Raw genomic sequence first — 115,343 nt, forward strand, 5'->3', positions numbered from 1 at the left:
GAAATCAAAAACAAGAAGAAAATTCAGTATCTGAGCATCTTAGCATCTTAGAAACTTAAAAAATCTTTTCTTATTCTAGATTAAGTTGAAGCAATAATGAAAGCAATAAATTTGTAAAGTAAAATCACAAGGTCTGCGAAACTGAAATTCTAAAATAAAAAAACTTAGAATCTTAGCACCTCAGAACCTCAGAAACTAAAAAGAAAATGAAAACACTTGAATTCTTATTACTTGGAAAAAACGAAGCGATTCTGGCCATTTTACTTCGCCTTGTAAATGCTTATGAAGACTGGAATGCAGTCGCATTTAGCAACGAAATAGAAGCTCAGGACTATTTTCAGAATCACAAAATCGACGTTGTGCTATTGAGCTCCGGAATCGAAGACCATGTCGAAAAAGAATTTACTTTATTTTGCTTACAACAACAGCCAGACGTAGAAGTAATTGAACATTTTGGCGGCGGAAGCGGATTATTAAAGTCCGAAATCCTTCATCGATTGCATCTAAAAGGAAAAATTTAGGTACCGCATTTTTCTCTTTTCAAAATTCATTAAAAGCTTAACGAATATCATTTAACGAATATCCAATTTTTAATAACGATATATCGCTAGGATCACTATTGCCTTTTCTGAAAAACCTTTTAAAATCAATACATTACAAACAAGGCATTTATTTTGAATGCAAGACACTGAAAATCAAATACAAAATATTTAAAACCTTTATTTAACAACAAAATCAAATTATCATGAAAAAATTAATTCTTACAGCAGTTTTATCTTTAGTAACATTTATCGGATTCGCTCAAAAACCAAGTCCGTCACTTTTAGACCCTACAAATCACAGTCTAGTTTTAATAGATTACGAAAGCCAGATGGCATTTGCAGTAAGCAACATTCCAATCGACCAATTGCGCAACAACACGGCTCTAGTAGCTGGGGCTTCAAAAATATTCAAAGTACCGACTATCGTTACAACTGTTGCCGAAAAATCTTTTAGCGGACCTGTTTTTAGAGAAATTGAAGAATTCTACCCACAAAAAACTTCAAACTATATTGACCGTACCACAATGAATACTTGGGAAGACGCTCCTGCACGCAAAGCAATCATTGCAACTGGTAAAAAGAAAATCGTATTTGGCGGTTTATGGACAAGTGTTTGTATTGTTGGACCAGTTTTATCAGCTATCAACGAAGGATATGATGTTTATGTAATTACAGATGCAAGTGGTGACGTTTCGAAAGAAGCTCATGAAATGGCTGTAACTCGTATGGTTCAAGCTGGTGCACATCCTATAACTTCATTACAATATTTATTAGAATTACAGCGTGACTGGGCTCGTCAGGAAACTTATGTACCTGTAACCGATTTAGTTAAAAAATACGGCGGAGCTTATGGTGTAGGTGTTCAATATGCGCACGAAATGTTGAAACACTAATAATTTTAGAAATTAAAAAATTGAGAATTAAAAATTAAAAAATCTTCTAGATCCGCTAAACCTGCGTGAAAAACTAAAAGTTTGAATCTCTTTTTTAAAGATATTTTACTTAACCTTTAATTTTTAATTCTCAATTTTTAATTAAATCTACCAAACCAAAAATACCACAATCATGAAACTCTCTTTCAAACTAATAGCTTTTCTTTTAATCATTTCCCTCCCTGTTTTTGGGCAAAATAAAAAAGCTACTCTCATTGTTCATAATGCCATAATTCATACTCTGGACAATAAAAATACAGTTGTTGAAGCCATGGCCGTGGCAGATGGAAAAATCCTAAAAACGGGCAAAAGCAGTGAAATCTTAAAATTAAAAGACAAAAAAACAACAATAATCGATGCCAAAGGAAGAACGATTATTCCTGGCATATTCGATTCTCATATGCATATTATCCGAGGCGGAAGATTTTACAATACAGAATTGCGTTGGGATGGTGTTCGTTCTCTAAAAAGAGCTTTAGCTATGTTAAAAGAACAGGCACAAAGAACGCCAAAAGGACAATGGGTGCGTGTTGTGGGCGGGTGGAATGCTTATCAATTTGAAGAAAAAAGACTTCCAACTTTAGCAGAAATCAATGACGCAACGGGTGAGGTTCCAACATTTATTCTTCATTTATATGGACATGCTTATTTGAACAAAGCAGGTTTAGAAGCTTTGAAAATTGATTCCAACACGCCAAATCCAAATGCAGGATTGATTGAAAAAGATCCAAACGGAAATCCAACAGGATTATTGGTGGCAGAACCAAATGCTTTCATTCTATATTCGACTCTTGCGAAACTTCCCGAATTGACTCAAGAAGAAAAATTCAATTCGACTAAACAATTTATGACCGAAATGAATCGTCTTGGCGTAACTGCAATTATGGATGCCGGAGGCGGATTTCAAAATTTTCCTGATGATTATGGTGTAACCAATGGTTTATGCAAAGACAGCGATTTAACCGTTAGAATGCCTTATTATTTGTTTGCGCAAAAAGCAGGTACAGAATTAAACGATTACACCAAATGGATGCAAACCGTTGAAATTGGCGAAGGCTGTGATGATGATCATCATTCGGATAAAGTAGAATATCACGTTCAGGGTGCTGGAGAAAATTTGGTAATGAGCGCAGGAGATTTTGAAAACTTCGACAAACCAAGACCAGAATTAAATCCAGCGATGGAAGGACAATTAAAAGAAGTGTTATCTTTATTAGTGAAAAATAGATGGCCTTTCAGAATTCACGCTACTTACAATGAAAGCATCACTAGATTTTTAAACGTAATAGAAGACATCAACAAGGAAACACCTTTAAATGGCCTTTTATGGTTCTTTGATCATGCTGAAACGGTATCTACAGAAAATTTAAAACGAATTAAAGCTTTAAATGGCGGAATCGCAATCCAGCATAGGATGGCGTATCAAGGAGAAAGTTTCATTAAAAGATATGGAAAAACAGCTGCTTCAAACACAGTTCCATTAAAGAAAATGTTCGAGCTAGGAATTAAAGTTGGAATGGGAACTGACGGAACACGCGTAGCAAGCTACAATCCTTGGGTTGGTTTATATTGGCTCACAACAGGAAAAACTTTGGGCGGCTTAAAATATATGAATGATGAAAATATTATTGACAGAAACACTGCTTTAAAACTATTCACGTACGGAAGCGCCCAATTAATCAATATTGAAAAAGACCGAGGAATGCTGGCACCTGGAAAATTGGCCGATTTCGCTATTCTTTCTGATGATTACTTCTCGACTTCTGAAGAAAAAATCTTAAATATCGAATCAAAACTTACAGTAGTAAACGGAAAAGTAGTTTACGCTGATAATGACTTTAGAACCTTTGCCAACGAAAAACCAAAAGCAATTCCAGGCTGGAGTCCGGTAAATTACTTTGGAGGTTATCAAAAAAACTAATTCAAATGAAAAACACATTCTTCTTATTGTTGCTTTTGGGAATCATTTTTTCTTCAAATGCACAACAAAAACCAGTTTTCCAAAGGCTGCGATATGAGGATGATTTCACTTATCTAAAAGCAGATTCGACCAAAACTTTATACGAGAGAATCAAATATATTCCGTTAGGAAAAAACGATAAATATTATGCCTCAATTGGCGGTGAAGCAAGACTTCAGTACACTTATACCGTCAATAATAAATGGGGAGACGAAGCTGATGACGATGGCTATTTACTTTCCCGATATCTGTTTCATGCAAATGTTCAATTAGGAGTTTTCAGAACCTTTTTTGAATTGCAAAGCAGTTTAGCAAATGGCAAAACAGATCCCAGTCCAGTTGACGAAAATCAGCTAGACATTCATCAGGCTTTTCTCGATATTGATTTTATTAAAGAAGAAAATGAGCAATTGACATTGCGTTCTGGAAGACAAGAAATGATGTACGGTTCACAGCGTTTAATTGCAGTGCGTGAAGGTCCAAACAGTCGACTTGCTTTTGATGCAGTAAAACTATTTTATAAAAAAAACAACTGGCAATCAGACGCATTTTTCACGCATCCTATTGCCAATAAACAAGGAACTTTTAATGATAGTTTTAATGAAAACGCTAAATTTTGGGGAAGTTATACTGTAATTCACAAAGTGCCTTTCATTCAGAACATCGATCTGTATTATTTAGGTTTATGGAAAAGCCGATCTGTTTTTGATGATGCCATTGGTGAAGAAAACAGACAATCTATTGGAACCCGAATCTGGAAAAATAAAGGAACATGGAAATACGATTTTGAAGGCGTTTACCAATTTGGAAACATCAATCAAAAGACAATTTCAGGCTGGACACTTTCATCTTTTGCCTGTTATACTTTCGAAAACATAAAATATACGCCTGAAATCGGATTGAAAACAGAAATCATTTCTGGCGATAAAAGTTCGGGAGATGCTCACTTACAAACTTTTAATCCGTTATATCCAAGAGGCGCTTATTTTGGATTAGTTGCCTTAATTGGCCCTTCTAATTTAATAGATGTTCATCCTTCAATTAATTTTAGTTTATCGGAAAAATGGACACTTGGAATTGATTACGATATTTTCTGGAGACAAACCTTAAGTGACGGTATATACGCCCCTAACATGCAGCTTTTATATTCTGGAAAAAACACAACGGAACGTTTTATTGGTTCGCAATTAATTTCGAATGTAAACTACGACATGAATAATCATTTAGGATTTACACTAGAAACGGGTTGGTTTAATGCGGGCAGTTTTTTAAAAGAAGTGGGGTCTGGAAAAGATTATTTTTACGCCGCATTGACAGCACAATTTAAATTTTAAATTTGTGTAATTCAAAATCCTAAAAATGGAAAAAACATATTCGGTTGTATTTTATTCAAAAGATTTAGTTGAACCCGTTAAAAAGCTGAAAGATTTTTTAAGAAGCAAAATCGATTGGTACAACAGCTGCAATTCTGAAGCTCATATTACGATTTGTGAATTTACAATCGACGAATCTGAGTTCGATTCAATTAAACAAAAGCTTTCTAAAATTTCAGATACTTTTTTCCCTTTCCCCGTATCATTAAATCATTTTGATGCTTTCCAAAATAGCGGCGCTTTTTTTATAGGTGTAACCGAAGATTCAAAAAATAATCTAGTGCCTATCATGAAAAAGATTCATGAAGCCTTTAAGTTTTTAAAACTCAAAAAAAGTGATAATCCGCACTTGTCAATCGGAAGAAGATTAACACCCGAAAACCTTAAAATAGCTTCTGAGCTTTTTACCACAATTGATCTTGAATTTGAATGCAATGAAATTGTTTTAAGGGAATTCGATCCCAAAGTAAAACAGTTTTTTGTAATTGATGCTTTTCCTTTCGGAAGCAATCCTAAGCCAGAGTTCGTACAGGGGAGTTTGTTTTAACCGCAAAGAGCGCAAAGTTTTTTCGCGAGGTTCGCAAATATTTTACACAAAGCTTTGCGAACTTTGCGTTTTTATAGACTGTCTAAATCAAAAAAAACTTGCACCCTTTGCGGTTAAACTCACAAAGCTTATTTTTTCGTATATTTGAATTTCGCAATTCATCACAATATGAAATCCCTAGATTCATTTTACCACGATATTACCGAAGGTTCTACAGTTGATCCTACTTCATTATTGCCAAACGACATCCAGAAAGAAATCGGACACTTTAATGTCTTTGATATAAAAGAACTTCTCGAACGCATGAAAGGAAAGCCTGGAATGCCTTATGACAGAAGAGCCTACTACAAAATAAGTTTGATAAAAGGCCATAATAGAGCCGAATACGCCGATAAAGTTATCGAAATAGAAAAACAGGGATTGTTATTTGCAACACCAAAAATTCCGTATAACTATTTACCGCAAGACACGAATCAAGGCGGTCATTTTTGTGTTTTTACAAGCGAGTTTTTATCTAAAAGCAAAAGCGGAATCGATCTAGACGAACTTCCGATTTTTGCCTCCGCTGGTTATCCTATTTTTCAGCTTTCAGACAAAGAAGTTTCAGAAGTAGAATTGATTTTCAATAAAATACAAAAAGAAATCAACTCTGATTATATCTACAAATACGATTTAATTCGAAATTATGTTGCAGAGTTAATTCACTTCGGACAAAAACTGCAGCCTATTACCGCGTTATATTCCAAACACAATTCGGCAGCAAGAGTTTCATCTTTATTTGCTGAATTGTTAGAAAGACAATTTCCGATAGAATCTCCAAATCAAAGATTAGAATTGAGAACAGCAAAAGATTTTGCAGAGCGATTATCTGTTCATGTCAATCATTTAAATAAAGTTTTAAAGGAAAGCACCGGAAAAACCACAACAGAATTAATCAGTAACCGATTAACAAACGAAGCCAAAATTCTTTTAAAACAAACCGATTGGAATATTTCTGAAATTGCCTATTCTCTTGGTTTTGAAGAATTAGCGCATTTTTCTAATTTCTTTAAAAAACAAACGTCCTTTACGCCGTTGGCTTTTAGGAGTTAGATATTTTAGATTTTAGATTGCAGATTTTAGATTTTAGATTTTAGATTTTAGATTGTTGCCAATAGTTACCTCAAAGCTTGTCCTCCTGAGCGGAGTCGAAGGACACGCAACGTAGAACGTACTTTATTGATTTAGCATGCGACTCTTAGACTCCGCTCAGGGGGACAAAAAATGCGAACCAGAATTTTTTAATTATCAATTTTTAATTTTTAATTTTTAATTAATCTATCTGATTTGAATTTCGCAAACATCGGTTTGATATTTACAACTACCCAAGTCTACTTCGCTCCTACCTTTGTCTTATCAAATTAAAAGAACGAAAAGATGAATTTATCAGACAACAAAATTTTAATAACTGGCGGTGCAAGCGGTATCGGACTTGGACTTGCCGAACGATTTATTCAGGAAAACAATACCGTAATTATCTGCGGAAGAAGAGCTTCTCTTCTAGAAGAAGTAAAAGCTAAGTTTCCATCGATTATTACTAAAGTATGCGATTTGTCTATAGAAGAGGAACGCATTGCGCTTTATCAATGGATTGCAGCAAATCATCCTGATTTAAATGTTTTAGTCAATAATGCTGGAATTCAAAACTGGATGAACATAACAGATGCTGACTTTTACAATAACATGAAAAATGAGCTTGCCACAAACATCGAAGCTCCTTTGCATTTAACTTCGCTATTTATTCAGTTGTCCTCGCTAAAAACAGTGATGAATGTAACTTCTGGACTGGCATTTTCTCCTTTTGCAAAAGTCCCGGTTTATTCGGCTACAAAAGCATTTTTCAGATCATTTACACTTTCGCTTCGTCATTTATTAAAAGAAAAAAATATTGAAGTGGTAGAAATTATTCCACCTGCATTAAACACAGATTTGGGCGGAATTGGTCTTCACGACGCACATCCAAGCGTAAGCAGTTTTATCGAATCTATTTTCGAACAATTGAAAGAAGGCAGACAAGAACTTACTTTCGGCACCAGCGAAACGAGATTAAATGCAAGCGCAGAAGATTTGAGAAATCATTTTAATGCAATGCATTCTTAATTTTAAATTAAACACATAGAAACATAGATTTTTGTAGTGAATAAAAGGCGTTTCACTTTTAATAAAACACATAGGCTATGTGTTAGAAACTAGTTTCTTTATATAATCTTCTAAAGAAAAACAAAATCTATGTTTCTATGTGTTAAAAAAATAAACACAACTATTTGTCTTCATGAGCGTAGCCAAAGGACATTCTGACTATAAAGGTCTTCGATTCCGCTCAGACTGACAACAAACAACAAACAATAAACATTATATAAGATGGCAGTAAACACAAAAATAGCTCTAGTTACAGGCGGTAGCAGAGGTTTAGGAAAAAATATGGCAATTGCGATTGCAAAAAAAGGATTGGATGTAATTATTACCTACAACAGCAAAAAAGAAGAAGCTGATTTGGTAGTAAAAGAAATCGAAAACTTAGGTCAAAAAGCAGCTGCATTGCAATTAAATGTTGCAGAATCAGGAACTTTTGATGCTTTCTTTGAAGAAGTAAAATCGGTTCTAAAAAGCACTTTCAAAACTGACAAATTTGATTTTTTGGTAAACAATGCGGGAATCGGAATTCATAATTCGTTTATTGGAACAACTGAAGCTGAATTTGATCAATTGACTAATATTCAATTCAAAGGTCCGTTTTTCTTGACTCAAAAAGGATTAAACGTAATGAATGACGGCGGCGGAATCGTAAACATTTCAACTGGTTTGGCAAGATTCTCTTTCCCAGGTTATGCAGCTTATGCTTCTATGAAAGGTGCAATGGAAACTTTAACAAAATATCAGGCAAAAGAATTGGGTTCAAGAAAAATTAGAGCCAATATAGTGGCTCCAGGTGCTATCGAAACTGATTTTGGCGGAGGAGTTGTTCGCGATAATGAGCAAATGAATCAGCAGATTGCATCTGTAACAGCTTTAGGAAGAGTTGGTCTTCCTGATGATATTGGCGGTGTAGTTGCCTTTTTATGCACTGAAGACGCTCGCTGGATAAACGCACAAAGAATCGAAGCTTCTGGCGGAATGATGTTGTAAAAATTTCAAAAATCTAAAGTTGAAATTCCAAATTCTAAGTTTCTGGTTTCAAGTTTAACCGCAAAGAACGCTAAGGTTTACGCAATCACGATAGCTATCGGCAGCAAAGTTTTTCAGATAAAGCTTTGCGAACTTTGCGTTTCTATAACAAAAACCTTGCGTGCTTTGTGGTTAAAATAGACAAAGAATATCAACTTCAAACCTCAAGCCTAAAACTTGAAACAAAAAATAAAAAAAACAAAACCCGATAAGCATTAAAAACTTATCGGGTTTGTCATTTCAAATAATATTTGAATTAGTAAAGCTGTTTAGTTTTTTTCGACAGAGACTTCAAAATCTCCCTCTGCGTCAAAAACAATGTCATAAAATTTAGTGTCTTTTGTTACGCCAACTTCGTAGGTTGTTTTTTTCTTATCGTCTACCACCATTGCAATTTCTTGAATGGCTTTTGCTTTATAATTCTTTTTTAGATAAGACTGCGCTTTTATCGGAAGCTGTTTAAACGGAATTTGAAGTTCATACGCTTTCATGTTTCCCAGATTATCGTAAATCGCCACCGCTTTGGTTCTATCGTCTACATTGTATCGTGCTTCAAATCGAATTTCATCTGCATCATCTCCAATATATTCTTCAGACCAGACTGGCACTTTTCCCGGATATTCTCTCTCAAAAGCAAATCGAACCTTTTCTGGCGGTGTAATTACCTTTTTCATATTGGTTCCCTCTTGAGCTATTAAAAAACTACTGCATAAAAAAGTAAAATATAAAAACACGTTTTTCATAGTTTCATTTTTTAAAATTAAACTTTAATAACGTATTAAAAGTACTACTTTTTTATTAAGATAACATGAAGATTTTAACATTTTTTTCAAGCACAAAAATCGCTCTAAAATCAATGGTTGCAATTACAATTCGAGCTTTTTTAGCCTATCGGTCAACTCTCTTTTGTATGTAATTCCGATTGGAATTCTTTCGTTTTTGATGACTACAAAATCTTTTTCGGTTGCATCGATTTTATCCAACGCCACGATATACGATTTGTGAATGCGCATAAAACTCTTTTCTGGAAGGCATTTCTCAAATTCTGTCGTAGTTATCGAAGCCAGATACGTTCTTTTTGTCGTGTGAAGTTTTACATAATTGCCAAAACTCTGTGCATATAAAAGCTGGCCTAATTCAATATCCATCAGATAGCCATCTACTTTTACGCTAACCGAATTTACCATTTCTTCTGCCTTTTGCCTAACGCTTTCGGTTGCAAAAAATCGGTCAATCGCTTTTAGAAATCTTGGGAAATAAATGGGCTTCAGCAAATAATCAATTACACCGTAATCGTAGCTTTCTAGAGCAAATTCAGAATACGCTGTAGTCAAAATAGTTTTAGGATGTGTCGGAAGAATTTTAAGCAGTTCCATTCCAGAAATCTCAGGCATATTGATATCCAAAAACATTAAATCGACTGGATTCTCTCTGAGATAATTCATCGCTTCAATGCCGTTGTATCCTTGAAAAACCAATTCTAACTGCGGATTCTGTTTGATATAATTGGCCAGAACATAATGCGCAGCAGGTTCATCGTCTACAATAATACATCTTTTCGTTTCTTTCATCCTACAAACTTTTTAAGCTGTATTTCCAAATCTACAATATAAGTCTGTTTATCGTCTGTTATATCTAATTTATAGTCTTTTCCATAAATTAAATTCAGACGTTCAATAGTGTTTTTTAAACCAATTTTGGTAGAAACCACATCATTTTTCTTCGGAATTGAATTGGCAACATGAAGATGCAGCAATCCGTTTTCTACAGAAATGGTAATTGTCACAAAACACTTTTCAATAGCGCAGGTGCCGTGTTTAAAAGCATTTTCAATAAATGCAATTAGAAGCATCGGAGAAATTTTATAGGTGTATTCGTTATCTACTTTATTTTCAAAAGTAATATCACATCTATAGCCAACACGTTCTTTTTCAAGCTGAACGTAGCTGTTTATAAACTCCAATTCATCTTCTAAAGATACACATTGTTTGCTATTGCTCTCCAATTGATAGCGCATCAATTGCGAAACCTTCATAATTAAATCGGGCGTTCTGTCTGGAAACTGAAGGCTGATTCCGTAAAGTGTATTAAAAGTATTAAACAAAAAATGCGGATTTAATTGTCCTTTCAATGAATTTAATTGCATTTGATTGAACAATAAAGCCGCATCAGTTTGTTTTCTGTGAATACGATAAAATTTAAAAACAATAATCGGACTTAGAATGCAGACCAAAGTTCCTAAAACACTTGCCAATTGATAAGCATAACTTCTCTGATGCGAGTTTTGGTACAAATGGCATTTGGCAAACATATCCAACATGGTAATTTCATACAAAACGACCGAGAATACAAAAACACCAAAAAGCGTCAGAATAATATAAGTGAAAGGTTTATTGGCTTTGAATAAAATTGGAAGTAAAAAAAAGCGGTTAAACTGCGCATGCATGTATAAAATGCAATAAAAAAATATCCCCATCAAAATAGAAACGAAGGAGCTAAAAAGCATCCAGTCATTCTTAAGGGTATAAATTGTAAATGAAAAAAGGACAACAGCAACCTCCTGCCACCATTTGTTATCCAATATGTTATCAATCTTTTTGTTCATTCTTAATTGTGAAATAGTTTACAAAGTACGAACAAATATTTAATTATTTTTTTCAAAAAATGACCAATTCAATTCGTCATTTACTAGTGCAGTACATCACTTAACCTGACTTTTATCAGTGTAAGAGAAATAAATTTGTTGCATCAAAAATATTCTATATCACACTTGAGTTTATGTATTTCAAAAAAATTACCTTATTATTTTTATTGATTTTTGCCTCAGCCGGCTACGCTCAAACCCTGTCTTTAAAAGAAGCCATAAAGATAGGACTTGAAAACTACGGTTCTATCCGAGCAAAAAACAATTACACCAATGCATCAAAAGAGACTCTCAAACAATCTCGCCGTGATTATCTGCCCAACTTGAATTTATCGGCACAGCAGGATTACGGAACCGTAAACGGACAAAACGGACCGCTTTATGGTTTTGGAGGTTTAGGAGTTGCTTCATCGGGACTTCCGTTGCCAGAACAAAACTGGAATTCGGCATTTGGTGCGCTTTATTTAGTCAATATGAACTGGGATTTTTTCACTTTTGGAAAAACACAGGAAAAAATCAATTTATCTAAAATTGATGTTCAGGCTAAAGAAAAAGATTTAGAGCAGGAAAAATTCCAGCAGGAAATTAAAATCTCGGCGGCTTATTTAAATTTATTGGCGAGCCAAAGATTACTGATTTCGCAGCAAAAGAATTTAGACCGTGCCGAAATTTTCAAAAAGACTGCCGTTGCGAGAGTTAAAAACGGATTATTAGCTGGAGTTGATTCTACATTGGCTACAGCCGAAGTTTCTAAAGCAAAAATGGCTTTAAACCTAGCTAAAAATTTCGTTAAGGAACAAAACAACAAATTAGTCGATTTAATGGGCGTTGCACCGCAGGATTTTGTTGCCGATACTTTATTTGTAACTCAGATTCCGAAAGAATTGGTAACCAAAGAAACGGCTACAGACAGTCTTCACCCTTTATTACAATTCTATAAAACGAAAATCGATTATAGCAATCAGCAGGTTAAATTGTATAAAAGATTCTATTATCCAACCATGAGTGCTTTTGGCGTTTTGCAAACCAGAGCCTCGGGATTTGATTCTTCTTATGCCACCAATCAAAACGCATTTACGAGAAATTATTGGGATGGCGTAAATCCAGACCGCACGAACTATTTAGTTGGAGTTGGAATTACGTGGAATTTAACCACACCTTTCCGTTCAAGCAAACAAGTAAGCGCTCAGAAATTTGTATCTCAAGCTCTGCAGGAAGAATACAATCAGGCTGATAGAGAATTGAAGTCTCAACTGGCTTTCGCCGAAGATAAAATCAAAATTACTTTGGAAAATTATGCCGAAGCGCCAATTCAGGTTGATGCCGCACAAAGAGCTTACATTCAGAAATCGGCATTATATAAAAATGGTTTAACCGATCTAACCGATTTAACACAAACCATTTACACGCTGAACCGTGCTGAAATCGATCGAGATATTGTCAATAATAATGTGTGGCAGTCGTACTTATTGAAAGTCGCTGCAACAGGAAATTTTGACTTATTTATAAATGAATTTTAATTATAAATCCTAATGAATTTAATACGTTTTGCACTCCGCAAACCCATTTCCATTTTAGTACTGGTTGCGGGTCTATTTTTCTTCGGAATTGGTGCCATCAAAGACATTAAGGTAGATATTTTACCAAAAATGAATTTGCCGGTTATCTATATCGCGCACCCGTTTGGAGGTTATACGCCAGACCAGATGGAAGCTTATTTTGCCAAAAACTACGTAAACGTTTTACCTTTCTCAAACGGTATCAAATCGGTAGAAACTAAAAATATTCAGGGGTTAATGATTATGAAATTAACCTATTATGAAGGAACCAATATGGCGCAGGCAGCTGCCGAGTTAAGTGCGCTTTCAAACAGAATACAAGCGGTTTTCCCTCCAGGAACACAACCTCCGTTTATCATTCGTTTTGATGCTTCTTCACTGCCAATCGGACAATTGGTTTTGAGCAGTAAAATCAGATCCAACAACGAATTGCAGGATTTGGCCAACGTTTATGTTCGTGCTTCTTTTACTTCGATTCCTGGTTTGTTATCTCCAGCACCATTTGGAGGAAGCCCAAGAACTATCGAGATCAACGTAGATCCAGATTTATTGCGTTCGCACAATATGACGCCAGACCAAATCGTAGAAGCGATTCGTTTGAACAACCAGACGGCTCCATCAGGAAACGTTCGTATGGGCGACAAAAACTATATTACGCCAACCAATAATACGATTAAAGAAATTAAAGATTTTGAACAGATTCCGTTATTCAAAGGCGGTGTTCAAAACTTAAAATTAGGCGATGTTGCATCGGTAAAAGACGGTGCCGATATTACAGCGGGTTACGCATTAGTAAACGGAAAACGTTCGGTTTACATTAGTATCGCAAAAGCGGGAGACGCTTCTACTTGGGATGTGGTTCAGAAATTAAAATCAGAATTGCCTAAAATTCAGAGCACGCTTCCTGAAGATGTAAAATTATCTTATGAATTTGACCAGTCCGTTTATGTAATCAACTCGGTTAAAAGTTTGATTACTGAGGGAATCATTGGTGCGGTTTTAACGGGATTAATGGTTTTATTATTCTTAGGTGACCGCCGTGCTGCTTTAATCGTAATTATGACCATTCCGATTTCGGTTATTTCGGGAGTTTTATTCCTTAAATTATTCGGACAGACGATTAACTTAATGTCTCTTTCGGGATTGGCTTTGGCAATTGGTATTTTGGTTGACGAAAGTACCGTAACGATCGAAAACATTCACCAGCATCTCGATATGGGAAAACCAAAAGCACTCGCCATTTGGGACGCCTGTAAAGAAATCGCGTTGCCAAAATTATTGATCCTTCTTTGTATCCTTGCCGTATTTGCTCCAGCATTTACCATGGTGGGTATTCCAGGAGCATTGTTCTTGCCTTTGGCTTTAGCAATTGGTTTCTCAATGGTTATTTCGTTCTTATTATCTCAAACTTTTGTGCCTGTAATGGCCAACTGGATGATGAAAGGACATGAAAAACACCATCACGGACCAGAAATTACAGACGATGAAGCGGAGTTTAACGACTGCGGTTTAACACCAGAATCTGAACAAAATCTGATTACACAGAAAAAAGTATATGTAGAAAGAGAAGATACTAATAACAACGGAAAAATCAGCGCTTTCGAACGCTTCAAGATTCGTTTCATGCGCACATTAGACCGTTTGTTTGTTCACAAAAAAATAACCAGTATTACATATCTGATTTCTGCAACTGCACTAGCTATTGTATTTATTACTTTTATCGGAAAAGACGTTTTCCCAAGAACGAATTCAAGTCAGTTTCAATTAAGAATGCGTGCTGTTGACGGAACGCGTTTGGAAAGAACAGAAGAACAAGCCAGAATTGTTCTGAAAGAATTGGAAAAAATGGTTGGTAAAGATCATATCGGAATTTCATCTGTTTATGTGGGTCAGCACCCTTCTCTATTCTCGATCAACCCGATTTATCTGTTCATGGCAGGTTCTCACGAAGCGGTTTTCCAAGTAAGCTTGAAAGATTATGAGGCAGATATGGATGACTTTAAAGATGAATTTAGAGCAAGACTTAAAAAATTGCTTCCAGATACTAAACTTTCTTTTGAGCCGATCGAATTGACGGATAAGGTTTTAAGTCAAGGTTCTCCTACTCCAATTGAGATTCGAGTTGCAGGAAAAGACAAAAAGAAAAACGAATTGTACGCGACTCAAATTGTAGATAAACTAAAAGCGATTTCGTATTTCAGAGATGTTCAAATTGGTCAGCCAATTCATTATCCAGCAATGAATATTGATATTGACAGAACCCGTGCTGCCGAATTGGGAGTTGATATGAATGATATTTCACGTTCGCTTGTCGCTTCGACCTCATCTTCTCGTTATACAGAGAAAAATAACTGGGTAGACGAAAAAGCAGGATTATCATATTCTGTTCAGGTTCAAGTGCCTTTAAACAAAATGAAAAGCAAAACAGATATTGGAGAAATTCCGGTATTAAAAAATTCGCTTCGTCCGGTATTGAGTGACGTTGCCAAAATTACACCGGGATTTGTAAGCGGAGAAAATGACAATTTAGGGGCCATGCCATACATTACCGTTACAGCAAACATCTATAAAACCGATTTGGGGACGGCTTCAAAAGATGTGAGCAAAACAATTAGTTCATTGGGCGAATTACCTCGTGGTTTGTTTATCACGCCAATCGGACTAAGTACTGTACTGACAGAGACATTAAGCAGCTTGCAAACAGGATTATTGGTCGCTGTGTTTGTAATCTTCTTAATGCTGGCCGCTAATTTCCAATCGTTCAAGGTTTCGCTGGTAATCTTAACAACAGTTCCTGCCGTAGTTTTAGGATCTTTATTAATGCTGACTTTAACTGGTTCAACATTGAATTTACAATCGTATATGGGAATCATCATGTCGGTTGGGGTTTCTATTGCCAATGCCGTACTTTTGGTTACGAATGCCGAACAGCTTCGAAAAATAAACGGAAATGCATTAGAATCGGCTCGTGAAGCAGCAGCATTGCGTCTTCGTCCGATTATCATGACTTCTGTTGCCATGATTATGGGTATGTTGCCAATGGCAATTGGACACGGCGAAGGAGGCGATCAAGTTTCTCCGTTAGGAAGAGCGGTTATCGGTGGATTATTATTTTCTACTTTTGCCGTATTATTGATCCTTCCGCAGATATTTGCGTGGGCACAAGAAAAAACATCGACACAATCTGTTTCTTTAGATCCTGAAGACGAAGAAAGCATCCATTATATCTCATCATTGAGTAAGCCGAAAGTTGGAAAGTCCTAACTCGTTGAGTGTAATTATTTTTTTAACACATAGAAATATAGATTTTAGTTTTAAAAAAAGGTAAAAGAAAAAACTAGTTTTCACACATAGTCCCGATAGCTATCGGGATGCATTTAAAAAAGTGAAACGCCTTTTATGCACAAAGAAAAGCTATGTTTCTATGTGTTAAAATAATTACTCCCAAAGAATTAAAAACATATTCATTATATAAAACCAAAAAATGAACACTAAAATTATAAAATATAGCCCGCTGTTTCTAGCAGCAGTATTTTTCCTGAACAGCTGTAATTCTAAAAAAGAAGAACCTGTTAAAGCAGAAATCGAACCTAAAGTTGAAACTTTCCTTTTAGCGAAAGAAAAACTGACGACAGAATTGCGTTTGCCAGCCGAATTAACTGGTTTCCAACAAGTTGATTTGTATGCAAAAGTGAGCAGTTTCGTAAAAACCTTAAAAGTTGATATTGGTTCTAAAGTAAAAAAAGGACAGCTTTTAATTGTGTTGGAAGCGCCAGAAATCAGTTCGCAATTGGCTGCAGCCGAATCGAGACTGAAATCTATGGAAGCGATTTATGCAACCAGCAAAAGCACTTACAACCGTTTGTACGAAACCAGCAAAGTGGAAGGAACGATTTCTAAAAACGATTTAGAAATGGCAAGCGGCAAAAAGAATTCTGATTACGCACAATATCAGGCAGCAATTGCAGCGCACAAAGAAATCTCGATCATGAGAGGTTATCTTGAAATTCGTGCTCCTTTTGATGGCGTTGTAGCAGCTAGAAATGTGAATTTAGGAACATTTGTTGGTCCGCAAGGAAAAGGTTCTGATTTGCCTTTATTAACGATTCAGGAACAAAGCAAATTACGTTTGGCGGTTTCTGTTCCAGAATTGTACACAGGATATTTGCACCCAGGCGACGAAATGAGTTTTAATGTAAAATCGTTGCCAGAAACTTTTACAGCAAAAATTACCAGAATGTCTGGCGCTTTAGATTTGAAACTGCGTTCTGAAAGAGTCGAAATGGACGTTCACAACACCAAAGGAAATTTATTGCCAGGAATGGTTGCCGAAGTTTTGTTACCGCTTAACGCGAAAGACAGCACATTTGTAGTGCCAAAATCGGCAGTGGTGAATTCTGCTGAAGGTTTATATGTAGTAAAAGTAGTAAACCACAAAGCCACAAGAGTTGACATTAAAAAAGGAAGAGAAATCGAAGATAAAATTGAAATTTTCGGCGATTTGACTCCAAACGATAAACTGGTAAAAATTGCCAGCGAAGAAACTAAGGAAGGCGATGTCATAAACGAATAATACCGATTATGTATTCTATACAGTCTAATAAAAATTAGACTGTTTTCATACTATATCGGCATTGATAACCTGCGTTTTAGTCTTCAATTTAGTGATTACCAAAAACTGTACGCATTCTTAGGAGTGCAAATCTAAAAATTTGCCTAAAAGGGCAGTTCTTCTTTTTGAGGGACTGTCCTTTTTTTATTGTTTAATAAATGGGTAAAAATACGTGGTTGATGAGATTGGTAAATTGATATTTTTGATATTACTATTCTTTTATTCGCATACAACGGTTTTCCGTAAAAAAACTACTAATCAGCATTTTATATTTGAATTAATTTTTAAAATAAAAATATGATAACAAAAATACACCTTAATAACGTAGCCAGTTACAAAAGTCAAACAACTTTAGAAACAGATAAAAAATTTAATCTTATTTATGGATTAAATGGAACTGGTAAAAGTACTTTTTCTAGTTTTCTTCAAAAGTATGATGAACAGAAATACAACAGTTGTGCAATTGAGGGATTAGATGCAGATAATGAAATACTTGTTTACAATCAGATTTTCATACAAGAAAATTTTTTTGAATCTGAAAATTTAAAAGGGATCTTCACTCTTTCAAAAGAAAACAAAGAAGCAGAAATTAAGATAAATAGTGCTCAAAAAGAAATTGAAAAGATTGAAAGTAATTTAATTACAAAAAAAAAGGAACTTGAAATCGAGCATACCAATATCAATCAAAAACTTGAAACAGCTAAAAATGCAATTTGGAAAATAAAATCTGACTACAGTGGTGGCGATAGAGTTTTAGAATTTTGTTTGGAGGGATATAAAGGTTCCAAAGACAGTTTATTTAATCATATAACTTCTTTATCTAAACCCAGTGAAAAACCAGTAAAGACAGTGGATGATCTAAAAACCGATTTACAATCGATTTTTGGAGATAATGCCCAAAAATATTCGGAACTATCACCAATCACTTTCATTATTATCTCTAAAGAAATAGATGAATTATTCAACAAACAAATTGTAGGTAATGAAAACAGCTCAGTTTCTCAATTAATAAAAGTCCTTAATAATTCAGATTGGGTAAAAGAAGGATTAGAATATCTTCCACAAGGTCAGATTGAAAAAAATGAAACTTGTCCATTTTGTCAGGAAAACACAATATCAAACACACTGATAGAAAATATTAAAAATTATTTTGATGCATCTTATGAAGCAGATATAAATGCTCTAAAAGTGTTTCTAAGAGATTATACAGACGCAATTTATACCATTCCAAATAAATCAAGATTCGAAGAAAATCCAAAATTTGAAACTTACAAAAAAGATTTTGAAATTAAATATAATGCTTTTATAAAAGTTGTAGAAGACAATAAAAAACTGATAGATGAAAAGATTAAAACACCAAGTGTTTTAATTTCAATTAATGATTCAACAAAGGAACTTAATGAATTAAATGATGTCATATCTAAAATAAACATGTTGATACAAGATCATAATAGAAATATAGATCAAACCGCAACTGTCAAGGCCAAAGCAAAAATAACTTTTTGGCAAATTATACGTTGGGATTATGACCAAACTATTAATTCAATTAATGCTGACAAATTAACGTCTAAAAACAGAATAGATGATTTAAGTGTTTTTATTAACGATTATAATTTAAAGATTTCCGAGCAAAAAAAGATTATTTCAGAACAACAAAAACAAACAGTTAACATAGAGGAAGCTGTAACCAACATAAACAATGGTCTAATTGATTTAGCTATTTTAGATTTTAAGATTAAAAAACATGCAGAAAATCTCTATAAAATTGTAAGAGGAGATAATGAAGATAAAATTTTTCGCTCTTTGAGTGAAGGTGAAAAAATGATTATTAGTTTTTTATATTTCCTTGAATTATGTAGAGGAAAGAAAGAAGCCACTGAAACAGGCAAAAATAAAATTATTGTTATAGATGACCCTATTTCAAGTTTATCTCATATTTACGTTTTTAATATTGGAAGACTTATAAAAAATGAGTTTTTTGGTAAAAAAGAAAAAAGAAATGGAGTTGAAACTTGGAATTATAAATACGATCAAATTTTTATTTTAACTCACAGTTTATATTTTTTCTACGAAATTACTGAAACAAAACATGACGAAAGAAAAGAGATGCAAAAATTATTCCGTCTCACCAAAAATGAAACAGGAAGTAGTTTCATCTCTATGAGCTATGAGGAAATTCAAAATGATTATCATGCGTATTGGTATATAATAAAAGATGACAAACAGCCTCCCGCATTAATCGCTAATTGCATGAGAAATATTATTGAATATTTTTTCAACTTCGTTGAAAAGAAAGATCTAAATAATTTTTTCTTGCAAGAACCATTAAAAGATAATAGGTTCCAAGCATTTTATAGATATATAAATAGAGAATCTCATTCATTAGGTCAAAATATCTATGATTTTAAGGAATTTAATTATACTGACTTTAAAGATGCTTTTGCTCAATTATTTAAAACTGCCGGTTATGAAGAACATTATAAAAAGATGATTAAATAAAAAAACATTTTAATTCACTAGAAAAGTAAACAAAATATAATAAAAACCTCGACTTTAAAATCGAGGTTTTTCATTTCATAATCTCTACTCCTCACTCAAATAAGGATTTAAAATCTCCGCCAATTCATTGAGCCAATAATAATTGTCTTCAAAATTTGGTAGTCCAATTTGGAGGGTTTCGTGTTGTCGCATTACGCCGAGAGCTAAAATGCAATTTACTTGTCTTAAGATTTTAGCCATATCTTCGGGATCTATAATATGGTTAAAAAAATCAATCAGCCTTGTTTCGGCTTCTTTGGAAAGGGTGTTTGTTTTCATAAAGTGAAGAATTTAAGAAAAAACCCTCATACCTTAGCAGTCTTACGCTTCTTCACGGCGTCAAAGTCCTTTCGGAGCTTTACTACATAGCACGAGGGCAAATTTTATGTTGTCTTAATGTGAAGATTTAAGAACTTCAAATATAAGAAAACTTTTTAAAAAGAAAGATTTTTCTTTCAATTATTATATTCCTTTTATCAAATATAAGAAATCTATATTTTAGCAGGCATTTATCATGGTTTTCTCACTGCGAAGAACGAAGCAATCCCACTAAACATAAGACACAAAGTCTGATTTTGTAAATGTGGTTGCTTCGTTCCTCGCAATGACAAACTGCGCGGAAAAAATGGCAAAGATTTGTCTGGCTTAGCGATGTCGAAGCCCGCAATCTAAATCTACAATCTTTGTAGAGCTACTTGCGAAGATTTCTCGTTCCTCGAAATGACAAAATTGGGGATAAGAAATTAAACTAGCTATTATAAAAAAATGCAAGATCAATTTTGATCTTGCATTTTTTATAATTTGATAAATCTAAAAGAAAACGACTTTTTACGCTCTCTGGCGCTCGTGTATGCCTTCTTTAATTTCTTCCACCATTTTTTTATTAAAAGCGGGTAAATCATTCGGGTTTCGGCTGGTAACTAGTCCGTTGTCTACAACTACTTCTGAGTCTTCCCATTGCGCTCCGGCGTTTTTCAAATCGTTTTTCACAGAAAAGAACGAAGTTACTTTTCGGCCTTCTAAAACATCAGCATCAACCAGAATTTGAGGTCCGTGACAAATTGCAGCTACCGGTTTTTTACTTTCAAAAAAGGAACGTACAAAATGTACTGCAGCTTCTTCTCTTCTTAATAAATCAGGATTTATAACTCCTCCTGGCAGAACCAAAGCATCATAATCGGCTTCATTTGCCTGATCTAATACGACATCAACATTATATTCGTTGCTCCAATTTCCGTCTTTCCAAGCTTTGATAGTTCCAGATTTCAAACTGACGATATCTGCATTCCAGCCTTGCTCTTCCAGATAGGCTTTAGGCGATGCTAATTCAGATTCTTCGAAACCGTTTGTGGCTAATATGGCGATATTCTTTTTCATAATTTCAAATATTTAAACGTTATTAATTTTGATTTACCTAAAATTAGTTATTTGAGAAAGCCAAAGAAAATAGACCGTGTTAAAGCTTTCTTTAATAAAAGTTAATTAATTGGCAATCAAATTTTTATTAAAAAATAAAATGAAATTATGTAAAATTTAGGTCAATTTGGTTTACTATTTTATAAGCATTTATGAATCAATCAAGATTTCATTTCTACAGATTTTTTTTCAGACTTAAAAACTATAACGACATAAAAACTTTTAAAAAAAACCTTATTTTAATACAAAAAAAACTTTTAGGGGTAATATCAATAAAATATGCCGTTTTAAATTTACTGACCTCGAGACAAACCAAATACCACTTCTTATGCCACTTACAAAAAAAATTGCGGAATTAATGTCCAAAAAGTACAATACCAATATTACTATTTTGGGCGATTACGAGGGCAGCAATCATACTTCGATTCTTGATAATGACAACGGAACAATCTTAGTTGTTTCAGATCGGAATCAGTTTTATTTTAAAGATCGGCATCGCAATCTTTGGCTGTCGGTTCTAGATCCGTTTCAAATAGATGGAAAACAGCATTATCCCGAACTGGGAGATTCTTATACCCTCAATCACGGAGTGCAATACAGTTTTACAACACAAGAGGCAATCGTGGAAATGGCTTCTATCTATTTTGCAAAACATGCAGATTAATGGTGCCCTCAATGCTAATTTACTTCGGATTGAAAATGACCAAAATTTCAAAAGACAAGAAAGCAACCTATCTCAAATCCTTTTTAATAACTAAATATTTCAAGTCTGTTTTTCCTGCATTACTGATTCCATGTTCGGCATTTGGCGGACAATAAAAACTCGTATTCGGGCCTGCTGTAACGGTTTTTCCGTCAAGGAAGAATTCGGCGGTTCCCTCTAAAATGTAGAAAAATTCCTCCTCAGGATGATGGTGCGGCGCATGCGTGGATTTTCCAGGTTCAACAATACTCATTTTTAAAGTGTTTTCTTGAGTAAAATCTTTATTGGCAAACCAATATTGGTAACCTACTTTAGTTTTGGTAGCTTTGTTGATATCAAAATGATTGACACAGTTTTCGATGGTGTATTGCGGAGTCTCTTTTTTAGTTTCCTGACAGAAGGTCTTTTGGAAAAATAAAACAGCGATTGTGGTTTTTAGGATAGTTAGCGTTTTCATTTTTTTATTGTAATGTTACGAAAAATGCTTTTGATAAACTGAAATTAAAATAAAATTCTAATTTCATTGCATTTAATATCAGAAATAAAAACTACTTTTAAAACCGCTTCAAAAGCAAGTTTTTAAACCTTTTTATAATGAAACCACTCCAACTTAAAATAAAATCACACTTTTTATTTCTTATTACTTTAACTTTTACAAATTTTATATACGCTCAGTCATTAAAAGAGAAAAGCAATTTGATAATAGCAAAAGGAGCAGTTCTCACAAAGCTATCAGACCAATTCAGTTTTACAGAAGGACCTGCTTCAGATAAAAAAGGAAATATTTATTTTACGGATCAGCCTAATAATAGAATCATGAAATGGTCGGTTAATGGCAAACTTTCTGTTTTTATGGAAAATGCAGGAAGAGCCAACGGTTTGTATTTTGATCACACAGGCAATCTTTTGGCTTGTGCCGATGAAAAAAATGAACTTTGGAAAATAGATGAAAACAAAAATTATACTGTAATAGTAAACAACTTCGAAGGAAAAAGGCTAAATGGCCCTAATGATCTTTGGGTTGACCCAAAAGGTGGCATCTATTTTACAGACCCTTTTTACCGAAGGGATTACTGGAAACATACCTCGAAAGAAATAGAGAAAGAATGCGTTTACTATTTATCTCCTGATAAATCCAAAATTATTAACGTTGAGAATGATCTTGTAAAACCAAATGGCATTATTGGAACTTCAAACGGAAAAACGTTATACGTTGCGGATATAGCAGGAAACAAAACGTACTCTTATACAATCGAAAGTAATGGCTCTTTAAGTAAAAAAACGCTGTTTACCGAATCGGGTTCAGATGGAATGACAATAGACGAGTCAGGAAATATTTACTTATGCGGAAAAGGAGTTACCATATTCAATCCAAAAGGAGAAAAAATAGCTCATATTGATGTTCCTGAACCTTGGACAGCTAATGTTTGTTTTGGAGGAAAAAAATTTAAAACATTATTTATTACTGCCAGCAAAAGTGTTTATAAGATAGAAATGAATGTTCGCGGAATGAAATAATCGATAAATCATCGCTTTTTCAGATTAAAAAAACTTGAAAATCATCTAAATTTTGACTCAAATTTAGTTTGAATTTTGTTTTAAACTAAATTTTACAAAGCACAAAAACTTTCGAAACACCTTATTTTACAAGTGTTTTAACACTCTCTATAATACAATAAGAAAATATTATGATAAAAATATTTTGAAATTCGAAAATCCGCCATACATTTGCCTAACAGTGTTAAACGATTTAATACTTGAATACAATGGCTAGCAAAGATCGAATTTTAAGACAAAAAGAAGAGACAAGAAATAATATTCTTGGCGCTGCTTATGATATCGTAAAAGATGAAGGCTGGAATGGTTTGAGTATGCGTAAAATTGCCGACAGAATCGAATATACTGCTCCTATTATTTATGAATATTTCTCGAATAAAGAAGCAATATTAGAAGAACTGACAGGCAAAGGTTTTATTAAACTGGCTAAAGAGTTGCAGACTGCGAAAGACAAGTTTGAAAAACCAGAAGATCAGTTAGAAGCCATGTGGATGACTTATTGGGATTTTGCTTTTACTAATACTGAAATGTATCAACTTATGTTTGGTGTTCAAATGACTTGCTGCGCACAGCGATGTTCGGCTCAGGAAGCACCTTACAAATTATTTACTGGTGTCATTGCTGAAATTATGAAGGACAGCAATCCTAGTGAAGATATCATAAAACAAAAATATTTTACTTTCTTTTCTGTTATTCATGGTTTAATCGCCATCAACATCATTAATAAAAGTGATATTTTAGAAACCATAAATGCTCAGATTTTGAAGGATGCTATTACTGGTATCATCAAATCTATACAATAAAAAAATTTTTCAATTTTACTTAACAGTGTAAAATGATTTAAACGGGATAACATAAAATCCTTTTTTTTATAACTTTCGCTTAACACTGTTAGAAAATTTAATAAAGGTAATAAAAGCTCTTTTTTTAGACTTTTACTTAACAACGTTAGATAATTTAATACTGATTTAAAATAGAATTGGAAAGGCTTACTGTATGGAAATTTGCGCACATTTACTTAACAACGTTAGATAATTTAATTCAATTAAATATGAATCCCGAGAATGCCAGAATACCAAAGAATTTTATCCGAGAAAATGTTCAACCAATTAAAACCACAATGAAAATGAAAAATGTAATTATAACCAGTTTTATCCTGGCCTTAGTTTTAAGCAGCTGTGCCGACAAAAATCAGGCGCCTACTGCTCCACCCCCACCGGTTTTACCAGTATTGGCTATCACAAGTGCCAACACAACTACTGACTCTGAATATCCTGCTTCAATACAAGGAACTGTTGATGTTGAAATTCGCCCACAAGTGAGCGGAAACCTTGACAGAATTTATGTAGACGAAGGCGCATATGTAAACAAAGGACAAACTTTATTTAAAATCAATGAGCGTCCGTATCGTGAGCAGTTAAACAATGCTTTGGCAAGTCTCCACGCAGCTGAAGCGGCTTTAATAAACGCTAATTTAGAAGTTGACAAATTGACTCCGTTAGTTCAGAACAAAGTAGTTTCTGATTATCAATTAAAAACAGCTAAAGCTTCTCAAAAAATTGCTGCTGCCAATATCGAACAAGCAAAAGCAATGGTAGGTTCTGCTAAAATTAATTTAGGATATACCAACGTAACGGCTCCAGTTAGTGGATACATTGGAAGATTGCCCAAAAAACAAGGAAGTTTAGTTTCTGCAACAGATGTGGAACCTTTAACTACTTTATCAGACGTTCACGAAGTATTTGCTTATTTCTCGCTAGGTGAAACTGATTTCATCAACTTTAAAGAGCAATATGCAGGAAGTTCATTAGGCGATAAAATCAAAAAATTACCTCCAGTTACTTTGATTTTAGCTGATAACAATGCTTACCCTCAAACTGGAAAAATCGATATGGTTGACGGTCAGTTTGATAAAACTACTGGTGCAATCACTATTAGAGCGACTTTCCCTAACAAAGGCGGCGTGTTACGTTCTGGAAACACAGGAAGAATCCGTTTAGGATTAAATCACGACGATGCGATTTTAGTTCCACAATCGGCTACAGTAGAAATGCAGGACAAAGTATTTGTTTTTACTGTAGGCAAAGACAACAAGGTAACTAAAATGCCTATAACTGTTGTAGGTAAAAGCGGCACTAATTATTTAATTAAAGAAGGTGTAAAAACCGGCGACCAAATCGTGTTAAGCGGTATTGACAAACTTCAGGACGGGCAAGCGATTCAGCCTGAAAAATCAACTAAAGTTGCCCAAGTAACTAATCAAAAATAATTCTAAAACACAATGTTCAAAATATTTATACAAAGACCTGTACTGGCAACCGTAATTTCCATTTTATTGGTAATTCTGGGAGTATTGGGTTTAACTAAACTGCCTTTACAACAGTTTCCTGATATTGCGCCTCCATCGGTTTTGGTAACGGCGGTATATCCAGGAGCCAACGCAGAAACGGTTTTACGTTCTGTGGCTCCTTCTCTAGAAGAGTCTATAAATGGTGTAGAAAACATGACTTATATGAGTTCTACTGCCAGTAACGACGGTACTTTGGCTATTACAGTTTTCTTTAAACTGGGTACAGATGCCGATCAGGCTGCAGTAAACGTGCAAAACCGTGTGGCACAAGCAACAAGCCAATTGCCAGCCGAGGTTGTTCAGCAAGGTATTATTACCGCTAAACAGCAAAACAGTTTCATCATGGCTATTGGTATGTATACTGATGACGAAGCCAAATACGATCAAACTTTTGTGGCCAACTATGCACAGATTAATATTATTCCGGAATTAAAACGTATTCCTGGTGTAGGTTCTGCCAGTATTTTTGGTGGTGTAAAAGATTACTCTATGCGTGTTTGGCTGAATCCAACACAGATGTCAGCTTATAAAGTAACACCAAGCGAAGTTATGGGCGCTATTCAGGACAAAAGTTTGGAAGCGGCTCCAGGTAAATTTGGAGAGCGAAGCAAAGAGGTTTTTGAATACGTTATTAAATACAAAGGAAAATTAACCAAACCAGAAGATTATGAAAATATTGCTATACGTTCTAATGCAGATGGCTCAGTACTTCGCTTAAAAGATGTAGCGAGAGTTGAACTTGGAGCTTACTCTTACAACAGTTTAACTCGTTTAAATGGTAAAAAAGGAATTGTAATTGGAGTTATCCAGTTAGCTGGATCCAACTCAAATGATATTCAGATTGCTATTAACAAAATGATGGAAAAAGCTTCTAAAGATTTTCCAAAAGGCATTAAACACAATATTTTCTATAGTACAAAAGTATCTTTAGACCAATCTATCGAACAGGTTGAACATACCTTAATTGAAGCTTTCATTTTAGTATTCATTGTGGTATTTATCTTCCTTCAAGATTTTAGATCAACATTAATCCCGGCCATTGCTGTACCTGTAGCAATTTTAGGAACGTTCTTCTTCATGCAGTTATTCGGATTTTCGATCAACCTTTTAACACTTTTCGCATTAATTCTGGCGATTGGTATTGTGGTCGATGATGCCATTGTGGTAGTCGAAGCGGTGCATGCGAAAATGGAGCACAAACGTTTGTCTCCAAAAATCGCCACCCATGAAGCAATGCACGAAATAACGGGTGCTATTATCTCGATTACGCTGGTAATGGCTGCTGTATTCCTGCCGGTTGGTTTTATGGAAGGCTCAACGGGAGTTTTCTATCGTCAGTTTGCCTTTACGATGGCAATTGCAATTGTAATTTCGGCTGTAAATGCCTTAACATTGAGTCCAGCGCTTGCTGCATTATTCTTAAAAGATAATCATGGAGCACACGATCACAATGAACCTTATCAGAAAAAAGGATTTAAAGAAAAATTCTTCAGTGCTTTCAACAGCAGTTTTGAATCACTTACCAATCGTTACGTTGGCGGAATTAAATTCTTAATCAGAAGAAAATGGTTGAGTTTAGGCGGATTAGCGTTAATTACTTTGGCAACAGTGGTGATGGTAAAAACAACTCCTTCTGGGTTTATTCCAACAGAAGATCAAGGATTTATTGCGATTGCAGTAAATACGCCATCTGGAACGTCATTAGACGGAACTCAAAAAGTAATGACAGAAGCTGAGAATACTTTAAAAGCACTAGACGCTTCTCGATTTGTAACCGCAATTTCAGGTTTCAACTTGCTGACTAACTCTACGAGCCCATCTTCTGCAGTAGTTTTCGTATTGCTTAAACCAAACGAAGAACGTGGAGAAATAAAAAATATTGACGAAATCATGAATCAGGTTCGTGGTAAACTGGGATCTATTTCTGGAGGAAGTTTCTTCGTATTCAGTTTCCCAACCGTTCCAGGATTTAGCAACGTTGAAGCGTTGGATTTAGTGCTGCAAGATAAAACAGGAGGAAAACTGGATAAATTCAGTGGAGTTTCTCAGAATTTTATCGGAGAATTAATGAAACGTCCTGAGATTGCCGTTGCCTTTACCTCTTTCAAAGCCGATTATCCACAATTGCAATTGGAAGTTAACGACGAAAAAGCAAATCAATTGGGTGTTAATGTAAAAGACATTTTACAAACGATGCAAGCGTACTTTGGTAGCGCACAAGCATCTGACTTTAACCGATTTGGTAAATATTACCGTGTAGTGGTTCAGGCAGATATTGAAGACAGAGCCGATCCGACTTCGATTGACAGAGTTTTTGTAAAAAACAAAACAGGCGAAATGGTGCCGATAAATACTTTAGTAAAACTGACTCGTATTTATGGTTCTGAAACCGCTTCTAGATATAATTTGTTTAACTCAATTTCAATTAATGCGATTCCGAAACCAGGATTTAGTTCAGGAGATGCCATTAAAGCTATTGAAGAAGTAGCAGCACAACAATTGCCTGCAGGTTACGGGTTTGAATTCTCGGGCCAAACGCGTGAGGAGATTTCGTCAGGAGGACAATCGGCAACTATATTCTTACTGTGTTTGATATTCGTTTATTTCTTACTTGCTGCACAGTACGAAAGTTACATTTTGCCTTTGGCAGTAATCTTGTCAATTCCTGCAGGTATTTTTGGAGTATTCGCTGCTATTGGTTTAACAGGAATTCAAAACAACATTTACGTACAAGTTGCTCTTGTCATGCTGATCGGGCTTCTCGCTAAAAATGCCATTTTGATTGTGGAATTTGCAGCACAGCGAAGAAGATCAGGACAAGGATTAGTAGCAGCTTCAATTATGGCAGCAAAATTACGTTTGCGACCAATTATCATGACGTCTCTTGCTTTTGTGGTGGGATTAATACCAATGATGAGTGCCAAAGGTCCATCAGCACAAGGTAACCACTCCATCAGTATCGGGGCAGCTGGAGGGATGCTTTCAGGAGTAATTCTAGGTTTGTTCATCATCCCTGTCTTATTCATCATTTTCCAGCATTTACAAGAAAAAGTGAGCGGAAAACCAATCGCTGTAATTCATAACGAAGAAAAATAATAAATGGAAAACTATATCACAACCATACTTGTCGCCATCATATTTGGCATCGGATATATATCGTACAGAATCTCTAGAGATCTTGAAACTAGAAAAGATACTTGTACAGAAATTTAATCTGCTAGTGAGATTTAAAAAAATATATTTTAACACATAGAGACATAGAATTGTATGTCTAAAAGAGAGATTAGAAGAAACTAGTTTCAACACATAGCAAAACTATGTGCATTTAAAACAAGTGAAACGCCTTTCTAGAGCCTCAAAAAACTATGTCTCTATGTGTTTAAAAGAATAAACCCAACGGGTAGAAATTTAATAAAAAGACTAATGAAAAATCATATAACCAAAATCGTGACCTTCGCCATTCTGATCACGACTTTAATATCCTGTAAAGTCTCTAAGGATATTGAAACTCCAAAAGATGCATTTCCTGACAATTTCAGGAATGCATTGGTTTCGAGTGATACAACCAGTATTGCCGATGTGGAGTGGAAAAATTTCTTTACAGAAAAAGATATTATCAAATTAATTGACAGCGCCGTTGCGAGAAACAACGACCTTCAGATTGCCGAAAAGAACATCGAAATTGCACAATACCGTTTTACACAGTCAAAATGGGGAAATGTGCCTCAAGTTAACTTATTCGTTAATGCCAGTACAAGCAATCCGTCAGACAATAGTTTTACAGGATTAAACTTAAATCAGGCCATTGGCGCCAAACATATTGACGACTATTCTGCTGGAGCTTCTCTTTCCTGGGAAGCTGATATTTGGGGAAAGATCAGAAACCAAAAGAAAGGGGCTTACGCAGGATATCTTCAATCTGAAGAAGTAAAAAAAGCATTGCAAACCAATATTGTGGCTAATGTTTCTAGAGGATATTATAATCTTTTGATGTTAGACGCACAATTGGACATTGCCAGACAAAATTTACGTTTAAATGATAGTACAACGAACATTATCAAATTAAAATACGATGCTGGTCAGGTAACCAATTTAGCGATTCAACAATCTGAAGCACAGAAATTAAATTCAGCGCAATTGATTCCACTATTGGAACAAAACATTGCGATTCAGGAAAATGTTTTGAGTGTGCTAACTGGCTCTTTTCCGAATTCAAAAGAAAGATCCGTTAAGTTAAGCGCACTAGAAGTAAAACATAATACAGCAATTGGAATTCCTTCTGCCGTAGTGAGCAGAAGACCTGATGTAAAAAGTGCCGAATTGGCTCTTAAAGTCGCCAACGCAAATGTCGGTATCACGAAAGCGGATTTATACCCAGCTCTCAGAATTACGGCTCAAGGCGGCGTAAACTCTTTTGAAACCAGCAATTGGTTCAACATTCCGGCTTCTTTATTCGGAACTGTTGCAGGAGGTTTAACACAACCGCTTTTGAATAACAAAAGACTTAAAACGCAATATAATATTGCTTTAGCAGAAAGAGAAAAAGCCGTTTTAGCTTTTAGACAATCGGTTTTGGTTGCCGTAAGCGAAGTTTCTGATGCTTTGGTTAAAGTAGAAAAATTACAGCAGCAAGAAACTTTCTTGAAAGAAAAAGTAAAAACATTACAGCAGGCTATTAAAAATGCAAATCTTTTGTTCAAAAATGGTTTGGCAGAATATCTTGAAGTTTTAACAGCTCAAGCGAATCTTTTGCAAAGCGAATTAGAACTTGCTGATATTAAAAGACAACAGCTTACAGCCAATACAGATTTATACCGCGCTTTAGGCGGAGGCTGGAAATAATACCTCGTTACATTACCCGTTAATTATTTATTTTTTGAGATGAAAACGCTGTGGGACTTAGGTTTCATGGCGTTTTTTACGTTTTGCCGCAAAGGCGCTAGGACGCGAAGTTTTTTTGTTTGCCACGAATTTCACTAATTTTTACTAATTTCTTTTCTCTCTAATTATAAAAATAATTCGCGAAAATTCGTGAAATTCGTGGCAATAAACTTTATGCCTTAGTCCCGATAGCTATCGGGATTGTGGCAAAAACAAAACAATCTATGACCTTCAACAAAGAAACATACCTCAACAATCTAAAATTATATTTCGAAAGTTACGCTCCTATCTCTGAAAAGTCATGGAAATCAATTGAAAACTTAACACATTTCCAGACCGTCAAAAAAGGAGAAATAGTATTAGAAAATGGGGAAATCTGCAAAAATCTCTATTTTATTGCAAAAGGAATTTTACGAACTTTTATTACAGACGAACAAGGAAATTTCTATAACAAAAACCTTTTTCTTGAAAACAAATTGGCATGCTCTAAAGTTTCATCAATACTGCAAACTCCTTCTAGTTTTACGATCGAAGCTTTAGAAGATTGTATTTTAATCAGACTTAATTACAAAAAATATATCCAGTTGATTAGCGAAAACGATGATCTTAAAACCTTCTACATTGCCTATTTAGAGAAAAACTGGATTATTGAAAAAGAACAAAGAGAAGTCGCGCTAGTTATGCAGAATGCGACAGAAAGATACCTTAATCTTCTTGAAACGCACCCAACAATCGCCGATCGGGTTCCGTTATTGCATATTGCTTCGCATTTAGGCATTACGCCAACGCAGTTAAGCCGAATCAGAAAAAGTCTGGAAAAAGATTCGTGAATCAACATATGTAAAGGCTTTTCTAAGAGAACCAATTTATTTTTGTGTTATAATTAAAACTCGTCATAAAAATGGACCATATAAACCTCATTAAAGACAATATTGACAATCTAACCACTCTTTGGAAAACTGTTGCAACTCCTCTCCTTTCTTATCATAAAAATGATCCTTTTGAATTTTCTCAAATAAAAAACTCAGGCTGGCCAAATAGATTATGGTCTAGAGAAGATATTACCGAAGAAAACTTTCTGCAGATTCAGGAAACGATGGAGAAAAATCCAGGTTTGGTTATTCCGTATTGGGATATTTTTGGAAGCAATTCTAAAGAAATTTTCGAAAAAAATGGCTTTCATATCCGAATTCAGCTTGTAGCGATGGCTTTAAAACTGGGAGAACAATTTCCGCTTCAAAACAATCTTACTTTCAAGAGAGTTTTAAATGAAGAAGATGCCAAAACCTGGTCAGATATTTATCCAATGTCTTTTAGTTATGTAATCAGTAAAGAAACCTTGGTTGCTAATTACGAAAATGCAAAGTTTTATTTAGTTCATTTTGAAGGAAAAGCGATTGGAACGCTTACTCTTTTTCAAACCTACAAAACAATGGGAATTCACGGTGTCGGCGTAATCCCAGAAATGCGCAAAAGAGGTTTCGCAGAAGAAATCATGAAATTTGCTATCAATGAAGCTATTGATGCCAATTGCGAATATGCGCAACTACAAGCTTCTGCATTAGGAAAAGGCATTTATACGAGATTAGGTTTTGAGGATTTGTTTACGATTACGAATTATCAACTGAGTTAAATTCCAAATTTTAAAATCCAAATTCCAATTCGGTCGCGAAGTCGCAATTTTTTTTTAGCTCTAGCAGATTTGGCAGATTAAGCAGATTAGATTTTTTAATAAATAATCTGCCAAATCTGCGAGAAACAAATCCTTTAAATCTTTTGAATCTGTGGCTTTAAAATAAAAACTTTGCGCCTTTGCGCCTTTGCGAGAACTATTTTCAATCTAAAATCTAACTTCTAAAATCTAAAATCAAGAATGTCCCAAATGCCCCCAAAATAGTCATAAATAGGTATTTTGTTAAAAAATAAGAATAGTACATTTGTAATACATTAACTAATAATCTTTTAAACAAATACCCAATGAAGACAACCAAAATCATTTTCTGGACTACTACTATTTTAATCTTTTTATTTGAAGGCGTTATGCCGGCATTGACTTCTCAAACTGAATTAGCCAAAGAAGGAATCAAACATTTGGGTTATCCAGAATATTTCGGAAATGCATTAGTCGGGTTTAAAATCCTTGGCGTTTTAGCTTTAATTATTCCGCAAGTTCCTGGACGAATCAAAGAATGGGCTTATGCAGGATTTGCTTTTGATTTCATTTTTGCTTCCATAAGCCATTTTGCGGTTGACGGAATAGGTTTTCAAGGATTCTTTCCTTTAATTGTTTTTGCAGTTTTAATTATTTCTTATGTAACATATCACAGAATACAGCGTTATAAAAATATAGCGCTCTAAAAATCAAAACTTTATGATTGAAGTTTTTAAAACAAATGTTCAAGAAGAATCTCAATGCAACATCATCATTGAGAAGCTTCTTGAGCACTATCCCAACGGCTCGATCAACTTCGATTTAGAAGATTGTGACAAAATCCTCCGCATTCATGCACCCGCCATTTCGAATACAAAAATTATCGACATTTTAAATTCGCACGGTTACTTCTGCGAAGTGCTTCCTTAAAAAATTAACACTTCTCAAATACCTGAATTATAGCATTTTAATATTTTTTATTGTATATTTGAAGGAGTATCATTTCCCCTAATTCTATAAATTTAATTTCGCCAGATTATGTACTGAGGTTTTCTTAACCAATCGGTAAACCTATACTGTCGAATTTTCAATTTCTAAAATTAAAAAAATGAAGAGCGCTATTCAAAATACCATACTGGAAACCTACAGTAAATTGGGCGACTTACTTTCTTCTTTTTCAAAAGAAGAAATCAATGTTGTTCCGTTTGAAGGAAGCTGGACGGCTGGACAAACCGCACAGCACAGTATTCTAGCCTGCTCAGGTCTTACCATGCTATTTGCTGGAAAAACCGAAAAAACCAATAGAGAACCTGACGAAAACGTAAAAGGACTCGACTCCATCTTTTTAGATTATACTAGTAAATACCAATCACCCGAAAACATAAAACCACCTGCTATTGAGTATGAAAAAGGCACTCTGCTGGCTTCTGTAAAAAAAATACAAAATGATTTGTTTGAAGCTGCAGAAACTTACGATTTAACACTGACATGCTTGGATGCTAAAGTACCTGGTTTTGAATATTTCACGATTTACGAATGGCTTCATTTTGCCATTGTACACACGCAGAGACATACGCAGCAGTTAAAATCGATTTACGAACATATTAAAAAACAATAAATCAGTATTTAACTCAAAACAATTTTTATGAGATCAAAAGTTAGAACCATTGTTTCATCTGGTTTAGTTGCAGGGACATTAGATATTACTGCCGCTATTTTGATTTATGCAGGAATATTACATAAAACAACAGCCGAAAAAATTTTACAATCTATTGCAAGCGGAATTTTTAAAAAAGAGGCTTATACAGCAGGAACAGAAATGACTTTTGTGGGTTTGGGACTTCATTTCTTAATTGCTTTTATTTTTGCTTGGTTTTATTTTAAGATTTTCCCTTATATCCCATTTTTTAAAATAAACACTTTACTCTCAGGAGTTTCTTATGGCTTCTTTATTTGGGTTGTAATGAATCTTGTGGTTCTCCCCATCGTATTTCCAGTTTTACCAGAAAAAAAACTAGATTTTCCGCTATTGCTTTCTATACTTATTGTGATTTTTTGTGTAGGGATTCCGATAGCATTTATAACTCGGAAATATTATGCAAAATGGTACTAATTGAAGGGACAAAGTTACAAAGAGACAAAGTTACAAAGGTTAAAATACTTTACACTTTGTAACTCTGGAACTTTGGTACTTTGTCCCCTTAAAATCAAACTTTTCTTCTTCCTGTTATTAATGATATGATAAATAGCACTAAAAAGATAAAGAATAAAACCTTTGCAATACTTGCGGCTCCAGCGGCAATTCCGCCAAAACCAAAAATTCCGGCTATAATAGCCAAAATGATAAATATAACTGTCCAACGTAACATAATATTTGATTTTTAAGTTCTTAATATGACTGTTTTTATAAGCCTTTTTGTTTATCTCAAAGTTCTTTTATTCCTACAAATCTTGTTAACTCTATGCGCTTTATTATTATCTCAATAAAACTAAAACAACACTAGAACCCACGCCACTTTCACTATTATTTCAAAGCCTTACAGAATTACCATGTTTACGCTTTTGAGTTAATTTTTTGATCGATTGGATTAATTGCCGCTTCCATCTCAAAGTAATTTTAGATAAAATTTTTAAGGGTAATGGAAGAAGCTAGGAAACATGGTGTCATCTTAGAAAAAACAGATCGGGCTTTTGAGGAATTAGGTGTTTTAAATCCTGCCATTTATCAAGACGGAAATACTGTACACATGTTTTACAGAGCGGCCAAAAGAGGAAATTTTTCAACCATTGGATTTTGTCGTTTTGAAGGTCCAACTACATTAGTTGAAAGAAGCACTCAGCCGGTTTTTGTGCCAGATTACATTTATGAGATTCATGGTGTAGAAGATCCGAGAATTACTAAAATAGGCGACAGGTTTTACATGACTTATGTTACTTATGATGGAATTAATGCTTGTGGCGCTTTGGCAGTTTCAAAAGATTTAAAAATTTTTAAGAAGAAGGGAGTTATAACGCCAAAATTTATTCTTAACGAATTTACAAATCTTATTAGAAAGCATTTACAGAATCCGAGCATTGCAAAGATCTTAGCTTTTAATACGGAAAGAAATTATCCGCTTACGGAAACTATTAAAGAGAATCTGTTTGTATGGGATAAAAATGTGGTTCTTTTTCCGAAGAAATTTAATGGAAAGTTTGTTGCCCTGCATCGCTTATTTCCATCCATTCAGATTTTTTCGTTTGAAAAGAAATCAGAACTGACAGAAGATTTTTGGAAAAACTATTTAAAAAATCTTCCCGATCATATTGTAATGGAACCAAAATATGATCACGAAACAAGTCATATTGGTCCTGGAGCCCCGCCGATAGAAACAGCAGACGGCTGGCTTTTAATTTATCATGCTGCTGAAAGGAGAGAGAAAGGTTTGGTTTATCATGCCGCAGCTGTTTTACTGGATTTAGAAGATCCGTCAAAAGTTATTGCAAGACTGCCAAAACCAATTATCACTCCTTCAGAATATTACGAAAGACATGGCTATGTCAATTATGTGGTTTTCCCGACAGGGACTGCCATTTTTGATGACCAACTATATATTTATTATGGCGCTGCCGATGATAAGATTGCGGTGGCATCTCTGAACCTTAACGAGTTATTAACCGAATTAAAAATGAACTCTCATGAAAACAATATCAAATAAATCAAAAATCGTTTTTTTATCTACTTTTCCGCCTACGCAATGTGGCATAGCAACCTATACTCAAGATACCATCAAAGGAATCACAGATGTTTACGGTAAATCTATCAAATGCGAAATATGTGAACTTGTTGATAAACCCAAAGATCAGCCAACGCAGGCATTTACCTTAAACACTAAAAATCGAGAAGAATACGCTAGAGTTGCCGAGGAAATTAATCAAGATGAAACTGTGAAATTAGTGCATATTCAGCATGAATTTGGTTTGTTTTCAGGAAATTACGGTGACCATCTTTTAGATTTTTTAAATGTTATTAAAGCACCTGTTACGTTTACGTTTCATAGTGTAATTCCGAATCCGAATGACGAATTGAGAACATTCGTAAGACTGCTATTGGACTACAGCAATTCGGTTTTTGTGATGACTAATAAATCGAAAGAAATTTTAATCAAAGACTACGATATCAATGAAGAAATAATTACTTGCGTGCCTCATGGAACTCATATTGTGATATACGAAACTCCAGAACAGGCAAAAGAAAAATTAGGAATTCAAGATAGATTGGTTTTGGCTACTTTCGGACTTTTGGGCGAAGGTAAAAATATAGAAACGGGCTTACAGGCTTTGCCAAAAATTATCAAAAAAGCGCCAAATGCTTTGTATCTTATTATTGGCAAAACACACCCTAACTTAATTAAAGACGGAATTGACACGTATCGTGATAAATTGGAAGGTTTAGTTAAAGAATTAAATCTTCAAGACAATGTACGCTTCATTAATAAATATTTGGATACCGATGAGCTCTTAGAATATTTAAAAGCAACAGATATTTATATGTTTACGTCAAAAGACCCGAATCAGGCAGTGAGCGGCACATTTGCTTACGCGATGAGTTGTGCGTGTCCGATCGTGGCATCTAAAATTCCGCACACCAGAGAGGTTTTAACTCCAGATTCTGGAATTTTATGTGATATTGGAGATGCTGATCAATTTGCGGCCGCAGCAATTAAATTGATTGAAGATGAGAATTTAAGACACGAAATGGGAATTAATTCATTTACCAAAATGAGAGCTTCATCATGGGAAAATGTTGCCATCACGCAAATGAATACTTATAAAAACCTATTCAAAAATCCTTCAGAAATTAAATACAGCTACCCTCCTATTCAGCTGAAACATATCAAAAAACTGACTACAGAATTAGGAATTATTCAGTTCAGTAAAATTTCTATTCCGGATTTAGATTCTGGATATACTTTAGATGATAATGCAAGAGCTTTAATAGCGTTTTGCATGCATTATAAACTGACTCAAGACAAAGATGATCTCGCTTATATCTTAATTTATTTAGATTTCATTCAGCGCTGTCAGAAACCAAAAGGAGATTTTATCAATTATGTCGATAAGGAAAACCGCGAACATATTGAGCAAAATGCCGAAGTAAATCTTGAAGATTCAAATGCAAGAGCCATTTGGGCTTTAGGAACTGTTGTTTCTATGTCGGATATTCTCCCAGAAGCCATAACCAAAAAGGCAACCAAATGTTTATTGAATACCTTAAAATGGGCTGAAAATATCCAATCGCCTCGTTCAATTGGTTTTGCTACAAAAGGATTGTATTTATACCATTCAACCATTCCGAATTTGTATGTTGCAGCTATCATCAATAAGCTAAATGCAAAATTGCTGGCGAATTACGAAGACACTGCCACAGAAGATTGGCAATGGTTTGAAAATTATCTGACGTATGGAAACAGCATTTTGCCAGAATCAATGCTTTACGCTTATTTAATTACCAATAAACCAGTTTACAAAAAAGTAGCATTGGACTCTTTAGATTTCTTGATTTCAAAAACGTTTATAAAAGGAACTTTCAAAGCTATTTCAAACCAAAGCTGGCATCATAAAGGTTCAGAACCAAGCCAGTACGGAGAACAGCCAATTGATGTTACCTACACGATTCAGACTTTAAATGCATTTTATAATGCCTTTAAAAACCCAGAATACAAAAAGAAAATGAGAGCCGCATTTAACTGGTTTTTAGGAAAAAATCATTTGAACCAGATTATGTATAATCCAGTAAGCGGTGGTGGTTACGACGGGCTTGAGAAACATAATGTCAACCTAAATCAAGGTGCAGAATCTACAGTTTGCTATTTAACCGCAAGATTATTAATGGAAAAACTGGCCATGTCACAATCACGTGTCATTCCTTTAATGAAATCACGAAGCGGCATTGCTATAAATTTATAACAAAAGAAATTGAAGCTAACCAAATACTTCATTTAAACCCTGAAAATCCCTTTCTTAATGAAAGGGATTTTTTGTTTATAAAATATATCGAAATAAATTTGCCTACCTACTAATAGGTAGTATCTTTGCCGTAAAAATTATCGCTATGACTACAAAAGAAAATATTATAGATAAAGCAGATCAATTTATTCGAGATAAAGGCTACAATGCGTTTAGCTTTAAAGATATATCTAATGATATAGGCATAAAAACGGCTTCTATTCATTATCATTTCCCAACAAAATCAGATCTTGGCGTAGCGACCATTAAGGAACATATTGCAAGATGTGAAGCTTTAAAGAAAAAAGTTGCCAATGAGTCTCCATTAGTAAAACTTCAAGCTTTCTTAGAGGTTCAGACACAAATCAAAAAGGAAAATAAGGTCTGTATAGTAGGATCATTAGCTACAGACTTAAATACGCTGGACAATTCCATAAAAACAGAACTTCAGAAATTTGCCCAAATTGTAATCAATTGGCTAACTGAAATTTTAATCGAAGGAAAAGAACTTAACCAATTTGCCTATGAAATGTTACCAAGAACAAAAGCCATAATGATAATTACCAATATGGTCGCGATCGTCCAGCTATCAAGACTAACAAGCGACGATGATTTTGAATTGGTAAAAGAAACAATATTAACAGAATTAAGACCTAAGAAATAATGAAAAGAGTCGTCATAACAGGATTAGGGGCAGTAACTCCGATTGGAAATAGTGTTCAGGAATATTGGAATTCATTAATAAATGGAGTAAGCGGCGCCGCTCCAATTACAAGATTTGACACAACACATTTCAAAACTAAATTTGCATGTGAAGTTAAAAACTTTGATGCACAGCATATTTTCGAAAAAAATGAGATTAGGAAATACGATCTTTTTACACAGTATGCTCTGCATGCTACAGACGAAGCCATAAAAAATGCCAATATCAATTTTGAAAACTTAAATAAAAACAGAATTGGTGTAATATGGGGCTGCGGTGATGGAGGCATATCAACTTTTGAAGAACAATTTGGAGAATATAAACTAGGAAATGGATCTCCACGATTTAGTCCTTTTTTTATACCAAAAAGAATCGTTAACATAGCTTCGGGAGTTATTTCTATTAAATATGGTCTTCGAGGAGTAAATTACACTACAGCTGCGGCTTGTTCTGCGAGTAATACTTCCATCATAGATGCATTTAATTACATTCGCTGGGGCAAAGCCGATATGATTATTAGCGGCGGTTCTGAGGCTTCGGTTTCAGAATCTTCAATTGGCGGTTTCAATGCTTCAAAAGCATTGTCTACATTAAATGAAGATTACACCAAAGCTTCACGCCCTTTTGATATCACAAGAGATGGATTTGTTTTGGGCGAAGGGGCCGGAGTTGTTATCTTAGAAAGCTATGAACATGCTATAAAACGAAATGCAGTAATCCTAGCCGAAATTGTTGGTGGCGGATTAGCTGCCGATGCCTACCATTTAACAGGAACTCATCCTGAAGGTGAAGGTGCCGTTTTAGGAATGGAACTTGCTTTAGAGGAAGCTGGAATTACACCAAATCAAATTGATTACATTAACGCCCATGCAACTTCTACTCCAACTGGCGATTTAAGTGAACTTAAAGCTGTTGAAAAAGTATTTGGAATAAATCCAAACGCGAATATAAGTGCCACAAAATCAATGACTGGGCATTTACTTGGCGGTGCAGGAGCAATTGAAGCAATTGCCTGCATAAAATCTGTTCAAGAAAATATTGTACCACCAACTATAAACACTCAAAACGTAGAAGGAGATTTTGCAGACAAATTTAATCTAACTCTTGGAAAAGCACAATCGAGAGAAGTGAATTATGCAATGAGTAATACTTTTGGATTTGGTGGTCATGTAGCCAGTTCTATATTTAAAAAATTTACAGAATAATATTTAGCTAAAAAAGTATAAATCAATTTAGATCCCTTTCGTAATGAAAGGGATTTTTTTGTTTGGTCTCAAAACGTCGATTTATTTGAATTATTGCGTGTTTATGAAAATTATATAAGGCTTCAAAAAAGTTGTGTAATATATTTTAACAAGTATAGGGCTAACTTTCGTATAGAATTTAATGAGTTGAAAAAAACTGTTAAATAATTGATTTTCAAATTACATAATTCACACTAAAAACAAAACTATTTTGATTCTCAATATTAAAAATACATTCGCCGAAATTGGAGAGACAACTATATTCGCCAAAAGGTTCTTTAAGGAAGTTTTGATTCCGCCTTATGAGACCAAAGAGTTTCTCAGACAATGTTATGTCATTGGCTATAGATCTCTCCCACTCGTTGCTATCACAGGCTTTATTATGGGGCTGGTGCTTACGCTTCAATCACGCCCAACATTGGTGAAATTTGGTGCCGAATCTTGGCTTCCTGGAATGGTGGCGCTTTCGCTAATAAGAGAAATTGCTCCAGTTATCACTGCTTTGATTTGTGCAGGAAAAATTTCCTCTGGAATCGGTGCCGAACTAGGATCGATGAAAGTTACAGAACAGATCGACGCCATGGAAGTGTCAGCGGTAAATCCGTACAACTACTTGGTAGTGACCAGAGTTTTAGCCTGTACTTTGATGGTTCCTATTTTGGTATTTTTTGCTGATGCCATTGGAATTATTGGCGGTTATGTAGGCATTAACATTCATGGCGATGTCAACTTTTACCGCTTTTTAACCCAGATTGTACAGTCTTTAGAATACTTAGATCTGCTTCCAGCCACTCTCAAAACTTTCTTCTTTGGATTTTTTATCGGAATTATTGGCTGTTACAAAGGTTTTAATGCTTCTAACGGAACAGAAAGCGTGGGACAAGCTGCCAATTCTGCTGTGGTAACAGCATCGTTGAGCATTTTTATTATCGATATGGTCGCTGTACAAATAACCGATTTATTCTTTTAAAATGATGAAGGAAAAATTACATAAAGAACCTAAAACAAAAGAAAAAGATCAGACTCCAATTATCGAGATTAAAGATCTGCATAAAACTTTTGGTAAAGATAATGCCGTTTTAAAAGGCGTAAATCTCACTTTGAATAATGGCGAAGATTTAGTGGTTTTAGGACGTTCAGGCTCTGGAAAATCGGTTACCATAAAATGTATTGTGGGATTGATTGAACCAGACAAAGGCGAAATTAAAGTTTTTGATCAAAACGTTCTTAATATCTCAAAAAGCGAGCTGAATGAAATTAGAGTCCGAATCGGATTTTTGTTCCAAAGCGGAGCACTTTACGATTCGATGTCAGTTAGAGAAAATCTAGCTTTTACATTGACCAAACACAAACGAGATTTAAGCCCTGAAGAAGTGGAAAACGAAGTAATGGAAGCGCTAGAAAATGTAGGACTGGCAGATGCCGTAGATAAAATGCCGTCTGAACTTTCGGGTGGTATGAGAAAAAGAATTGGCTTGGCTCGCACTTTAATCTTAAAACCAGAAATCATTTTGTATGACGAACCCACAACGGGTTTGGACACTATAACATCAAGAGAAATAAGTGAATTGATTCTGGACATTAAACACAAACAAAAAACCTCTTCGATTATTATCACTCACGATATGGCCTGCGCAAAAATGACTGCCGACCGAATTGTGGTTTTAAAAGAGGGTGTGATTCACGCCGAAGGAACATACGAAGAATTAGAAAAAGACGAAGACGAATGGGTACGCTCATTTTTTGAATAAAGCAAAATAAATAATAGAAATCATGGAAAAGCAATCTGGATATACTTGGAAATTGGGAATGTTTGTAACGATAGGTTTACTGCTTTTTATAATGGCCGTATACTTTATCGGAAAGCAGCAAAACCTTTTCGGATCTACCTTTCATATCACTTCTCAATTTAAAACGGTAAGCGGTTTAGAAGTCGGAAACAATGTTCGCTTCTCTGGAATTAATGTGGGAACCGTAGAACAAATTCAGCTAAAAAATGACTCAACAGTCGTAGTGGTTTTAGTAATGAAAGAAGAAGTTCGAAAATTTATTAAAACCGATGCCACAGCCAGTATTGGTTCAGATGGTCTAATGGGCGACAAAGTGCTGACCATTTCACCCGGCGCCAAATCTAAAAAAGTTATCGAAGACAACGGACAGATTGCTTCTGTTGACGGAATTGAAATGCAGGATCTGATGAAAAGCGTGAAGAAAAGTGTAGATAATGTCGGTATCATTTCTGAGGAACTTGCCATTTTCAGCCACAGTATGAACAATGGGAACGGTGCTTTAGCAAGATTGGTGAAAGACGATAAAATGGCCAACAGCGTTTCGAATACGCTTTCTAATCTAGAAACTGGAACAAAAGGTTTCAGCGAAAATATGGAAGCTGCAAAAAGTAATTTCCTTTTTAGAGGTTACTTCAAGAAAAAAGAAAAGGAGAAAAAGGAGAAGGCTGAGGAAAGAAAAGAAAAACAAGAGGAAAGAAAAGAAAAACAGGAAGAGGCTAAAAAAGAACAGCAAGAAAAAGCCGCGAAAGAAAAAGAGGAAAAGGAACAAAAAGAGAAAGAAGAACAGCAAAAACAGGAAGAGGCCAAAAAATAATTCCAAATTTTAAGTTCCAAAATTCCAATTCTCATTTATGCTTTCCTGAGCGTATGTTTCACAATTCATAATTCACAATTCATAATTCACAATCAAAAAGTATATGCCTAGTTCAATAAAACATACCGCCTTAAAAGTCTTAAAAATTACTGGAATTACGATTGCAGTGATTCTGTTTTTGCTGTTTATTATTCCACTGCTTTTTCCCGGAAAAATTGCCTCAGAAGTAAAGAAAATCGCCAACGAACGTCTGGATACCAAATTGGAATTTACTAAATCTAAGCTGTCATTTTTTACACATTTCCCTTCACTAACTGTTGCTCTTGATGATTTGTCATTAACGGGTTCTAAGCCTTTCAGCAATGATACATTGCTAAAAGCAGATCAGGTCGCTTTTGGAATTGACATTAAGAGATTGCTTTTTGATAACGAAGTTAAAATCAACAAACTGTATGTTTCTGATGCTTTGATTAATGTAATGATCAATGAAAAAGGTCAGGCCAATTATAACATTTATGTAGCTCCTGAAGACAGAGATAAAAAAGAAGATCCGAATGCTCCAGAAGAAGGAACTGCAATTCGACTAGAACGCATTGATTTACAAAACTGTCATGTAAAATATAACGACCGTTCCGCAAAGATTTTGGTTGACGCAAAAGGCTTTAATTATATCGGAAAAGGAAATTTGAGTGAAGATATTTTTGACCTCGCAACCGATGCCAAAATTGATAATCTAGATTTCTTTTATGATCGAACTGGCTATTTGAGAAGAAAAAAAGTGAGCGCCGATTTAATTACCCGCATCAATACGCATGCACTTACCTTTATTCTTCAAAAAAATGAACTTCATATCAATAAACTGCCTCTAAAATTTACAGGTTTATTTACCATTTTAAGAAACGGATATAAAATCAATATAAAAGCAGCTTCTGAAAATACAACTGTAAAAGATTTACTGTCTGTAATGCCTCCCGAATATTTAACGTGGCTTGAAAAAACAGAAATTTCAGGAAGAAGCGATTTGCTTCTTAGTTTTAAAGGAGATTACAACGTTCAGAAAAAACAAAAACCAAACTTAGCTTTTAATTTAAAAATCAACGAAGGTTCGGTAAACTATAAAAATGCTCCTGTACCTTTAACTGATTTTCAAATGAATTTGAATGCCATGCTCCCGTCTCTGGATACGGAACAATTGCTGGTTAATTTAAGAACATTGAAATTTAAAGTTGGCGAAAAAGATTATTTTAATGCTTATCTACACAGCAAAGGTTTAAGCGAAATGTCGATAAATGCAAGCGTAAAAGGTGCTTTAGACCTTGCTGTAGTAGATGCTGCCTTAGGGCTTGAAAACATGGATTTAAAAGGAATTTTAAAAACCGATATTCAGGCTCGCGGGCTTTTTAGCACTTCAAAAAAATTATTCCCAAAAACTATTGGCGGTATTTCTTTGCGAAACGGATGGCTAAAAACAAAGTATTATCCAAATCCTATTACCAATATCACTTTTATAGCCAATATGCTGAATAAAGCGGGAACTTATCAAGATTTGATCATTGCTGTGGCACCTTTCTCTTTCGCTTTTGAAGGAAACCCGGTTTATGTCAATGCTACATTATCCGATTTTAGCGATTTGGCTTATAATGCAAAGATTAAAGGCGAGTTGAATGTGGGCAGAATCTATCAGGTATTCTCGCAAAAAGGTTTGGATTTAACAGGTTATGCCAAAGCTGATCTTTCTTTAAAAGGAAAACAAAGTTATGCCACAACGGGACAGTATGACAAACTAGATAATAAAGGAACTTTACTTCTAAAAAATATAAAAGCAACCTCCGAATTGTTTCCAAAAGCGTTCTATATCAAACAGGGAAATTTCCGTTTTCAGAACGAAAAAATGTGGTTTGAAAAATTCAATGCTGCTTATGGAAAATCAGATTTTGATATCAATGGCTATCTGTTGAACACCATTAATTACTTCTTAGAATCAAAAGGAATTTTAAGCGGTAATTTCAATCTGAAATCAAAATTGATTAACGTGGATGAATTTATGGCGCTCAAAGAAGGAGAAAATAATGATCGAGACATTAAAGTGGAATATGCCAAAGAAGATCATCCGAAAATGAGCGGTGTGGTCATTATTCCGAAAAACCTGAATATCAGTTTAAATGCAAATGCAGATAAAATTGAATATAATAAATTGGTTTTTAACAAACTAAATGGAAAAATAGGTATAAAAAAAGAAGGATTTTACTTAGAAAATATTACCTTTAATATCATTGACTGTGTTTTAGGGATTAATGCTTTTTATAAAGATGAGTCTCCAACCTCTGCACATTTTGATGCTCATTTTACGGCAAAAGACTTTGATGTACAGAGAGCTTACAAAGAAATTCCGATGTTTCATGATATGGTCACAGCAGCTGAAAAAGCACACGGAATAATTTCTGTCGACTATAAGGTAAAAGGAGATTTGAACGGAAATATGGGGCCAATTTATGAATCAATGCAAGGTGGAGGAACGATTAATTTACGTGATGTGAAAATTAAAGGATTGAAACTTTTTGATGGAATCAGTTCTAAAACAGGGCAAAACGGTTTGAATAATCCTGATATGAAAGGAATTGAAATTAAATCGACAATAGATAAAAATCTTATAAATATTGAGCCATTTACCTTTAGTGTAGCCAGTTTTAGGCCAACCATTAAAGGAACTACAAGCTTTGACGGGCTTTTGGATCTGAGAATGCGTTTAGGTCTTCCGCTTTTTGGAATCATCGGATTTCCGATCGTAATTACTGGAACGCATGATGCTCCAAAAATTAAAATATTCAGTAAGACAGGGCAAGAAATTGATCCTGCTGTTTATGATGAAAAAAACAATAAAGTTATTCGAGAAGAAAAAGTAAGCAACCCCAAAACAAAGAAATAATGAGTTCTAAACCCCAACATAAAAGCAGTGCCTTCGAAAAGTTTGCTACAAAAGTGTCTAAAGCTGCAGGAAGTACCCCAGCTTTTATTGGTGCGTTGGCCCTTGTTGTGGGCTGGGCGGCTTCGGGACCTATTTTCGATTATTCTGAAACTTGGCAATTGGTCATCAATACCGGCACAACCATTATTACTTTTCTAATGGTCTTTTTAATTCAAAAAGCGCAAAATAAAGATTCGCTTGCCATTCAGTTAAAACTAAATGAACTCGTGGCATCAAATGAATTATCCAGCAATAGTTTAGTCGACATTGAAAATATGACCGAAGAAGAGATGATCATTATCCAGAAATATTATCATCATTTGAGCCAATTGGCAAAGAAAGACCGAACTATAAGAACTTCGCATTCCATTGCCGAAGCAAATGAACTTCATAATCGTAAAAAAGAAAAAAATACAAAACCAGATAACATCAAAAAAACTACCAAGAATACCTCTAAAAAAATAACTAAAAAATGAAATTGAGCTCTACTGAAACCTATTGGCCATTAAAAAATGCCATAAAACAAAGTTATCCTTCAATAGATTCTGATATTACCACCGACATTTTAATAATTGGCGGCGGCATTACAGGCGCTTTAACTGCTTATAAATTACTAAATGAAGGAAAAAAAATTGTTCTTGTAGACCGTCGCGATGTTTGTGGCGGAAGCACTTCTGGAAGTACGGCACTTCTCCAATATGAAATTGATGTTCCACTGCATCAACTCATTAAACTTCGCGGCACAAGATGCGCTGTAGACAGTTATCAGAATGGAAAAAAAGCAATTTTTGACCTTCGAAACATAATTGATGAAGTAGGTTGCGATTGTGGTTTCGAATTCAAAAAAAGCATTTATTTCACTACTTTAAAAAAGGATGTGCCTTATTTAAAAAATGAGTTTAAAGCCCGAAAGCAACATGGTTTTGAAATCAGCTGGCTGGGCAGATCAGAATTGCAAAAAATGGGTCTGAATGCCATTGCAGGAATTGAATCTAAAACTGCAGCTGTTATGGATCCGTTTAAACTTGCCAGTGATCTTCTGTTTCATTGTCATGAAAAAGGAATGCAGATTTTTGACCGTACTAATATTGCTTCCATACAGCATCAAAAAGGTAAAATTATTGCCACTACAGACTCAAAACATGTTATTACGGCCGATCACATAATACACTGCACAGGTTATGAAAGCACAGAGACTTTGAAGGAAAAAGTGGTCGATTTAAAAAGCACCTATGTAATTGCTTCTGAGAGCCAGTCTGATCTTCCAGAAAATTTCAGGCATACTATATTTTGGGATACCGCTTCGCCTTACCATTACATAAGAACTACAGAAGACAACCGCATTATAATGGGTGGCGGAGACGAAGATTTTAAAGACACCAATAAACGTGATAAATTGCTGCCTAAAAAAGAACAATACCTTTTAAAACAATTTTTTAAACGATTCCCAGATTTAAATTTTAAAATTGATTATTCCTGGGCAGGAACTTTCGGAGAAACTAAAGATGGTCTTCCTTATTTCGGAAAGCCAAATCCGAGAAAAAACGAACACTACATTTTAGGTTTCGGCGGAAACGGAATCACCTTCAGCATATTGGGAACAAATTCTATTCTAGATTCACTTTACAACAAAAAAAATACAGATTTGGATTATTATCGATTTGGACGTTAGAAACATGCTAAGCTTCTGAGACGCCAAGGTGTTAAGTTTTTATTTTAAGTATATGATAAAACCCTCAGATTTTGAGTTCTCAAAATCTGAGGGTTTTATTTTATATATTGCTTTAGAGCTAGCGACTTTATTTTTTTGAGATGGCAAAAAAGCTTAGAATCTTAGCGTCTCAGAACCTTAGCAACTTCGGCCATTAGGCCGTAATAGCCAAAGAATTCAAATTAAACTTATATTCTTTTGGACTGCAGTTGAATTTTTGTTTGAAAATTTTTGAGAAATAGCTTCTGCTAGTAAAACCAATGCAATACACTATTTCTGAAATATTTAGATCAGAAGTTCTGATAAGAATTTCTGCTTTAAGCACTCGCATGTGCGTAATGTAATCGTTGACCGTGCGATTATGGATCATTTTAAAACCTTCTTGAAGTTTATTTGGAGAAAGTCCAGATTTTTTGCTCAAAGATTTAATTGAAAAAGCTTCTTCTGGATTTGATTTTATAAATTCAGAAAGTTCTTTTATTTCTTCTAGTTCTCTCAATGTCAATCCGTTTGACTCGTTTGCAAAAGCATGCAAGTCATCAGAATGCTGTTGAATTTCCATCGCAAGAATGATTCTCATAATTCCTTCTTTCAATAAATTTCTAACAACTCCAGTTTGTGTGATCGAATTAAGCTGTTCGATTTTTTCGGCAATCTGTAAATTATAAGATCCGATATAGAAGAAATCTGATGTTTGGTTATTTTCAAAAAAAGTATCTTTTACCTGCTGATTTAAAGAATGAGCCTGATTTGCAGCGTCAATCTGAGTTCCAACAATAATTAAAGTCAGTTTTGTTTTTTTTCCTTTCTCGAAAAACAAAACGTTATCCTTATTTTGTTTTGATGAAACAATTGCCGTCTGAAATGTTTTGAGTTTTCGCTCCTCACCATTTAGTCCAAAACTATGCGATAAATTACCTTTAGAACAATAAGCAAAATAAATTGGCGACGATTTTACGTTTAGAATATCTAGTCTAATATCTGTTGAAAATGTCATGTCAAATTGAACGTAAGAGATATTATCGTTAAAAGAAGCGCCAATTATTGAACCTTCAGCAAAACTATTTTCAACTTCTAATGTATATTCGTCTGAGTCAAAAGCCACCTTTCCGCCAAAACTAGTCTGAAGCTCATCAAATATATTTTGAGTTTTTTCTGTATTTATAGTAACAATTTTCATGGTTCGCCGGATTTAAAATTATAATTTGCTAACAGATTATTTCTAGAAATCTGAAAGTCAAAGTTCGTTTAAAGACCCGCCAAAAATGTTATATAATTTTTTGGTTTTGTTTTATAATTCCTTATAAATGTTTATTTTAACGTAAATCAATATTTATTCAACTTACAAGTATGAAAAGTTTTTCGTTTGCTCCTATTAGTTCTCCCACTTCTAAAATTCTGATTTTAGGCACGATGCCTGGAACTAAATCTTTAGAACTCAATCAATATTATGGCCATAACCAGAATAACTTTTGGAAATTTATGTTTCAGATTCTTGGAGAAGAATTTTCGAAGGATTACGAAATACGAAAAAGCTTATTAATTAAAAATAATATCGCTCTTTGGGATGTCTTACAATTTTGCGAGCGTGTTGGAAGTTTGGACAGCGCCATAAAAAATGAAATTGCAAATGATTTTGAAAATTTCTTAGAAACTCATACGCAAATAGAAGCCATTCTTTTTAATGGGCAAAAAGCCGCAGCATTTTTTAAAAAATATGTTCATTTAACAAAAGAATATAAAACTTTTACACTTCCATCAACAAGTCCTGCCAATGCTAGTAAGGCTTTCCAAGATAAATTCAACGAATGGAGCATCATTAAAACCTTATTATAAAGGCAGCAATTTTATATAATTACAATGCAAATATTGAAATCATGTAACTTTTTCCGTTTAAAGTATAACAAAATACAGCCACTCCCAATCTAATTTTACATCAAAGAAAAATAAGCCGTATTGAAGATTTGATTCACGAAAAGAAAGGCTTTAATTCTTATTAAAATTTACAAAGCAAACTGTAAAAAGTTTAGTCTATAAAGAGAACATTGGTTATGTTAGTTTATTTTTGGGAAAAAGCTACTCTATAGAAATATAGAGTAGTTTTGTTTTTATAAGCTACCATTTAAAGATAAAAACATGAAAATTCAGACTTATTATAATCATATACGGTTTTACACCCCACACCATTTTATATATTATCCTGTTTTAATATTATTTTTAATTGCCAGCATTTATTTGAGTATTACAACAGAAGATCATTTAATATGGTCATTTATAAGTGCCGCGTTTGTATTTTTATTTGTATTGGCTTATATGCTTCGCCAACACTATGCATTAACGCTGCAAAATAGAATTGTACGTTTAGAAATGCGTTACCGATATTTTACATTAACAGGCAAAAGATTTGAAGAATTTGAATACAAACTTACAGACGATCAGATATTTGCCTTACGTTTTGCGCCAGACAACGAATTGATTCCACTTGTAGAAGATGTTTTAAAAAACAACTTAACGGGAGACGCAATCAAAAAAGCCATCGTACACTGGAAAGCAGATTATCACAGAGTTTAAAATGGCAATTACAATGACAAAATTCAATGACAAAATTCAATAACAATATCAATTTTCAATTTTTTAAATTAATTATTGATTTTTGATATTATCATTGTCATTCACATTGTCATTGTGATTTTCATTGTGATTTTCATTTTCATTGACTTTTCTTTCTATTAAAAATAAGATAAAACAGAAAGAGTGCCATCCAAACCAAAACGATTACAGCAAAATAAATTGCCATAATATTCGGGTGTAAGTAATTAGGTTCGTAAAATAACTTATTTAGCGTCTTAATTTTTTCTGCTAAAGCTTTTCTATCAAAAGTATTTCTAATTCCATTAAGAGGTTCCTCTTTGTTATCTCTGTAATGATACACATCTTGAGTTAATTGCTTCGGAACTAAACTCGTTTCGATATTGTATTTTCTCAAAATCGTGTCTAATCTCTGAAAAGTATAGGTAAGTGAATCTTTCTTAGAATTATACAGTAATTTATAACGATCTACAGCAGCCTGGTAAGTTTGTTTGCCAATAGAATCTCCATGAACAGGACTAAATAAAGATTTGTTTTCCAAGAAAATACAAATATCATTATCATGTTCTGGATGAACCTGAATACCTTTAAAAACAATTTCTGTACTATCTCCAATAACTGTTTTTGAGATAACTCTTTTGTACAACTCTTCTTTGTCAAAACCAAGAATATCAAAAATACTATCTGCTTTATGGGTTGTTTTATCAAAAGTGCTTGTCAGCGCTTTTATGGTATCAATACTATAATAACTAGTTTCAGTAATTGGATATTCGCCCGTTACAATGGTATCTTCCTGCTTAATCACAGGATATGGTTTTGGATATAAAATGTTCTCGTAATTGAATAATTTCTCAGAACTGTAAGAAGTATATCCATACAAAAACGGATTTAAAACATTCAAAAGTTTTTTGTCATTATTAAAATCATTTTCAGACAATTCTGTTTTCAGTTTAGCGTTCATTCCGAAACTGTAACTGATAAAAAATGAAAAAGTCAAAAATGAAATCAGCAGCAGACAAATGGCAACTTTAAAAAGATTACCACCTTTATAATTTTCTCTCGAATGATTTCGAATCAGAAAAATCAAGAAAATAAGTAAAAACAATCCGCTTACAAAAAAGTGTGAAATCGAAACGTCATCGTAAAATTTAAATCGGTAGAATTCGGTATAAATATTAATATTTTTCAGCCCCTTAAAAGTAAAATAACCATATGAAAAGTAAGCTAGATGAATTACGGCTAATACAATAAAAGATTTTATGAAATAACGTTTTATATTTTCTGTCATTTTTAGAGTTGCTTAATATTTCTTCTTTCCAATAACTGGAAAAACTGTTTTTTCGGTAAGTTAAATTTACATAATCCGAAATTATAAAAACAGTTCACTACCAACTATTTTAATACAAATCCTTATTTTACTGATATACAATATATTCCAAAAAATAATTCGACCTCAAAATCAAAAATGAACGATTATTTTTACTAACTTTAAATGTTAAATATTACCTAATAAAAACTTAAAAACTAATCTGATGAAACAATTATTTATTTTTTTGGTAATGATGCTCCTTTGGATTCCGCTAAACGCTCAGACAGTTGCTGAAGCCACTAAAAATGAAGACTTAACAACTTTTAAAACTGAAACTGACGATTTTCAAGATAATAGCGTTGATGATCTGCCCTGGCACAATAGAAAATTTAAAGTTTCTGCCGGTGGTTTTTTTCCCGTAAATAATACCGTCGTTAAAGTTGAAGGCAATAACGGAAATATAGGTACTGAAATTGATCTTGAAAATGATTTAGGATTTTCTAAATCAACCGCATCATTTCTAGGAACGTTTGACTGGCGTATTTCTAAAAGATCACGATTAGGTTTTGAGTATTTTGTGCTAGACCGAACTGCAACCAAAACGCTGCAAAGAGATATTAATTTTGGAGACCATACGTATCCAGTAGATGGTAGGGTTCAAGGTACTTTTAATGTACAGATTGCTAGAATTGCTTATGGATACGCTATCCTATCTAAACCTAAATATCAAGCTGGTTTATTAATTGGTGCGCATGTTCTTTTTGCAGATCTCGGCTTACGATTAGAAGCTAATACACAAAGTGTAGAATATCATGATAGTTTTGATTTTACTGCTCCGCTGCCAGATGTTGGAATATGGGGCGAATTTGTTCTTGGAAAGCGTTGGGGTTTATATGCCAACGTAAATTATCTAGCAATAAAAATTGATGAAACTGATGGACGAATCATAAGCTATAATTTATCGGTTTTATATAATGTTGTACAAAATTTCAGCCTTACTGCAGGTTATACTGGTTTGAATTTTAGAGTTGATACTGTTCAGGATCGATTAAACGGTTTCTTAAAATGGGGCTATAATGGACCAACAATAACTGCAGTATACACTTTTGGAAAGCATGTTAAAGTTACTAAATAAAGGTGCTAAGGTTCTGAGATGCTAGGTTCTAAGTTTTTTTTAACCGCAAAGAGCGCAAAGTTTTTTCGCAAAGGTCGCTAAGATTCTTTAGAGTCATTTAAAATAAGAAGTTCGCAAAGCTTTTTTCCAATAGAGCTTTGCGAACTTTTCTTATAGGCGCTATTAGCTTCTCAATAAAAGCTTCTTTGCGGCCTTTGCGTAAATTCTTAGCGCTCATTGCGGTAAAATGACACGCAAAGTTTTTCAAAAACCTGAAACAAAACAAATAAAAAAACAAACCCGATAACTCTCCAGCTATCGGGTTTATTGCCAAACTTAAACTTACTTAACTTAACTCAAAATAAAACTTTATAAATTTAAATCTCATAAAATTAGATTCTTAGCATCTTAGAATCTTAAAAAACTATTTTTCGATTGGAGAGAATTTCACTGCAGTTCCTCCGCCAGCTGCCAATTTGATATTTAAAACAGTTTTGCTGTTTACTTTTTGTTTAGAGATTGTAACTGGATATGGATTAGTTTTATAATTTGCTCCGGGACCATCTGCGTAGATTTCTGCTTCGTATTCTTTGTCTTTATCTAAAAAAGATAAAGCAACTTTTAAATCTCTTGCATTTCTATTAGTGATCGAGCCTAAATACCAATTCTTTTCATCCCAATCTTTGCGGGCAATTGTAGCGTATTCTCCAATTTTAGAATCTAAAACTTTCGTGTCAGACCAAGTGCAAGGCACATCTTTTATGAATTGAAATTCTGGTTTGCCTTCATAATTTTCAGGTAAATCAGATGCCATTTGCAACGGACTGAAAATAATCACATACAATGCCAATTGATTTGCTAAAGTGGTTTGCACTTTTGCTCCAGATGGCGTTTTATAATCAAAATTGAAGTTCCCTGGTGTATAATCAAATGGTCCAGAAAGCATTCTTGTAAAAGGCAGAGTTGTTAAATGCTCAGGCGTATTTCCTCCGTCTACAGACCATGCGTTGTATTCCTGTCCTCTTCCGCCTTCTTGCGACATGAAGTTCGGATACGTACGCTGTAAACCCGTTCCTTTCATCGGTTCGTGGTTATCAATCATAATGTGATATTTAGCCGCCGTTTCGATTACTTTTCTATAATGACGAGCGCCATATTGGCTATCATGCCATTCTTTTTTGTCCAAATATTTGTTTACATAACCCGTTTTAACCGAATTCACGCCCATTTTCTGATACAATTTGAACGCATCTTCCAACTGGTTTTCATAATTTTTGGTTGCTCCAGCTGTTTCATGATGTCCGATTAAACGAACATTTTTCATGGCAGCATATTTTGTAATTTCCTCCAAATTAAAATCAGGATAAGCTTTTACAAAACTAAATGTATTGCCGTCAGCGGTCCAGTCGCCATCCCAACCTTCATTCCATCCTTCAACCAAAACTCCGTCAAAACCGTTTTTAGCAGCAAAATCGATGTACTCTTTTGTGTTCTTGGTTGTGGCCCCATGTTTTGGACCTTGTCCCCAAGTGTATTTTTCCAAATGCATTCCCCACCAAATTCCAATATATTTAGATGGAGTGATCCAAGATAAATCTTCAATTTTTGAAGGTTCGTTCAGGTTTAGCATAATGGTTGAAGTTGCTACCTCACCAGGAGTTTTACCCACAACAATAGTTCTCCAAGGCGTTTTAAAAGGCGTTTCTGCGTATACTTTTACACCATCAGCCCACGGCACTAAATCACTTTTGTATTGTTTGTCTGTAGTTTTCAAAAGCGTCATTGAGGCAAAATCTGTTAGGTTGGCTTCATGAATGGCTACATACAATTTGTCTTTAGTTTCAAAAGTTGCTGGCGTATTGATCGTATCTGTTTTACTCATTAACGTTTTACGGTATTCGCTTTCGTAATAACTGTTTTCGCGGTGAACTGGAATCCACCAAACGTCATTGTTGTCTTTAAATGTAAATTGCGTTACTTCGTTAGAGATTTTTACTTTTCCTAAATGAGGCTGTTTTGGAAATTCATAACGAAATCCGACACCATCATCAAAAACCCTGAAAATGATATCAACTAGACGCTCCTCGCCTTTTGCTTCTTTTAAGTGAACAATCAGTTCGTTATGATGATCTCTTACTTTTTTGAATTCGCCCCAAGGCTGTTCCCAAGTTTCATCTGCCGATTTTTCTTCTGTCGAAACGACTTCAAAACCATCAGTCATTTTTGCTAAACCTTGAAATTCAAATCCCATGAGAGAAGGCTCAATAACCGATTTTCCATTAGAAGAAAAACTGTATTGCGGTTGTCCAGAAGGTGTCAATTCAAAGGTTAATTCAGAGATTTTTTCAGGAGAACTGATTTTATACGTTTTTTTAGTACTGCAAGCCATAATAAGCATTGATGCAAAAGCCAATAGACAGTATCTATATTTTCTGTTTTTCATTATTTAAATTGTATTAATTACAGCTCTATTTTATTTCGTTTATTACTTGTTTTGCTTTTGCTGGCTGCATTGAAACAAAATAATTAAACGCTTGGTCGAGTTTTTTCTGGATTTCGACATTTCCTTTTTTCTGTACGCGTAAATCATACAATTTGCTGATATCTGGAAATACGCTTTCTGTATTTTTTATTCCAGAGAAAGTTTTTATTTTTTCGATAAAAGAATAGCCAAACTCAACTGTTGGCTCCATCATGGTTCCTTCTCCGAAATCATTCCACGTAATCAGCTGCAGGTAATTTACATTGGCATTTTTGGCTAAAGCAAGAGTTTCATCAAGCGTTGCTCCATTCTTATGATCAATGGTCCAACCTATCGCTGCGCCACCTCCGCCTTCAGCATAAAAGTCTTTAAAACCCGGATAAGCACTTCCCATTGCTACACTCAATTTTGGCTTGGTATTGGTATAGAAATTTGTGAGGTAACTGTTGTCTTTGTATACCCAAGCATATTCGCCAGAAGCATTTTCTCCTGCCATTGAAGAGTGATCCCAAAGTGTCAAGAAAGTTGGTTTTGCTGTTAAAGTATTAAAGACATTTGTCCATTCAGTTGGGGTCTTTAGAACAATTGGTCCAAAATTCATTAAAAGCGGTTTGCTATTGATCTTAATATAATTAGCATCAGAAAAATAATTCTTTTCTACATAAGCCAGATCTGTTTTTGCTGCACCAGTTACTGAAATTGCTTTTCCTGCATTGACAACATTCGTCAAAAATCGATCTTCGTATACAATGGCATATTCTAAACCTACTTTGTCTAGCATTTCAATAAGCTGATCTGTATTTTCTTTAACCATTCTATAATCATTTACATCGTAAGTGCCATACCAGTCGATTAAAACTCCATCAATTCCTGAATATTTCATCAACAGCAAATGATTCTCAATCACATTTTTATCGCCTGAGTGATAAGGTCCAATCAGCGGATAATAATACGATGCAATTTCTCTTCGGCCATTTGCTCCTATATTGTTCGGATTTTTGTTTGCCATTGTCCAATGATATCCCCATTTTTTATCGGCACTACTTTCGTTGGTTTCAAACCACGGCATATAGTGCATATAAATCTTGGTGCTGTTGGTTTTCTCAATCGCAACAGGTACTGTTTTTTCTGGTTCTACTGGTTTGTCTGGCCCCTTGTCATCGTTGCTGCAGCCAGCAGCCATCACAATGCTCATCAAACCGAAAACCAACGACGTGATATATCTTTTCATATTGAGATATTATTTTATTTACTTAATAATTTAAACCATAGAAACATAGCTTTTTGAAACTTAGAAAAAGGCTTTTTCACTTACATAAATACATCCCGATAGCTATCGGGACTATGTGTGAGAAACTAGTTTCTTTCCTTTTTGTTTTTTACACATAAAAACCTATGTTTCTATGTGTTAAATATATTTTAAGCACTGTCGATCTATTTAATGCAACATTTAAAAACATGTCAGCCTTCCACGACTAACCAACATGGAAGACTGACATTCTAGTAACCTAATTTGGATACCCAGGATTTTGTTTTAAGTTTTTGTTAGTAGTTAAAACGGTACTTGGGATTGGGAAAATTGCTCTATATTTCTCCGTTGTACCTTTTGACCACCACGGTTGGAAGAACGTTCCGAAACGGATATTATCTGTTCTTCTTCTCCCTTCAAATGTAAATTCTTTCAACAACTCTTGATCTATGAACGCAAGGTCAATTGTTGCAGGCAATTCTTCGCCTGCACGAGACGCCACTTGCTGTACAAATGGTCTAGCTAAATCTGGCGAACCTAAACGAACGTAACATTCTGCCTGCATCATCAAGATTTCTGCATAACGGATTAATACAAAATCATGATCACGCTCCCATTGTTCTCCTGCTTTCATTTCATATTTTGCCAAACGAACCCCTTCATTCTCTTTTGCATCTTCTAAACTTGTCAGATTCTCAGTATAGGTTAACGGTTCTCCGTTGTCCATCATAATCACAGAACCTGTTGCAAGATTGATTTGATCGCCTTCTAGCATACATTTTTTTCTTTTGTCTGTGTCTGCAAAAGCTGAGTAAACGCCTGGCTGCGCGCACATTCCGTTTGCACTCCAAGGATAATTGTTTGGTATTGCAGAAATAGCCAATTTTTGGTTGTAGTGGCAAGACATTGAGTTCATGTAATTTCCAACTGTTCCTGCTTTTGAATCGTAAGGGATTGCAAAAATAATTTCAGGAGAAGTTTGGTTTTCTGTCACGAAATTGGCGAAGAAATCTGGTGTTAAGCTGTAACCTGTAATTTTCTGGCACATATCTAAACAATCCTGCCAACGAGGCTGACCTATAAATGCTTCTGAATTTAAATATAGTCTAGCTAAAACAGCATAGGCTACGTTTCTAGTGAATTTAGAATACACCACATTTGGATTTAAATACGGAATAGCATCTGTTAACTCTTTTTCGACAAAATCATATACTTGTTTTCTTGTTGAATTAGACGGAAGGTCTGTATCCTCAAAATTGGTTACAATTGGCACATTTCCAAACAAATCTAAAAGATTGTAGTAGTAATAGGCTCTAAGCGCTTTTAATTCGGCAAAGATTGGCGCTTTTGCTTTATCTGACAAAGATGATTTATTGATCTGATAAATAATCGCGTTGATTTTAGCGATTCCGGTATAGTTGTATCGCCAAGCCGAAAGAATCATTCTGTTATCTGATTTCCAAGTATGTTTTTGAGCATCTTGATATTGTCCTCCATCGTACCAGTTTGTACCTCTTGTCGGAATTGTAGCTTCATCTGAAACTACTTCATTCAAAAAGAAAACATATTCGCAAGTTGGAAAATTATTTGAGATTGCATCGGAGAATCCTCTTAACGAAGAATAAGCTCCACCTACCAGCGCATCAATTTCTTTGGTTGTGTTTCCAAAATTTCCGTCTTCTACCTGATTATACAACTGTTCGTCCAAATCAGTACATGATACCGTAAAAAGCATGCTTAAAAGTAGGGCTGCTGTTATTTTGATTTTCATTTTTAATATTTTATGGTTATCAATTCGCTTAGTTATTCAGCGTAAAATTTAGTCCAACAGAAATTGTAGTTGGTCGAGGATAATTGTTGTATTTATCAATACCAGGAGCTGCCAATCCAGTTTGATCTGTACCATCTTGAGCATTTAAGCCAATTTCTGGATCTACACCTTTGTAACCTGTAATTACAAATAAGTTTTCTCCCATTACATACATTCTAAATTTAGATTTCTTGTATTTCAATGGCAAAGTATAACCAAAAGTCAAAGTCTGAAGTCTAAAGAAAGAAGCATCTTCAATCCAGTAATCAGAATACTTAGGGGCAGAAGTAATACCGCTACTTAAGAAAGAATCTGGCACATTAAAAGCAGGCAGTCTGTTCGGGTCGTTTAACATCATGTTGGTAGCATTTAAAGCTTTCTGGCCAAACATTCCGTATCCAGAAAATCCAAGATCAAAATTTCCGTAAGTAAAATTCATTCCGATACCTAAAGTCAAATCTGGCTGAATGTTTCCTAAATCTGTTTTGTCTGCATCAACCAAAGCGCTTTCCTCAACAACTTGTCCTGCTGCATTGTAATACTGAATTTTTCCGTTAGCATCTAAACCAGCATTTTTGAATCCCCAGAAAGTTCCAACAGGATATCCTTCAGCAATAATTTGAGAATATTGTCCAGACATACCTGCTAAACCATGAAGAGATCCGCTATAGATAACATCTGTTTTATAGGTTGGGTTTGACAGTTTTTCAATTTTCTGAACGTTGTGTCCAAGAGTTAAATTAGCATTCCAATTGAATTTATCTCCTCGAATAATGTCAGCATTCAAAGTTAATTCTACCCCTTTGTTTGACATTTCACCAACGTTTGCCAGCATTGTTCCTACTAAATATGGAGGCTGAGGCACTTCGTATGTATATAACAAATCTTTGGTTGTTTTAGAATACCATTCAAAAGATCCTGTAATTCTGTTGAAAAGTCCAAAATCGAAACCAATATTAACTTGTTCTGTAGATTCCCATTTCAAGTCAGGATTCGGGTTTTGTTTTGGAGAATAAGCCAAACTCCAAGTTTTTGTAACTGGATCGTAGTAACTGTCGTTTCCAACTCCTAAAATAGAAAGTGATTTGTACTCACCAATTCCGTCCTGATTTCCTGTAACTCCGTATCCTACTCTAAGTTTTAAATTATCCAACCATCCTTTTGAAGATTCCATAAATTCTTCGTTAGAAATTCTCCACGCAGCAGAAGCAGATGGAAAAGTTCCCCATTTATTGTTTTCTCCAAAACGGCTAGATCCATCACGTCTTACCGTTGCTGTCAATAAATATTTGCCATCGTAACCGTAGTTAGCACGAGCATAGAAAGAAACTAAATTTGATTTTCCTTTGTATGAATAAACATCACTCAAACGGTAATTGTAACCAGCTCCTAAATTGTTATAGCTGAAAGCATCTGTTACAAATCCGCCTCTTTGCGCTCCAAAACCTTCGTAGATATTTTCAAGGTAAGAATAACCGGCTAAAGCACTGATGTTGTGTTTGTCGATAACTTTGCTGTAGTTTACATAAAGTTCACCTTGTGCATTGGTATATTCTGCATACGTTCTTTGTGCAAAACCGCCTTCAGTCTGTCCTTCCATAACCGCATAAGATGGTTTGTAAGTACCTCCTTTTACAGCATTATGTTCTAACGAAATATTCGCTGTAGCAGTAAAGTCATTCAAGAATTTTACATCTGTTTTAAAATAACCTAAAAGTCTGTGTCTCTCATTATCGAAAGTTCTGTTAGTTAAAATCTCAACTGGATTTTCGTAAATGTTTCCTGTTACCACACTAAAATTTCCGTTGGCATCGTAAACTGGAATTGTCGGATTTAAGTTGTATGCTCTTTCAAAAATTCTGTAATCGATTGGATGCCATTTGTCAATATTTGCAAATAAACCCATATCAAATTTTACTTCTTTGTTGTCTCCCAAAAATTGATAAGCGCTAACATTCCCGCTTAATCTTTCTAAACCTGACTTTTTAATAACGCCTTCGTTGTTTAGGTAAGAAAGCGAAGTTCTAAAACCGCTATCTGCTTTTCCAGAATTGATGCTTAAAGTATGAGATTGAGAAATTGCTGTCTGCTCAATTGCTTTTTGCCAATTTGTATTTGCTCCATAATCAACCGCATCTGCAATTTGATTCTGACGAACATATCCTCTCCATTGATTTGCAGATAATAAATCTAAGTTATCATTTACGTAACCTATCCCAGTTTGTCCGTTGTATACAACAGAAACTCCTTTTGTTCCAGATTTTGTTGTAATCATGATTACTCCGTTTGCACCACGAGAACCGTAGATTGCAGTTGCCGAAGCATCTTTAAGAACGTCCACCGATTTAATGTCTGAAGGTTGAACCACGTTTATGTCAACACCAGCAATTCCATCCACAACGATTAGCGGACTATTGCTTGCTGTTAAAGAAGTTCCTCCACGAAGACGGATTGTAGAACCCGCCGCAGGATCTCCAGAAGGACGAATAATATTCAATCCCGCTACTTTTCCTTGCAAAACCTGCTCTGTAGAAGAAATGTTTCCTTTTACTAAATCATCTGCTCCAACAGTCGAAATTGCTCCTGTCAAATCTGCTTTTTTCACCTTTCCATAACCCACAGAAACTACTTGAACTTCTGCTAAAGTATAGCCGTCATTTTGCAGACGAACCTCAACGTTAGAAGTACTTCCGGTAATTTGAATTTTCTGTGTTGTTGATCCGATAAACGAAACTTCAATTGCACCTCCTACGGCTACCTGAAGACTGAATTTACCATCAAAATCTGTTGTAGTTCCGTTTTTTGTTCCTACTTCAATGATAGAAGCTCCCGGCAATACCGTACCTGTATTGTCATAAACGGTTCCTGAGATTTGTTTTTTCGTCTGCGCGAAAGTGCTGGCAGAAAGAAAAAGCATAAAAATCATCAATACCGCTCCTTTAGCAGTCCACATTTGATGCAGGACGCTTTTTTTATTTTTACTATTCATTAGAATTGGTGTTTTAATTTAATAGTGATTATTTATCTAAAGTTTTAAGCGGAATCGTCGTATCCGAAATCGTTTTGTCTTTATTATCTTTTACCAAAACGTGGATTTCACTTAAATTTGGAACTCCATTTAGTTCTGAAACTAAATTGACAAAACCTTTAATTTCTGAAGTTCCCCCTGTAAACTCACCAGAAATCGTTTTTGGTCCAGCTGTAATCGTGTAGATCAATTTGTTTACCCCTACCTCGTTATTTTTTCGCGACATTCCAAGAAAATCCTTTTGGCTAATTTGCGATGGAAAGAAAGCAAAACTTGGAGGCGGCGGCGGAATAAATTCTCCGGCATAAATAATCTGATCACCAGAATTTGTGGTCCAATCTTTTGCTACCATAAGGAAAGTGATGTTTTCCATCACAAAACCTGGCTCGGTATTGTAGTATTGCTGTGGAATCAAATCCATTCTGTAGAAACCATTTCCAAGATCTTTCAATTTTGTCTTTTCAGAAACTTCTGGAATCCAAGCCTGATATTCTTGCAAAACAGCCCAGTTGTTTAGACCACTATGAAAGTGAACACTTGGCACACCTGCAAAACCATCTTTTAAATTTGAATTGAATAAAATACTTACCGGTTTATCAATCAAAGGTTTGGAAGGATAAGATCTGATTAACTCATTTGCTGTATAAAAAGATGAAAAATCAGTATATGGCACATTGGCAACATCACTCTGTTTAGATCCGTTTTTGTTTTTCAAACGAAACCAAAATCCATCGCTCTTAGCTATTTGTTCTGGAGTTTTAGAAAAATAAACTGTTGGAGTTAAAGTAAAACTCCAGATTTTATTTCCTTCATACTTTAATTTTGCAAAGTCAGAAGAGTTTTCCCAGTGTCCAGCATCTGGTTCAGATGGAGACCAAATCCAGATGTATAAATCTTCTGTTTCAGCAAATGTCGACGCCGACATGTCAAAATACCACGTAACCTGTTCATCATATTTGTAAACAACAGGAAATGACGATATAGGCCCTACAGCTCCAGCGGCTTCTTGTGCCTGAATAAAATTAGGAGCCATCAACAAGGCAAGTAAAATTGTATATATAAACTTTTTCATGTTACTTTTTAATTAATAGCATTTAATTTAAACACATAAGACACAAAATCTACACCTCCAGAAGCATGTGTCAATTGAATCTGCATTTCTTTGGTTTTACCTGGAACTGAAACTAATCTCAATTCATCTGTTTTCTGCGTTTTTTGAGCATCGCTGTACAAATAGATTTTTGTTCCAACACCATTGGTCTGCTGAAAATCTGAGCTTAATGCCCAATATCCTTTAGGAGCAAATAATGGAGGGACATCTCCTGTTACTTCATAACTTGTTGGATTGTTCTTTTCATCTACGTTAAATTTGATTTTAAAATCTTCGTAGTTAAAATAAGTACTCAAGTTTTCTTCGTTTGGTTCGATCTTATTTGCTTTCGCAACTTCATCAACCATTTTCAGATTTGTTAATCCCCAATTTCCATTTACTTTTTCATAAAGAGTAATCGGTTCTACGTAGCTTCCGTCATCTGTGTTATCGCATCCGATCGCAAAGAAACACATCATAAAAGCTAGCCAATAAAGACTTTTACATTTCATAAATTTTTGGTTTTCGTTAGTTTGTTATCCCCTTCAAAAGGATACAGCGAAACTAGACCTTAAATAAATCCTAAAAAAAAAATCTGAGAAAAATCAAGATAAAATTCAAACAACAAAACACTTAAGCACTTAAAAATTAACAGTTTACAATTTTAAACATAAACAAAAAATCAAGATGGTGTTAAGATAAAAAGTAGCGGTTTTTAAATGGTAAAAATGACAATATGTAAAATAATAAGTATATTTTTTTCACTATGCATATATATAACCACTTTTTATTGTATAATTGCAAATAATTTACCTGTTTTTAACATTTACAGCTTATTTTCACCCTGAAAATCCCCTTTAAAGCGATGTTATTAAACATTTTACAACACTTAAAAAACAGGTTTAGCTTAATCTCAAACTTATTCTTATTTTTAAAACCTATTAACTAATTATATCTATCAACCAACCTTTTTCCCTAAACCAAAACAAATCATGCAAAGAATATGGATGCTGTTTTTCTTCCTAGGCATTTTTTCTCTTACTGCAAAAGAGACAAATCCTTATTTAGAAGAATTAGATCAAGCGCTCTTGAAAAAAGAGATTTATCTGAAACAGAAATATCGAAAAATTGAATCTTTAAAGAAAAATATATCAAAGTTTACCCTTAGTCAGAATAATGAAGAACTATACAATTGCTATATGTCATTGTTTGACGAATACAAATCTTTTAAATATGATTCGGCGTATTATTATTTAGATCAGGCAAAAATCAAAGCAAAAGTTTTAAAAAACCCAAAACATTTAGCCAAAAGCCGAATAAAAGAAGGCTTCGTCCTCCTTTCTTCTGGACTTTTTAAAGAAGCAATTGATACTTTAAATGTGGTTGATGAAAGCCAATTAGAGATCAAAAATAAATTTGAATATTACAGCATCAAAGCGCGTGCTTATTATGATTTGGCCGATTATAGCAGTGATCAGCGTTTTAATATTCATTATATACAGCAAGGAAACCATTTTCTTAAAAAAGCTTTAGAATTAATCGGAACAAATACCAATGAATATTGGGCGGCAGAAAGTTTGAAACGCCTGAAACAACAAGACTGGAGAGGCGCCGAATTTGCTTTCAGCTATTGGATTAACAACTATAATCTGCCTCCAGACTATTATGGAATCGCAACTTCGAGCCTTGGTTATATTTATTCCGAAAGAGGTTATACCAAAAAAGCCATTCAATACCTGGCTCTCGCCGCAATTGCCGATGTTAAAAATGCTACGAAAGAAACCGTAGCGCTTCGAAATTTAGCCAACGAACTCTTTAAAATGGGTTATTTGGATAAAGCAAACGAATACATCAACATCGCAATGGATGATGCCACTTTTTATAATGCAAGACATCGAAAAATTGAGATTTCGTCCATTTTACCTATTATCGAAAAAGCACAGCTAAATAATGTAAAGGATAAGAATGATAAGCTGGAGAAAATTATTATTCTTTTGACAATCTTAACGGTCATTATTTTTGTTTTTCTCGGCATCATTTTCAAGCAATTAAAAGAAAAAAACAAAGCGAGAAAAATCATGGCCGATTCGTATTTACAATTGCAGGAAATGAATGTGAGTTTGAGCGAAGCCAATGCAATTAAAGAAGAATATATTACTTATTTTATCAAAGCTACTTCGGCTTTCATCAATAAAATAGATCATATCCAGAAAAGTACGCTTCATAAAATCATCACCAAAAAAACAGATGAAGTTATTGCGAGTTTGAAACGTTATAATGTTAAGGAAGAACGAGAAAACCTTTTCCATCAGTTCGATGAAATCTTCTTGAAGCTGTTCCCTACATTCGTAACGGATTTCAATAAATTATTCCCAAACGATCATAAATGCATTGTCAAAAAAGGCGAGCTTTTGAATACCGAATTACGAATTTTTGCTTTATACAGGTTAGGAATCCAAGACAGCAGTCAAATGGCTGAATTTCTGGAACTTTCTGTAGCTACCATTTACACGTATAAAACCAGAATTAAAAGCAAATCTGATTTTAAAGATACTTTTGAGCAGAAGATTATGGAGATTAAGACAATCTAAGCTGCTAAGTTTTTTTTAGCCACGAATTCACGAATTTTTATTGAAAATGATACGTGAAATTTGTAAGCAACAATTACGCGAATAGATATTAAAAAATAATTCGTGAATTCGTGGCTAAAAAAAGTTATTCCCCTGATTCCAATTGCAAAATGGTATTTTGATAAATGGTACTCAATGAAAATAATTGTTCTGCAAAAATCATAGCAGCAATCGGAACAAAGAAAAATGCGATTAAATCTTCTTCATATAAAAAGTAAGTCGAAATCATCGCTAACCTAGTATATTCAAGATAATAAATCCATTTTCGTTGTTCTAATAGAGCTCCGCAATTGATCAAGGTTATAATTACTAGCGAAAGCACAAAAACTTTATCATACAAGTCCAAATAATCAAAATAATAAGTGAAAACAGTTAAAATAAGCGTGCAGATTCCTAACTGTATATATAGGTAATTTTTAAATCGAAGTCTCTGATTTGGAGCTGCTTTATCTTGCAGAAAACGTTTCTCGAGAATCGGACGAATATCCTGATCCATATCGGCTGGACTTCCGAAAACGGCATTCCATCTGGCTTTAAATCCGCTGGAGCGTTGCCATAATTCGTAGATTTCGAAGTAATAATGAAAATGCTGCCACAAGAAACTATAGCTTTTCAGCGGATGCGTTAATCCGTATTTTGGTTTTTCTTCTTCAGTCTGGAAAGTTCCAAAAAGACGATCCCAAAAAGTGAACATATCGCCATAGTTTTTATCCAGATATTTTTCGTCAGAAGCGTGATGCACTCCGTGAACAGAAGGCGTTACAAAAACATATTCCAACCATTTTATTTTTCCGATGAGCTGGGTATGCGTAAAAAAGGAGTAAGCGCCATGCACAATCAGCATGGTAATTACCATACTTGGATGAAAACCGATTAAAGGCAGCACACACCAAAATCCCGTTCTGATGATAGCTTGAAATGTAGTAATTCTGGCCGCAGCCGTAAAATTAAATTCTTCACTGTGATGATGAACAATATGTGCCGCCCAGAAAAAATTGACCTCGTGCCCTAATCTATGATACCAATACCAGACAAAATCAGTAGCTAGAATTAATGCAAACCAAACCAAGGCATTGCTCGGAATCTCAAATATTCTATAATCGTCATAAATCAAATAATACAACTGATAAAAGCTGGCCGCAACAAATAGGTTAATCAAACGTTCTGCAATTCCGATGGAAATATTGGAAACGGAACTTTCATAATTAAAAATTTCAGGCCTTTTTCTGCGTTGGGCAAGCTTATATTCTAAAAACAAAAAAAGAAAAAAGGCCGGCATAGCAAATGCTAGAAAATTGATGTTTTTCATTTATGTGATGCTTTTTCGATTCTAAAAATTATGTTGGGTAATATAATTTTAACACATAGGAACATAGATTTTTATTGTTTTTCCTCTTCTTGAGATTACAAGAAAAGTAAGCTTTAACACATAGCTATGTGTATTTAAATTAGTGAAACGCCTTTATATAGACTAACAAAAACTATGTTTCTATGTGTTTAATAATTTTCTTTTAATAATCAAACGAAAAAGACATTTCCATCAATTCCGTTTTCAGCAGACAAAAAACGTAATCAACGAAAATGATCTTTTACGAAATAAACCTGATTTAATTTTGCTTAAACAAAGGAGCTTCCAAAGCCACTTCTTTTACCGATTGTGTTTCGGCTACTTTTTTCAAAGCAATAATATAAGCAGCAATACGAGGCGTTACATTGTGTTTTACTGCCACTCTAAAAACAGTTTCAAAACCTTTTTCTAATATATCCTCCAGACGTTTATTAATCTGATGGATTCTCCAAGACTCCAAAAGCGAATTCTGAAGCCATTCGAAATAAGAAACGGTCACACCGCCTGCATTGGCTAAGATATCAGGAACAACTAATATATTTTTATCATGCAAAATCTGATCTGCATCTGAAGCAACTGGGCCATTAGCACCTTCAACAATAATTCTGGCTTGAATGTCGCCTGCATTTTTGTGCGTAATAACATCTTCTTTAGCAGCTGGAATTAAAACATCAACATCCAAAAGCAATAAATCTTCATGTTTTATGGCAACTGAATTTGGATATCCTTTTATGGTTTTGTTATTCAGATTGTAATACAAAATCAGTTCAGGAATATTAATTCCGTTCGGATTATAAAATGCTTCAGAAACATCGCTTACTGCTACAATTTTCACTCCTTTTTCATGCAGAAATAAAGCAGAGTGTAATCCAACATTTCCAAATCCTTGAATTGCTGCTGTAGCTCTTGCCGGTCTGATTTTTAATTTTTGAAGCGCCAAAATCGTAATGATGCTTACGCCTCTTCCCGTTGCTTCTACTCTACCTAAAGATCCGCCAGAATGAAGGTGTTTTCCTGTAACTACAGCATGAATTGGTCTTCCATGCAGTATTGAAAACTCATCCATCAGCCATCCCATTTCGTCTGGGCCTGTTCCCATATCTGGCGCAGGAACATCTTTTTCTGGTCCGAAAATATCAGCTAAAGCTTTGGTGTAAGCTCTTGTAATTTTTTCTAATTCAGTTTTAGAATGGTTTCTAGGATCGCAAATAATGCCGCCTTTTGCTCCACCAAATGGAATTCCAGTTACAGCAGATTTCCAGGTCATCCAGGCGGCAAGTGCTTTTACCTCATCCAAATTAACACCGGTATCATAACGGATTCCTCCTTTTGAAGGTCCTAAAGCGGTGTTGTGAATTACACGATATCCTTCAAAATTTTGAACGTTTCCGTTATCTAAAGTGATAGAAAAGTTTACCGTTATTTGTTTTTCTGGGCGCTGCAGTTTTTGTTTAATAGAATCATCTAAATTCAAAATATCTGCAGCGATATTAAAGCGATCAATCATAGATTGAAACGGATTGTGTTTTATAGTTTCTGAGCTCATACTATATAGTTTTTAGGTTTGGGTTATTTTTTATGTTTATCAACCTTCTCTCTGAAGATTGTGTCTATTTTATACTGTCTCCTAGTTGCAACACGGAATCTTGATTAAGCAGCGGCGCATCAAAATTTTCATATTTCTGTTGGTTCTCATATCTTGATTTTTTAACGATTCAAAAAAAAGCCTTTCATGGTGCAATGAAAGGCTAAAAAAAAAATAACTAACAAGTACTTTCTCTATTAACGCCATTTCAAAACGTGATTCATCATGCAGCACATCGCAAAGCAGCATGGAAAAGACGTTCTTATATTTTGACTATAGTTTTTCATTGTTGAGACAAAGCTACAAAAATATATTTATAAATTCTATAGAATTAGTCGAGTTAATTTAAAACATTTTCAATTTACTTACAAAAACAGCTGTAAATTAAAGGGTTATAAACTAAAAAAAATTACTGCAATTGCGATAAAAATATAAAAACAACCGCTATAAGAGCTAAAAACAATCCCAAAATATTGATTTTGGAAAGCTTTTCTTTGAAGAAAAAAGCGCCAATAAGAGTTCCTAAAATAATTACCCCCATATTCATTCCGGCAAAAACTGTCGATGGATTTTCTGCAAATGCTTTATGCGCTTTTAAATAGAATAATATATTTCCGAAGTTGAAAATTCCAACCAATATTCCGAAAGGAATGCTTTTTAGAACAAAATTTTCTTTCGCTATAAACAGCTTATACAGCACGATTACAATAGAAACGGCAAAAGCAATTAGGAAAACAAAAAATAAAGATGTTGTGTAAGGAACAACAGTATATAAAGCTATTTTCTTAAAAAGAATATCTATAATTCCAAAACCAAGTAAAACCGTTGCTGGATAAATCCATTTGTTTTCTGTGTTGTCTGATGGCTTTTTTAAGATGAATAAAAGCGCAGCAAAACCGACTAAAACTCCAATAACTTTATAACTATTAAATCCTTCATTAAATAACAGCCAAGCCGCCAAAATCGGAATAAATAATGATAATCTTTGTGCAGCATCTGTCTTTGCAATTCCCATATATTTTATCGAAAGTGCCAGAAAAAGAAATAATATTGGAAGTAAAATTCCAACAGAAGTATAAATTTCTAATGGCGCATTATGATCTAATTCTTTGAGATTTGGACTAAAAGTGAAATAGCAAAGTGCAATTGCTGCTATATAATTGAATGAAATTATCTGAGAAGGATTAGCATTATATTTTCTTGAAATTTTGAATATAACGCCAACTGTAACACTGCATAAGATGCTTAAAATAAGAAACAACATAAATTTATATTTGGATTGTAAAAGTAAGTATTGCAAAATAAAAAAGTCCAGCCAGTTTTAAAAAACCAGCTAGACCAGATTAAGTTTTAATGCAATTCAATAAAATTTAATTTAAACACATAGAATCATAGATTTTATTCTTTCTGTTTAAGATTGCAAAAAAAGCAAGCTTTAACACATAGCTGCTATGTGAATTTAAATTAGTGAAACGCCTTTTTCTCAATTTGCAAAAACTATGTTTCTATGTGTTAAAAAAAAACTTCATCTCATTTTTTAGAACTTACTAATATAACTTCCGTAAATATCTCTAAACTGATTTCCTTTTGCAAAACGGTCTTTGCTCAGTTTTTTATATTCAACCAACCCCCAAAGGATGAATTCTTTCATAAAATAAATATCTTCCTTTGCTAATTGTGGCTGGTATTTTTTTAATAATTCATCCAACGGCGTTACTTCATCCAAAATACTTTTGTATTCTGCATCAGAAGCGTCATCTAATAATTCGAAGCCGCTTTCCGCGAAAAACCATTCTACAATATCAGAATATGGTGTTTTTTCGTCTGGCTTTTCTAATTTTTCTATTTTAGGGAAATATTCTGGGAATAAAGTTCTAATCGCAGATCCAATCAGACTTTCCGCTACAACATCAGCTCCCTCCTGCTCTCCTTCGTAAACCAATTCTACTTTTCCTGTAATGGCTGGAATGATTCCGATAAAATCAGACAAACGCAAAGTGGTTTTATCAACACCAGAAATTAAGGCACGGCGTTCTGCAGTACTGATTAAATTTTCGAAAGCTGTAATACTCATTCTGGCACTTACACCACTTTTATTGTCGATGTATTCGCTTTCTCGGGCTTCGAAACTAATTTGTTCTAAAATATCTCTAGCCAAACTCGGAACGTAAACAACGTCGGTTTGGTTTTTATCTAATTTGGATTCTTGTTCTGTAATCGTTCTTGCAATTTCGATACTTTCTGGATAATGCGTAAGAATCTGAGAACCGATTCTATCTTTTAAAGGCGTTACAATACTTCCTCTATTGGTGTAATCTTCCGGATTTGCTGTAAAAACAAACTGCATATCGAGAGGCATTCTCAATTTAAAACCTCTAATTTGAATATCGCCTTCTTGCAGAATATTAAACAATGCTACTTGAATTCTGGCTTGCAAATCGGGTAATTCGTTGATTACAAAAATACAACGATTGGCTCTTGGAATCATTCCGAAGTGTATTACGCGATCGTCAGCATAAGACAGTTTTAAATTTGCCGCTTTAATTGGATCAACATCGCCAATTAAATCGGCAACCGTTACATCTGGAGTGGCTAGTTTTTCAAAAAAACGTTCATTTCTGTGTAGCCATGCAATTGGCGTTTCATCTCCTTTTTCTGCGATTAAATCCTTCGCAAAACGAGAAATCGGATGTAACGGATCGTCATTGATTTCTGAACCTTCAACAAACGGAATGTATTCATCCAATAATTCGACCATTTTACGAGCCAAACGTGTTTTTGCCTGTCCGCGAAGTCCCAACAAATTGATATTATGACGAGATAAAATTGCACGTTCCAATTCTGGAATAACTGTGTTTTCAAATCCGTGAACACCTTCAAAAACAGGTTTTCCCGATTTGATTTTTTCACGAAGATTATTTCGCAATTCATCCTTTATGCTTGTACTTTTATAACCAGCGGCTTTTAATTGACCTAATGTCTTTATAGTTTTTATTTCCATTGTGTTGAAATATAGTTTTTGTTTATTTATTGATGTGTGCTTCGACTCCGCTCAGCATGACAATTAATGGGTTAGACTCACTACAGTGCTTCTCTACGATATTCGTTGCTTATATTCATTTTCAAAAGAAACCTTTATCACTTTGTCTCTTTGTTACTTTGCTATTCAGAACCTTAGTATCCTAGCAACCCTATTTAATCCTCTTCTTCCTATTTGCTTCATAATCCTCAAAAATCATTTCACCCAAACCTTTAATTCCGGTATAAAATGCTTTCCCTTGATTAGCCTCAGTAAACTGATTTACAAAACGCTGTAAATACGGATCTCTGGCAATCATAAAAGTCGTAATCGGAATATGAAGTTTTCTTGCTTGTTGTGCCTGAGTGTAGCATTTATCGACAATATATTCGTCCAAACCATTACTATTCATATAATAAGAACCATCTCGCTCGCGAACACAACTTGGTTTTCCGTCAGTGATCATAAAAATCTGTTTATTGGTGTTGCGTTTTCTTCGCAAAATATCCATCGCCAATTGCAACCCCGCAACTGTATTGGTATGATATGGTCCAACTTGCAAATACGGCAAATCTTTTATCGGAATGGTCCAGGCATCATTACCAAAAACCAAAATATCTAGTGTATCTTTTGGGTACCTTGTTGTGATTAATTCTGCCAAAGCCATAGCAACTTTTTTTGCAGGAGTAATTCGGTCTTCGCCATACAAAATCATACTGTGACTAATGTCGATCATTAAAACGGTACTCATTTGAGCTTTATACTGAGCATCTTCTACTATCAAATCGTTTTCAGTCAGCATAAAACTTTCTACACCATTATTGACTTGAGCATTTCGAAGACTTTCCGTTAATGAGATTCTCTCTAAACTGTCTCCAAAATTATATTCGCGGAATTCTCCTGTGTGTTCATCGCCGCTTCCAGCATATTTTGTTTTATGATTTCCGTTTCCAGACTTTTTCAAGTTTCCAAAAATCTGATCCAACGCTTGCTGTCTAATGGCTCTTTCAGTTTTTGCTGTAATGCCAAAACCAGAACTTCCATCACCTTTTACTTCATCTCTGATGTACCCTTTTTTCTTAAGGTCTTCGATAAAATCGTCAATAGTATAGTTCTCGTCGGTAAGTTTGTATTCTTTGTCCAGTTCCCGAAGCCAGTTGATGGCTTCATCAAAATCACCCGAAGTATGGGTGATCAACTCTTTAAAAATCGTAAAAAGTTTGTCAAACGGAGACTGAAAAGGAGCTTCGTAAGTCTTAAAATAAAAGCCTTTTTTAAATTCGTTTTTCATAAATCTAAAATTACATCTTTTTGGAATTATGAAAAACGAAACGTTTATTAATTTTTAGTTAAAATATTTAACCAAAATTCTCAACTAACAGTGTTAGATGTAATAATTATTCAAACTTTCCATCCAAATAATACCAAGCTTCATTTTCGACTTTAAAAGTAGAAAATTCATAATGCACTTGCGGTTTATTATCTGAATCTAAAAAATAAGCTTTGAATTCTACCGTGTTTTCTGAAAAGCTTAGAATTTCTAATTTCTGCCATTTATTGGAAACTGCCCATCTTAAAATTTCGGGCTTTGAATAATACTTTCTTTCCGAAACATAAGTAGTTTCCATCAAATAATCGGCATTGTGAGTTGCATATGCCGAATATCTGGAACGCATTAAAGCCAATGCTGTAGGAGCTTTTTGACCGCCATTTAGATACAGTCCGCAACAGTTTTCAAATAACAGTCCTGTATCACAGAAACATTTTTTACTCTCCATCGACTGGTTCTTCTCCATTAATTTTTACATGAAGCTGATTTAGCAAAACTTGATAACGGGTAATTTCTCTCACTTCTTCATCCTCCTCAGCAAAATCAATCATTTCATCCAATGTTTCGCTTACTTCCAACAATTTGTTGTTTGCTTCTCTGTCGTTTTTCGCAGCAATCAAATCAATGATTTCCTGTACGTTTGCTTTAAGGTTTTCGAATTTACTATTCATTTGTTTATTGTTTGTTTTGTTTCAAGTTTCAGGTTTCAAGTTTGAGTTTCGCTTCGTTAACTTGTAACTTGAAACCTGAAACCTGAAACCTGAAACAAATATTTTACTCTTCGTTTTTACTTTCGTTGAATTTCTTCACGATTTCTTTTAATTTTTCTTTTCGGGCAATTTCTGCTTGTTTGGCTTTTGCTTGGGCTTTGTGCAATTTATCGTTGTGCTTTTTGATGTTTTTTTCGTTATTGCGTCCCATTATACTTCTCTTTTAATTTGTTCCAAAGTTTTTTCAGTAAAAATTAATTCGTTGATAAGCTGTTTTCGTAAATCATCAATATCATCATAATCAAAATGCTTTGCCCAATTGGTCAGTTGTTGCAGATTTCTAATCTGTTTTAATCTTTTTGTGGTTTCAGCACTTGTTCTCAACACCGCTTTTCCATCATATTTAGGATTATTTTTATGCTGATAATTGGCTAGATTTTTTTCGAAATCGGCTTCTATATAATACAGTTTATCAGTTGCATTATCAGGATAAAATTCTGTCCATTTCGCAAAACCAATTTTAGTCTTTGATTCTGTTTCAGGATCACGGGCAATCAAGCGCCACTTACTATTAGCTAGTCTTCCCCAATGATTAGAAACGCGATACATTCCTTCTTCCATATAATAATAGGCACTTCCTGCTTTGCTTTCAAACTGTTTTTTTAAACCTTTTATGGCATCTGGAAGTACTTCGTTAAAAGCACAAAAAGTGTTTTTAAAAGAATTAGGATGTGGCTTAAAGTTTTTCTGCATGCTGCAAATATACTCAGATTACGGCGAACTCCCTAAAACAAACCTAAATTGCTTACCTTTGCTTCTTAATTCAAAACAAAAAAATCATGTCTAAAGATATAGAACAAAAAATGCCGCAAAAAGGAGTTTTTACCGGCATTATCGAAAAAGATGAAAATAATAATTATTTCTGCGGAGAATATCTTTTAGACTATAAAATGGTTCAAGCGAAATTTAATGTCGGCGATTGGATTACCATAAAATCTGTTATCGAAAACCCAAGCGACATGAGCTACGATAAATACCCTAAAAAATCAAGAAACTTCGATAAGGCCAATCATAAACCGGAATAGATTTATTTTGTTTCAGGTTTCAAGTTTCATGTTTTGTTGGAACGCTTTTTTTTAACGCAAAGAACGCTAAGTTTATTTTTTCTGAGTGTTATAAGTTGAGAAGATTTAAGTTCGCAAAGCTTTGTATAGATAAAGCTTTGCGAACTTTATGTTTATGAACATTTTGCTTAAAAAAACTTTGTGCTCTTTGCGTAAACCTTTGCGTGCTTTGCGGTAAAAAAAATCTTAGCGTTCTTTGCGTAATTCTGCGTACTTTGCGGTAAAAAAAACGATTCCACTATTCAGTTAATGTTTTAATACCCCAACTTTCTTGAATATTTTTTACATCAAAACTAAAAAGTTAAAAAAAAGTGTACCTTTGCAAAAAATTTGTCGATTTGAACTAAAAAAGAACGATTTCAAACTAATAGACAAGTAGTTACCTTTATTTATGAAAAAAATAGTTGAATACCGCAAGTTACTAAACGTAGACAAAACTGCAGAATTAAAAGATTTAAAAACAATTTATCGTAATGCGATGAAAGAATCTCATCCTGATAAATTTGTTGGAAATGAAGCTGGTTTAAAAGAAGCAGAAGAAAAAAGTAAAACGATTATCGAAGCTTACCACTTTTTAGTAAGTATTCACCCTGATACTATTAAACTTAATTTACCTGAATACACAGAAACAATTTCGACTTGTTCTATCACAGATTTTAAATATGTTGAAGGGCGTTTGATTATTGACTTTTCTAACGGAAGTGTCTATGAATACATCAGTGTTCCTAAAGCAACTTACGTGAAAATGGTAAATGCTGATTCTCCTGCAAGATTTGCAAAAAGACATATTTTAAATGCTTTTACTTGGAGAAAGAAAACAAATCAAGAATAGTTTTATAACACTATATTTTATAAAAAGCACTCTATCAAACGAGTGCTTTTTTTATGCCAAAAATTTAAAAATTTGAATAGAGATCTCTCAAATATGTTCCACATTAAGAGTTTTTCATCAAATCAAGCCAACAAACATACTGATTTCATGCGTTTTAAGACTAAAAAAACTATAACAAAATTTTAGGTTACAAAATTCTGTATGTTTTATATTTTTAGATACTTTTGTCACACAAATCAATTAACTAATTAATTTTTTATAATGAAAAAAATACTTTTTGTACTTACAGCTTCTGCGGCTATCATTTCTTGCAGCAAAGTTAAAGATGGAGAATACCTTATTACAGGTACTGCTACAGGAATTGAAAACGGAAAAACTATCATCTTACAAGGTCAGGACCCTGCTACGAGAATGCCAGTTTCTCTTGATACAGTAAAAGTTGAAAACGGAAAATTTGAAATAAAAGGAAAAGTTACAGAACCAGCTTTCCACACATTAATTTTACAAGGTGCTAATGGTCCTATCCCATTCATCCTTGAAACTGGAGAAATTAATATTGCTATTGATAAAGATAGTATCCACAAATCTAAAATCTCTGGAACTTACAACAACGACGAGTATTTTGCTTTCATGGAAGAAATGAATAAAACTCAAAAAAGTTTAATTGATTTCCAAAAAAAGAACAATGAAAAAATGAAACAAGCTCAACAAGCGCAAGATACAGCAGTTATCAATGGCTTGATGAAACAATATATGGAAATTCAGAAAGAAGTACAAGAAAGCAGCAAAAAGAAATATTTGACTTATGCTGAAGGTCACCCTAAATCTTTCATTACAGCTTTAATAATCCAAAGTTTATTGAATGATCCAACAGCTGACATGAAAAAACTAGAAGGACTTTATAATGGTTTGGATGAGTCTTTAAAAAACACAGCTCCTGGAAAAGAAATCAAAACTAGATTTGGTCAAGCAAAAATGCCGTCTGTTGGTGCTACAGCTCCACCAGTAGGCAGCGCTAAATGAAGAGCAGATTTTTCGGCTCCAAATCCGGAAGGAAAAGTAGTTTCGCTTAAAGAAAGCTTAGGCAAAGTAACTATCGTAGATTTCTGGGCTTCTTGGTGCGGACCATGCCGACAAGAAAACCCTCATGTAGTAGCTCTATACAAAGAGTTCCATTCTAAAGGATTAAACATTGTAGGAGTATCACTAGATAAAGATGCGGCAAAATGGAAAGAAGCTATTGCAAAAGACGGTTTGACTTGGACTCATGTTTCAAATCTTAAATTTTGGGATGAGCCAATTGCAAAACAATATAATGTTGAGTCTATTCCTGCAACTTTCATTCTAGATGCATCAGGAAAAGTCGTAGCTCAGGACTTAAGAGGTGCTGAACTTAAAGCAAAAATCCAAGAATTGTTAGCTAAATAATTCTACATTTAAAATAAAACAAAAAAATCTCCCTAGTGGAGATTTTTTTGTTGTTTTGAGAAATATGCCATTTAAAAGTAAAATTTCATCAAAATGAAGTAGCAATTCTGATTTAAAATATAATGTTTACAAAAATAGAATAAACCCTATTTCAAACAGCATTTAATAATTTGTTTCCTCTTTAATATTCACTCAAAACATCAATAAAAGTAATGGTTAAAGTTTTATTAAAGAATAAATCTACAGCAGAAAATCAAAAAACACAATAAGAATATTCTTATTTCAAAAAATAAATTTTAAAAAACACAATGTGAAGGTTTTTTATTTTATTCAATTCCAATGAATTAAAAAACAACCTTAAAATAACTTAAAATTAAGTCCTTTATTTGTTTGGAAATGTAGAAAACGTTCCTATCTTTGCAACCGCTTAGAACAATAAGCGCAACGCTAGAGATTCGGGGAGATACTCAAGCGGCCAACGAGGGCAGACTGTAAATCTGCTGTGAAAACTTCGCAGGTTCGAATCCTGCTCTCCCCACAAAAATCCTAATCTTTGATTAGGATTTTTTTTTGCTCTATTTTCAGAATAAAAAGAAACTGTAAATCTTATTAAATAATTTCAGTTATTTTTTGTTTTACAGAATTAAATTATCAAAATCCCCCCATTCTCCATAAGATTTTTAGGGTCTGCTAAAAGTGTATTTATTTCTGTTACAAAAGCAACTCTTTTTTTAATATTGTAGTATTTTTATATACTTTTGAACAATATCCACATTTAACTATTATAGCAACCATAACAATATAAAACTGTTAAAATACATAGCACTAACAATCAAAACCTAGCAAAAAAATATGAATTTCATAAAATCAAACCACCACACCTTAGCAAACCTGCATCAAAAGTCACGATCTCAATTTCTGTATTAGATTCTGCAATCCTGCTTACCCAAAAACAAATCAGACAACAAATGCATTTTATTTCTATTTCTGAAAAAATGGAATAGAACCATCATGCCTATTTTTCAAAAAACCACAGCCAATTAATGAGACAAACTATTCTAGTATTATGTTGCTTTCTTTTTTTATCAAATATTTTACGGGCACAAACATCAGGCACAGTTAAAGGATATGCAATAGATACCATAAATAATTCTCCTTTGTCGAAAGCATCAGTCTCTTTATTAAGAGCGCAGGATTCCATTTTAATAAAATTTACCCGAGCTAAAGAAAATGGTTATTTTGAGTTGAATAATATTAAAACTGGCAAATTTATTTTGTTGGTTTCTTATCCCAAATATGCTGATTTTGTAGATCAATTTTCTATTGATTCCACAAAGCTAATCAAAGATTACGGTAAAATTAATTTGACTGATAAAGGAAGATTACTATCCGAGATAATTATAAAAGGCAATAGAGCTGCCATGAAAATCAAAGGAGATACGTTAGAATTTGATCCAAAAGCATTTAAAATAGAACCTAATGCAAAAGTAGAAGATCTGATAAAACAATTCCCAGGAATACAAATTGATAAAGATGGAAAAATTACCGCTCAAGGCGAAACAGTAACCAAAGTTTTGGTTGATGGTGAAGAATTTTTTGGTGATGATCCCACTTTAGTTACAAAAAATCTACGTGCGGACATGGTTGATAAAGTACAGTTGTACGACAAAAAAAGTGATCAGGCCGCTTTTACGGGAATTGATGATGGTCAAAAAACCAAGACACTGAATGTTAAACTTAAAGAAGATAAAAAAAATGGTCATTTCGGGAAAGTAGAACTCGGAGGAGGAACCGACAATTTTTACAAAGGGCAAGCTATGTTTAATAAGTTTTGGGATAAGAAAAAATTAGCGGCTTATGGCATTTTAGGCAACACAGGGCAAGTAGGACTAGGATGGGGAGATAAAGATAAATATGGACAAAGCAGTTATCAAGTAACTGATGACGGCGGTATTTATTTTTCAAACAATGGAAATGATGAATTTGACAGCTGGGATGGACAATTCAATGGTGAAGGAATTCCTGTAACTCAAACCAGCGGAATACATTTTGACAATAAATGGAATAAAGACAAAGAATCTATCAATGTAAATTATAAAATTGGCGATATCAAACTTTCAGGAAACCGCAATGATATTAACCAGCAAAATTTAAGTTCTAGCAGTATTTATAATACTTCAGACAAGAGTTTTGAGAAAAACATGACTAAAAATAAACTTGATCTTGCTTATGAAATTAAAATTGATACAACTTTAACTTTAAAATTAAATGTAGATGGGTTGTTTAAAAACAGTAATTCAAGTGAAGCAGAAATGCGAAAAGGTACTGACGAACAAGGTAACCAATTGAATAATTTGAAACAGACAACTACAAACGATGTTGATGATAAAATATTTAATATAAATACTTTGTTAACCAAAAGACTTAAAAAAACAGGACGAACTTTATCTCTTAATTTAAGCCAATCAAGTTCAGATAGCAAAAGTGATGGTTATTTAAATTCTAGAGCTGAATTTTTTACACCATCCGTAATTAGTCCAGATAGCACCAAAGTAGTCGATCAAAATAAGGTCAATAATATTAGAAATACAGCTTTTAAATCGAATTTAATCTATACCGAACCGTTATCCAAGAGTTTTACTGTAATTCTTAATTATGGATTCAACATTAGTAACGGAAAAGCTGATCGCAAATCTTTTAATCAATCTCCAAATGGCGATTATAATGTTTTGGATTCCATCTTCAGTAATAATTATGAATTAGACCAAACGATAAACCAGCTTGGAGCTATTTTTAATTACAAAAAAAATAAAACTGTTTTTTCTTTTGGATCTAAATTTAGTGGTGTAAACTTTAAGCAATATGATGTTTATAGAGATAGTTCTTTTAATCGAAAATTTATCAACTACATGCCTCAGATAAACTATCAATATAATTTTAAACAGAGAGAATCACTGCGTTTGTCGTATAACGGAAACAGTGAGCAGCCAACATTAGAACAAATACAACCGATACCAAATAATCAAAACCCATTAAATACGATTTTGGGTAATCCAAATTTAGATCCTTCTTTTAAAAATAGTTTTAGAGGTAGTTATTATTCGTATAAAGTACTTAGCAATCAATATTTTTCGGTTAATGGATCGTATAATTTTACGCTAAATCCAATAATAAGTAATGTGGTTACAAATGATAGAGGACAAAGCATTTCTCAATTTGTAAACCTAAAAAACAAAGCGACAACAAATTATTATTTGAATAGTAATTTTGGCAGAACAATCAAAGCCATAGACATGAATGCAGGAATTGGTTTAAGCGCTAACAAAAATGTAAATTACAATTACATCAATACAAAACTGAATCAAACTAAAAATTCGACTTATTCCTTTAATTTAAACTTATCAAAGTATAAAGAAAAAAAATATAATTTTAATACTAGCTTCGGACCTACTTACAATGTTGCAGAAGCAAGCATAAATGAAAATAGTGATAGTAATGGTTGGGGGGTTAATGGAAATTTCTGGGGCAGTATACAGTTGCCTTTCAAACTAGAAATCAGTACAGATGGTAATTATCAATATAATGGAAAAACACAAGTTATTCAGGAAAGTTTTGAACGTTTTATTTGGAATGCATCTGTCACCAAAAAATTCTTAAAATCAGATAATTTAAGAGTTTCTATAACGGGAAGAGATCTTTTGAACCAAAATGTAGGATTTAATCGTTCTGCATTCAATGGAAATATCAACCAAAGCACTTATACGACTATCCAAAGATACTTTATGTTCTCCGTAAGCTGGGATTTTAGCAAAATGGGCGGAGGAGAAATTAAACAAAACTAAAACCATGAAAACAATAATAAATCACATCTTAAGTTTAATAATTATATTGACATGCTGCAATACTTTTTCACAAAACGACCACTTTGTACAAAATGGCATAATCGAATTTGAGAAAAAATCGAATATGTATGCTTTGATTGCAAAAAAAATAAAAGGAGAAACTGATAGTTATTATCAACTTGCTTTTGAAAGTTATAAAAAAAACAATCCCCAATTTAAAACTACAAAAAGCATTCTCAGTTTTTCAAAAAACAAGAGTTTATACAAATGGGATGAAACAAACCAATCAGCAAGCAATAGTTGGATTTCTGACGATGCAATGGCCAATTTAAAAAATGTTATAGCCACAGATCTAGATACAAAAACCAGTATCACACAAAAAAACGTTTACGATAATTTATATTTAGTTAAAGACAGCTTACGTAAAATTGACTGGAAAATTACCGATGAAACCAGAGAAATTGCGGGTTATGAATGCCGCAGAGCAAATGCAATAATTATCGATTCTGTCTATGTAGTTGCCTATTACACAATTCAAATTCCATTCTCAGGTGGCCCTGAATCTTTTACAGGCTTGCCCGGAACGATTTTAGGTCTAGCTCTTCCACATGAAAACATTACATGGTTTGCCACAAAAGTTACTGAAATTCCAGTGCTCGAGAAAGATTTGGCTCCTCCTACAAAAGGTAAGCCCACTGACAATAAAGAACTAAACAAAACACTTTTGGAAGCTTTAAAAAATTGGGGAAAATGGGCTAGAAAAACATTGCTGGCCTACTCCTTGTAACAAGTTCTCAAAGACTTATTTTTACACAAAACTATCTAATCGCTTCTAAGATTTCCAAAATATACAAATGGCCTAGCAATAGTATAGCAGAATCGATGCGCAAAGATTTAAGACATAAATAAAAGTGAAATAAGTGGTTCAAATTTAAAAGTTAAAATTCTGCTTCCCACAAAAATCCTAATCAAAGATTAGGATTTTTTTTGCTCTAAACATAGAAATAAAAAAAACTGCGAATCTAATGACCTACAGTTTTTTTTTATATAAAATTAATCATCTAAGTATAAACCCATTCTTCATCGGATCTTTTGGGTCTATTAAAAATGTATTTATTCCTGTTACAAATGCTGTTCCTTCAACTTGCGGAATTACAGCTTTGAAAGGACCAAATTTTTCTTCTTTCACAAGCGATCCGATAAAGGTACTTCCCGTTATGCTTTCTATCGTGATAAATTCATTCGTATCTATTGCATTTCTTGCTTTTTCAATTGCTATTCTTCCAGAAACACCTGAACCTGTTGGCGAACGATCTACTTCCCCATCGGCAAAAACACAAACATTTCGGCTGTGATTATCTATATCCATTGGCTCATCGATAAAAATAGTTCCGTATAAAAAGCTCAAATCCTCCTCAAACGGATGCTGAATATCTTTATCTTGACTCATTACAGCATGCTTTATATCTACTCCAGCTTGAATAATCGCTCTGTAGTTTTCTTCCGTTAATCCAAAATTCAAATGTGTATTTTTTCTCAGATCGACATACGTGTAAAAAGCACCGCCATAAGCCAAATCATAAACTACATTGCCAATGCCCGGCACATTTACAATACGATCTAAACTTACTACAAAACTAGGCACACAATGAAACCTCACTCCTGTTACTTCACCTTTTAATATGTTGACGTATGAAATAATGCGACCGCAAGGAGCATCTATCTTCAATTCATTTTCACCTTCTTTCACATTGATCCAGTTCATTTTTGCAGCCAGCGTGCTTATCGCAATAATAGCATGACCGCACATACTGCTATAACCTTCGTTATGCATAAAAAGAATACCAAAATCAGCGTCTTCATCATTTGGCGGAAGCAAGATACAGCCATACATATCAGCATGACCACGAGGTTCAAACATCAGTGCTGTTCTTAAATAATCATAATTTTCTTTTATATCTCTTCGGTATTCTAAAACAGTATTTCCTTTCAGTTCTGGAAAACCTGAAACAATTACACGTAAGGGCTCACCGCCTGTGTGCATATCAATGGTTTTTATCTGTAATACCGATGGATCGGATTTATAATCTGTATTATTACAAATATTTTGGTAGATGTTAGGCATTTTGTTGTGTTTTTAAATTATACTCTTCATAAAAATATCCCGCTGCAACAAGGTCTTCCAACGCATGTCCAACAGATTTAAAATAGGTAATTTCATCATATGATGTTCTTCCCTGTTTTGCATTGCTGCACAGTTCAAATAAATCTGCTTTTATGTTTTCTTTGGTGATAATTCCATTTGTGAGCGGAATCAAGATATCGCCACTTTCCTTTAGTCCGCCCTGATAAGTATCAAGGAATAAGCTTGCTTTTAAAACTGTTTCATCGTCTGCTTCTCGCATATCTTTTTTATATGCCCCAACAAGATCTACGTGCTGTCCGGCTCTCAGCCATTTTCCTAAAACAAGTGGGACAGGCGATAAAGTCGCTGCTGAAATAATATCAACTTCAGAAATGACTTCTTCTATAGTGGGAACTGGTTTGCAGATAAGTGAAGAATTTTTAAGTGCATCGCAAACCAATTGTGCTTTTTCGAACGTTCTTCCCCAAACATAAACTTCTTTTATTGGTCTAACACTTGCATGCGCCTGAATTAAATTAACAGCCAATGCTCCAGTGCCAATCATCAGCATAGAAGAAGCATCTTTTCGTGAAAGATAACTGCTTGCTAACGCAGATGTTGCCGCAGTACGTTTGCCTGTCAGTGATTTTGCATCAAGAATTGCCTTTATATTTCCTTTGTGCCCATCCAAATAAATATAGGTTCCTTGAATTGAAGGCAAATCATATTTTCCATTATTGGGACTTACTGTAACTATTTTTACACCTAAATCTTTACCTGCTTGAAAGGCAGGCATCAGCAGTAATGTTGAATCTTTGCTTTCTTCTGGATTAGAATAATCATGATGATGACGCATGGGCACCTTGATATCTGAGGTCGAAAATCCTGCCCGAAGTCTTTCTATGAGTTCTTTAAAATTGCATTTTTCTTCAATGAAATGATCTGAAATAAATTGTATTGGCTCCATGTATTTTGTTGAAATTTCACTAAAAATAGAAGATTATTTCGCCATAATACTATTTCATCAGCAATTGGATAACATACACTAATTTAGGGTTAATATAGTACAAATTACCTCATTAACATTGTGCACTAAATTGGAAATCGATAACTGGAGATTGGATAAAAGAATTATTTCACCAAATGGCTAAATGCTGTTGGGTCTGCTAATCATTATTTTTTTATGATGATTAGCAGACCCAACTCAATATTTAGACTATTTATTTAAATAATTTAGAAGCAAACTGATGTAGGCATCTTCTCCAAGTGAGCCATTCGTGAGCAGTCTCTGGCGATTCATAATAATCATATTTAATTCCCTGCTGTTCTAACATGGTACGAAAAGCGCCAATTGATTTAGGAAACGGAGCAGGTTCTTTTGTTCCTAATCCAAGCCAGAAAAGTTTAATTTGCTTATTTAAGGCATTTCCGTCTTTATACTTTCCATTTAAAAACGTAGAAGCATCAATGGCATCAGAACTTGGATAATTTGCTGTACCGCTAAATCCTCCATAATACGCAAAAGTATCTAAATGATTCATCATAATTCTCATGGTCTGATTGGCTCCCATTGAAAGCCCTGCAATAGCCCGGTTTTCACGTTTTGGAATTGTACGGAATTTAGCATCAATCATAGGAATAACTTCGGTAATAAGCAAGTCTTCAAAAACAGATTCCTTAGGATTTTTATCTGAGGAATTACCTTCTTGAGCTTTATAAGCATATCCGTTATCCATTACAATTATCATTGGAACTGCTTTTTTTGAAGCAATTAAATTGTCTAAAATCAAGTTAGCTTTGCCTTGTGCAGACCAGCCTGTTTCATCTTCAAAACTTCCATGTTGCAGATAAAGTACTGGATAACGCATTTTTGTATTTTCGTTATAACCCTCTGGAGTATAAACAAAACAGCGTCTAAATGAATTGGTCAGTTTAGAGAAATAAACATTTTCACTTACCAAGCCGTGGGGTACATTTTTTAAGGAAAAAAAATCCTGATCTGATGAGGGAATTTCTATACCGCTTCCTAGCCTTCCTGCACCATAAAAATATAAACTTCCAGGGTCAGGAACCGAAGCTCCATCAATATTTAACTGATAATAATGAAATCCTTCATCTTGCGGATTTGACTCTCCTGTCCACACGCCCATATCATCTTTTCGCATATCATATTTTACACCGCCAATGTCCAGCTGTACTTTGCTTGCATTTGGAGCCGAAATACTAGCGCGAACACGTCGCTGCGAATTAACCTGAGGAAATATTCTTTCTGGCTGATTCACTGCTGAAGGTTTAAAATCTTCAGTTATAATCTGCTCTGATTGAGCGTTCATAGACTGAAAATACAAACTAAAAATTGCAATCACTGCGTTAATAGATAGTCTCATACTTACTTATTAGTTTAATTTTTTATAAAAAAATGCGTGTCATTTAAACAAAAGCGGAGCTAATTCCTTGAAACTTCTGCGCCAAGTCAAAAATTCGTGAGCTGTGTTCTCAGAGACGTAAGAAACAGCATTAAATCCTGCATCTTTTAATGTTTTTACTGCAGACTGCACTGATTCTGGTCTTTCGCGGCTGCCACAGCTTATAAAAATCAGTTTAAGCTTTGACTTATCTTTAATCTCCTCTGGCTTATAAATTCCACCGCTTAAAAGCGCATAATGAGAAAAAACATCAGGTTTGTTGAGCGTAATAGAATGCGTTTCCATTCCGCCCATTGACAGGCCAGCCATTGCGCGGTTTGCTTGATTGGAAATCGTACGGAAATTTGAATCAATGTAAGGAATTAACTCGTCTACCAGAACCGTTTGAAATGGTTCTATTTTAAAACTTGCCAAACCTCCATACTTAATTTCATTTGTCATTCCGTAAGTCATTACGATAATAAATGGCTTTATTTTACCTTCTGCAATCAAATTATCCATAATTAAGTTTACGCGTCCTTGATTGCTCCAAGCCGTTTCATCTTCTCCCCAACCGTGCTGTAAATACAAAACTGGATATTTTTTGTCTTTATCTTTATGATAAGAAGGCGGAGTATAAACAAAAGCCCTGCGAGATGTATTAGTGCTTTTTGAAGGAAAAAGTACCTGTTGCACATTTCCGTGCGGAACATCTTTTAATGCATAGAAATCCTGATCATGCGCTGGAATTTCAATACCGCTTTCCCAACGTGTAGATCCGTAAAAGTTAAGCGCACCTGGATCGTTAAATACACCTCCATCAATAATTACATGATAATAATGAAAACCTTCATCCATTGCTCCCTCTGTAGTGCCTTTCCAATAACCATCCTGATCTTTTGTAAGGACAGTTCCACCTTTGGCTCCGCCAAGTCCAAGACTCACTACAATCGATTTTGCTTCAGGCGCTGCAATTTGAAATCGTGCATAGCCTTGAGAATTAACTTTTGGATATTCCTGCCCTGGCTGATTTAGCACTGAAGGCTTAAAATCTTCAATAATTGAATTTGTCTTTGTTTGTGAAAAACCAACAAATCCTGCTAAAATCGATAAGACAACCATTTTATACTGTTTCATGTTTTTTTGCTTTAAAAGTTATTTTACTTCTGGAACAATAATTTGATATTTTCCGCTAAGATGCATTAGGCTAAAAAGATACATCAGTCCATCATAATAGGGATCAAAGTAACCGTCTTCGTAAGGTTCAAGCTTTGCGTTCCAAACCGCATGAACAAAATCTAAACTTTCTTTATCGGGATTGACTAATGATGCTGTTGCTGATGTGGCTACTAATCCTATAGAATGTCTTAGCTTTTTGACAGGGCCAGCTTGAAGGATAAAGTCGGGAGTTGTACCATCCAAATTAAATTGATCTTCAAACTTGTCTAATCCTTTCGATCTAAGAAAATCTTGAAAACGTTTGGCGTATCCTTCCTGCCATTTTTTATCCTTTCCATACCAAGTATAGTCCATTGCCACATTCATCGGAACGCGCCAAGAATCGTAACGAAATCCCGGAGGCATCCACGGCGTGGGATGCGGTTCGCCATTAAACTCAGTATAATCTGAATTTAAACCTGTTACGGGATGGCATGCATTATGTAGAAAATTACGCGAAACTTCTGCACATTCTTTATAAAATTGTTCATGGCCATCTTTAGCGTATAATGCCCATATTTCATAGAATGCTGGAACATGGTAAGAGGGATCTGTCCAGTTATAACCACCTCCTTCAGGCACAAATGAAATCTGTTTGTGTTCGGTGTTTATAATGTTATGTACATTGCCAGTGCCATCTTTTTTCCACATGGCATCTAGTATTTTTCTGGCTTCTTTGTAGTAGTCAATTCCCGTAGTGTTTCCCCATTTGTTAGAAGCAAAAAGAAGGCTTGTAACAAAATATAATTCACCATCTGAAGCCGAACCTGGAGAATTCTGTTTTTTCGTCAGCGGGTTCACGCTCCAAGCAAAATAACCTTCTCTTGGCCCGTCTTGATGCTGCATATATTTTACAGACCATCTCCATAGACGATCAAAAACTTCTTTCTTGTTAAGCTGAACGGCAACCATCATACCATAAGACATTCCCTCGGTACGGGCATCTTTATTTTTAACGTCAGAAACATATCCTAAAGAATCTCCTTCTTCAAAATATACTTTATTTGGACCTTCGAATATATCAAAGTAAGCTTTGGCTACTTTCTTGTCTATTTCAATTTGGCTGTAGCCTGCTTCTTTAAAGAGATTTCTATATTGAGGCCTTTCAGACTCTGTCTTAGCGGTCTTCTTTTTATGCTGTCCGATAACCCACAATGGCGTTATCAGCATGAACAACGTAAACGCCGAAATTTTAATGTTCAGGTTTTTATATACTATCATATTTATCTGTTTAAATAGTAATTCTCCATCAGAGAAACAAAATGAGATTTTATTTTACTAAACCTACACCCTCATTGGTTTGTATAATTTTTTGAATAGTTCCGTCTTTGTTATAATGCATATAGTCTACACAAATTGAACGTCTGTAACTGCCTCCTGTTGGCAAACTTCCGTTGTGATAAAAAAAGTATGACTTTCCTTTATAGTCAATAATTCCAGGATGTGTGGTAAAACTATTCTGTACATTTTCTTGGATAATTCCCTGATACTTCCATGGTCCCGTTATGCTTTTTGCAGTGCAATATTCTATCATTTCAGGTTTTGTTCCAGCGCTGGCATACACTAAATAATAAAGTCCTTTTCTTTTGTACACCCACGGTCCTTCGATATAATTTTTAGGTTTGAAAGTGGTAATTTCTCCATCCACCTCTATCATGTTTTTCTTAAGTTTTACCCATTTGCAGCTTCCATTTCCCCAAAACATATAGGCTTGTCCATCATCATCTATAAATACAGTTGGGTCGATATCATCCCAACCATACTTCATATCTGTTGTCATTTCATTTATGATAAGCGCTTTTCCAATGGCGTCTTTAAAAGGACCTGTTGGACTATCTGAAACTGCCACGCCTATTGCAGCACCTCCTTGGCTTACTTCGTCTTTTTTATGAAATGTAGAAACAAACCAATAGAATTTTCCATTTCTTTCTATACACTGAGCTGCATACGCATCACCTGTGGCCCAAGAGAATGTGCTCGGAGAAAGCGGTGCTCCATGATCTTTCCAATCTTTCATATTGGTTGTAGAAAAAACGTGCCAGTCGGCCATTTTATAATTAGTATCTTCCTGAGTTGCCACATCATGTCCTGTGTATAAATACAAAGTGCCTTTATGCACGAGAGGAGCTGGATCTGCAGTAAAAATATCTTTGATAATGGGGTTTTGTGCTTCTGCATGTATTGCAAATACATTACAGAAGAGCACAAATAAAATTTTGCCTGTATTTTTCATTTTATTTGATTTAATTGAAATAATTACGAAAATGCGATTAGTTTTTTCTCCAGTTTTATTTCTGTAAACAATAAACAGCGCAGTAAAATGCGCTGTTTACAAAAAACTAACTTAACTTAACTTGACTTATTTAACTTAAACTAACCAAAATTTAATTATCTTAATAACCAGGATTGTTATCGCTTGGTTTTATATTAGGATTAGAAGATGTTTCTCTATTTGGTATTGGCCATAATTCACTTTTACCAGCTGTAAAACCTGTACCTTGCAATACAGTACTTGCCATACCCCATCTTATAAGATCATCAAAACGAGATTGTTCTCCAGCAAATTCTACTTGGCGTTCGTGCACAATTGCAGCAAAAACCGCTTCTTTGGTTGGTGCAATAGTAGTTGTTAGATTTGCTCTGTCGCGAACTTCTTTAATATATGCTATTGCTGCTGTCTGAGAACCGCCATCTCTTTGGTTTTCACATTCTGCTTTCATAAGCAATACATCTGCATAACGCATTACTTTAAAGTTAATGCTTGAACGTGTCGCTTCATCTTCTCTATTGTAATAGTTTTGATATTTTTTCCACCCTGCTCTCCTAATACCTGCAGAGGTAGTAAAATTACTTGCCACCATAACTTTGGTTCCTTTTAGATAAGATGAACCAGGAACATAAAAAGTATCTCCAAAGCGATTATCACCTACTTCATACGAATCTAAAAGCTCATCTGATGGGTAAACATTGTACCAGCTAAGATTTCCGTATTCCTGACCTCTAAGAGTTGACTCATCAAAACCAGTTCCGCCGCTATCACCAACAGCTCCCCATTGATCACCAGTTCCATTTTTTTCATCAAACTCAATTTCAAAAATCGATTCTTTACCGTGTTCTGTCTCCTCCATGAAATTGTTGTAAAAATTACCTTTGTCTTCAAGGCTATAACTTGTCACATTGTTTAATGCTGCTAAAGCTTCATTATATTTCTTTTGATATAACAACACTTTACCCAATTGCGCATAAGCTGCTTCTTTATTAGCTCTTCCAACTGCCTCTGAAGCTTTTGGCAAAAGATTTTGTGATGCAAATACAAGATCTTCTTCAATCAAAGCATAAACCTCTGTTTTTGGACTTCTTGGATTTCCGACAATAGTACCTGTTTTATAAATTGGCACATCGCCAAAACGTCTTACTAATAGGAAATAATAGTACGCTCTTAAAAAATGAGCTTCTCCTAAATATTTGTTCTTTTTTTCTTGAGACAAAACAGAATTTGGAAGAGCATTGATTTTAGGTTCGTTGTCTAACACAAAATTGGCTCTGGATATTCCTGTAAAACAAGATTCCCAATAGTATTGAATAATATCATTTCCTGCATTAAAAGAAAAATCCTGAAAAGGCTTTTTGTTACCTTCTAACTGTGGATTTCCTAAAGCATCATGTCCCATAAGGTCCATGGCAAAGAAAAGATTTCTTCCATAAAGTCCTCTTGTCTGGAGGTTGGCATAGGAAGCGTTTACAGCAGACTGTACCTGCGTTTCGGTTTTAAAGAAAGTTTCAGGCGATAAAGTATTGGGATTAGTCAATTCTAATTCGCTACTGTCACATGAAGTTAGAGTTAAAGCTCCAGACAGTACTATAAGTATATATTTAATTTTTTTCATCGTCTTTAAGTATTAAAATGTAACATCAATTCCAAAAATTACCGATTTTGGCTGTGGATATCTTCCTAAATCAATACCTGCTGAATTTGCATTACCATCTGCTCTTGCAATTTCTGGATCTAAACCAGAGTAATTTGTGATTGTAATAAGATTCTGTCCGCTGATGTAGAACCTCGCTTTTGAGAAATAACTTTTAAAAGCATCTCCTGTCAATGTATATCCTAAAGCGATGTTTTTTAATCTTGTAAAAGAGCCATCTTCAATATAACGTTGATTTGCTGAAGACCAGTTGATGTCTGCCCCCTGTGCTCTAGGCAATGTAGCTGAAGGGTTTGTTACCACTCCATTTACAACATTTGCTCTATCTAAAACATCTGTGCTGGCGTTAAATAAACGGTTCATTCCTTTTAAGTCAAAAGTGTTTGCATTATAAATATCGTTACCTGCCACTCCAGTGATAAAGCAATTGAAATCAAAGTTTTTATATGCTGCACTTAGGTTTAAACCGTAAGTAAAATCAGGGTATGGATTTCCAATGTTTGTTTTATCATCTGAATTGATCACTTTATTGCCATCACGATCCACAATTTTAATATCTCCTGGTTTTATAGCAGTCTGACCTGGTCCAAAAACAGCATCTACTTCTGCCTGATTTTGGTAAATTCCATTAGTCTGATATCCATAAAAATAGAATAATGGCTGTCCTACTTCTAATCTAGAGAAATTTTCTAAACCTGCTCTTGCAGAAGGACCTCCTAATACGCTTGTTACTCCAGGCGCTAAACCAACCACTTCATTTTTACTTGTTCCTAGATTTGCTACTGCAGACCATGTAAAGTCTCCTTTTCTGTCATTGTAACCAATAGAAACTTCAAAACCGCTTACTTTTACGTCTGCAATATTTTGAATTTGAGTTCCACCACCTGCAGAACCAACAGAAGCAGCAAGAGGAACTGCAAAAAGAATGTCGCTACTTTTATTATTAAAATATTCAAAGGAACCGGTTAGCTTATCATCAAATAAACCAAAATCAACCCCTATATTTCGATCTAATTTTGATTCCCATTTCAAATCTGGATTAGCCGCAACACCTAAAGAAACTCCTGGTGCATTTGCGCCTCCAATTGGGTAATTGTAGTTTGCCAATAAAGTAGCACTGTATTGGTAATTATCTATTCTATCGTTTCCTGTTGTTCCTGTGCTAGCTCTAAGTTTTAAAGTACTAAAAACAGAATTTTGCATAAAATTTTCTTTTGCAATATTCCACCCTAATGCAACAGAATAGAAATTCCCCCAGCGGTTATTTGCCCCAAAACGAGAAGATGCATCTCTACGCCCTGAAACAGCTAAAAGATATTTGCCATCATAGTCATAGTTGATACGAGCTATATATCCTAAGTTTTTTTCTTCATAATTAGAAGATCCTAAACTTCCTTCATTATATCTCAACTGATCAATTTCGTTTGAAATATAATAACGGCTTCCCGCTGCTAAACTTTGTCCTTTTCCGTCAATTTTAGTGATAACTCCCAACACTTCAAGGTTGTGCTTTTGAGCAATCGTTGTTTTGTACGTTAAGCTATTATCAAAAACGATAGTTTGTCCTTGAGAATTTGTTTCGTTGGTTGAAGAAAAAGCCTGTTTGTGATAAGAACCATCTTGAAAACTTGGAATAAAAGTATGGTCTTTACTTGTGTAGTAATCTAAAGAAACTTGCGATCTGAATTTCAAACCTTTGTAAATTTCTAATTCTGCATAAATATTTCCGATAATAGATAGATTATTTATTTTCTGATACCCCAAATTCGCTACACGCACTGGGTTTTCAGCATCATTTCCATCAATGGCACTAGGACCTTGATAACCGCCTAAACTATTTTCATTGTAAATCGGAAAATACGGTGCCATTTTAATGGCATGCTCTAATAATGTTCTTCCGCCTGAGCTTCGTTCTGGATTAATCGTGCTGAAAGAAACCCCCATGTTGCTTCCAATCTTTAGTTTACCAATATCCTGTGTATTATTGGCTCTGAAAGAATAACGTTCGAAACCAGTATTTATAATAGCTCCTTCCTGTTTCATATATTCAGCAGAATAACGTCCTGTTGAAGTTTCTGTTCCATTTGAAAAGCTCAAGTTATAATCCTGCATAACACCAGTTTGAAAAATCTGATCTTGCCAGTTGGTATTGATGTTTCCAAACTCAGCTGCTCTAGCCGTTAAGTCGCTTCCTAAATCTTTAGCATATTGAAGGTATTGCTGTGTATTTAAAACACTATATCTTTTTGTTACTTCCTGTCCTCCCACATAAGTGCTAAAACTTAACTGACCTGGACCTTTTTTTCCTTTTTTAGTAGTAACCATAATAACCCCGTTAAAAGCTTTAGAACCATATAAAGCTGTTGTAGAAGCATCTTTCAAAACAGAAATGCTCTCGATGTCATTAGGGCTTAAACCAGAAAGATTCCCAGTTAAAACTCCATCAATTACATACAAAGGGGCACTGTTTCCCATTGTTGCCAGTCCACGAATGCTAACGGTAGGATTAGAACCAGGCGCGCCGTTTACGACTGTAACCCCTGCTGCACGTCCTTGCAAAGCAGATTCAGCATTGGTAATAGGCACTGCGGCAATATCTTTTGAACTTACCGTAGAAATCGCTCCTGTAACCTTCGCTCTCTTTTGAGTACCATAGGCCACTACAACTTCATTAAGGTTTTGCGTGTTTTGAACTAGAGTTACATTGATTGAGCTTCTTTCACCTACAGTAATCGTTTGTGAAACTAAACCGACGTAAGAATACGTTATTTTATCAGTAGGATTAACTCCTTTTAAAGAGTACTTACCGTCAAAATCTGTTGATGCGCTATTCTGCGTACCTTCTACATTAACACTGGCACCTGGCAAAGGAAATCCCGAAGGGTCGGTAATCACGCCATGAATGGTCTTTGATTGTGCCATTATACTATGACTGCCAACTATCAGCAGTCCGATTAGTGCAATTTTGAGCTTTAACTTCATATTAATTGTTTTTGTTTGGTTTAAATAGTTAATGGTTTTTTGTTTTTTTAATTAGTAAGGGTTCATAATATTTATTCAGTTTATATTAAAATCTTTTGTGCAAAAGACGATTTCCATAATGAATCCATTTTCACAAACAAGAGATCATCACAAATATAAAAAAACAACTCATAAAACAATCGGTTGCTTTATAATTTATTTAAAAAAAACTCAAAAAATAATAGAAATAAAAACATTAAAAATATTTTTAAACCAAAAAAAATAAGAAATATACATTTTAAAAATAATATTAAAATAAAAAATAATAAATCTGTAGCCAACTGACTCATTTTCTACAAAAAATATAAATATTTAAAAAAGAAGATAAAACTTTCAAAAACTACTAAAAAATAAGTAAAATTTTACTAAAATAGTTAAAAGGTAGGTTTTGCAATTAACATCAGAGCAATATTGATTTAAAAAGAAATAAAAAAAGTCAAAATAACAATCGGTTGTTAAAAAGGAATGCAGTTTTTTTGCTTAGTAAAATTGACCTTTTAGCTTACAGAAATATTTAACTACAATAAAAAAAGAAATAAGCTTATTCATACTGCTATCAAAATTTATTGCATAAAAAAGCCAACTCAAATTCTGAATTGGCTTATTATAAATTAAGCGGACTACATTATTCCTTTAATTTGTTATCACTATACCTCCATTCTTAGGGATTTTTATTTCAACTTCTTTGCTTTTGCTCATCTTCAGTGAACTTACTTTTCCGTTTAACTGATCATCGTCTGCATAATAATTTACCGTGGCACCAGAATTAAGCATTTCTAGCTTCACTTTTATCTTTAATATTTTATTTTCAGCATTAATTCCCGCAATATACCACTTTACCCCTTTTCTTCTGGCTAATAAAACATATCGCCCTGGATATCCGTCCAAAAAGCGAACCTCATCCCAGACCGTCGGCACTTCCTTCATAAATTTTATGGCCCAGTCTGGAGCATCATTTAAATTATTAGGCGCCAAAGCAAAATGCTGCACACCGCTTTGGAAAAGAACTGAAGTGGCTAGAGCAAATACATCTGAAGTCATTCTTTTAGAGCCTTTGTTGGGAATATTATCGCTATTGTAGAATTTGTTCAAAGCGCTTCCGCCAAAATCCATGCTTCCCACCGCATTTCTGATAAAAGTATGCGTTGCCGCATTTACAGCTTCATTATCGCAGCTCTGCTGTCCGAAATGAAGATTCTCGCTTGCCAGAACCGCTTCGCTGGAGGCATAATTCGGATACATGCGCTCCCAGCCTCGAGGCAGGGTGCAGCCGTGGAAAATAACCATTATCCCAAATTCATTGGCATCCGTCAGAATATCTTCATACAGTTTCATGGTCACCTGCTTGTCTCCTCCGAAAAAATCTACTTTAATGCCTTTGATTCCGATGCTTTTCATCCAAGCCATTTCTTTTCTTCTGATGGCCGCATTATCCATTAGTCCTCTCGGGCCTTGCGGAGCATCATTCCAGTACCCGTTTGAATTGTACCATAAATAAAGCCCAACGCCTTTCTGAGCGCCGTATGCCGCCAGTTCTGCTATTTTATCACGGCCAATCTGCACATCCCAAAGCGCATCGATTAAAATGGTTTCATATCCCATCGCCGCGCTGAAATCGATGTACTCCTTCTGCACGGGAAACGTTGTGTTACTATCCATTTTTATTATCCAGCTCCAAGTCCCTTTGGTGTACTGGTATTCTTTGGAAGCTTCATATTTTGGCTTGACCAAGTCAAAAGGAATCGTGGTCTCCACTATCGGAGCAAGCGTTTCTCCAATAGTGATAGTACGCCACGGCGTTTCTCCCGGAAGCGGAATTCCCGGCGCTGATGTTCCGTTTCCGTTGTTTTCTCCGGGCATCGGAAATCCGATTGAATATAATCCGTTCTCATGTCCGATCAGTCTGCTGGCGCAGTAGCCGCCGTCCACCCCTGTTTCAGAAATCAGCACCCATCCGCCGTTTACTTTAAACAGGCATGGAAACGTGTATCCGTTTCCCCAGCCGTTTTTTCCCACTGCATCATCGAGAGCGTATGAAGTCTCATAACTGGGAGCTGTTCTCGCATATCCTGTCATGGGATTGCTTTGTGGGCACAGAAATGTCGCAGTTCCCTTAGGCATCAGAAATCCCGAAGCCTCTTCCTGGACCATGCAGGAAAACGTTTCCTTCTGCGGATACAGTTTATATTTGAATGCCAGATTATTATTGCTTACCCTAAAGATTACATCCAAAGCCGGTCTGCCCTCTTTTGTGAACGAAAAAACAGCCTCGTTGGCCGTGTAATGCACGCTGCTTTTTTTAATGTTGCGCAGCTGATAGGATTCGTCAATTTTATTTTGGACGCCGTTTGCTTTCAAAGCCAGTCCGGAGCTGAAATCTCCCGCATTTGTCTTTAGGCCTAATGGGGATTTTTCTATAAATGTTTTTTCGTTGTAGGTTACGCTATACTGGGGCATTCCCTTATCTGCAGAAACCGATAACGCAAGCTTTCCGTCTGGACTTTTTACAACTGATTGGGCGTTTAGTTTTAAGAAACTAACTAAACACAAGAATATTATTTTTTTAAGATTCATAACCTTTGAAGATTTTTCTTTTTGTAATGATTAAACTCTTTTTACTAAAGTAGGATTAGCTAAAAATGTTATTTCGAAAACATCCAATAATCAAAATACATGATTTTTTCGGCAGCATTGCCTTTGTATATAAAATAAAGATCGTGCACTCCCGAAACTTTTTTAATGTCTGTTGTAACTAGAGTCCATCTGTCATTTCCTCCCGTCATAGGAACTTTTACTGCTCCTATCAATTCTCCATCCAGACTATCCAATCTTATTTCCATAGACACATTTCCATTGTGCGTAGTACCTACTCGAGCCGTAAATTTTGAAGCGCCCGATTCACGAAAATCAACATCTCTGACTTTTGTGAAGGCATTGTTTTTCATGGCTGTAATAAAAACGCCAACTTCCTTATTCTGCATGGATTTTACATCTTTAGACCAAGCTATCGTTTCTGCTTCTGACTTAGCATAAGGATTCAGGCTTCCCATTCCTTTTTTGATGCCTTCTGTCATGTTCATTTCTTTGACTTTACCGTCAGAATTAAAAAGCAACTCTTCAACGGCTACAGATCTGGTAAAGCCACTTCCACCAGGCAAAGCTCCATTATGGTAAAAGAAATAGGTTTTTCCTTTAAAATCTACTACTCCAGGATGATTTGTAAAACTCGTTCCCTGTGTTGGCATTACAACCCCTTGGTATTTCCAAGGCCCAAGCGGACTTTTGCTTGTAGAATACCCTATGTGTTCAGAAATTGGTCCTGCAGCAAAAAACAGATAGTACAATTTATTTCTTTTATAAAGCCACGGTCCTTCTTCATAAGTGGTAGGTCTGCGCGGATCTTCTTTTCCTGTGCGCTTTCCAAATGATTCAATTGTGTTTGGAAATATCTTTACCTCATCGTTATAAGAAATCATGTCTTCATTTAATTTCACATAATGGCAAACTGGATTGCCCCACAATAAATAGGCTTGCCCATCATCATCTATAAAAACAGTCGGATCAATATCGGCGTCACTATTTTGCACCAAAGGTTTTCCTAACGGATCTATAAATGGTCCATACGGACTGTCTGAAACTGCAACACCAATCCCATTTCGCCCTTCATTATCTGTAATTGGAGCATACAAATAAAATTTGCCTTTTCTTTCGATACATTGAATGGCCCAAGCATTCATTTTTGCCCAGTTAAAATCTTTATACGATAATACAGCACCATGATCTGTCCAGTTTACCATATCTTCTGTAGTGTACAATTTCCAGTCATTCATAGTAAACCAAGTAGAATCGTCTTCATCATGCGAAGTATACAAATACAATTTATTATTGTAAACCATTGGCGCTGGATCTGCAGTATAGCTTGTCTGTACAATAGGGTTTTGGGAAAAACCAAATACAGGAATGATAAATGCTGCTAGAAATTTTATTCTTTTTAAATACATTATATGATATATTTTCATTAATTATATTTTAAATCACCGTTAGAACTTTAATTAGAAGCTAATTCGTTTCTGAAATCTTTTCTTCAATTCGGAAATAATCAAAATCAGCGAAACCTCCAGCGGTTTTAGTAGCATAATTAAACAGTCCAAATCGGTAGCCCATAAAATGCGGAATTGTGTATGGCATCTTGATTGGTTTTCCTATGCTGATCCATTTTTTGCCATCTAAACTGTAATAAAACCTTCCTCGATCTGCTTGACTTCTAAAATCGCATTCAGCTTTAAAATATATTTTGTCCTGATTTAATGGTACACTTTCTATTTCTTTTGAATTTCCTTCCTCAGCATCCATCATCACAATTCTTTTTGCTCCTTGATTTACTTTTACTCCCACAAGACCAAAATCTTTTTGCAGCAGCGAAAGACCTGCAGCATCTCCTTCTTTCATCTTTGAAAGTTCAAGCATTGTGGCTGCTGAGCATACAGGACCAAAAGTTCGCTGTGTCAAAATATTTTTTACCTGCGTAAAACTGCTGTCTATTCTGGCTGTTTTTAATCTTAAATACCCCTTTCTTTCTTTTACCGACCAATTTGCATTGTCTGGGTTATGATTCCATTGCCAAACCAAAGGCAGGTCGCTTTCTCCGTTTTTACGGTTAAATTCGTCTGAGTTTACAATTCCGGGAATTAAGCTTTTATTGGCTGAAAGATCTAAATTTTGAGGCACTTTACCATTTTCGCCCAATATTGGCCAGCCATTTTCCCATTTTACAGGAACCAGATATGGAATACGTCCTACACCACCTGCGTCTCTAAATAAATACGAAAACCATTTGCCGTCTGGAGTATCAATAAGTCCGCCTTGTGCAACGCCTAAATCCTGCAGTCCGATCTTTCCTTCCCATGGCCCTGCAATAGTATCTGCTCTATGTACGATTACGGTGCGCATACCGTTTTTTGGCCAGCAGATATTAAACAGATAATACTTTCCGTTAATTTTAAAAAGCTGTGATCCCTCTGCCGGCAGCATGATATCGCTCTTCGCGGGAGCATTAGCATTTTCAATTAAAATTTTCTTTGTTTCTTCTTTAACTTCTGACAGGTCTTCTTTTAATTCGACAATTTGAAGTTTTCCGCCACCCCAAACCAAGTAAACCTTTCCATTATCATCAAAGAAAAGAGAATGGTCGTGATAGGAATTATTTAAAACAATCTTTTTCCAAGGCCCTTTTTCGATATCTTTTGTAGAAAAAATATAGGTTTTGCCTGTTGTTCCCGAAAAAGTGCTCACATAATACATTCCGTTATGATAACGCAGACTGCTCGCCCAAGAACCTCTTCCGTAGTCATTTTTACCATGATCTAGATTCAAGCGATCATCATTATCTTCTAAGGTTTGATAGGCATAATTAACAAGATGCCAATTCACTAAATCCTTAGATTTCATAATAGGCACTCCAGGATTCATGTGCATTGTGGTGCTGCTCATATAGTAAGTGTCGTCAACCCTAATTATAGATAAATCGGGAACATCTGCAAAAATAATAGGATTTTGGGCTTTTACTTTTTGAGAATGACTTGTTACAATAGTAAATGTAATCGCCAAAAAACCATAAATAAAATCTTTTGTTTTCATTGTTGTTGTTTATTTTCGAGATCTCTGAAAAATGTCTAACAGAGATATTATGCGTTAATTCGTAACAATTCTAAGCTGAGAAAACTTCGGACTTATTTTTCTTTCTTTTGCCAGAATTTTAATGTTCAGTACTTCCTTGTTATCTATTTTTATGTTGATTGTCTTTTTATCAGATGACGTTACTACAGCTGGTTTTTCATTAATGAGAATACTAATGTTATCGCTATTGAATTCATCTAAAACACTTATATTCAAAAACTGACCTTTGCTGTTTTTGTTCAGCATTTGATAAGAGATATAGGCACGTGTATTTCGCCAGAACTTTCCGTCCTCGTAACCAGAATTGCTCTTTTCTCCTTTATACAAATGATCGACTTCTGGCTGTTGTTCACCGCAATTTATTTTATCTATTGTTTTGGCTTCAAGTGCCATGGCTTCTATTTCCTGCTTCTTCAGCAACTCCTGCTTTTCTTTATATTCTTCTTTAGAATACGTCTGAAAATACATTTGATAACGGGCATCATGAACTTCAAAAAAAGGCTCTAATTCTAATGAATCTAAGCTATATCTTAAGTTACCTGTTTCTTTAAGTTTTGAAATATAATCTGCTTTATCCCCAACCAATGCATAGGCCTTATCAAGGGGAATAAATTTTCCTCTAGCAGCGTGTCCCATTCGGCTGTCATCTGCAAACAAGCCGTCTAATCCTTCTGTTGAAGTTTTGGCAGCCAGTACAATTGGCCCTTTAACAAATGCACTCCAATTTGAACCGTCTGGCAGATTTTCTAAATGTATTGACGTTTTAAATCTGACAATTATTTTATCTCCCGTTTTCCATTTTTTTGAAATCGAAACATATTCAGAGGGCTGAGATGCTATTTTTTGCTCTTTTCCGTTAACGAATATTTCAAAGTTTTCAGCCCATTTTGGATAACGGATATTCAAAGCAAAGTTTTTTGTTTTTTTAAGTTTTAAAACTAACTCTGTCTGATTCTCATAAGGAAAGTTTGTGTTTTGTTCCAGCTCTACTCCATTTTCTTTCCACTTTAAAACAGATGGAATAAAAAGATTTACAAAAAGATCACTTTGTGTATGACTGTAAATTAATTCTCCATATTTGGTATGATTTTCGAGTCCCGTTCCTACGCAGCACCACATGCTTGTTTGAGGCTGAGAATAAACGCGATAATGATTTGGACGAATAGGCGTAAAATAAACGAAACCTCCTTTTTCTGGATGCTGGCTAGAAAGAATGTGATTGTAAAGTGTTCTTTCGTAAAAATCTAGGTAATGCACATCATTTTTATCGAGAAACAAAGCTTTTGCAAGACGTTCCATATTGTAAGAATTGCAGGTTTCTGGCCCTTCATTTGATTTGACCATGCCGCTAAAATCGTTAACTGGATTAAAATGTTCTGCCACACTGTTTCCTCCAAATGCAACTGTTCTTTTTTGCGTTACATTATTCCAAAAAAACTGGACACCATCTGACCATTCTTTATTATCAGACAGTGCGGCAATCTTCTCAAAACCAACCACTTTCGGTATTTGAGTATTAGCATGAAGTCCTGTGAGTTTGTCTTCTTTTTGCAGTAATGGATTTAATAAAGCTTTATGCGATAATTTTTCGGCCGTTTCAAGATATTTTTTGTCCTTTGTAATGATATACAAATCGGCAAAAGATTCATTTATACCTCCATGCTCTGTTGCTAAAACTTTCTGAATTTGTTCATCCGAAAGTGGACGGATTAATTCTATAAACCAATCTCCAAGTTTTATTACTATATCTTTCGCTTGCTCACTTCCTGTGTATTGATAAGCATCAGTCAAACCCGCAAAAAGTTTGTGAATGTTATAAATCGGAACCCAAGTATTATTCAAACCAAAACTGCTTCCGTCTATGTCTCCTTTATGAATTCGATCCCAAAAAACTTTGCCTTGCGGAATGCCTCCAACATAGCCATTGCCATTTTTAGCCTGACAGCGCGCCAATTCTGAAAGCATATAGTCTAGCCTATCTTTAAGCTCTTTGTTTCCAGTAGATTTATACATCAGAGCTAAAGCCGAAAGGTAATGTCCACCTATATGTCCATCCAATCCTATATTTTCCCAATTACCATAACGATCTGCTTTTGGCGGAAGTCTAGATTCCAATAAATAAGGCGCTAGAAGTTTGTCAGGATCTAATGCTAAAATATACTTAAGGTCTACATCTTGAGCATTTTTAAATGGTCCATCTTTTAGTTTTACTTCGCTTAAATCAAATAACTTCATTTGAGCCGATAAGTTGGTCACCATCAATAAGGCAAATAGGCAAAACAATATGTTGTTTTTCATTAGAGAATTTAATTTGAATTATTTTACTAAAAATATATTTTCTTTATCAGTTTTAAAATCCTTTCTCACTAGTAAAAGATCCGATAAATTTATTGGGACACTCTTTCACTTTCTGGAGCTCCCAAATAAGAAGGCTTCAAACCGCCAGTGTCAATCAATATTTTTTGAAGCACAATTCCTGGGTCTAAAACCCTGAAACGAAGTGTGTGTTTTCCTGACTTCAAAATAGTATGTTTAGTAACAGAATGAATCATATGCTCTGCCTGCCATTTACCTAATTCTCCTTTATAATGCCCATTAAAATTGACTTGTTGCGGTTTTTCGCCATCAAAAGATATTTCATATCGAAGTCCTTTATTGCTATTAAAATTAAGCGTTGGAGCAAGTAAAAGTTCGACCTTAAATTCTCCCGTTGAAGCAAAATTGATTTCATATTCTACAAAGACATTATCATCTGCTGTTGGGTAAATATTTTGCGGAAATGTGGTTATTCCACTCAGTGTTTTTCCGAAATCTGGAATCACCTCCCAATGTATTTTTTTTGAATTATTGACCGTAGAAAAGTGTTCTGCATGAATCGAAACATAACCCTCTTTTTCTGCAAAAACTTTCGGAACTATAATTTCGCTATCAGGAAGATATTTTACCTCAGGAAGAATATTTTTGGGACCATCGTGCCAAGCTTTATAACCTATACGCATTTGATCCATCATGTGAGGCCATTTGCCCCCTGCAATTTCATTATTGTACTTGTTTTGAAGAATAGAATCGCGTTCAAATTTTACTTTAACCTCATCTGCATAATAATTGGCAAGATCGTTTTTTTCTGACGCAAGTTTCTTGTTTTTTGCCTGTGCAAAATACATTTCATAAAGATTGCAGCAGGCGTCTATAGGATACAAAACCAGCTCGAAATAAGCATCTTTATATTCGTTTGGAAGTTCGTTGTAAACTCTGTAAGCATCTAGTGCTAATTTTTTGTAATCGTTAACAACCATTTCAAATTCATTATAATTTTCTAAAGAATAGGTTTTGCTGTCCAGCATTTCTGGCGTAACACGACGATTAAATTTCGGATAGGTATTTAATAATCTGGCTATTTCTTTAGCATATTTGCTTCCAAATTGTGCTCCTGCCCAGCTTTCTGTATATTGAAATAAATTCTGAGAGTTGAAGTTTTTAGGATTCCAAGCCATGTCTAAAAAGAAGCTGATCGGGAATTCCATTGGTTTTAAATCACCAACATTTACAATCCAGACTTTATCGACTCCATTTTCATAACTAAGGTTCATTTGTTCCCAAACTCTTTGTATCGGACTTATGTTAATCCATTTTGAATTTCTTGGACCTCCAACATAGTCAAAATGATAATACATTCCGTAACCTCCTTTATGCAGCGGTTTAGAAAGATCTGGAAGTTTGCGGACATTTCCCCAATTGTCATCGCAAAACAGAAGAATTACATCATCAGGAACTCGCATTCCCTGATCGTAATAATCTTGAACCTCTTTGTACAAAGCCCAAACCTGAGGTGTTTTATTGGCGCTTTGCCCTGTTTCTTTCTCAATAATTTTGCGCTGTTCTTTTACAATATTTTCCAGCAGACTTATATTGGTGCCTTCGCTCATTGCTTCGTCTCCATCGCCACGCATCCCAATAGTTACCAGTTTTTCCCAATTTTTGCTTCGCTGAATCCCCGTTTTCCAGAATTCGTCTAAAACAGTTTTGTTTTTGGAATAGTCCCAAACATTCGGCAAATTATTTTTTTTAATATAACGTCGCCAGTCGGTTTGTGCCAAAGCCATTGGTTCATGGTGAGAAGTTCCCATTACAATCCCCATTTCATTTGCTAGAGGCCCGCTCGCCACATCATCGTCATAAAATGCATTTCCCCACATCGCAGGCCACATATAATTGCCCTTTAGTCTAAGTACTAATTCAAAAACCTTTTCATAAAACTTGCTATTAAAACCGCCAAAAGTAGCTTTTGCCCAGCCACTCAATGCTGGTGCTTCATCATTAAGGAAAATGCCTCGGTACTTTACAGCTGGTTCTCCATCTGTGTAGATCCCTTTAATGAAATAAATGTTTTCTTTCTGTTTTACAGGCACATCAGCCCAGTAATACCAAGGAGAAACGCCAATCTGTTTCGATAATTCATAAATTCCGTAAATCGTACCGCGTTTGTCGCTTCCTGCAATTACGAGCGCATCGTCTACACCTTTAAAAGGACTTCTAACGTGTTGTATGATGAATTTTTCATTCTTCCCTTTGAGTTCTTTTCTTTCGATTTTTTTCTGTTTAATTAAATCATCAATAACAGAATTAGATCCAATCGTTCCAATGATAATGAGCGGTGATGATGCATTAGGATTTTGGTTTAAAATAAGCGGCCGCTGGCCTGTAACTTTCTCAAAATCGGACTGTAGATTATGTACAGCTCGCAAAATGCCTGCATCTAAATTTGGATTTATAAAAAAAGAAAGTGACAGCGATTTTTCTTTCAGCACCATAACATTCTGGCTTTTATCTTCTGTTATAAAAGGCTGAGAAGCTTTTGATAGCGTACTTGCTAAAACAAAAATCAAGGCGTATATAAATTTCAAATAGTTTTTCATCAGGTATTTTTTATCATTCATTTCAGATTCAGCTTATTTTAGATCAAAATCTTTGATTCTGTTTTGTGTTATTTGAATAATAACTGTGAATACAGGAACAAATCGTGTCTCCATACTGGCCAAGTGTGTCCGCCTGGATATTCGCTGTATTTATACTTTATGCCGAATTGATCAAATTTCTGCATCATGATTTTACAATTCTCGTAAGCTATGTCTTCTTTTCCTCCCATCGAAATCCAGAAATCTTTTAAGTTAGCATTTATTGACTGCGCATTGTTTTTCATAAACTCATATTGGGGATCTGATAATTTCGGATTGTTTGCCCACCAGCCTGAACTGAAAACGCCCAGACTTGAAAACATATTAGAGTTTTTAATTCCAGCGTAAAGTGTCTGCAATCCACCCATTGATAAACCGGCTAAAGCTCTACTTTTGCTGTCTGTCGCAACTTTAAAATTGCTTTCTACAAAAGGTATGGCTCCATTTTTCAGTTCGTTTTCAAATGCTTTTAGTGTTTCTTCTCCAAAACCTGCAATACCGCCTGTATTGCCCATATTGCCGTCAAGCATTACAATAAGCATTTTCTTTGCTTTGTTTTCGGCAATTAAATTATCCAAAATCAAATTTGCTTTTCCTTGAGTGCTCCATCCTCTTTGGTCTTCACCACCTCCGTGTAAAAGATACAGCACAGGAAATTTTTGTGAAGAGGTTTCGTATCCTGGCGGCGTATACACATACATTTCACGCCATGAATTAGTTCCTTTTGAAAAGTATTTCATTATTCTTACCTCACCATGCGGAACAGTTTTCAATTCATAAAAATCACTATCTTTTTTCGGGATTTCTATTCCACTGGCCATGCGCCCCATTCCATAAAAAGTTTCGCTTGACGGATCTGCAACTGCCACACCATCAATCAAAAGCGAGTAATAATTAAATCCTCCGTTTATAGGGTCAGTTGTAACATTCCAGACTCCCTGACCATCTTTCTGCATGTCGTACTTTTTCCCAAGGTCTATCTGCACTTTTGATGCGTCAGGTGCATTGACTTTAAAGATTACTCTGTTATCAGGCAGAATCTGAGGATATTTGGCATTACGTATGTTGGTTTGAGCTGTGGCTCCTAAAACCGTATATTTTGCAAAACTTGATTCATCAACTGGTTTGAACAATAACTGCGAAAACATGTACAAGCTGTTTTTCCATACTTTGAAATCGTGAACTCCTGGTTCTAGATAATAGATGTGCGGGACATTGTTTTTGAATAAATAATCGTGTGTTCGTTTGCTGTTTTCCAGCAGCCAATCGTTATCTCCGCAAGAAATCCACAGCAGTTTCAGTTTCTTTTTGGCTTCTTCAGGATTTGGCACCAATTCTTCTGTTTTCTTGGTATTTGGAGCCGAAGAAAATCCACCGATCCAAGCAAATTTATCTAGATTTGTCAAACCGAAATTCAGAGACTGTCCGCCACCCATAGATAATCCTGCAATGGCACGATGCTCTCTGTCTTTGTAAACATTATATTTTTTTTCAATGAAAGGAATCAAATCCTTCAATAAATCTCTTTCAAAATCTGCAAATGCCTGCACTTTGTCTGGCGCCATTATATTTCCGGTAGCGCTGTCATCTTTCATGGCTCTTCCGTTTGGCATTACTACGATCATCGGTTCTACTTTTCCTTCTGCATAAAGATTGTCCAATATAATCTGAGGACTTCCACCATTAAGCCATTCTTTTTCATCTCCGCCAATTCCGTGCAAAAGGTACAAAACTGGATATCTTTTGCTTTTACTAAATCCAGGTGGCGTATAAATAGTGGCTTTTCTGCTTGTTCCAACTGTTTTTGAATCATAACTTACCGTTTCTACTTTTCCTGATGGAACTGATGGGTTTAACTGATCAAAACCGACTGGCGCTTGAACTATAAAAGGCTCATTTGAGCTATCTGATTTATAGCCTAATAATGAAAGCATTTTTTCTGCATAACGTTTTCCTAAATCTCTATATCCTGCCGAACTAAAGTGAAGGAAATCTGGAGCTACTGCGCAGCCTTTAGATGAAATTATATAAGAGGTTGGAATGGTTTGAGGAAGTGTTGCAATGATTTTATTCATGCTGGCGCATTTTCCTTTTTGTTCTTCATGAACGGTTTCACCTGAAAGCAATGGCACTTTTTTAGGATCAAGGTTTAGATCTTTCATCAGATTATCATATACTATTTTAACCTTTTTCGGCCATAGAGTATCGCCCGTGTTAGATTCTCCCTGATGCAGTAAAATACCTTTTATAACTCCTTTCTTTTGTGCAATTTTTGCCATTTCAACCAATCTTGCATACGGACTGCCATTGTATTCCTTAAGCATGCCTAGCATCCATTCTGGTGCTGTTTTTACGTAATTTTCAACATTATTTTTATCAAAAAGCTCGATTTTACATCCTCCCACAGCAACATTTACCACTCCCACTTTTACATTTTTAGGAAGATTGGCTACCATAGTTCTTCCAAAATAATCTGTCAATGTTAATCCTGTTTTACATCTGCATAATGGCGGAATTGCAGTATACCATTTTCCCATTTCGCGATTCAAATCTGGGCAATTTACAGCTTCCAGAACCTGAAAACGAGGATCTACATTTATTTTGTCTTCAGCTTCTATCGGAGCAGCGCCTTCCATATTGGACTGTCCAAAACTTAAATAAACATGAAAATTTGGATCTTGAGAATATCCATTCAGTCCCTTTAAAAAAAGAACTGCTATTGCGAAAAATCTAATTATTGATTTCATGATATCTTGTTAAAGTTGTTTTAATACTAAATGGGATTTCACTTAAATAAATTTAAATCTATGACTTCGCCCATTCTTTGATAACCTAATTCATTAGGATGTAAAAAATCCCCATCATGCATATTAGATAAAATGGTTTTAGAATCGGTTTCCGAAGCCATTTCTTTATCAAAATCTATTACTGCATCAAAATGGTTATTTCGAATCCAAGCATTCACTAGATCTCTTGCTTCCTGTTTGAAAGGCGCGTCATAAAATGATTTTTGAAAAGGCAAAATCGTACAGCCGTAGACTTTTATGCCTCTGGCGTGTGCTTTTTCTATCATAATTTTATAAGCATCTATAATTTCTTGTGCTTTTACAGGAGCATCTTCTGCACGTTTAATTCCGCCAATATCATTTATTCCTTCTAAAATCAAGAGCCATTTTGTACCGGTTTGCGAAAGCACGTCACGATCAAAACGTTCTAAAGCCGTTGGCCCAAGTCCGCCTTTTACAACGCAATTTCCTCCTATTCCTAAATTTAGAACTCCAATATTTTGAGTTGCTTTATCGGCTGCCAGTCTAGCTGCCAGAATATCGGTCCATCGATTTTGTTTGTTTGTTCCAGAACCGCGTCCATCTGTAATGGAGTTTCCTAGACAAACAATATTAGATGCCTTTTTTGATGCCACAACATCGACGCCAACAATAGAATACCAATGATCTGTTTTTACGGCGTCCGAGAAAACATCATTATTGATATTGTCTCCCGATAAAATATAAGAGGTCGTTCTCGATCCTGGGTGTCCAGTTGTTCTTGGTGATGCAGCTCCATAATAAATGGTTATGGCTAGTAATTGACCTTGCTTTAGCTGAAAATTCAGTTTATCTGAAAATAGTTCTTGGCCTGGATTTAATGTTACTTCTTGATTTCCATTAAAACTCAGATTTTTTTGTGTGTTTTTATCAATCGCAGGAGCCTCAAGCACATTGGCTATACTGACTTTTTTTAGAACTGTAGGCTGATCGCTGAATAGATTTGAAAAACGCAGACGAATATGCTCTCCTCCAATCGAAACTTTTATAATCTGACGAAGTGTATTTTCGGCCAAACCTGGGGCTGGAGGCATATTGTTTGGTTCTACAAGCATTGGTGCACAAGCCCACGATCCGACCCAATTTTCAGCTTTCGTCTTTTCAGAAGAATTTGCTAAAGGCTGATTGGTTTTACATCCTAGTATTAAAGTGAAAAGCTGTAAAAGCAATATATATTTTAAATATCTTTTTATCATTTCTACTAAAATTTGATGACTGCTATTATGCTAAAAAAACAACTCCCATAAATCATTTTTCAAATTGAAATAAATGGGAGTTGTAAATTTTATTTCGGATGTGAATTATTTGATGAAGTGGCATATAAACCCACCAAAGCTCCTGTAAATCCGCCTGCAACATTTGTTGAAAGAATATCTCCTGAAACTGGATTTCCTAGATTTTCAAAATCAGCACCGTTTAAAGCATAGCTAAACTGATAATCGTCGCCTGTTGCTTTAACTTGCAAACGTATTGCTCCTTTGATTTCTATTTTTGCGCTTGACACAATTTCTGATTGTCCTTTTTCTGTTCTTTCCAACAGTATATAGGTGTCTTTTCCTTTCTTAGTGATACCAAAAACGTAATTGTAGCTTTCGTTCTGCAGACATACAATTCCTGCCAGATCTTTTTCTGACTCTGGCTTATATTCTAAAGTTGTTGTAAAAGAAAAAGTATTATGCTGCTGTCTGTAAAATAAAGTAGAAGTTGGTTTTAGTTCCTTGATGTTTACAGCAAATGGCGTAATCTGCAAACCTTTTTTAACAATAGAAATAAAGTGTTCTCTTGGTCCGCGTAATCCAATCCATCTATAATCTAACTTCTGTGATGTAAAATTTTCTGTAAATGTAAAGTTGCCATTAGGGAAAAAACCATCTTTACCTGTTTTATTTACCACACCGTTTGGCATTTTTAATTTTGGCCCCATTGGAACTAAACCGTTCTCAAAAACAGGAAAGGTACCTGACCAGTCTACTGGCAGCATAAAAGTTTCACGTCCAGCGTTTACTCTATCTTTTTCGTTTGGACGAATTCCTAAAAATACGCCATAATATTTATTGTCTGGACCAAGGACTAAATCTGCATGTCCTGCCCAATCTACTTTGTTAGGTCTGTTTTGAGGGAAATATCTCTGTGTTAGAATTGGGTTATTATATGCTGGTTTAAAAGGTCCTTTTGGACTATCGCTAATAAAAACAACTTCGCTATGATTTCCTCCGGTACCTCCTTCAGCACACATTAAATAGTAATGATTGTCTTTTTTATACAAATGCGGAGCTTCAATCCAAATTGGTTTCTTAGAAAGGTCAACTCCACCATCCACAATAATTTTGTCCGTTCCCGGAATTACCTGATCTTTCTCTAAATCATATTCCCAAACTTTAATTACTCGATGTCCGTTATACAGTTCTTTTCCTTTATCGGGAGCATCATTGTGCACGACATACCCTTTTCCGTCATCATCAAAGAAAATAGAAGGATCTATTCCGTCAAAAGCTAATTTAATTGGACTTCCCCAACCTTTTTTAGGGTCTTTAGTTTTTACAATGATATTTCCTAAACCGCCTGTAAAAGCAGTAACAATCATATAAAAAGTATCATTATGAGGATTATACGTAATTCCAGGTGCATAAACTCCTGCACTGATTCCTGTATCATGAGGATTAAACTCTGAAACTTTATTTAATACCCCTCCCAAATCGGTCCAGTTTACTAAATCTTTAGAGTGAAAAATGGGAACTCCAGGAAACATGGCAAACGAAGAACACACCATATAATAATCGTCTCCTTTTCTTGTAATGGCCGGATCAGGATAACATCCCTGCAGAATCGGAGAATAAAATTCATCTTCTTTTAACGGATTGCTTTTGTAAATCTGGTCATCTCCTACGTAAGTTGCGTTTGAAAAGATTGGATCTTTACTGCTTTTCTTTTTTAGGATAGTGCTTTCCTGAGCCTGTGTAAGGATAGAGCAAAACAGAACAGCAACTGATATAAGAATCTTTTTTTTATTGCTCATTTTATATTGTTTGTTAAAGTAAATTTCGAAAAAATATTAAAAAGCCGAGATGGTTACTCCCGGCTTGTTTAAAACTAAATTAATAAACCCTAATAAGATAATTCATTACAATTGACCTTATTTGATTAGCATTAGTTTTTAGAAAAATAAAACTTAATATCCTGGATTTTGGTAAGCTGCTTTTTCATCAGCAGACATTTCCATTCCGTCGATTTGTCCTTGCGGGATTGGTCTTAGATAATGATGCGGATCAATTGTGCGGGTTACTACTTCTGGCGTATGCTGTCCATAGTTAGATCCTCCGATAGAATATTTACCCGCAATTTCATTCCATTTTTGTGTTCTTACTAAGTCATACCAACGGTATCCTTCGCCAAAAAATTCACGTGAACGTTCAGCAAGAATGTAGTTAATATCAATTACAGCTGGAGTTGCATTGGTCATAGCAGCACTATTATCCTGAATTTTAGCTGTATTTCCATTATTGTCCCATTTCCATTTTCCTGCTCTAGCTCTAAGTACATTTACAAGAGATCTAGCACTCCAAGATCCTGTAGCTCCTTTAACAGCTGCTTCAGCTGCAACCAAATATAATTCAGAGAATTTTGCTACTGGGAATGGTCTTGTGCTTCCTGCATTAGGTTGCCCTAATCCTCCAGCGTTATCTGTTCTGTAAGGCCCAAGTTTCCAGAAACCTGGATATACAATTCTACTAATGCCTTTCGGAGAAATCACATAATCTGCTCTTCCCGGCAATACTCCTGCACCTACTCCGCTGTCGCCTTGCCCAGAAGGATAAGTGATTGCAGTTGCTGGTTCATCATTAAGGAAGCTTAAAACGGCATCACCTGGTTTAATTGTCAAACCATTTGCATTCGTTAGAGTTGCCACACCTGTAAGACCTGTTCCTTGAAGATTCCAATTTCCTCTGAAAACAGTTGTAAATGTTCCGTCGTATCTTGAATCATTAGTCTTATCCGCAAAAGTGTTGGTAAAAACTTCAATAGGCGGCGCCATTCTTGTCCATGGGCGTCCTAAAAATTGATTCGCTTCTCTTTGTACTGAAGAAACTGCTGCAGTTCCGTTTTTACTTCTTATAGCAGTGTAGTTCCAAGTCACCATCCAACCTGAAAAGTTATCTGGAGCACCACCACTACCGTACGTAAGACTTGCACCATTGTAATATTCGCTTTCTTGCGTATGATCTGCATAAAGCATTACTTCTTTATTTCTGTCATTTGCTCCTGCATTAACATCATAATACGAATCAAGCAGTCCATAAGACCCAGGATTATTTATTCCTTCTACAGCCAAATCATAGGCCTTCTGAAAATACCACTGTGCATTATGTCCGTCAGGATCTGTTCTTGGAGTATCTGGATAAGTTGGAATATTATTTGGGTTTTCTAACCACCAAGCATAAGTAAGATATGCCTTTGCTAGAAATAATCGTGCTACAGTTTTAGTTACCGTACCTGTCAATCTAGGTGCATCTGGAAGATCGTTAACTGCTGTAATCAAATCTGGAAAAATGGCTTTTGTATATACTTCAGGAACAGTATTTCGTTTAGAATATCTTGAAGGTTTGCTGTTAAACTTTAATTCTCCAGCTCCTAAATCTAATGGCACACCTCCAAAAGTTTGCACTAAAAGAAAGTAATCAAACCCTCTAAAAAATTTAGATTCAGCAATTAAACTGCTAGCAACACCTACGGCTGCTCCATTTTCGATAATACCGCTCGCGGTATTGATATCATAATAAGAGTTATTCCACAAAACATCTGAACGGCTTGAAGTTGGATTAATGATACCCACCCCAGATAAATCGTGATCTTTAAAATTTCCGTCTGCACTTTGCGCATATGTTGCCTCATCTGTTCCTGTCTGGCATGCATTATAAAAATAAGCTTGTCCGTAAATCCAGCGTAAATGTGCGTAATGAGAAGTTAATCCCTGTTTAACTCCCTGCTCTGTTTTAAAGTAGCCTGGTTCATAAAAATCATGAGGTTTTTCCTCTAATATATCAGAGCAGCCGGCTAATGAAAGTAAAACCGTTGATCCTATAATTAAATTTTTAAAAATATATCGTTTCATGTCTGTATCTGATTAAAATGTTAAATTAAGTCCAAATAAATAATTTCTGGTTGCAGGAGTGTTTGTACCGATAACAGAAAATCTTCTCTGATAAGAGGCAACAGCCTGATTTTCGTCACCAAATGAATTCGTTTCAGGATCCATTCCAGATTTATCATGATATGGAGAAAATAAAACAAACGGATTCTGCACTGTGAAATAAAGTCTTAACTTGTCTATTCCTACATTTTTTGTAAAGTTTGGATCAAGAGTATACCCAAGAGTCATTGCTCTAATTTTTACATAAGAAGCATCAAAATATCCCATAGTTGACATATATTTAGGGTTATCTCCGCTTCTGATACCTCTCGGATTAGGGAATTCTCCGTCTCTATTATCTGGAGTCCAATAGTCAACATCTACGTTGCTTCTACGTCCGTTTAATAAGTTCATATAACTTGCTCCTCCATATAATGTGCTTATTAATACACCTCCGCTTTTAAATGCTCCTACTGCATTAAAATCAAATCCTTTGTAAGTTACATTAGTATTAAAACCTCCTTGGAAATCAGGATCTGTTTCAATAATCTGGCGATCGCTTGCATTAATGGCACGAGTTGGCGAACCATCTGGATTATATTCTCCGGTATATTTCACTTTGATCGATCCTACAACTGTTCCCTGCTGATTAATTCCAGTTGGTCCTGGCTCAAGAATTGACATATATGGATCACCTTCTTGCCAGATTCCAACCTTTTCATAATCATAGATTGAATTAATATTATATCCAACAAACCAATTGTTTGCTTCATCACGACTAGCTCCTGATGCTAAAGCAACAAGTTTGTTTTCGTTTTTGTAGAAGTTAACTCCCACAGACCATGTCACACCTTTAGGATTATCTAAAATAACTCCGTTCAATGAGATTTCATAACCTTTGTTTTGTGTTTCTCCCACGTTAGCCACATAACTGCTTACACCAGATGTTGCTGGAAGACCCACACGCTGCAATAGATTTTTTGTATTGGTTTTATAATATTCAACTGTACCAGATAAGCGGTTATTAAAAAATCCGAAATCTAAACCATAGTTCCATGTAGTTGAGAACTCCCATCCCAAATTAGGATTTGGAAGCTCAGTAACATATACTCCTGTTGAATTATTGCTTCCAAAATTGTATGGTCTTGTACTTAAAGCTCCTAGTGTTGCATAAGGAGCTACTGCCTGATTTGAAGTTTCTCCATACCCCGCTCTCAATTTCAATAAATTGATATGTTTAATATCTTTCAAGAATGACTCATTTGAAAGTGTCCAACCAGCAGATACAGCAGGATAAGTTACCCATTTGTTTCCAGGAGATAATCTTGATGAACCGTCAGAACGAACTGTTCCAGATATAAAGTAACGGTTATCATAAGAGTACATTAACCTAGCCATATAAGATGTTAATCCCCATTGCGTATAATCCTGATCCGCAGGGTTAATTACAGCTTCTTCCTCGCTTTGCCCTAAATTGTAAAATTGGAAAGCATCAGAGGTAATTCCATTTCGAGTCACTCTCGAACTTTGTCCTGTATATTGTTCATTTGAATACAATCCAACAAAATTTATTGTATGTTTCTGTGCAAAAGTTTTATCATAAGTCAATAAATTTTCCAACAGCCATTGTGTAGACCAGCCGTTTGTTATTGCCGCATTAGAAAGTGTCGTTGGGTTTACGTCAAAAACTCCTTGACCTTCATAATATCCAGCATTTGATGTGCGTAAATTCAAACCTGTATTAAGTCTGTATTTCAGCCCTTCAACACCTGGAATTTTAATTTCTGCAAAAATGTTATTATATGAACTGAAAGCTCTATTTAAATTCACATAAGCATCTCCTAAATTTTCAATAGATTTTCTAGTGTAAACCCACTGGTCATCTGCTGCCATGCTCACTGTTCTTTTCAAAGAACCATCTGCATTGTACGGATTAGCAAGCGGTGAAGTCTGCAAAATAGTTCCTGTTCCGATATTATCTCCATTTGTAATGCTGTAATTACTATTGGTGTTAAATCCTATACGAATAGATCGATTAATCTGCTGGTCTAAACCTGCTCTAAGGCTAAAACGCTCATAGCTTTGGCCAGGAAGAACTGATTCTTCTTTGTAATATCCTAAACCTGCATTGTACGCACCTGTTTCACTTCCACCCGAAACGCTAACATCATGGCTGATCATTTCGCCAGAACCGTATAATGAATCCTGCCAATCTGTATTTACATTTCTTTTCTCATCAACACCATCTACATATAAACCTGTATAATCACGAAGAGTAGCAAATTTAGAAGCATCCATCATAGGATATTTTGAAAAAACCTGTTTAATACCGCTAAAACCATTGTAGGTAAAAGTAGCTTTCTGATTTTTTCTTCCTTTTAAAGTAGTCACTAAAATTACACCGTTGGCTCCGCGAGAACCATAAATGGCGGTAGCAGAAGCATCTTTCAAAATATCCACAGACTTAATATCTGCTGGATTAATATCTCCTATAGAACCCGCAAACGGAACCCCATCCAATACTACTAAAGGATCATTACTACCAGTAAGAGATCTTGTTCCTCGAATCCTTATCTGCATTGCAGCACCAGGTTTAGAAGAAGTTTGCGTCATCTCAACCCCTGCAAGTCTACCTTGCAAAGCTTGGGTAATATTGGCAGCGGGCACTTCATTTAATTCTTTTCCTCCTAATGATGCAACCGATCCTGTAACAGCCTCCTTAATTTGGGTACCGTATCCAATTACAACTACTTCTTTTAAGGTATTTGAGTCTTCCTCCAAAAGCACATTGATCTTGGTTTGTCCATTCACGCTAATTTCTTGGCTTTTAAATCCTATAAAGCTAAAAACAAGAATACCATTTGAAGGAACACTTATAGAATAATTACCGTCGAAACCTGTACTTACTCCGTTTTTTGCTCCTTTTAGATTAACATTCACACCAGGAATTGGACCATTTGCATCCGAAACTGTTCCTGTAACTGTTGTTTGCGCCTTAATTTGCATTGAGACCAAAAACAATAGGATCAAAAAACCGAAGCTTTTTATATGCTTCGATTTACTTGTAATAAAAAAATTATTCATAAAAATTGATTTAATTATTAAAATTGGTTTTTGTTAGTTAGTTATTTTTTACACTTTAAAAAGTTAAATCAAGTATTAACTTAATAAGTGTATTTATTACAAATATAGAAAAATATCTTGCAAACACAATCGGTTGTGTAATTTTTTATTGATAAGTATAAAAAAAATATGCCTTAAAAAAATAGTTACTTCATATTTAAGCCTAAAAATATAAGAATATAGCAAAACAAACTATAACGTTATAGCTATCTTTAATGAAAATTATGTGTTCTTGGAATATTCTTAAAGAAAATATAAAAATGAAAAAATCTGCTTTCTGATCTAAAAAAAATAAAATTATCGAGATTGCGGGGCGATAAACCAACAAAAATTACCAGTAAAATCGTACATTACACAGTAATAATCTGATCTACCAATCATTAAAATTCTAAAAAACCATCTTTAAAACAATCGATTGTTTGTTTTCATAAAAAAACCTTTCATTTTCATGAAAGGTTTTTAAAACAAATTCTCAGAAATAAACTTTTTGTCTTCTAAACAATCGCTACTAAAATATTTCTATAAAAATGCACGATTATAGTAACGCCAATCTTCGTAAGCTATTTACATCTATTATACATTTTAACAATAACACACTTACAACGTTCTTTGGCTATCACATAACTCAAATTAGAAATTAATGATCCTAACAAGATTAAAATAAATTCCTTTAAAAATTAAAATTGAATTTTGCATCCCAAAATATTTCATGTTTTGGCACATTCAAACTATAAAATT

General features: G+C 34.8%; 86 protein-coding genes, 1 tRNA gene and 1 pseudogene (1 of these 88 running past the window's edge). 45 read left to right on the top strand and 43 right to left on the bottom strand.

The features are described from left to right. Positions 1 to 206: 206 nt before the first annotated feature. The 8 genes from FF52_RS17760 (at position 207) to FF52_RS17795 (ending at position 8,519) form a co-directional block, all read left to right on the top strand. Positions 207 to 521 (top strand): hypothetical protein, encoded by a 315-nt coding sequence (locus FF52_RS17760; protein ID WP_008467688.1) that lies wholly within the window; start codon positions 207 to 209, stop codon positions 519 to 521. A gap of 224 nt (positions 522 to 745) precedes the next feature. After that, positions 746 to 1,435, top strand: coding sequence for a hydrolase (locus tag FF52_RS17765; protein WP_008467690.1), 690 nt, complete (start codon positions 746 to 748; stop codon positions 1,433 to 1,435). A 172-nt stretch (positions 1,436 to 1,607) separates the two neighbouring features. Further along, positions 1,608 to 3,395 (top strand): amidohydrolase, encoded by a 1,788-nt coding sequence (locus FF52_RS17770; protein ID WP_008467691.1) that lies wholly within the window; start codon positions 1,608 to 1,610, stop codon positions 3,393 to 3,395. A 5-nt stretch (positions 3,396 to 3,400) separates the two neighbouring features. Continuing rightward, complete coding sequence (locus tag FF52_RS17775; protein WP_008467692.1) at positions 3,401 to 4,768, top strand: alginate export family protein; 1,368 nt, start codon at positions 3,401 to 3,403, stop codon at positions 4,766 to 4,768. A 25-nt stretch (positions 4,769 to 4,793) separates the two neighbouring features. Beyond that, positions 4,794 to 5,354 (top strand): 2'-5' RNA ligase family protein, encoded by a 561-nt coding sequence (locus FF52_RS17780; RefSeq protein WP_008467693.1) that lies wholly within the window; start codon positions 4,794 to 4,796, stop codon positions 5,352 to 5,354. Positions 5,355 to 5,522: 168 nt separating this feature from the next. Then, positions 5,523 to 6,446, top strand: a complete 924-nt coding sequence (locus tag FF52_RS17785) for a helix-turn-helix domain-containing protein (protein WP_008467694.1) — start codon at positions 5,523 to 5,525, stop codon at positions 6,444 to 6,446. Positions 6,447 to 6,770: 324 nt separating this feature from the next. Then, a complete protein-coding gene (locus tag FF52_RS17790; protein WP_008467695.1) occupies positions 6,771 to 7,493 on the top strand; it encodes an SDR family oxidoreductase in 723 nt (240 codons plus the stop codon). Between the two features lie 261 nt (positions 7,494 to 7,754). Continuing rightward, on the top strand, positions 7,755 to 8,519 hold the full coding sequence (locus FF52_RS17795; protein WP_008467696.1) for an SDR family oxidoreductase: 765 nt from the start codon (positions 7,755 to 7,757) through the stop codon (positions 8,517 to 8,519). A gap of 308 nt (positions 8,520 to 8,827) precedes the next feature. Here FF52_RS17795 and FF52_RS17800 read toward each other — a convergent pair whose 3' ends face one another. The 3 genes from FF52_RS17800 to FF52_RS17810 form a co-directional block, all read right to left on the bottom strand. Further along, entirely contained in the window at positions 8,828 to 9,301 is a 474-nt protein-coding gene (locus FF52_RS17800; protein ID WP_008467697.1) for a hypothetical protein, read from the bottom strand. 123 nt (positions 9,302 to 9,424) lie between these two features. Further along, a complete protein-coding gene (locus FF52_RS17805) occupies positions 9,425 to 10,129 on the bottom strand; it encodes a LytR/AlgR family response regulator transcription factor (RefSeq protein WP_008467698.1) in 705 nt (234 codons plus the stop codon). After that, the gene (locus FF52_RS17810) at positions 10,126 to 11,163 is read right to left on the bottom strand and encodes a sensor histidine kinase (protein ID WP_008467699.1); all 1,038 of its coding nucleotides are present in this window, start codon (positions 11,161 to 11,163) and stop codon (positions 10,126 to 10,128) included. Before FF52_RS17810 ends, FF52_RS17805 begins: the two co-directional genes overlap by 4 nt. 173 nt (positions 11,164 to 11,336) lie before the next feature. Here FF52_RS17810 and FF52_RS17815 point away from each other — a divergent pair, with 173 nt between their 5' ends. From FF52_RS17815 to FF52_RS17830, 4 genes are all read left to right on the top strand, one after another. Continuing rightward, the gene (locus FF52_RS17815) at positions 11,337 to 12,722 is read left to right on the top strand and encodes a TolC family protein (RefSeq protein WP_008467700.1); all 1,386 of its coding nucleotides are present in this window, start codon (positions 11,337 to 11,339) and stop codon (positions 12,720 to 12,722) included. Positions 12,723 to 12,734: 12 nt separating this feature from the next. Then, on the top strand, positions 12,735 to 16,025 hold the full coding sequence (locus FF52_RS17820; RefSeq protein ID WP_008467702.1) for an efflux RND transporter permease subunit: 3,291 nt from the start codon (positions 12,735 to 12,737) through the stop codon (positions 16,023 to 16,025). Positions 16,026 to 16,245: 220 nt separating this feature from the next. Then, positions 16,246 to 17,334, top strand: coding sequence for an efflux RND transporter periplasmic adaptor subunit (locus tag FF52_RS17825; RefSeq protein ID WP_008467704.1), 1,089 nt, complete (start codon positions 16,246 to 16,248; stop codon positions 17,332 to 17,334). Between the two features lie 336 nt (positions 17,335 to 17,670). After that, positions 17,671 to 19,872 (top strand): AAA family ATPase, encoded by a 2,202-nt coding sequence (locus FF52_RS17830; protein WP_008467707.1) that lies wholly within the window; start codon positions 17,671 to 17,673, stop codon positions 19,870 to 19,872. Between the two features lie 84 nt (positions 19,873 to 19,956). Here the strand turns inward: FF52_RS17830 and FF52_RS17835 are convergent, their stop codons facing one another. Together FF52_RS17835 and FF52_RS17840 are read right to left on the bottom strand one after the other, a co-directional pair. Continuing rightward, positions 19,957 to 20,190, bottom strand: coding sequence for a hypothetical protein (locus FF52_RS17835; protein WP_008467709.1), 234 nt, complete (start codon positions 20,188 to 20,190; stop codon positions 19,957 to 19,959). A 549-nt stretch (positions 20,191 to 20,739) separates the two neighbouring features. Then, complete coding sequence (locus tag FF52_RS17840; protein ID WP_008467712.1) at positions 20,740 to 21,288, bottom strand: type 1 glutamine amidotransferase domain-containing protein; 549 nt, start codon at positions 21,286 to 21,288, stop codon at positions 20,740 to 20,742. Positions 21,289 to 21,655: 367 nt separating this feature from the next. Here FF52_RS17840 and FF52_RS17845 point away from each other — a divergent pair, with 367 nt between their 5' ends. Then, the gene (locus FF52_RS17845) at positions 21,656 to 21,991 is read left to right on the top strand and encodes a hypothetical protein (RefSeq protein WP_008467716.1); all 336 of its coding nucleotides are present in this window, start codon (positions 21,656 to 21,658) and stop codon (positions 21,989 to 21,991) included. 67 nt (positions 21,992 to 22,058) lie between these two features. On the opposite strand, the gene FF52_RS17850 is transcribed toward FF52_RS17845, so the two are convergent. Next, complete coding sequence (locus tag FF52_RS17850) at positions 22,059 to 22,487, bottom strand: cupin domain-containing protein (RefSeq protein WP_008467718.1); 429 nt, start codon at positions 22,485 to 22,487, stop codon at positions 22,059 to 22,061. A gap of 137 nt (positions 22,488 to 22,624) precedes the next feature. On the opposite strand from FF52_RS17850, the gene FF52_RS17855 reads away from it, so the two are divergent. The 11 genes from FF52_RS17855 (at position 22,625) to FF52_RS17905 (ending at position 34,582) form a co-directional block, all read left to right on the top strand. After that, a complete protein-coding gene (locus FF52_RS17855) occupies positions 22,625 to 23,548 on the top strand; it encodes an SMP-30/gluconolactonase/LRE family protein (RefSeq protein ID WP_008467720.1) in 924 nt (307 codons plus the stop codon). 248 nt (positions 23,549 to 23,796) lie between these two features. Then, positions 23,797 to 24,390 (top strand): TetR/AcrR family transcriptional regulator, encoded by a 594-nt coding sequence (locus tag FF52_RS17860; RefSeq protein ID WP_008467721.1) that lies wholly within the window; start codon positions 23,797 to 23,799, stop codon positions 24,388 to 24,390. A 248-nt stretch (positions 24,391 to 24,638) separates the two neighbouring features. Beyond that, positions 24,639 to 25,856 carry an efflux RND transporter periplasmic adaptor subunit gene (locus FF52_RS17865; RefSeq protein WP_035691882.1) on the top strand — a complete coding sequence of 406 codons (1,218 nt, stop codon included), beginning with the start codon at positions 24,639 to 24,641 and terminating at the stop codon, positions 25,854 to 25,856. Positions 25,857 to 25,868: 12 nt separating this feature from the next. After that, positions 25,869 to 29,033, top strand: coding sequence for an efflux RND transporter permease subunit (locus FF52_RS17870; protein WP_008467725.1), 3,165 nt, complete (start codon positions 25,869 to 25,871; stop codon positions 29,031 to 29,033). A 327-nt stretch (positions 29,034 to 29,360) separates the two neighbouring features. Continuing rightward, entirely contained in the window at positions 29,361 to 30,779 is a 1,419-nt protein-coding gene (locus FF52_RS17875; RefSeq protein WP_008467727.1) for a TolC family protein, read from the top strand. 263 nt (positions 30,780 to 31,042) lie between these two features. Further along, positions 31,043 to 31,648 (top strand): Crp/Fnr family transcriptional regulator, encoded by a 606-nt coding sequence (locus FF52_RS17880; protein ID WP_008467729.1) that lies wholly within the window; start codon positions 31,043 to 31,045, stop codon positions 31,646 to 31,648. Positions 31,649 to 31,719: 71 nt separating this feature from the next. Then, positions 31,720 to 32,451 (top strand): GNAT family N-acetyltransferase, encoded by a 732-nt coding sequence (locus FF52_RS17885; protein ID WP_008467731.1) that lies wholly within the window; start codon positions 31,720 to 31,722, stop codon positions 32,449 to 32,451. Positions 32,452 to 32,795: 344 nt separating this feature from the next. After that, the gene (locus tag FF52_RS17890) at positions 32,796 to 33,176 is read left to right on the top strand and encodes a DoxX family protein (RefSeq protein ID WP_008467733.1); all 381 of its coding nucleotides are present in this window, start codon (positions 32,796 to 32,798) and stop codon (positions 33,174 to 33,176) included. Between the two features lie 13 nt (positions 33,177 to 33,189). Further along, entirely contained in the window at positions 33,190 to 33,399 is a 210-nt protein-coding gene (locus tag FF52_RS17895; RefSeq protein ID WP_008467738.1) for a hypothetical protein, read from the top strand. A 178-nt stretch (positions 33,400 to 33,577) separates the two neighbouring features. Continuing rightward, entirely contained in the window at positions 33,578 to 34,087 is a 510-nt protein-coding gene (locus FF52_RS17900) for a DinB family protein (protein ID WP_008467740.1), read from the top strand. 27 nt (positions 34,088 to 34,114) lie between these two features. Beyond that, on the top strand, positions 34,115 to 34,582 hold the full coding sequence (locus FF52_RS17905; RefSeq protein WP_008467741.1) for a hypothetical protein: 468 nt from the start codon (positions 34,115 to 34,117) through the stop codon (positions 34,580 to 34,582). A 94-nt stretch (positions 34,583 to 34,676) separates the two neighbouring features. Here FF52_RS17905 and FF52_RS23445 read toward each other — a convergent pair whose 3' ends face one another. After that, positions 34,677 to 34,838 (bottom strand): DUF1328 family protein, encoded by a 162-nt coding sequence (locus FF52_RS23445; RefSeq protein ID WP_008467744.1) that lies wholly within the window; start codon positions 34,836 to 34,838, stop codon positions 34,677 to 34,679. Between the two features lie 270 nt (positions 34,839 to 35,108). Here FF52_RS23445 and FF52_RS17915 point away from each other — a divergent pair, with 270 nt between their 5' ends. The 10 genes from FF52_RS17915 to FF52_RS17960 all read left to right on the top strand — a co-directional run bounded on the left by FF52_RS17915 (position 35,109) and on the right by FF52_RS17960 (position 47,645). Further along, positions 35,109 to 36,167: a pesticidal protein Cry7Aa gene (locus FF52_RS17915; RefSeq protein WP_008467745.1), complete on the top strand. Its 1,059-nt coding sequence runs from the start codon at positions 35,109 to 35,111 to the stop codon at positions 36,165 to 36,167. Then, a complete protein-coding gene (locus FF52_RS17920; RefSeq protein ID WP_008467747.1) occupies positions 36,148 to 38,418 on the top strand; it encodes a glycosyltransferase in 2,271 nt (756 codons plus the stop codon). The genes FF52_RS17915 and FF52_RS17920 overlap by 20 nt, the downstream gene beginning before the upstream one ends. A 145-nt stretch (positions 38,419 to 38,563) precedes the next feature. Next, complete coding sequence (locus tag FF52_RS17925; RefSeq protein ID WP_008467749.1) at positions 38,564 to 39,121, top strand: TetR/AcrR family transcriptional regulator; 558 nt, start codon at positions 38,564 to 38,566, stop codon at positions 39,119 to 39,121. Then, a complete protein-coding gene (gene fabF, locus FF52_RS17930) occupies positions 39,121 to 40,365 on the top strand; it encodes a beta-ketoacyl-ACP synthase II (protein ID WP_008467752.1) in 1,245 nt (414 codons plus the stop codon). Before FF52_RS17925 ends, fabF begins: the two co-directional genes overlap by 1 nt. A 250-nt stretch (positions 40,366 to 40,615) precedes the next feature. Next, positions 40,616 to 41,374, top strand: coding sequence for an MlaE family ABC transporter permease (locus FF52_RS17935; RefSeq protein ID WP_008467754.1), 759 nt, complete (start codon positions 40,616 to 40,618; stop codon positions 41,372 to 41,374). 4 nt (positions 41,375 to 41,378) lie between these two features. Continuing rightward, positions 41,379 to 42,155 carry an ABC transporter ATP-binding protein gene (locus FF52_RS17940; protein WP_008467756.1) on the top strand — a complete coding sequence of 259 codons (777 nt, stop codon included), beginning with the start codon at positions 41,379 to 41,381 and terminating at the stop codon, positions 42,153 to 42,155. A 22-nt stretch (positions 42,156 to 42,177) separates the two neighbouring features. Continuing rightward, the gene (locus tag FF52_RS17945; RefSeq protein WP_008467758.1) at positions 42,178 to 43,008 is read left to right on the top strand and encodes an MlaD family protein; all 831 of its coding nucleotides are present in this window, start codon (positions 42,178 to 42,180) and stop codon (positions 43,006 to 43,008) included. 103 nt (positions 43,009 to 43,111) lie between these two features. After that, positions 43,112 to 45,934: an AsmA family protein gene (locus FF52_RS17950; protein ID WP_008467762.1), complete on the top strand. Its 2,823-nt coding sequence runs from the start codon at positions 43,112 to 43,114 to the stop codon at positions 45,932 to 45,934. Beyond that, the gene (locus FF52_RS17955; protein ID WP_008467763.1) at positions 45,934 to 46,449 is read left to right on the top strand and encodes a low affinity iron permease family protein; all 516 of its coding nucleotides are present in this window, start codon (positions 45,934 to 45,936) and stop codon (positions 46,447 to 46,449) included. The genes FF52_RS17950 and FF52_RS17955 overlap by 1 nt, the downstream gene beginning before the upstream one ends. After that, positions 46,446 to 47,645, top strand: a complete 1,200-nt coding sequence (locus tag FF52_RS17960) for an NAD(P)/FAD-dependent oxidoreductase (protein ID WP_008467765.1) — start codon at positions 46,446 to 46,448, stop codon at positions 47,643 to 47,645. Before FF52_RS17955 ends, FF52_RS17960 begins: the two co-directional genes overlap by 4 nt. Positions 47,646 to 47,838: 193 nt before the next feature. Here FF52_RS17960 and FF52_RS17965 read toward each other — a convergent pair whose 3' ends face one another. After that, entirely contained in the window at positions 47,839 to 48,864 is a 1,026-nt protein-coding gene (locus FF52_RS17965; RefSeq protein ID WP_008467767.1) for a helix-turn-helix domain-containing protein, read from the bottom strand. A gap of 170 nt (positions 48,865 to 49,034) precedes the next feature. Here FF52_RS17965 and FF52_RS17970 point away from each other — a divergent pair, with 170 nt between their 5' ends. Both FF52_RS17970 and FF52_RS17975 read left to right on the top strand, forming a co-directional pair. Beyond that, entirely contained in the window at positions 49,035 to 49,520 is a 486-nt protein-coding gene (locus FF52_RS17970; RefSeq protein ID WP_008467769.1) for a DNA-deoxyinosine glycosylase, read from the top strand. A 300-nt stretch (positions 49,521 to 49,820) separates the two neighbouring features. Next, complete coding sequence (locus FF52_RS17975; RefSeq protein ID WP_008467772.1) at positions 49,821 to 50,255, top strand: DUF6526 family protein; 435 nt, start codon at positions 49,821 to 49,823, stop codon at positions 50,253 to 50,255. 139 nt (positions 50,256 to 50,394) lie between these two features. Here FF52_RS17975 and FF52_RS17980 read toward each other — a convergent pair whose 3' ends face one another. Then, positions 50,395 to 51,561, bottom strand: coding sequence for a hypothetical protein (locus FF52_RS17980; protein WP_008467775.1), 1,167 nt, complete (start codon positions 51,559 to 51,561; stop codon positions 50,395 to 50,397). A gap of 244 nt (positions 51,562 to 51,805) precedes the next feature. On the opposite strand from FF52_RS17980, the gene FF52_RS17985 reads away from it, so the two are divergent. Then, positions 51,806 to 52,717: a hypothetical protein gene (locus FF52_RS17985; protein WP_008467776.1), complete on the top strand. Its 912-nt coding sequence runs from the start codon at positions 51,806 to 51,808 to the stop codon at positions 52,715 to 52,717. A 403-nt stretch (positions 52,718 to 53,120) separates the two neighbouring features. Here the strand turns inward: FF52_RS17985 and FF52_RS17990 are convergent, their stop codons facing one another. The 6 genes from FF52_RS17990 to FF52_RS18015 all read right to left on the bottom strand — a co-directional run bounded on the left by FF52_RS17990 (position 53,121) and on the right by FF52_RS18015 (position 62,867). Further along, positions 53,121 to 55,139 (bottom strand): glycoside hydrolase family 97 protein, encoded by a 2,019-nt coding sequence (locus FF52_RS17990; protein ID WP_008467779.1) that lies wholly within the window; start codon positions 55,137 to 55,139, stop codon positions 53,121 to 53,123. Between the two features lie 25 nt (positions 55,140 to 55,164). Then, a complete protein-coding gene (locus FF52_RS17995; RefSeq protein ID WP_008467781.1) occupies positions 55,165 to 56,409 on the bottom strand; it encodes a glycoside hydrolase family 71/99-like protein in 1,245 nt (414 codons plus the stop codon). Between the two features lie 277 nt (positions 56,410 to 56,686). Further along, the gene (locus FF52_RS18000; protein WP_008467783.1) at positions 56,687 to 58,198 is read right to left on the bottom strand and encodes a RagB/SusD family nutrient uptake outer membrane protein; all 1,512 of its coding nucleotides are present in this window, start codon (positions 58,196 to 58,198) and stop codon (positions 56,687 to 56,689) included. 28 nt (positions 58,199 to 58,226) lie between these two features. Further along, on the bottom strand, positions 58,227 to 61,226 hold the full coding sequence (locus tag FF52_RS18005; protein ID WP_157498654.1) for a SusC/RagA family TonB-linked outer membrane protein: 3,000 nt from the start codon (positions 61,224 to 61,226) through the stop codon (positions 58,227 to 58,229). 28 nt (positions 61,227 to 61,254) lie between these two features. Further along, positions 61,255 to 62,337, bottom strand: coding sequence for a hypothetical protein (locus tag FF52_RS18010; RefSeq protein WP_008467788.1), 1,083 nt, complete (start codon positions 62,335 to 62,337; stop codon positions 61,255 to 61,257). An 8-nt stretch (positions 62,338 to 62,345) separates the two neighbouring features. After that, a complete protein-coding gene (locus tag FF52_RS18015) occupies positions 62,346 to 62,867 on the bottom strand; it encodes a DUF5004 domain-containing protein (protein ID WP_008467791.1) in 522 nt (173 codons plus the stop codon). Positions 62,868 to 63,347: 480 nt separating this feature from the next. On the opposite strand from FF52_RS18015, the gene FF52_RS18020 reads away from it, so the two are divergent. Next, the gene (locus FF52_RS18020) at positions 63,348 to 64,946 is read left to right on the top strand and encodes a DUF6377 domain-containing protein (RefSeq protein ID WP_008467793.1); all 1,599 of its coding nucleotides are present in this window, start codon (positions 63,348 to 63,350) and stop codon (positions 64,944 to 64,946) included. A gap of 124 nt (positions 64,947 to 65,070) precedes the next feature. Here FF52_RS18020 and FF52_RS18025 read toward each other — a convergent pair whose 3' ends face one another. The 9 genes from FF52_RS18025 to FF52_RS18060 form a co-directional block, all read right to left on the bottom strand. Continuing rightward, the gene (locus FF52_RS18025) at positions 65,071 to 66,294 is read right to left on the bottom strand and encodes a sterol desaturase family protein (protein ID WP_008467795.1); all 1,224 of its coding nucleotides are present in this window, start codon (positions 66,292 to 66,294) and stop codon (positions 65,071 to 65,073) included. A 298-nt stretch (positions 66,295 to 66,592) separates the two neighbouring features. Continuing rightward, positions 66,593 to 67,879 carry a Glu/Leu/Phe/Val family dehydrogenase gene (locus FF52_RS18030; RefSeq protein ID WP_008467796.1) on the bottom strand — a complete coding sequence of 429 codons (1,287 nt, stop codon included), beginning with the start codon at positions 67,877 to 67,879 and terminating at the stop codon, positions 66,593 to 66,595. Between the two features lie 448 nt (positions 67,880 to 68,327). After that, complete coding sequence (locus FF52_RS18035; protein ID WP_008467800.1) at positions 68,328 to 69,182, bottom strand: EamA family transporter; 855 nt, start codon at positions 69,180 to 69,182, stop codon at positions 68,328 to 68,330. 273 nt (positions 69,183 to 69,455) lie between these two features. Beyond that, complete coding sequence (locus tag FF52_RS18040) at positions 69,456 to 70,919, bottom strand: AAA family ATPase (protein ID WP_008467802.1); 1,464 nt, start codon at positions 70,917 to 70,919, stop codon at positions 69,456 to 69,458. A 190-nt stretch (positions 70,920 to 71,109) separates the two neighbouring features. Then, positions 71,110 to 72,228 (bottom strand): vWA domain-containing protein, encoded by a 1,119-nt coding sequence (locus tag FF52_RS18045; protein ID WP_008467804.1) that lies wholly within the window; start codon positions 72,226 to 72,228, stop codon positions 71,110 to 71,112. Between the two features lie 106 nt (positions 72,229 to 72,334). Then, on the bottom strand, positions 72,335 to 72,715 hold the full coding sequence (locus FF52_RS18050) for a YchJ family protein (RefSeq protein ID WP_008467806.1): 381 nt from the start codon (positions 72,713 to 72,715) through the stop codon (positions 72,335 to 72,337). After that, positions 72,705 to 72,938, bottom strand: a complete 234-nt coding sequence (locus FF52_RS18055; protein WP_008467808.1) for a hypothetical protein — start codon at positions 72,936 to 72,938, stop codon at positions 72,705 to 72,707. Before FF52_RS18055 ends, FF52_RS18050 begins: the two co-directional genes overlap by 11 nt. 103 nt (positions 72,939 to 73,041) lie before the next feature. Continuing rightward, positions 73,042 to 73,188, bottom strand: coding sequence for a hypothetical protein (locus tag FF52_RS23785; RefSeq protein ID WP_008467810.1), 147 nt, complete (start codon positions 73,186 to 73,188; stop codon positions 73,042 to 73,044). Next, entirely contained in the window at positions 73,188 to 73,730 is a 543-nt protein-coding gene (locus FF52_RS18060) for a hypothetical protein (RefSeq protein WP_008467811.1), read from the bottom strand. The genes FF52_RS23785 and FF52_RS18060 overlap by 1 nt, the downstream gene beginning before the upstream one ends. A gap of 86 nt (positions 73,731 to 73,816) precedes the next feature. Between FF52_RS18060 and FF52_RS18065 the strand changes: the two genes are divergently transcribed. The 7 genes and pseudogenes from FF52_RS18065 (at position 73,817) to FF52_RS18095 (ending at position 80,990) form a co-directional block, all read left to right on the top strand. After that, a complete protein-coding gene (locus FF52_RS18065) occupies positions 73,817 to 74,062 on the top strand; it encodes a hypothetical protein (RefSeq protein WP_008467813.1) in 246 nt (81 codons plus the stop codon). Between the two features lie 430 nt (positions 74,063 to 74,492). Then, entirely contained in the window at positions 74,493 to 74,933 is a 441-nt protein-coding gene (locus FF52_RS18070) for a KTSC domain-containing protein (protein WP_008467814.1), read from the top strand. 261 nt (positions 74,934 to 75,194) lie between these two features. Continuing rightward, entirely contained in the window at positions 75,195 to 75,956 is a 762-nt protein-coding gene (locus FF52_RS18075; RefSeq protein ID WP_008467816.1) for a DUF4369 domain-containing protein, read from the top strand. 18 nt (positions 75,957 to 75,974) lie between these two features. Next, positions 75,975 to 76,361, top strand: a pseudogene (locus FF52_RS23675) (TlpA family protein disulfide reductase); the annotation flags it as partial. A 457-nt stretch (positions 76,362 to 76,818) separates the two neighbouring features. Continuing rightward, a tRNA-Tyr gene (locus FF52_RS18085) sits at positions 76,819 to 76,899 on the top strand. 619 nt (positions 76,900 to 77,518) lie between these two features. Beyond that, positions 77,519 to 80,203, top strand: a complete 2,685-nt coding sequence (locus FF52_RS18090; RefSeq protein ID WP_202802111.1) for an outer membrane beta-barrel protein — start codon at positions 77,519 to 77,521, stop codon at positions 80,201 to 80,203. A gap of 4 nt (positions 80,204 to 80,207) precedes the next feature. Continuing rightward, a complete protein-coding gene (locus FF52_RS18095; RefSeq protein WP_035691899.1) occupies positions 80,208 to 80,990 on the top strand; it encodes a GLPGLI family protein in 783 nt (260 codons plus the stop codon). 270 nt (positions 80,991 to 81,260) lie between these two features. Here the strand turns inward: FF52_RS18095 and FF52_RS18100 are convergent, their stop codons facing one another. The 19 genes from FF52_RS18100 to FF52_RS18190 form a co-directional block, all read right to left on the bottom strand. After that, the gene (locus FF52_RS18100; protein WP_008467820.1) at positions 81,261 to 82,328 is read right to left on the bottom strand and encodes a proline racemase family protein; all 1,068 of its coding nucleotides are present in this window, start codon (positions 82,326 to 82,328) and stop codon (positions 81,261 to 81,263) included. Beyond that, positions 82,321 to 83,295, bottom strand: coding sequence for an ornithine cyclodeaminase family protein (locus FF52_RS18105; protein WP_008467821.1), 975 nt, complete (start codon positions 83,293 to 83,295; stop codon positions 82,321 to 82,323). Before FF52_RS18105 ends, FF52_RS18100 begins: the two co-directional genes overlap by 8 nt. A 253-nt stretch (positions 83,296 to 83,548) precedes the next feature. After that, the gene (locus tag FF52_RS18110) at positions 83,549 to 84,715 is read right to left on the bottom strand and encodes an alpha/beta hydrolase-fold protein (RefSeq protein ID WP_008467822.1); all 1,167 of its coding nucleotides are present in this window, start codon (positions 84,713 to 84,715) and stop codon (positions 83,549 to 83,551) included. 39 nt (positions 84,716 to 84,754) lie between these two features. Next, positions 84,755 to 85,870 carry an alpha/beta hydrolase-fold protein gene (locus tag FF52_RS18115; RefSeq protein WP_008467823.1) on the bottom strand — a complete coding sequence of 372 codons (1,116 nt, stop codon included), beginning with the start codon at positions 85,868 to 85,870 and terminating at the stop codon, positions 84,755 to 84,757. Between the two features lie 18 nt (positions 85,871 to 85,888). Then, positions 85,889 to 87,172, bottom strand: a complete 1,284-nt coding sequence (locus FF52_RS18120; RefSeq protein WP_035691903.1) for a glycosyl hydrolase family 8 — start codon at positions 87,170 to 87,172, stop codon at positions 85,889 to 85,891. Between the two features lie 49 nt (positions 87,173 to 87,221). Beyond that, a complete protein-coding gene (locus FF52_RS18125) occupies positions 87,222 to 88,184 on the bottom strand; it encodes a glycoside hydrolase family 43 protein (RefSeq protein ID WP_008467825.1) in 963 nt (320 codons plus the stop codon). Between the two features lie 160 nt (positions 88,185 to 88,344). Then, the gene (locus FF52_RS18130) at positions 88,345 to 89,838 is read right to left on the bottom strand and encodes a RagB/SusD family nutrient uptake outer membrane protein (RefSeq protein WP_008467826.1); all 1,494 of its coding nucleotides are present in this window, start codon (positions 89,836 to 89,838) and stop codon (positions 88,345 to 88,347) included. 12 nt (positions 89,839 to 89,850) lie between these two features. Continuing rightward, entirely contained in the window at positions 89,851 to 92,859 is a 3,009-nt protein-coding gene (locus tag FF52_RS18135) for a SusC/RagA family TonB-linked outer membrane protein (protein WP_008467827.1), read from the bottom strand. A gap of 672 nt (positions 92,860 to 93,531) precedes the next feature. After that, the gene (locus FF52_RS18140) at positions 93,532 to 95,472 is read right to left on the bottom strand and encodes a glycoside hydrolase family 97 protein (protein WP_008467828.1); all 1,941 of its coding nucleotides are present in this window, start codon (positions 95,470 to 95,472) and stop codon (positions 93,532 to 93,534) included. A gap of 68 nt (positions 95,473 to 95,540) precedes the next feature. Next, positions 95,541 to 96,899, bottom strand: a complete 1,359-nt coding sequence (locus tag FF52_RS18145) for a glycoside hydrolase family 43 protein (RefSeq protein ID WP_008467829.1) — start codon at positions 96,897 to 96,899, stop codon at positions 95,541 to 95,543. Positions 96,900 to 96,957: 58 nt separating this feature from the next. Then, positions 96,958 to 98,535, bottom strand: a complete 1,578-nt coding sequence (locus FF52_RS18150; RefSeq protein ID WP_008467830.1) for a glycoside hydrolase 43 family protein — start codon at positions 98,533 to 98,535, stop codon at positions 96,958 to 96,960. A 54-nt stretch (positions 98,536 to 98,589) separates the two neighbouring features. Next, complete coding sequence (locus FF52_RS18155; protein WP_008467831.1) at positions 98,590 to 100,872, bottom strand: glycoside hydrolase family 127 protein; 2,283 nt, start codon at positions 100,870 to 100,872, stop codon at positions 98,590 to 98,592. Between the two features lie 89 nt (positions 100,873 to 100,961). Further along, positions 100,962 to 103,511, bottom strand: a complete 2,550-nt coding sequence (locus FF52_RS18160; RefSeq protein WP_008467832.1) for a glycosyl hydrolase 115 family protein — start codon at positions 103,509 to 103,511, stop codon at positions 100,962 to 100,964. 47 nt (positions 103,512 to 103,558) lie between these two features. After that, the gene (locus tag FF52_RS18165) at positions 103,559 to 106,276 is read right to left on the bottom strand and encodes an alpha/beta hydrolase-fold protein (protein ID WP_008467833.1); all 2,718 of its coding nucleotides are present in this window, start codon (positions 106,274 to 106,276) and stop codon (positions 103,559 to 103,561) included. Between the two features lie 38 nt (positions 106,277 to 106,314). Continuing rightward, positions 106,315 to 107,550 carry an SGNH/GDSL hydrolase family protein gene (locus FF52_RS18170; protein ID WP_008467835.1) on the bottom strand — a complete coding sequence of 412 codons (1,236 nt, stop codon included), beginning with the start codon at positions 107,548 to 107,550 and terminating at the stop codon, positions 106,315 to 106,317. Positions 107,551 to 107,639: 89 nt separating this feature from the next. Continuing rightward, positions 107,640 to 109,370 carry a glycoside hydrolase family 43 protein gene (locus tag FF52_RS18175; protein WP_008467836.1) on the bottom strand — a complete coding sequence of 577 codons (1,731 nt, stop codon included), beginning with the start codon at positions 109,368 to 109,370 and terminating at the stop codon, positions 107,640 to 107,642. Positions 109,371 to 109,523: 153 nt separating this feature from the next. After that, positions 109,524 to 111,464 carry a RagB/SusD family nutrient uptake outer membrane protein gene (locus tag FF52_RS18180; RefSeq protein ID WP_008467838.1) on the bottom strand — a complete coding sequence of 647 codons (1,941 nt, stop codon included), beginning with the start codon at positions 111,462 to 111,464 and terminating at the stop codon, positions 109,524 to 109,526. Positions 111,465 to 111,476: 12 nt separating this feature from the next. Continuing rightward, positions 111,477 to 114,566, bottom strand: coding sequence for a SusC/RagA family TonB-linked outer membrane protein (locus FF52_RS18185; RefSeq protein ID WP_008467839.1), 3,090 nt, complete (start codon positions 114,564 to 114,566; stop codon positions 111,477 to 111,479). A gap of 709 nt (positions 114,567 to 115,275) precedes the next feature. Then, positions 115,276 to 115,343: the 3' end of an NUDIX hydrolase gene (locus tag FF52_RS18190; protein ID WP_008467842.1), read on the bottom strand. It continues 643 nt past the right edge of the window; only the last 68 of its 711 coding nucleotides appear in the window; its start codon lies off the right edge, out of view; the stop codon is at positions 115,276 to 115,278.

The sequence above is a fragment of the Flavobacterium sp. F52 genome, from assembly GCF_000278705.1.
Lineage (GTDB): Bacteria > Bacteroidota > Bacteroidia > Flavobacteriales > Flavobacteriaceae > Flavobacterium > Flavobacterium anhuiense.

Coding starts and splice junctions, on each gene's coding strand:
- FF52_RS17760 (WP_008467688.1), top strand. CDS start 207: ATGAAAACACTTGAATTCTTATTACTTGGAAAAAACGAAGCGATTCTG.
- FF52_RS17765 (WP_008467690.1), top strand. CDS start 746: ATGAAAAAATTAATTCTTACAGCAGTTTTATCTTTAGTAACATTTATC.
- FF52_RS17770 (WP_008467691.1), top strand. CDS start 1,608: ATGAAACTCTCTTTCAAACTAATAGCTTTTCTTTTAATCATTTCCCTC.
- FF52_RS17775 (WP_008467692.1), top strand. CDS start 3,401: ATGAAAAACACATTCTTCTTATTGTTGCTTTTGGGAATCATTTTTTCT.
- FF52_RS17780 (WP_008467693.1), top strand. CDS start 4,794: ATGGAAAAAACATATTCGGTTGTATTTTATTCAAAAGATTTAGTTGAA.
- FF52_RS17785 (WP_008467694.1), top strand. CDS start 5,523: ATGAAATCCCTAGATTCATTTTACCACGATATTACCGAAGGTTCTACA.
- FF52_RS17790 (WP_008467695.1), top strand. CDS start 6,771: ATGAATTTATCAGACAACAAAATTTTAATAACTGGCGGTGCAAGCGGT.
- FF52_RS17795 (WP_008467696.1), top strand. CDS start 7,755: ATGGCAGTAAACACAAAAATAGCTCTAGTTACAGGCGGTAGCAGAGGT.
- FF52_RS17800 (WP_008467697.1), bottom strand. CDS start 9,301: ATGAAAAACGTGTTTTTATATTTTACTTTTTTATGCAGTAGTTTTTTA.
- FF52_RS17805 (WP_008467698.1), bottom strand. CDS start 10,129: ATGAAAGAAACGAAAAGATGTATTATTGTAGACGATGAACCTGCTGCG.
- FF52_RS17810 (WP_008467699.1), bottom strand. CDS start 11,163: ATGAACAAAAAGATTGATAACATATTGGATAACAAATGGTGGCAGGAG.
- FF52_RS17815 (WP_008467700.1), top strand. CDS start 11,337: ATGTATTTCAAAAAAATTACCTTATTATTTTTATTGATTTTTGCCTCA.
- FF52_RS17820 (WP_008467702.1), top strand. CDS start 12,735: ATGAATTTAATACGTTTTGCACTCCGCAAACCCATTTCCATTTTAGTA.
- FF52_RS17825 (WP_008467704.1), top strand. CDS start 16,246: ATGAACACTAAAATTATAAAATATAGCCCGCTGTTTCTAGCAGCAGTA.
- FF52_RS17830 (WP_008467707.1), top strand. CDS start 17,671: ATGATAACAAAAATACACCTTAATAACGTAGCCAGTTACAAAAGTCAA.
- FF52_RS17835 (WP_008467709.1), bottom strand. CDS start 20,190: ATGAAAACAAACACCCTTTCCAAAGAAGCCGAAACAAGGCTGATTGAT.
- FF52_RS17840 (WP_008467712.1), bottom strand. CDS start 21,288: ATGAAAAAGAATATCGCCATATTAGCCACAAACGGTTTCGAAGAATCT.
- FF52_RS17845 (WP_008467716.1), top strand. CDS start 21,656: ATGCCACTTACAAAAAAAATTGCGGAATTAATGTCCAAAAAGTACAAT.
- FF52_RS17850 (WP_008467718.1), bottom strand. CDS start 22,487: ATGAAAACGCTAACTATCCTAAAAACCACAATCGCTGTTTTATTTTTC.
- FF52_RS17855 (WP_008467720.1), top strand. CDS start 22,625: ATGAAACCACTCCAACTTAAAATAAAATCACACTTTTTATTTCTTATT.
- FF52_RS17860 (WP_008467721.1), top strand. CDS start 23,797: ATGGCTAGCAAAGATCGAATTTTAAGACAAAAAGAAGAGACAAGAAAT.
- FF52_RS17865 (WP_035691882.1), top strand. CDS start 24,639: ATGAATCCCGAGAATGCCAGAATACCAAAGAATTTTATCCGAGAAAAT.
- FF52_RS17870 (WP_008467725.1), top strand. CDS start 25,869: ATGTTCAAAATATTTATACAAAGACCTGTACTGGCAACCGTAATTTCC.
- FF52_RS17875 (WP_008467727.1), top strand. CDS start 29,361: ATGAAAAATCATATAACCAAAATCGTGACCTTCGCCATTCTGATCACG.
- FF52_RS17880 (WP_008467729.1), top strand. CDS start 31,043: ATGACCTTCAACAAAGAAACATACCTCAACAATCTAAAATTATATTTC.
- FF52_RS17885 (WP_008467731.1), top strand. CDS start 31,720: ATGGACCATATAAACCTCATTAAAGACAATATTGACAATCTAACCACT.
- FF52_RS17890 (WP_008467733.1), top strand. CDS start 32,796: ATGAAGACAACCAAAATCATTTTCTGGACTACTACTATTTTAATCTTT.
- FF52_RS17895 (WP_008467738.1), top strand. CDS start 33,190: ATGATTGAAGTTTTTAAAACAAATGTTCAAGAAGAATCTCAATGCAAC.
- FF52_RS17900 (WP_008467740.1), top strand. CDS start 33,578: ATGAAGAGCGCTATTCAAAATACCATACTGGAAACCTACAGTAAATTG.
- FF52_RS17905 (WP_008467741.1), top strand. CDS start 34,115: ATGAGATCAAAAGTTAGAACCATTGTTTCATCTGGTTTAGTTGCAGGG.
- FF52_RS23445 (WP_008467744.1), bottom strand. CDS start 34,838: ATGTTACGTTGGACAGTTATATTTATCATTTTGGCTATTATAGCCGGA.
- FF52_RS17915 (WP_008467745.1), top strand. CDS start 35,109: ATGGAAGAAGCTAGGAAACATGGTGTCATCTTAGAAAAAACAGATCGG.
- FF52_RS17920 (WP_008467747.1), top strand. CDS start 36,148: ATGAAAACAATATCAAATAAATCAAAAATCGTTTTTTTATCTACTTTT.
- FF52_RS17925 (WP_008467749.1), top strand. CDS start 38,564: ATGACTACAAAAGAAAATATTATAGATAAAGCAGATCAATTTATTCGA.
- fabF (WP_008467752.1), top strand. CDS start 39,121: ATGAAAAGAGTCGTCATAACAGGATTAGGGGCAGTAACTCCGATTGGA.
- FF52_RS17940 (WP_008467756.1), top strand. CDS start 41,379: ATGAAGGAAAAATTACATAAAGAACCTAAAACAAAAGAAAAAGATCAG.
- FF52_RS17945 (WP_008467758.1), top strand. CDS start 42,178: ATGGAAAAGCAATCTGGATATACTTGGAAATTGGGAATGTTTGTAACG.
- FF52_RS17950 (WP_008467762.1), top strand. CDS start 43,112: ATGCCTAGTTCAATAAAACATACCGCCTTAAAAGTCTTAAAAATTACT.
- FF52_RS17955 (WP_008467763.1), top strand. CDS start 45,934: ATGAGTTCTAAACCCCAACATAAAAGCAGTGCCTTCGAAAAGTTTGCT.
- FF52_RS17960 (WP_008467765.1), top strand. CDS start 46,446: ATGAAATTGAGCTCTACTGAAACCTATTGGCCATTAAAAAATGCCATA.
- FF52_RS17965 (WP_008467767.1), bottom strand. CDS start 48,864: ATGAAAATTGTTACTATAAATACAGAAAAAACTCAAAATATATTTGAT.
- FF52_RS17970 (WP_008467769.1), top strand. CDS start 49,035: ATGAAAAGTTTTTCGTTTGCTCCTATTAGTTCTCCCACTTCTAAAATT.
- FF52_RS17975 (WP_008467772.1), top strand. CDS start 49,821: ATGAAAATTCAGACTTATTATAATCATATACGGTTTTACACCCCACAC.
- FF52_RS17980 (WP_008467775.1), bottom strand. CDS start 51,561: ATGACAGAAAATATAAAACGTTATTTCATAAAATCTTTTATTGTATTA.
- FF52_RS17985 (WP_008467776.1), top strand. CDS start 51,806: ATGAAACAATTATTTATTTTTTTGGTAATGATGCTCCTTTGGATTCCG.
- FF52_RS17990 (WP_008467779.1), bottom strand. CDS start 55,139: ATGAAAAACAGAAAATATAGATACTGTCTATTGGCTTTTGCATCAATG.
- FF52_RS17995 (WP_008467781.1), bottom strand. CDS start 56,409: ATGAAAAGATATATCACGTCGTTGGTTTTCGGTTTGATGAGCATTGTG.
- FF52_RS18000 (WP_008467783.1), bottom strand. CDS start 58,198: ATGAAAATCAAAATAACAGCAGCCCTACTTTTAAGCATGCTTTTTACG.
- FF52_RS18005 (WP_157498654.1), bottom strand. CDS start 61,226: ATGAATAGTAAAAATAAAAAAAGCGTCCTGCATCAAATGTGGACTGCT.
- FF52_RS18010 (WP_008467788.1), bottom strand. CDS start 62,337: ATGAAAAAGTTTATATATACAATTTTACTTGCCTTGTTGATGGCTCCT.
- FF52_RS18015 (WP_008467791.1), bottom strand. CDS start 62,867: ATGAAATGTAAAAGTCTTTATTGGCTAGCTTTTATGATGTGTTTCTTT.
- FF52_RS18020 (WP_008467793.1), top strand. CDS start 63,348: ATGCAAAGAATATGGATGCTGTTTTTCTTCCTAGGCATTTTTTCTCTT.
- FF52_RS18025 (WP_008467795.1), bottom strand. CDS start 66,294: ATGAAAAACATCAATTTTCTAGCATTTGCTATGCCGGCCTTTTTTCTT.
- FF52_RS18030 (WP_008467796.1), bottom strand. CDS start 67,879: ATGAGCTCAGAAACTATAAAACACAATCCGTTTCAATCTATGATTGAT.
- FF52_RS18035 (WP_008467800.1), bottom strand. CDS start 69,182: ATGTTGTTTCTTATTTTAAGCATCTTATGCAGTGTTACAGTTGGCGTT.
- FF52_RS18040 (WP_008467802.1), bottom strand. CDS start 70,919: ATGGAAATAAAAACTATAAAGACATTAGGTCAATTAAAAGCCGCTGGT.
- FF52_RS18045 (WP_008467804.1), bottom strand. CDS start 72,228: ATGAAAAACGAATTTAAAAAAGGCTTTTATTTTAAGACTTACGAAGCT.
- FF52_RS18050 (WP_008467806.1), bottom strand. CDS start 72,715: ATGGAGAGTAAAAAATGTTTCTGTGATACAGGACTGTTATTTGAAAAC.
- FF52_RS18055 (WP_008467808.1), bottom strand. CDS start 72,938: ATGAATAGTAAATTCGAAAACCTTAAAGCAAACGTACAGGAAATCATT.
- FF52_RS23785 (WP_008467810.1), bottom strand. CDS start 73,188: ATGGGACGCAATAACGAAAAAAACATCAAAAAGCACAACGATAAATTG.
- FF52_RS18060 (WP_008467811.1), bottom strand. CDS start 73,730: ATGCAGAAAAACTTTAAGCCACATCCTAATTCTTTTAAAAACACTTTT.
- FF52_RS18065 (WP_008467813.1), top strand. CDS start 73,817: ATGTCTAAAGATATAGAACAAAAAATGCCGCAAAAAGGAGTTTTTACC.
- FF52_RS18070 (WP_008467814.1), top strand. CDS start 74,493: ATGAAAAAAATAGTTGAATACCGCAAGTTACTAAACGTAGACAAAACT.
- FF52_RS18075 (WP_008467816.1), top strand. CDS start 75,195: ATGAAAAAAATACTTTTTGTACTTACAGCTTCTGCGGCTATCATTTCT.
- FF52_RS18095 (WP_035691899.1), top strand. CDS start 80,208: ATGAAAACAATAATAAATCACATCTTAAGTTTAATAATTATATTGACA.
- FF52_RS18100 (WP_008467820.1), bottom strand. CDS start 82,328: ATGCCTAACATCTACCAAAATATTTGTAATAATACAGATTATAAATCC.
- FF52_RS18105 (WP_008467821.1), bottom strand. CDS start 83,295: ATGGAGCCAATACAATTTATTTCAGATCATTTCATTGAAGAAAAATGC.
- FF52_RS18110 (WP_008467822.1), bottom strand. CDS start 84,715: ATGAGACTATCTATTAACGCAGTGATTGCAATTTTTAGTTTGTATTTT.
- FF52_RS18115 (WP_008467823.1), bottom strand. CDS start 85,870: ATGAAACAGTATAAAATGGTTGTCTTATCGATTTTAGCAGGATTTGTT.
- FF52_RS18120 (WP_035691903.1), bottom strand. CDS start 87,172: ATGATAGTATATAAAAACCTGAACATTAAAATTTCGGCGTTTACGTTG.
- FF52_RS18125 (WP_008467825.1), bottom strand. CDS start 88,184: ATGAAAAATACAGGCAAAATTTTATTTGTGCTCTTCTGTAATGTATTT.
- FF52_RS18130 (WP_008467826.1), bottom strand. CDS start 89,838: ATGAAAAAAATTAAATATATACTTATAGTACTGTCTGGAGCTTTAACT.
- FF52_RS18135 (WP_008467827.1), bottom strand. CDS start 92,859: ATGAAGTTAAAGCTCAAAATTGCACTAATCGGACTGCTGATAGTTGGC.
- FF52_RS18140 (WP_008467828.1), bottom strand. CDS start 95,472: ATGAATCTTAAAAAAATAATATTCTTGTGTTTAGTTAGTTTCTTAAAA.
- FF52_RS18145 (WP_008467829.1), bottom strand. CDS start 96,899: ATGTATTTAAAAAGAATAAAATTTCTAGCAGCATTTATCATTCCTGTA.
- FF52_RS18150 (WP_008467830.1), bottom strand. CDS start 98,535: ATGAAAACAAAAGATTTTATTTATGGTTTTTTGGCGATTACATTTACT.
- FF52_RS18155 (WP_008467831.1), bottom strand. CDS start 100,872: ATGAAAAACAACATATTGTTTTGCCTATTTGCCTTATTGATGGTGACC.
- FF52_RS18160 (WP_008467832.1), bottom strand. CDS start 103,511: ATGAATGATAAAAAATACCTGATGAAAAACTATTTGAAATTTATATAC.
- FF52_RS18165 (WP_008467833.1), bottom strand. CDS start 106,276: ATGAAATCAATAATTAGATTTTTCGCAATAGCAGTTCTTTTTTTAAAG.
- FF52_RS18170 (WP_008467835.1), bottom strand. CDS start 107,550: ATGATAAAAAGATATTTAAAATATATATTGCTTTTACAGCTTTTCACT.
- FF52_RS18175 (WP_008467836.1), bottom strand. CDS start 109,370: ATGAGCAATAAAAAAAAGATTCTTATATCAGTTGCTGTTCTGTTTTGC.
- FF52_RS18180 (WP_008467838.1), bottom strand. CDS start 111,464: ATGAAACGATATATTTTTAAAAATTTAATTATAGGATCAACGGTTTTA.
- FF52_RS18185 (WP_008467839.1), bottom strand. CDS start 114,566: ATGAATAATTTTTTTATTACAAGTAAATCGAAGCATATAAAAAGCTTC.